This is a genomic window from Microbispora bryophytorum, assembly GCF_006874465.1.
GTDB lineage: Bacteria > Actinomycetota > Actinomycetes > Streptosporangiales > Streptosporangiaceae > Microbispora > Microbispora bryophytorum.
This window is the reverse complement of sequence record NZ_VIRL01000008.1, coordinates 173,015-263,927: the sequence shown is the minus strand read 5'-3', so window position 1 is coordinate 263,927 and position 90,913 is coordinate 173,015. Positions and strand designations below refer to the sequence as shown.

Genomic DNA, 90,913 nt, shown 5'->3' with positions numbered 1-90,913 from the left:
GCCTCAGAAGCCGAACGCCGCGCCGCCCTTGACCCCTGGCTACACATGTACAACCATCACCGCGGACACACCGCGCTGAAAGGCCAGCCACCCATCAGCCGCGTCACCAACCTCCCAGGGCAGTACACCTAGCTCATAAATGGTCGCCCGGCATTCGCAGGTCCGCGCCTGCTGGCGCTCCCGGCGCGGATCGGAAGGCCGATCCTGGCCGCGTGGAACGCCAAGGAGGACGTGCTGGCGCCGGCGCGCACGCCTCCGGACCGGCACGTCATCGTGGATCGGTTGTTCCGGTTCTACGACCGGTGCGCCGCCTCGGGCCAGCCCGCGGTTGGACAGCGTGGGTCCGCTGGGCCTACGCTGCCCGGTTTTTCACGACGCAGCGGAAAGTGCCGATTCGGAGGTGTCGGTATCTGTCGCCTGGTCGGCGGATTCCGGCCGTTGGACGCGTCGGCTGATCGCTGAGGCGAGCACGACCGAGGCCAGCAGCAGCGGTGTGGTGAAGGCGACGAAGCCGAGGACCCGTTTGATCGCTGTAGCCGCGCCAGCCAATGCGATCACTGCGGGATGTGTATGGGGCCAGTCCAGCAGCAAGGTCAATATGCCGATGTTCTCGACGTAGTCGAGGACGGTCATGGCGACTGTCGGCACCAGGACCGGCCACCATCGGTCGCCATAGCGGCGGGCCAGCAGTGCCGTTGCCACCACAAGCAGCGCGGCGAGGGCGGCCGGATATACCAGGTCGAGCAGTTGCTGGTGCAAGTACGCGGTGCGGCCGGCAGGGCCGCATGCGGTCAGCATGACCCGGGCCTCCTGCAGGGTCCACCAGCTGCGGACGTCCAAGGGCGGCAAATCGGCGCAGGCGCGGCTCACCGCCGCGAGGGAGCCGGCCCAGCCACCGAACATGAGCCCAGCCAGTGGGAGGTAGACGGCTGCCGTCACAGCGAGGTGGCGAGGACGGACGAAGGAGATGATTGAGCGCAGCACAGGGGTCGCCATCACTTCAGTTAGTGCTCTATCGTAGGAATATGCAACGTATCAGCAGTAATCCTCATCCGTCCAGCCTGTTGTTCGACATCTGGCTCGTGACGCACCTGACCACGAACCTGCTCGATGAGGCGTTGCGGGACCTGGCCGTCACCGCGGATGAGTTCGGGCTGTACTCACTGCTCCGCGAACTCGGACCGGCCACGCCGACGCAGATCTCGCGCTGGACCGGGATGGCACCGACAACCGTGTCCGGCATGGTCCGCCGGCTCACCGTCCGCGGGCATATCGCCCAGATGCCCAACCCGCGCGACGCTCGTTCACGACTGCTCGGACTCACCGACGAGGGCCATCGCGTCGCGAACGACGGCGGCGGTCGGCTCGCCGCAGTCATGCCGAAACTGCTCGACGCGGTCGGACCACATACGTCCATGGCACACGTCGGACTCCGGCGGCTCGACCGGGCGCTCCGGGTGGTGATCGGTGCCGCCGAACGGCCGGACGAGCCGTTGCCCGGTGAAACCGGCGAGGCCATCGACGGTGGCAGCGTGCCCTACGCCGGCACACCGCTGACCGAGACGCAACGGCAGGAAGTCCAGCAGTTCATCCGCTGGATCATCGATCGTGACGCATCACCCGCCAATCGTCGCTGACCAGCCGTCATCCACACAACAGCCGACGGTACGCCAGGAACGGCAGCGCCGGCAGATCGCGGTCTCTTGCCGCGGAGCGTGAGCGTCGCCTCGTTCGGAACAGTCAGGACTGCCAAACATCCGGGCGTTTCGCGGCGCTCATGGACCGGCCGCGCTGAGTGACTATCTGGGTGACAATCGCCAGGGACGGGCCCGGACGGCGGTGGACGACGGTGGACCGTACGCCCAAGGTCGGGGCGGGAGGCGGTGACGGCGTGGTCAAGATGATCCGGCTGTTCAAGATGGCCAAGGACTCCGCGATCAAGGCACGAACCCAGACCATGAACCAGCTCAAAGCCGTGCTCACCCGAACCGATCCTCGTCTGCGCGACTCGCTCAAGGAGCTCGGACAGGCCGCGCTGCTGCGCACGTGCGCCGCATTCCAGCCCGGCTCCCTCGGCAGAATCGAGGACGCGGCCATCGCCGTCCTGCATATTCTGGCCTCGCGGATCCTCGCGGATCCTCGCACTCGCCGAGGAGATCCGCGCCTACGAAAACGCCCTGACAGAGATCGTCACTGACTGCGCCCCACGGCTGCTCGAACGACACGGAGTCGGCCCGGACACCGCCGCTTGTCTCCTCATCACCGCAGGTGACGACCCTGAGCGGCTGAACAGCGAGGCCGCCTTCGCCGCGCTGTGCGGCGTCAACCCCATCGAAGCCTCCTCCGGAAAGACGACCCGACACCGCTCTATGTCCAGCTCGGCGCGCTCCTTGGCCCATTCGGCCCTCTGCCTGCGCAGACGCGCCAGTTCCTCACGCTCAGACTCGGCCGGCTCACCACCGGAACCGGTGTCCTGTTCACGGGCCAGCCGGTCCATCTGCACCCGTTGGCCAACGTTCCCGCGTTGATCCCCAGGTCCCTGGCGACCTGAGCGACGGATTTGCCCGCCTCCCGGACGATGCGCACCGCACCCGCCCGGAACTCCGGATCGAACCTACGTCTGGTCTCTCCCACGCCCAACCCTTCTTAGGTCAGGTCTCCACGGTACGAGGGGAGAGCCAGTTCAACACGGCAACCTGCGCTCGTTCACTTTTACACCGCATCCTGGACGCGACCTTGGATCGTCGTCTCGGAGGGCCTTGACAACGTTCACACGTGAGAACAAACTGGACTGAATCGTCCATCCCCCCGGCGACGGGTGTCTTCGTGCCGGCACTCCGGGTGGAAGCCGGTCGCGACCTGAATCGGCCCGAGAGGGCACATCACTAGAGACGGGCCCTGGCGAGCCTGTGCGGACTTTTCCACCAGGTCAACCGCCTGTTCGTGTCTCCAGGCAACCCGAATTACGCGGAACGCAGGTGAGGCTTGTGACGAATTTGAGGTTGTGATGGATTCAACGGTTGACCGCACGGCGGTGTTCAAGTCCCTCGTGGTCCCGATGCAAGTACTGACACCGGACTTCGTCGTAGCGGCGGCCAACGACTCCTTCCTGAAGTTGTTCGGGCGGAGTCAGGCGGACCTGCTCGGCCGGGACGTCTTCGCCGTCTTCCCCGGCAATCCAAGCGCTCCTAATGATCCTGACGTGCAGGGGGCGGTGCGTATGCGTGCTTCGCTGGAACGCGTTGTCGCCACCGGCCAACGAGACACCATGGCGCTGCAACGGTACGACATCGAGGCGAGCGGCAGACCGGGGGTGTTCGAGGAGCGGCACTGGAGCGCGATCAACTCGCCTGTCCTTGGCCCTGACGGTGAAGTGAAGCTGATCGTTCACAGTACCGAGGAGGTCACTGACTTCCTCCAGGAGCTGAGGTTGTTCGGCGAGCACGACATCACGAGGGCTCGGTCTGAGCTTGAGGCGATGAGAACCGGCATCTACGCTCGCGCACGCGAGCTCCAGGAGCTCAACGAAGAACTCAAGCAGGCGCACAGGCAACATCGCCAGACCGCGTTGATGTTACGAGAGGTCATCGAAGGGCAGCGGCGGTTCGTCTTCGACGCCTCCCACGACTTGCGCAACCCGATCGCTGGGCTCCTGACCGAGCTTGAGGTCGCGATCGCAGAACCTGACAGCGACCTGCCCCAGATCCTGCGCAAAATGCTGCGAGACGCCGAGCGACTCAACGACATCGTGAACGATCTGCTGGAACTCGCCCGTCTGGACGCTGCGCGGCCCGCAGCCACGGAACTGGTGGACTTGACCCACCTGGTGATAGATGAACTGGAACGCCGCACTCTGACCGTAGCCGTCGCTACCCGGCTCGATGAGCAGGTCGTGGTGCACGCCTGCCGGATCCGGCTGGCGCGGCTCCTGGACAATCTGCTCGCCAACGCCGTACGGCATACCACTACCGCAATCGAGATCACCGTTACAGCCGATCCGCCCGATGCGGTCCTGGAAGTCATCGACGACGGCCCCGGCATCGCCCCGGCCGACCGCGAAAGAATCTTCGAACGCCTCCGCCGCCTGGACGACGCCCGTCGCCGGGATCCTGGCGGCTCCGGGCTCGGTCTGCCCATCGCCCGCGAGATCGCCCACACCTACGGCGGGCGCCTGTACGCCGCCGACCACCCCACCGGCGCCCGCTTCGTCCTCCGCCTCCCCCTCGCGGCCTAGGGTTTTGGGCGAAGGTGAATCTTTGCGACGGAGGGGCAGGCCTCAGTGGTTTGGCGCAGCAGCCCGCCTGACGGTCGTGTGGCGGGCACCCTGGCGCAGCGACTCTGCCCCCGGTGCCGTACGTTCCCGTTGGGCCGGGTACCTCTGCATCAAAGCCAATAATGGACGATTTCGTCCATTTCGTGTAGTATTTTCAAGTTTGCCCAGTAGGGATGTCGAGAACTCGACACTGCCGAAGTGGCGGCCAAGGAGGGCGGTTGAATGTCCACTGCTTACGACATCAGAGACGAGCTGGTCCTAGCGTTCAACGGCCACGACCTGCGCCGACTGAGCCAGTGCTACAGTCCAAGCGCCGTCCTGGTCGGGCCAGAAGGCGTGGCGGAAGGACAAGAGCAGATCGCCACCTTCTGGGAACAACTGCTCACGGCATTCCTAGATGCCCGCCTAACACCCTGGTACAAGGCGGCCGTCAGCGACCCTGCGGTCACCGAATGGTGCCTCACCGGCACCCACATGGGGCCCCTTCTTCTGCCCTCTGGGCGCCACCTGGAAGGGACGGGCCGTCAGGTCGCCATCCGCGGTTGCTGCGTGCTTCACGTCGAGAACGACAGGATCGTCACGCACCAGCAATATTACGATCAGCTGGAGTTGTATAGCCAGCTTGGCTTTCGCCACGTATGCGACTGTCCCTGCGTATCGGAGCAGGCTCCTGATCGCTTTCCCTCGACGGGCGCACCTGAATGAGCCCGTACATCGGGGCGCCGATTCGTAGGTTGTAGCGGATACTCTGAACGCCGCTCAGCCCGGCCTGGGGCAGGGAACTCTCCGCGCTGGTCACGCATGTGGCCCGCGACCCAGCAACTGAAGCGCCGATCATGCCTCTGGCCTGCGAGTTTGGCATCTCGGCGCTTCTCGCTACTGTGCGGCTGATCACGATGCCATGTGCCCTCGTTACGCGGGCATGTCCACCGGTCGATACCGGCGCACCGCGCCTACCACTGCCTGTCCATCCCGTTTGCCGTCGACCCACCGCGAAGCGGCAGCGGGCCGGCGACGGAGGGGCAAGCCCGTCGTCGCGTGTCCATGTGCCGGGCGCCATTCCGCGGTCATCGGACGCCAACGGTCACGGACGGGCTTGAGCCGTAGGAGCTGGCCTGCTGGGCTTGCCTGGGTCATGGCGGGCGGGACGATCAGGCTTCCACCTCAGCCAACTACAAACTTCCATCTAGATAGCAGTTGATCATGTTCTTCGCTGGGCGGCCGACGGTGTGGGCAAGAGCGTGACAGTCGGTGGACCCGCGTACCGGATGCCCTTATCGGAAGAGCGCCGCTCACGGTAACTGCTCTTGCGAGAGCGTTTGACGGCTCGCGGGTAGGAACGGTGGCGGCGGAGAGGGTTCACGTTCCGGCGGTACGCGACCCGGTGGAGGATTCGGGTCCAGGAGGCGTCAGCTGGCTCAGGGGGAAAAGGCCGCGTGGTTGGTGACCGAGCGGCGCACGATGCGGAACGTGCCCACAGGTGTCCTTTGGCAAGGGCAGACGGGGAGCGTGAGCACCATTCGCGTGGAATCGTAGAGCGTTGGTCGTGCCGTCAGGACCGAGATGGGTTCGACGCTGGCCTTGACGTCGCCCTGGCTGAGCCGGCACTTCGCGTACGGCTGTCCCGGCTTGAACTCGGGATGCTTCCTCAGTCGTACGTGGAGATCTCGATGAGGTTGTGGTCCGGGTCGCGGATGTACAGGCTGGTGATCGGGCCGAGCGCGCCGGTCCTGGGCACCGGACCCTCTTCGATGGGCACGCCCGCGGCGGTCAGATGAGCGGCCACCTGATCCAGCGGCGAGTGGGTGATCAGGCAGAGGTCGGCGCTGCCCGGCACGGGGCGGAGGGCGTGTGGCCGGATCTCGTGCCCGGCCTGGTGCAGGTTGATCTTGCTGGTACCGAAGACGAGCGCGTGGCGGCCACCGCCGAAGGTCACCGGCTCCATTCCGAGGGAGTCCCGATAGAAGTCGATCGTCCGGGGGATGTCGGCCACGGTCAGGACCAGGTGATCGAGGCCCGCGATGCGGACGGCGAAGGTCTCCTTGACGGCCTCCCAGACGACCGGTGGCAGCAGGTCCCGGTTCCGGGCGAAGAACGCGTGGAGCGCGGCCCCGTGTTCGGCGCGGATGTCCGCGTTGTGCCTGGCCACGTCGATCTCGTTCGCGGCCGTGATCAGGATGAACGCCCGGAGTTCGGCGTCGGAGGGGTTGACCGGTCGGCTCGTGAAGCGGTCCGCGAAGCGCAGGGCGGGATAGGTGGCGGTGCGGTCGCAGGAGGCGTAGAGGTACACCAGCGCCTCGGCCGGAGCCCCGATCACCTTGACCAGCGCGGCGCGATCGGCGAGGTCGAGGAGCCGGTGGTCGAAGCCGTCTGTGCCGTAGGCCGCGTGACACAGACCGGCGAGCCGCACTTCTTCGGACGCGCCCCAGTCCTTGAGCTGGGCGGCGACGCGGTGCAGGTGCTCCAAAAGCGTGCCGCCGGGGTGAGGGATCTCGGCGGCGCCCTTGGAGGCGAGGAATGCTGTCGAATCCGTGAAGGTGTCCGCTGTCATGTTCGCTTTGTATACACCGGCTATTGAGACCGGTGCGGACAGGGGCACGATGCGGAAGGTCCCGGACACCTGCTGCGGCATCGGTACGTCCGGGTGTCCGCTGGGCCTGAGGATTGGGCTCGCGAATCCCGCCGAGATGACCAGGCCGCCGTCCGGCCGTTTGCAGGACATCGCTGAATGTGCGGCCGCCGATCTGATCCTTTCAGAGACCGCCTCGCCGCCGTGGACGAGCTCGCCTGATCAGGCCGCTCTGCCGGACGAAACGGGCCGCAGCCGATACCGGGTTGGATCAGTGCGGCGTACAGTCCGAGGCGGTCCACGGTTTCCGGGAAGGCCCGCCCCTCGGCCTTGTCGCGGACAACCGGAAAGCCGGCGAAAGAATGCCGGCGGACTGGGACGCCCGACAGCGACGACGCTCACTGGAGGCGTGTGATGACGCCCGCTCGCCCGGCCGTTCGCCGCGGTGCTCGCTATGCCGCCGCGCGCAGACCTACGACCAGCACGCAGGACTCTTCCCTGCGATGGCAGATTCTGTTCCTGATCGTCGCGGGAGCATTCGCCGTGCATGCCAACGGCCTCGGCAACGGCTTCATCTATTTCGATGACCCCGAGGGCGTGGTCGACAACGTCTCCATCCGGGAGTTCAGCGGGACCAACATCGGCCACTGGTTCACCACGCCGCTGCAGTTCATGTATACGCCGCTGGTGTACGTGTCGTACGCGATCGATTATCTGTTCGGCCACGGCGCGATCGGCATGTATCACTTCACGAACCTGATCCTGCACCTGGCCAATGTGGCGCTGGTGTTCCTGCTGGTCCGCCGGCTCACCGAGCGCGGTTTCCTGGCCTGCTTCGTCGCGGTGGCGTTCGCGATCCATCCCGTGAACGTCGACACGGTCGCCTGGATCTCCGCCCGCAGCAACCTGCTGGCCACGCTCTTCTCACTGGCCGCGCTCCTGGTCTACCTGCGGTACATCACGTCACAGCGCCAGCGGTCGTTGGCCTGGTCCGTGGTCCTGTTCGGGCTGGCGGCGCTGTCCAAGTCGACCGCCGTCGCGCTTCCCCTGGTGTTGTTCCTCGTGGACCACGTGCAGGGCCGCAGGCCGAGCCGGCGCCTGTTCCTGGAGAAGATCCCGTTTCTCGTCATCGCGGCGATCACGGTTCTCGTCGCGCTGAACGTGCGGCAGGATGTGGTCCCGCAGCACGGGTACTCCGTTGTCGACCGGATTCTTCTGGGCTGCTCGGCGTTGGTGAACCATCTGGTGCAGTCGGTCTATCCGTTTCACCTGTCCCTCGCCTACGAGTACCCCCACACGCCGTTCCCCTGGTACCTCTACCTTTTCCCGTTCGTGCTCGCGGCCGGAACCGCCGCTTTGTGGCTGGTGCGGCCGGCGCGCAGAATCATCGTCTTCGGGCTCGGGTTCTTCGCGGTCACCATCGCGCCGACCCAGGCCGTGCTTCTCATCGACGGCTATCACGCGAACAGATATGCGTACCTGCCGTATCTCGGCCTGTTCCTCATCGCCGGATATTTCACGGACACCGCGCTCCGGCACCGTGGTCGTCGGCTGCGTGTCGGCGCGATCGGGGCGATGGCGGTGTTCGCGATCGTCTTCGCCACGCTGACCGTCATCCGGAACACGGCCTGGCAGAGCACGGAAACCATCATGAGCGACGCCATCGCGAAAGAACCGGGCGTCGCGTTCACGTACAACAGCCGGGGCATCGCCAGATTCCGCGACGGAAACTACACCGACGCCACGGCGGATTTCGAGCGCACCGCCGCACTCGACCCGGACTTCGTCCTGGCGCACCACTATCTCGGCCTGATCAAATATCACGACCGCGACTACACCGGCGCACTCAGCGAGCTCGACTACGAGGTGTCGCGGCTTCCGACTTTCGCGGCCGCCTACAGCGAGCGGGGTAAGGTCAAAGTCGCCCTGCGCGATTACTCCGGCGCGTACGCGGACCTTTCCACGGCCATCGCCTATGACCCGCAGCTGGCGGAGGCCTACTACTCCCGGGGAGCGGCTGGAATCGGGCTGGGCAACCCGCGCGGGGCGATATCCGATCTGAACGCGGCGATCGGACTGATCCCTGAGTACGCCGACGCCTATTACCAGCGTGGAGTGGCCGAATCCCGCCTGGGCGACACCGGCGCCGCCTGCGCCGACTGGAAGGCGGCGGTGTCCCTCGGCAACCCCGACGCGAACCGATCCCTCGCCGACAACCACTGCGCCGGTTGACCGGATGACCTCGACGCGACTCCTCGGGACCTCGGCCGGACCGGCATGCCGAGCCGGGGATGAGCACCTCCCGCCCGTCTGAAGCCGCTGTCTCACGCCGCTGTCTCAAGCTACGGGGGCCGCGGCTCCGCTTGACCTTGACACAGTGACAAGGGCTTGACTGTGGGCCGAGGAGGTGATGGTTCCGATGACCACGCCCGAAGTGTCCATGCCGGAGGTGTCCATGCCGGAAGTGACCATGCCGACGGTGACCACGCCGGAAATGATGCGGGAAGTGACGATGCCGGGGGACGACACGAGCACGTTGCACGCTCTTCAGGCCCTGGAGAGCAGCAGCTCGTCGGTGCGACTGCAGGCCGTGCTGGCGGCCGGCACGACCCCGGACCCGCGGTTCGTCGACACGCTCATCGAACGATGCGCGATCGAGCCCGATTTCTACGTGCGCGACATGCTCACGTGGGCGCTCACCCGCCACTCGCCATCGGCGACGGTTCCGAAGCTGATCGGCGAACTTGGCTCGGAGCGCGCACAGGCGCGGAGCCAGGCGTTGCACACGCTGTCCAAGATCGGAGACAGGCAGGCGTGGCCGGCGATCACCCGGGAGCTGCTGACTGACGCCGACGACGAGGTGGCGCGCAGCGCCTGGCGAGCGGCGGTCGTACTCGCGCCGGAAGGTGAAGAATCGGAGCTGGCCGGGGTGTTGGCGACGCAGCTCGGACGCGGTGAGCGTGAGACGCAGCTGAGCCTCAGCCGGGCGCTGATCGCGCTCGGTAAGGTGATCATGGGGCCCTTGGGTGCCGCGATGACGGATCGCGACCCTCGCGTGCGTCAGCACGCGATCGCCACGGAACGACTGTTGCGCGACCCGGACGCCGGGTTCGAGTTCGCGATCGAGGAGGCGAAGCGCGTCGCGGTCCTCGGCACGGACGGCCAGGAGGGGTGACAGGCGGTGTTGATCGGTGATGTGGCACGACGGTCCGGGGTCAGCGCCCGCATGCTCAGGCATTACGAGTCGCTCGGCCTGGTGCGGCCGACGGGTCGTAGCGAGGCCGGCTATCGGGAGTACTCCAGCGAGGACATCCGGCGGATCTTCCATATCGAGAGCCTGCGGTCATTGGGGCTGTCGCTGCGTGAAGTCGGGCTTGCGCTGGATGATCCCGGCTTCACGCCCTCGGGACTCGTCGACGACCTCATCCGCCAGACGCGAGAACGCATCGCGGCCGAGACGGAACTGCTCACGCGACTGCGCCGGATCGATGCCGCGGAACCCGCCGGCTGGGAGGACGTCCTCCGGACCGTGGCACTCCTTCAGGCCTTGGGGTCGGAGAGCGCCGGGAAGCGCCAGCGCGCGGCCCTGTCCTCGGCCGAAGAGGGTCCGGTGCCGGTGGAAGCCCTGGCCGAGGCGGCGCTGAGCGAGACGGACCCGAACGTCGCCGGAGCCCTTCGATGGGCTCTGGCGCGATCGGGCGACACCGGACTGCCGCTGCTGGCGGAGGGCCTCGGCTCGCCGGTGGCCGAGGTGCGCAGACGCGCCGTCCAGTCCATCGCCGAGATCCCGGGCGGTGCGGCCACCGCGCTGCTGCGGCAGGCCCTCACGAACTCCGACGTCGTGGTGCGCAGGAGCGCGGCTCTGGCGCTCGGGACCCGTGGAGTGGCCAACGCGGTCCCGACGCTCATCGACATGATCGTCGAGGGGGCGAACGACGTCGATGCGGCCGACGCGCTGAGCGCGCTGGCGAGTGATCCCGCGTCGACGGATCAGATCGCGACCGGGCTCGTGGGCCGCCTCGCCCGGGGCGACGTCGAAGCGTCCGCACGCCGGCGGCTGACACAGGCGCTCGCGGACATTCCGGGGACCACGACGTCGCGTGCCCTCGCCGATCTGTCGAACGACGACGACCGTGCCGTCGCGCTCACCGCGACATACCTGCTCACGCTGCGTGGCGCGCAATGACGGATCTCGTCTGGGGACCGGGTGCTCCCTCTCTCGGCACCCTGCGTCAACGCCGGGATCTGCTCCCGCGCACATCAAGGGAGTCGCGGCCGAGGATCAAGGATTCCTGTGCGACCGACTCCCTGTCTGTCCGTAGTTCGTGTGAACCATGGAAGGCATCGGATCGGAGCCGGAACCGGCTCACATCGTCCACGTCGAAAACGCGCAGCCGCCAACACCGGCTCAGGGAGTCCTGTCCGGTGGGTGGGTGGGCGAGAAGCACGACGGCGGAGGAGCCCCTCGGCGTCGTGTAACGGGTGTGTGCGGCTGTGTACTCGGCGAGCCGGAGCTCAGCCTCCAGCGGTGGGTCGAGATCCTGTCCTGTCCCGAGGTGCGGGAGCGCCGCCCCCTGCGCGGTGATTCCTCCGATCCATCCTCTGGTGGCGTCCGGGAGCGGTTCCGAGTCGGCGATCTGACGTAGCTCGTCGGTGAACCAGGGTGCCAGAGCGGGGCCGCCGTTCTTGATCCACGTCTCGACCAGGTTGCGGAAGGCTCTTTCGCGGCGGCCGCCTCGGAGGGCGCCTGCGGCCAGGATGTCCGTCCCCGCGCCGGTGAGCGCGCCGGCAAGCAGCCGGACGGGGACTCGATCGGCGAAGTGGGCGTAGCCGACCGTGCGGATCTCGAGCATCGCGATGTGCATGATCCTGGCGGCGACCAGGACCGCGCCCTCCGGTCGTGGCCGCTGTCGCTCAGGTGTGCGGCGGGGTTGTTCCTCACGAGGTGGGGTCCGCTGGTCGGCGGCACGGCCGGCGGTGGAAAGATGCCACGCCGGGTCATCGATATCCACGGTGCCGCTGGTGACGAGCAGCCTTCCGCCCGCGCCGACACCGATGACTGTCTCCTCTGCCCGGCAGCGCAGGGATGCTCCCCGCCGGTCATCGGAGTCGAATCGTACGTCGATGATGTTCTCCAGCCGCAGGTGCAGCTCGGGCGGATCTCCCGCCTGTGGGCCACCGTCGTAGCGGCGCGGGGCGACCAGGACGAGTGACCCGGTCAGTCGTCCGCCGACACGTTCGATCAGCAGGGTGCGGACCTCGGCGGCGGCGAGGTCGTAGTCGGTTGCGAGTTCGAGCGCGGCACCGGCCGTCAGTGGCATGAACGGGGGAGTCACGTGCCCCCGGTAGTCCCTGCTGCGCCGGGGCTTCGCCATCGGTGGCGGCAGCAGTAGCTCCAGGGAGTGCCCCACTGCTGCGGCCTGCTCGACCATCCAGCGCCGCCGCTCCGGTCCGAGCTCGGCCATCAATGCAAGGGCTGCGCGGGCACGTCGTTCCCGCCCAACGGAGGTGCGGGCGGTCGCAGCATGGAACAGAGGGACGGTGTTGTTGTCCCACACGTCCGCGACCTCGTTGATCGTTTGCCGGTCGTACGTCCGTGCGTCTGCGGACGCCTCCGCGATCTGCGCGAGCGACCTGTCCAGCAACGCGCCCAGGGCGTCCGGTGCCGTTCCCCTTCTGGTCATGTTTTGCCGGTGTGGCGATGAAGGACCGGTTCAGCGCGGTCGACAGGACGGCGGGAGGTGGGGAAGTCGCGCAGGGAGCGGAACGGGCCGAGCAGCAGGACGGCGACCGAGAGGAGCTGGACGACGGCCATCAGCATCAGGGTCTCGCGTACGCCGATCGACTCGCCCAGCAGGCCGCCGAGCAGCCCGCCGAGGGGGATCGCGCCGTAGTTCAGGGCCGAGGCGCTCGCGGTGATCCGTCCGAACAGTTCGGCCGGGCAGTAGTGCTGGCGGAAGGTGCTCGTCAGGATGTTCGAGGCCACGACGCCCAGGCCGGTGCCGAGGCCGGCGGCGGTGAAGAGCACCAGTCCCGTGCCGCCGCTGCCGATCGGCCCGAGCAGAGCCATCGGTGCGGCGAGCGCCTCGCACAGCAGGAATCCCCGTGCCGCTCCGAATCGTGTGGCCATCCGGCCGGACAGCGCGGCGCCGAACAGGCCGCCCGAGCTCGCCGCCGCCAGCACGACACCCACCTGTCCCGCTCCGGCGCCGAGATCCCGGGTGAGGAACATGACCTGGATCGACGAGTAGCCCACCAGCGCGATGTTGGACATCGCGCCGAAGGCGGTGAGCGTGCGCAGGTAGGGGTCGCGGACGACGAACCGCAGCCCGTCGCGGATCTCCGCGCGCAGCCGCCGCTTCGCGGCACCCTCCCGGCGCGTCTCGCGCGTGCCCACAGAACGCAGGCACAGCACGGCGATCGCGAAGCTGACCGCATCGGCCAGTACGCCGCTGACCGCGCCGAACCATTGCGCGAGCAGCCCCGCCAGCCCGGGACCGGCGATCTGCGCGGCCGATTCGCTGCCCTGGAGCTTGGCGTTGGCTTCCAGCAGCCGCTCACTGTCGACCAGCACGGGCAGGTAGGCCCGGTAGGCGAGGGTGAAGAACACCCTTGCCGCGCCGCCCGTCGTGGCCACCACGAGCAGGTGCGTCGTCGTCAGCGCGCCGAGCCATGCCGCGATCGGCACGCTCGCGAACATCGCCATGGAAACGGTGTTGCACACCAGCATCACCGGCCGTTTCGGCAGCCGGTCCACCCATGCGCCTGCGGGCAGTCCGACCAGAAGCCACGGCAGCCAGGCGGCCGCGGTCAGCAGTCCGACGGTGAGCGGGCTCGCGTGCAGGGTCATCACGGCGACCAGCGGAAGCGCCACGCCGCCGACGGAGCTGCCGAGCGTGCTCGTCGTCTCGCCGATCCACAGCAACCGGAAGTCGCGAGTCCCCAGCAGTCCGCCGCGTACGACCGGCGTCATGGTCACGGTCGGCCCGGTACGGCGCGGACGGTGAGGAAGACGAGCTCGCGTTGCTCTCCGTCGTCGGGAACCTCCCGGTCGGCCAGCGAGGCGAACAGGGCGAAGATCTTCTCTTCCAGCTCGGCGAGCTCGGCGACCGACAGCCTCGCCCAGTGGTCGGTGGTGAACGCCGCTCGCCGCCACGGCTCCGGGTAGCCGTCACGCTCGGCGAACCACTGCCGTACGAGCGCGGTCTGCCGGTCGAGGACGAGCGATTCCGCCGCCGCGGCAACGGGATCGTCGGGGAAGTCCGACGCCGACCAGCTGAGGACGTCCGGCGACCTGCGCCACCAGCGCTCCCGGCGGTCACGCGCGAGCTCCGGCACCTCCTCGACGAGTTCGCTCGCGGCGAGGACCTTGAGGTGATGGCTGATGTTGCCGACGGCCTGCCCGGTCCTGCCGGCGAGCACCGACGCCGTCGAGGGCCCGTCCACCCGCAGGATGTCGAGCAGCCGCCGGCGCAGCGGGTGGGACATCGCGGCGAGCACCTTCGAGTCGCGTACGTCACGCGTCGGACGATCAGTCACCCGCCCACCCTAATAGACAAGAGCCATTGTGCAACAGCTCTTGTGCATTGGATCGTGGCCCGCAGGCGCGGGAGCCGTGTACGTCACTTCCGCGCGACGGCCTGGTTCGAGCTCGGCGACTGCGACAACCCCGCCGTGACGGAGTGGACCTACACCGGCACCCATAAAGGTCCTTTCCCGTTGCCGGACGGGCGGGAGATAGAGGGAACGGGACGCCACATCACTCTGCGCGCCACCTGCTCGACCTTCGTGACGAACGGCAGGATCGTCACGCACCGCGAATACTTCGACCAGCTGGAGCTCTACTGCCAGCTCGGTTTCGGACTGACGAAGATCGAGCAGGGGTGACCGCGGCCGGGAGGCGTCGATCACACGGTCAGAGCGCGGAGACGATCTCCTCGACGCGTTGCCTGGCGTCGCCGAAGAGCATCGCGCTGTTGTGCCGGAAGAACAGGGGATTCTGCACCCCGGCGTACCCCGTGGCCATCGACCGTTTGAAGACGACCACGTTCTCCGCCTCCCACACGCGCAGGACGGGCATCCCGGCGATGGGGCTGTCCGGGTCCTCGACGGCCCCGGGATTGACGGTGTCGTTGGCGCCGATCACGAGGACGACCGACGTGGTGGCGAAATCGTCGTTGATCTCGTCCATTTCGAGGACGATGTCGTACGGCACCTTGGCCTCGGCGAGCAGGACGTTCATGTGACCGGGCAGGCGGCCGGCGACCGGGTGGATGCCGAAGCGCACCTCGACGCCGCGTTCCCGCAGTTTGCGGGTGAGTTCGGCGACCGGATACTGCGCCTGCGCGACCGCCATGCCGTACCCGGGGGTGATGACGACGGATTTGGCCTCCTTGAGCAGGCCGGCGGTCTCGGCGGCGGTGATCTCCCTGTGCTCGCCGTAGTCGTGGTCTCCGGCGGGGCCCGCCTCGATGCCGAAACCCCCGGCGATCACGGAGACGAACGACCGGTTCATCGCCTGGCACATCACGTACGACAGGTAGGCGCCGGACGAGCCCACGAGGGCGCCGGTGACGATCAGCAGGTTGTTGTCGAGCAGGAAGCCGGACGCCGCGGCGGCCCACCCCGAGTAGCTGTTCAGCATCGAGACGACGACGGGCATGTCCCCGCCGCCGATGGATGCGACCAGGTGCCAGCCGAGCAGCAGCGCCACGGCGGTCAGCGCGATGAGCAGCCCGAGGTTCGGGAAGATCACGAAGAGCACGGTCAGGACCGCGAACGCCGCGAGCGCGCCCAGGTTCAGGTGATTCTTGCCCGGCAGCATCATCGGGCGGGAGTCGATCCGGGCCGACAGCTTGAGGAACGCGACGACCGACCCGGTGAACGTGAGCGCCCCGATGAACACGCCGATGGACACCTCGGCGTGGTGGACGCCCAGCAGCGAGCCGGAAACGGCCTCCTGCGCCCCGCCGCCGTTCTCGACCTCCAGGAAGCCGTTCCAGCCGACCATGACGGCGGCGAGGCCGACGAAGCTGTGCAGGATGGCGATGAGCTCCGGCATGGCGGTCATCTCGACGATCCGGGCCCGCCAGAGCCCGACGGCGGAGCCGATCGCCATCGCGGCCAGGAGCAGGACCACCGCGAGGGTCTCGCCGCCGTCCGCGGCGAGGACGACCGTCGCGGCGAGCGCGATGACCATGCCGGAGATGCCCAGCGTGACGCCGGAGCGGGCGGTCTCGTGCTTGGACAGGCCGGCGAGGCTGAGGATGAACAGCAGGGCGGCGACGATGTAGGCGGCCTGTGCGGCCGTGGCGAGGGTCACGGTCAGCTCCTCGTGAACATGCCGAGCATGCGCCGGGTCACGGCGAAGCCGCCGACGATGTTGATGCTCGCCAGCAGGATGGCGACGAACGACAGGACGGCGACGACCGTGCCGCCCTGGCCGATCTGGAGCAGCGCGCCGACCACGATGATCCCGGAGATGGCGTTGGTGATCGACATCAGCGGCGTGTGCAGCGCGTGGTGGACGTTGCCGATGACGTAGTAGCCGATGACGATCGACAGGACGAAGACGGTGACGTGCTCGATCAGCGCGTTCGGCGAGAAGGCGGTCAGGAGGAACAGCGCGGCGGCGACGGCGGCGGTGACCAGATGGCGTCGCCGTCCCGGCGACGGGGTCGGCGGGCTCGCGGCGGGCGCCGCCGCCGTTCCCCGCACCGGAGCGGAGGGGGCGGGGGCGGGGGCCGCGCTCACCGGCACGGGCGGCGGCGGCCAGGTCTTCTCGCCGTCGCGGACGACGGTCATCGCGCGCTGCACGATGTCGTCGAAGTCCAGCACGAGCCGGCCGTCCTCGCCGGGGGTGAGCAGCTTCATCAGGTTGACGACGTTGGTGCCGTAGAGCTGCGAGGCCTGCGCCGGCAGCCGCCCCGCGAGGTCGGTGTAGCCGATGATGGTCACGCCGTTCCCGGTCACGACCGCCTCTCCGGGCCGGGTGCCCTCGACGTTCCCGCCCTGCGCGGCGGCCATGTCGACGACGACGCTGCCCGGGCGCATGCGCGCCACGTGCCCGGCCGTGAGCAGCCGGGGGGCGGGACGTCCGGGGATCAGGGCGGTGGTGATGACGATGTCCACGTCGGCGGCCTGCTCGGCGTACATCTCGGCGGCGCGGCGGTCGTAGTCCCGCGAGGTCTCCCGGGCGTACCCGTCCGTGCTCGCCACCTGGGCGACCCCGACGTCGAGGAACTCCGCGCCCAGCGAGCGCACCTGCTCGGCGACCTCGGGGCGGGGGTCGGTCGCCCGTACGACCGCGCCCAGGCTGCTCGCCGTGGCGATGGCCGCCAGCCCCGCCACGCCCGCGCCCGCCACCAGGACCTTGGCCGGGGGGACCTTCCCCGCCGCGGTCACCTGACCGGTGAACAGCCGCCCGAACGCGTGCGCCGCCTCGATGACGGCGCGATAACCGGCGATGTTCGCCATCGAGCTCAGCACGTCGAGCGACTGCGCACGGGACACGCGCGGCACGGCGTCCATCGCGAGCGCGGTGATCGGCCGTCGCGCGAGCGCGTCCACCAGGTCGGCATTGGCCGCCGGGCCGATCAGGGAGACGAGCGTCGCTCCCTCGCGCAGCGCCGCGATCTCGTCCGCCGACGGCGCGTTCACCTTGAGCACGACGTCGGTGTCCCACGTCTCCTCGCGGCCGGCGATCCGCGCCCCGGTCCTGGCGTACGCGTCGTCGGTGAAGCCCGCCCGGCTGCCGGCGCCCGATTCGACGATGACCTCGTAGCCGAGCGAGACCAACTGCGGGACGGTGGCCGGGGTGGCCGCCACGCGTGTCTCGCCCGGCGCCGATTCGGCGACCACGCCCAGGCGTTGCGGTGAATGACTCATCACGATCCTTTCTGTCGGCGGGTCGTCGGGTTGGCCGACCCTGCGGTCGCCGCCGTCCTCCGCTGCCTTGTGGGTCGCGGTGGTAGGGAACGCCGGCATGCCACGCGTCGCCGTACGGGCGGCGGTGAAAGGGATGAATGCGATTCGATGTGAATACCGGGGAGATTGTCCCGACTTCTCTGCGTACGGATCAAGGTGTTCCTGCCGGTGGTTGTCCACACGGCATGAGTCCCCGGATCTCCCAGTTCACCGGGCGCCCGGTCCTCCGGCCGCTGCAACTTTCAGCCGAGGCGCCGGCCGTCCCGGCCCGTCACGGAGAAAACCCGAGGTCATCGGTGGCCCGCGCGGGCGACGCCGGAGTCCCTCTGGTGCACACTCCGGGCGATTGACACCATTGGCGATCACAGGCGCGGCCGCCGCTCGCCGCGTACGGCCCAGGGAGCAGCAGCGGTCCGGGGGACGGGCTCTCGCTTCGAGGCGGAAAGACGTCGTGCTCTGAAGCGGTAGGACGCCGCGCGCGGCGAGGGCCGGCAGGCGCGAGAGGAGACGGCACGTGACGGCTTTCGTCGAGGAAGCTGAGCACGACCCCGAGCGCGGGGAGCGAACCGGGCCGGACGCGGAGGCCGCCGGGCACGAGGGTCTCCCCGCCGGGGAGACCGCCGCCGAACCGCTGCGGCGCAGCGCCACCGTCCGGGACGCGCTACTGATATGGGTGGGCACCAGGGCGGGCATACTCCTCGCGGCGCTCTACGGAGTCCTGATCGTCTCCGGTCAGAGCCACGCCCCGCTGCTGGAGCGGTGGAAACACTGGGACGTCGGCCTGTTCCGGAAGATCGCGGAGTTCGGATACGACGGCGATCCGAAGCTGGAGCCCGACCCCGGGCTGCCGGCCATCTTCCCCGGCATGCCGCTGGCGATGCGCCTGGTGCATCTGGTGGTCGGCGACTGGATCCTGGCCGGCCTGATCATCTCGTTCGTGGCCGGCGCGGTGGCCGTGGTGGCGCTGGCCCGGCTCGCCGACCTCGAAGGGCCCGTCGGTGCGGGCCGCTGGGCCGTCGTGGCGCTGCTGCTGTGCCCGCCCGCCGTCTTCCTGTTCGCCGGCTACTCCGAGGCGCTGTTCCTCGCCTTCGCGCTGCCCGCCTGGCTGGCGGCCCGCCACCGCACCTGGCCGCTGGCCTGTGCCCTGGCCGCCGGGGCGTCCTGCGTACGGATCACTGGCCTGTTCCTGGCCGTCGCGCTGATCGTCGAGTTCGTGGTGAGCCGCATCCGGAGGGACGGCTGGGCGGGCTGGCGGCGGGGAGCCTGGCTGGTGCTGCCGTTCGCGCCGCTCTTCGCGTACGCCGCCTATCAGTACTCCCGTACGGGTGACTGGCTGGCCTGGAACAGCGCGCAGCAGACCGGATGGGGACGGAAACCGGTCTGGCCCTGGGAGGCGTTCCGCGCGACGTGGGACTCGACCGGCGGTGACGAAGGGTTCGGGCCGATGTTCCGGCTCGAGATAGCGGCGGCGATCGTCGGGGTGCTCCTGCTCGTCTGGCTGCTCGTCACCCGCCGCTGGGCCGAGTTCGTCTACGTCGGGTTGCAGCTGGGCGCGCTGGTGACCTCCACGTTCTACATGTCGATCCCCAGGTCGGCGTTGCTGTGGTGGCCGCTGTTCGTGCTCGTCGGCCGGGCGGGTGCCCGCCACCGGTCGGTGATCATCCTCTATGCCGCGGTGATCGGGCCGCTCATGGTGCCGATGGTGATGTCCTTCCTCAACAGCTCCTGGACCGGCTGAACCGCCGCCCGCCGCGGCCGATCCGCCTCCGGCCGGTCACTTCGGCGGGACCGGCACCCGCGATAAGCGGATGCGGTCGCTTCGCTCATGCGGGCAGGATGGCGCGGTGGATCGACAACTGCTCAGTGCCATCGCCCATCGTGATCACCCGATCGCCGCGCCGATCTCGGACGCCAACCTCGACCGGCTGCTGCGCCGCGCCGCGCTGCCGGAGGGAGCGCGCATCCTCGACCTGGGATGCGGCGAGGGCGAGTGGTCGCTCCGGGCGCTCGAACTCGTCCCGTCCGCCCGCGCCGACGGCGTCGACATCTCGCCGCACGCGGTGGCGTCCGCGAACGAGGCGGCCACGAGGCGGGGAGTGGCCGACCGGCTGACGCTGCACACGTCGCCGGCCGACGCCTTCACGGCCCCCCAGCCGTACGACCTGGGGTTGTGCGTGGGCGCTACGCACGCCTTCGGCGGGCTGACGGAGACGATGGAGGCGCTTGCCCGGTTCGTACGGCCCGGCGGCCTCGCACTCCTGGGGGAGGCGTACTGGGAACGCCCTCCCACTCCCGAGGTCGCCGAAGCGATCGGCGAATATCCGGACCTGGCGGGCACGGTGGAGGCCGCCGAGTCCAAGGGCTGGCTGACCGTCTACGCCCACGTGAGCGACCTGGCGGAATGGGACGAGTACGAGTGGTCGTGGACCGGCACGCTTGCGCGCTGGGCCGCGGACAACCCCGGCCCCGACGGCGAGCAGGCCCTCGCCGTGATGAGGGAGCATCGCGACATGTGGCTCGACGGCTATCGGGGTGCCCTCGGTTTCGTCACCCTGCTCCTCCGCCGAATGTGACCTTCGGCGACGGGTCCGGGCGGCCGCTCGGGCGCGGTGGATCACCGGGGCGGGTGCGTAGAGTGAAGAGGTGCTGATCCATCCCTGGGACGCCTCCCCGGACGAGGAGGCGCTGGCCTTCGTCCGAGCGAACGAGTTCGGTCACCTCATCGCGTCCGGACGCGACCGCGACGTGCCGGTGGTCGTGCCGACGCAGTTCCTCCTCGCCGACGCGTCCACGATCCTGCTGCACCTCGCCCGGCCGAACCCCGTCTGGTCGGCGATCGAGGAGAACCCCGCCGTGGTCATGGCCGTGGCCGGTGACTGGGCGTACGTCGAGGGGGCGTGGAAGGCGCTGCCCGGCGCCGGCGAGGATCCCCGGCTCGGCGTCCCCACGACGTACTACGCGGCCGTCCAGCTGGTCTGTCACGCGGAGATCGTCGACGACCCCGACGGGAAGCTCGGCATCCTGCGTGCGCAGCTCGCCCGCCTGGACCGCGGTCTCGCCGACCCCGCCGAGCATCACCGGCGCCTGCCGGGCATCCGCGGCCTCCGGCTGGCCGTGCAGAAGGTCGCCGGCAAGTTCAAGTACGGCGGGAACGTGGACGAGGCCCACCGCCGGTACGTCGCGGAACGTCTCGCGGAGCGGGGCGGCCCCGGCGACGCCGCCGCCCGGGAGCACATCCTGCGCCGGCTCGGCTGACACCCGCAGGAACCGCGGCCGGTCAGGTCACCTCCTTGCGGAGCACGCGGACCAGGCCGGCGGCCATGGGGATGGCGATCCAGAAGGCGACCGACGTGGCCAGCCTGGCTCCCTCGCTCCAGGTCATGTCGCCGCTTGTCAGCGGAGCGGCGGTGGTGCCGAGGTCGAGCCACTCGGCGAGGGTCGCGCCGGCGGAGTCGAGTCTGCCGACGACGGCCCACAGGACCGGAGTCGAGAAGTTGATCACGATCGCCGCGGGCGCGTTGAGAAGCAGCGCGCCGAGGGCGAGGCCCGCCGCGGCCACGAGGACGTTCCCCCCGGTCCAGCCGAGCAGCGCGAGAGGCTGGACCTCCCAGACGGCGGGCACGTTCTGCACTCCGGACACGACGGCCGTGGCCGGCACCGCGACCAGCATGGCGAACAGGGAGAGCGCCACCGCCGCGAGCAGGGGCGGCAGGCATTTGGCGGCGACGACGCGATGGCGGCGCGGTTCGAGCACGAAGGTGGTCAGCGCCGTGCGATGCGCCCACTCGCCGGTTACGGTGAGGATGCCGAGCACCGGGAGCAGGGTGCCGAGGGCGATCCCCGCCGTGCCCACCAGGGTCTGCAGCTTCGGCCCGGCGACGGCGCCGCGCGCGACGACGGACGCGGCCACCAGCCCGACCATGACCAAGGCGATGATCATGCCGCTGCGGGTGTCGACGAGCTTGCGGGATTCGACCGCAAGCAGCCTGCGGAACGGGATCGGCCGGTCGGCGTTCATCTTGTCGTCCTTCGTGACGGGGCTCGGTGCCGTGATGTCGGTCGGGCGGTCGCCGGCGCGGGTCATGCGCCGCCCCGGCCGGTGCCGGTTTCCGGGGACGCGCCGATTTCCTGGGACGCGGTGGAGCCCGGGGACGCGGTGGAGCCCGGGCCCCGGTCCGCGTGCGCGGTGAGTTCGAGGAAGGTCTCTTCGAGGCCGCGGCCCCGGCCGAGCTCGCCGGTCGTGCCCTGGGCGAGCACGCGTCCCCTGCCGATCATCACGATGTGGTCCGCCACCTGTTCCACCTCGTGCAGCAGGTGCGAGCTGAGCAGCACGGCGCATCCGGAGTCGGCGAGGTCGCGCAGCAGGCGGCGCATCCAGTGGATGCCCTGGGGATCGAGACCGTTGGCGGGCTCGTCCAGGATGAGAACCGCGGGAGTGCCGAGCAGGGCGTGTGCGATGCCGAGCCGCTGGCGCATCCCGAGGGAGTAGCCGCCGACCGTCCGCCGGCTCTCCCGCTCGGTCAGCCCCACCAGGTCGAGCACCTCGCCGACCCGGGTCCGCGGCAGTCCGAGCGTTATCGCGCCGAGCGTGAGGACCTCTCTGCCGGTGCGGCCCGGATGCCGGGCCCCGGCGTCGAGCAGGGTGCCGACCCGCAGGCCGGGGCAGGCCATCCCGGCGTACGGCAGGCCGAGGACGGTCGCCGAACCGGAGGAGGGGCGCGACAGCCCCACCAGGATGCGCAGAGCCGTCGACTTTCCGGCGCCGTTGGGCCCGAGGAAGCCGGTGACGCTCCCGGCTGCGACGGTGAAGGTCACGTCGTCGAGCGCCTTCGCCTTTCCATAGATCTTGCTGACATGGTTGAACTCGATCACGCCGCCCAGTCCACCGCGAATGCGGACGCCGCCGCATCGGACCGGGGTCCGGCGCGTCTCGACGCCGGGCCCGGCCTTTCGCCCGCGGGCGATACCCACGGTTGTCCACAGGTCGACCCAGGTCGCTACGACCAGTTCGGTGGGGTCCTTAAGCTGTGGGGCTGTGCACGGCCGACCGGACTACCAGCCACCCCTGGACAGGCAGGGGGTCGCGCTGCGTTACCTGTGCGCCGTGGTGCCGATGCTCTTCCACGGCATGGTGCTGGCCTGGCTCGTCATGCACGACGGCGACCGCCTCCCGCAGGCGCTGATCGACTGGGCGCTCGGTCTGATCGGGCTGGTCCTGATGCGGTGGCGGCGCCGGTGGCCGTGGCAGATCGCCCTGGCGACCGCCCTGCTGACCACGTTCTCGGCCACGGCGACCGGCCCCGCGCAGGTCGCGTACGTGTCCCTGGTGACCCATCGCCGATGGAGCCGGACGGTCCCGGTCGCGGTCGCGTCCGTGGTGTTCCTGCTGGTCGGCGGGTCTTTGGGCGGCGTAGACCAGGCCACGTTCGTCTCCTCGGTGTCGGGGCTGACGATTCTCGGCGGCCTGACCGTGTTCGGCCTCTACCTGCGCGGGCGCCGCGACCTGGAGCTGTCCCTGCGCGAGCGGGCGCGGGCCGCCGAGCGTGAGCAGCGTCAGCGGATCGACCAGGCGCGGCTGGCGGAGCGCGTCAAGATCGCTCAGGAGATGCACGACGTGCTCGCACACCGGATCTCCCTGCTGGCGATGCTGGCCGGCGGCCTGGCCTACCGGACCGACCTCGGCCCGGAGCAGACGCGTGAGGCCGCGCTCGCCATCCAGGAGAACGCGCACCAATCGCTCAACGAGTTGCGCACGGTGCTGCGCACGCTCCGCGACGACGGCGCCGTGGAGGCGCCGCAGCCCGACCTGGCCCATCTGGACGCGTTGTTCGGCGAGGTCCGCGCCGCCGGCCAGCGGGTCGAGGTGGACGACAGCATCGACGGCCGGGAGTCGCTGCCCGCGCAGACGGGCCGGCACGCCTACCGGATCGTGCAGGAGGCACTGACCAACGCGCGCAAGCACGCGCCGGGCGCCAGCGTCACCGCCGAACTCGGCGGACGACCGGGGGAGGACCTGCGGATCCGGGTGACGAACCCCACGCGCTCCGGCTCGGTCCCCGGTCCGGGCGGCAGGCTGGGCCTGGTGGGTCTGGCGGAGCGAACGAGGATGGCCGGCGGCACCCTGAGTCATACGATCCAGGACGGGCGATTCATCCTTGATGTCCGATTGCCATGGGAGGCTGCGGATCGTGACCCGGCTGGTGATAGTGGATGACGACGCCATGGTGCGGACCGGGCTGCGTCTCATCCTCGGCGGCGAACCCGACTTCGACATCGTCGGCGAGGCCGAGGACGGGCTGCGCGCCATGGAGGTGATCCGCGACCTGTGTCCCGATGTGGTGCTGCTGGACATCCGGATGCCCGGCCAGGACGGGCTGACCACCACCGACCTGTTGCGGGAGCGGCCCGGCCCGCCGCGGATCCTCGTGCTCACCACGTTCGACGCCGACGACATGGTGCTGCGGGCCCTGCGACTCGGCGCCGACGGTTTCCTGCTGAAGGACACCCCGCCGCCGCGGATGATCGAGGCGGTCCGTGCCGTGGCAAAGGGCGAGCCCGTGCTGTCGCCGAGCGTCGCCCGGCAGGTGATCGCCGCGGCGACCGGCGGGTCCGGACCGGCCCTCCCGCGGGTGCGGGAGGAGCTGGACAGGCTCACCGAGCGCGAGCTCGAGGTCGCGGTCGAGGTGGCGCAGGGCAGGTCGAACGCCGAGATCGCCGAGCGTCTCTACATGAGCGTCGCCACCGTGAAGGCGAACGTCACCAGGATCTTCGCCAAGCTCGGCACCGACAACCGCGTCCAGGTGGCGATGAAGGTGCGCGACGCCGGTCTCCTGTGAGCGCACCCCTCGGCCGCGTCCGTGCTCGCCGCCCGCGCCCGCCGTCCGGCTGCGACGGCTCGCGTCGGCGTCGGCATCGGCGTCGGGGCGGGGGCGGGGGCGGGGCCGGGTGCGCGGCCCGTCACGGGGACGGCGACCGGGAGGCCGGGCCGGCGATCAGTCCAGCCAGGCGGCGGGAGAGGGCAGGTGCCGGTCGAGCTCGTCCCACAGAGCCGGCGGGATCGGGGTGGCGGCGAGGTTCAGCGTCTCCTCGAGTCGTTCGGGTTCCGAGACGCCGACGATGGTGGACGTCACCCGGGGATCGCGCAGCGAGAACTGCAGCGCGGCGGCGGCGAGGGGCACGCCGTGCGCGTCGCAGACCCGTCGCATGGCGCGGACCGCGTTCCGGACGGACTCGCCGGTGTCCCGATAGGCGTAGCGGGGCTGGGCGTCGGGCCCCTTGACCAGCATCCCGCCACCGTACGGCGCGCCGTTGACGAAGGCGACGCCGCGCTCGCGGGCCTCGTCGAGCAGCGGGTCGGCCTCGCGGTTCACCAGCGTCCAGCGGTTGTGGCTGATCACGGCGTCGAAGACGCCGGTGGCGACATACCTGCGCAACAGGCCGACCGGGCCGCCCGCGATGCCGATATGGTCGGCGACGCCGGCCTCCCGCAGCGCGACCAGCGCCTCCACCGCCCCGCCGGGGCTCATGGCCTCCTCGAACGTGATGTGGAACTCGGGGTCGTGCAGATACAGCAGTGGCACGTTGGCGACGCCGAGCCGTTCCAGGCTCTCCTCGGCCGAACGGCGCACGCGTTCGCCGGAGAAGTCGCCGGTGTCGGGGTCCGCGTCGACCTTGGTGGCCAGGACGAACCCGGCGGGCACGCCGCCGCGGTCGCGGACCACGGCGCCGATGCGTCGTTCGGCGCTGCCGCCGCCGTAGTTGTTCGAGGTGTCCAGGAAGTTGAACGGCCCGTCGAACACGGCCTCCACCGTGGCCCGCGCTCGCTGCTCGCCGACCTCGTACCCGTACAGGCCCGGCATGCTCGCCAGGGGACTGGTGCCGACGCAGATCGGCGTCACCGCCAGGCCGGTGCGCCCGAACGGCCGGCGCAGCGCCGGGTCCGGGACCGTCAGGTCGTCGCGCGAATCGAGGGGCATCGGGGGTGTCCTTCCGTCACGAACCGTCACTTTCGCCGGTCACCTGCACGAGTCACCTGCACGGGTCACCTGCACTGGTCACCCCTGCCGGTCACCTGGACCCGTCACCCTTGCTCGTCACCTTTGTCCGGTGCCAGGCGCGCCACGGCCGCCGAGGCGGCCCGGTGCCCTTCGGCGAGCCGGGCCAGCACCGCGTCGGTCGCGGCGTCGGGCCGGGTCTCCTCCTTGTGGGCCGACCGCCAGGCGTGCAGCCGCCTGGCCCCTTCCGGCCAGGTGACGACCGGCCGGAACGACGGGACGAAGCGCCTGATCTTCGTGGTGTCGAACAACGCGGTGTGCTGGAGGTCGCCGACGATCAGGTCGGACCAGAACCAGTCCGGCGCGACGAGCGGCAGGAACTCGGCGGGAAGGTGGAGGAGCCGGGCCGGTGTCGCGGCCGTCCGCCCGATGACCTCGTAGATCTCGTTCCAGCTCAGCGCCTCGTCGGAGGTGATGTGGAAGTCCTCGCCGAGCGCCTGCCAGGCGCCTAGCAGGCCGACGAGGCCGACGGCGAAGTCGTCCGCGTGCGTCAGGGTCCACAGGCTGGTGCCGTCGCCGGGCACCACGATCTCGTCGCCGCGTACGACCCGGTCCCACATCGTCCAGTCGCCGGGCAGCGGCGGGTGCGCGTCGTCGTAGGTGTGCGAGGGGCGCACGATCGTGACGGGGAAGTCGCGCTCCTCGTAGGCGCGGCGCAGGACGTCCTCGGCCGCGATCTTGTCTCGGGCGTACGCGAGGTAGGGGTTGCGCCGGGCGGTCGACTCCGTGAAGGGCGCTCGCCGCACCGGCTTGTGGTAGATGGAGGCGCTGCTGATGTAGACGTACTGGGCGGTGTGGCCGTCCAGCAGGTCCACCGCCGCCGCCGCGTCCTCGGCCGTGTAGCCGAGGAAGTCGACGACGCAGTCGTACGCCCTCCCGGCCAGGGCCTGGCGGAGCGCGTCGCGGTCCCGCACATCCGCGGTGAGCGTCGTGACCCCCTCGGGCAGGGGACGGCGCCGAGCGGTGTGGCCCCGGTTGAGCACGTGGACGTCAAGGCCCCGGCGCACCGACTCGGCCACGCAGGCCGAGCTGATCGTTCCGGTGCCGCCGATGTAGAGGACCTTCACGTGGACTCCGAATCATGTGGCGGCGACGGGCCGTGCCGCGCCCGGTCTGGGGCAGTCGGCCAGCCCGATTGTTTTCGGGAAAATTGTGAAAATTGTCGGTTTCGGCAGCAACTTAGAGCGGGGCGTCATCCGACGTCAAGAGCGTCGTCACCGAGGCGCCGAGACGGGCGGCGCGGGCGGTCAGGTAGCCGCGCTCGGGCAGGCTGGCCGTGAGGCTCGCCGCCGCGCGGTAGTCCTCGACCGCCGCCGAGAGGTCGCCGGCCATCTCCAGCAGGTGCGCGCGCGTCGTGTGCAGGCGGTGGTGGCCCGCCAGCGAACCGGCGGCCAGCGGTTCGAGCAGGGCCAGCCCGGTGGCGGGACCGTGCACCATCGCGGCGGCGACGGCGCGGTTGAGGGAGACCATCGGGTTGGGCGACATGCGCTCCAGCAGGCCGTACAACGCGAGGATCTGCGGCCAGTCGGTCTCCTCGGCGGTCGCCGCCTCGTCGTGCACCGCGGCGATCGCCGCCTGGATCTGGTACGGCCCGGCGGCGCCCCGGAGTAGGGCGGCCGTGAGCAGCGCGCCGCCCTCGGCGATCGCCTCGCGGTCCCACAGGCGGCGGTCCTGCTCCGCCAGCGGGACGGGGACGCCGCCCGGACCCGTCCTGGCGGGCCGCCGGGCGTCGGTCAGCAGCATCAGCGCGAGCAGTCCGGCGGCCTCGCATCACCGTGCGGGGAACCTCGCAGCAGGCCGTGCAGCGTCCTGGCCAGCCGGATCGCCTCGCGGGACAGCTCGACGCGGTGCAGGCCGGGGCCGCCGCCGGCCGTGTACCCCTCGTTGAAGATGAGGTAGAGCACGTGCAGCACGGAGGCGAGCCGCGCGGAGCGCTCGTCCGGCTCCGGCATGCCGAACGGCGCCCCCGACGCCCTGATGCGCTGCTTCGCCCGGCTGATCCGCTGGGCCATCGTCGCCTCCGGCACCATGAAGGCCCTGCCGATCTCGGCCGTGGTCAGCCCGCCGACGGCCCGCAGGGTCAGGGCGATGGCGGACGCCGGCGTCAGTGCGGGGTGACAGCTCAGGAACAGCATGACGAGCGTGTCGTCCCCGTCCGCCTCGAACGCCAGGTCGGCGGCCGGGGAGGTCCGGTGGCCTGCGGGATCCCTCGCGGCGACCAGCTCCTCGCGGCGGCGGCGCGCCTGCTCGCTCCGCACCTGCTCGATCATCCGCCGGTACGCGACCTGGACCAGCCAGCCCTTGGGGTTGTCCGGCACACCCTCGGCGGGCCACTGGGCGAGGGCGTCGAGCAGCGCCTCCTGGACCGCGTCCTCGGCGGCGTCGAAGTCGCCGAACCTACGGGTGAGCACACCGACGACCTGCGGCGCCAGCGGGCGCAGCAGGTCGTCGACGTGCGGGTGGGCCGCGGTCACAGTTCCTGGGACGGAGCCGCCATCACCTGACGCACCTCGATGGGCATCTTGAGCGGCTCGCCGTTCAAACCGGGCGCCGCCGAGATGTGGCCCGCCAGCTCGTACGCGCGCTCGGGGCCCTCGCAGTCGATGATCCAGTAACCGATCAGGAACTCCTTCGTCTCGGGGAACGGGCCGTCGGTGACGACGGGAACGCCGCCCTCACCGGCCCGCACGATCCGCGCCTGGCCGGGCATCGCCAGCCCCTGGGCGTCCACGAGCTCGCCGGCCTCGACGAGCCCGCGGTTCACGTCGTGCATGAACTCGATGTGCGCCTTGACGTCCTCCGGCGACCAGGTGTCCATGGGGGCGATGCCGCTCTCCGAGCCGAACTGCATCAGCAGCATGTACTTCATGTCTCGCTCCTCCTGCCGCCCGCCCCTCGTGGGCGCGCTGACCCCTGGGTAGAAGCCGGCTCCCCGATTCTCGACATCCTGCCGGAGATATCGCGGAAATTTCTTCCGGCCGCTTCAGGAGAGCCGGTTTTCCGGGGGGGGAGCCGGCTCTCAGGGACAGGCGGTTTTCGGGGACAGGCGGCTCACCGGGAGAGGCGGCTCAGAGGGACACGGCCACCTCGGCGTCTCCGGGCTCGTCCAGAGTGAACGTGACGGACCGGCCGCCGGCCGTGATCTCGTACTCGCCGAGGAAGCCGTCGAACCGGACGCGGCCGTCCGCGTCGGTGACCATCGTCGTCGGAGGCAGCCACCACTCGCCCTTGACGAGCGAGCGCAGCGCGTCGTACGACGGCTTGGGGGTGCCGTCGGCACGAACGAAGCCGCCCGGCGCGCCGAGCCAGCCGCCGTCCGACAGACCCCAGTACGTCATGGCCTCGACGGCGGGGTGGGACAGCAGGGTCTTGTAGTGGCGCACGATCTCGTCGGCCTGGCGGGCCTCCCCCTCGGGAGTGGTCGGCCACTCGGGGATCTGGTAGTCGTTCAGGTCGACGATCTCCTCCGGCATGATGTGGCCGGAGACGATCGTCGTCTCGGTGAAGTGGATGGGCAGGCCGTAGCGCGCGAAGCGGTCGATCGTGGCGAGCGTCTTCTCCTCGCCCCAGTAACCCTGGTGCATGTGGCTCTGCAGGCCGAGCACGTCGATCTTTATGCCCGCCTCCAGCACACCCTCGATCAGGCACTCGTACGCCGCGGACATGTCGAAGTCGTTGAGCAGCAGCGTGGCGTGGGGGTTGGCCTCGCGGGCCGCGTCGAAGACCATCCGGACCATCGGGATCCGGCCGATCTCGCGGCAGATCCGGGTGATGCCGTTGTCGTACTTGTCGAAGATCGGCATGATCACGGCCTCGTTGATGACGTCCCACATGTCGATCACGCCGGAGAAGTCGGTCATGTCGCGCCGGATGCGGTCCACCTGGGCCTTGGCGATCTCGGCGTTCGACAGGTCCATCAGCCAGCCGGCGGTCTCGGTGTGCCAGGTGAGCGGGTGCCCCTTGACCGGGATGCCCCGGTCGGCGAACCATCGCGCCGTGGTGAGCAGCCGCTCGGTGTCCGGGCGACCCCGGACCGGCTCGAAATGCCCCCAGTAGAAGGGCAGCGTGGCGAAGTTGAACAGGTCGAACCACAGGTCGGCGACCTGCTGGGACCCGGACGCCGGGGACTCGCCGAGCGACCGCCGCTCGCCGTCGTCCGTCGCGGTCTCGCCGTTGGCCAGCGGAATGAAGTCGAACCCGATGCAGCCGAACAGGAACTTGTGCCGGCGCTGCGCGACGACCACCTCCCGGTCGGCGAGGGGCGTGCCGTTCGCGGTGACGGTGAGCGTGGCGCCGGCGGTGCGGTGCTTCCTGATCAGCGGGTCGGGGTCGACGACCGCGGAGCTGGAAGCAGGGTGGGACGACATCGAGCGGCCTCCAGGGATGCTCAAAGCGGACAAGTCCCCTCCGGGAGCCTCCTCGCCCCCGCCGGAGAGGTCTGTGATCCCGAGCACGTTAACGCTCTTGATGCTCGAAAGCACACAGACCTCTCCATCGGCGCGATCAACGGCTGAAGTAGCGCGTTCAGTGGATGAAATGGGTGAAGCGGGCGGCGGGCTCACCGCGCAGCCGTCCCTCCGGCAGCCGGCGGCCGCACAGGACCAGCACCAGATCCTGCGCGGCGCCGGACAACGGGGTGCCCGTGCCGAGCGACCAGTCGACGTCGTCGGCGCGCAGTTCGACACCGTCCAGGTCGACGCCGAAATACCTGCGGCTGCGTGGGGACAGCGCGTTGCCGAGCAGGACGCGCATCCGGTCGCCGGGAACCCTCCGGTCGATCCCGAGCGCCACGGTGATGTCCATGCCGTGGATCACGTCGTGCGACAGCGCCCCCGCGTAGCCGCCGCCCGGAGGGCGCCAGGGGTGCTCGGCGTTGTCCCGCAGGCACGCGGTCAGCTCTCGCGGGCCGAGCGCCGCCGCGTCCCGGCGGGCGAGCCGGTCGGCCAGCCGGTCGAAGTTGCCCCGGGCCCTGACGAGACCGGCCAGCACACGCGGCCCAGAGTGCCGGTAGGGCATCGTCATGTGGGCCACCACCTCCCGCACCCGCCACCCCGCGCACAGCGAGGGCGCGTCCCACGCGTGCGGCGGCAGCTCGCTCAGCAGGTCCGCCAGATCGCGGCGTTCCGCCGCGATCTGCTGCCGGATATCGGTGTCCATTCGTTCGTCGCCCTTCCGGTCGTGTCCGTCCGTACGCCCACCCGACGAACGGGCGCGGCCCGGATGGACCGTGTCAGCCGAGATGACGGCGAAGCGGCGGGCGAGGCGGCGAGGCGGCGGGCGAGGGCGGCGAAGTGTCAGCCGAGGGCGGCGAGGCGGCGGGCGAGGTAGCGGCGCTCGGCGTCGGTGGCGGCCAGCCCGGCCGCCTCCCGGTAGGCGCCGGCGGCCTCGGCCGTACGGCCCAGGCGGCGCAGCAGGTCGGCGCGGGCGGCGGGCAGCAGGTGATAGCCGGCCAGGGCGCCCGTCTCCCGCAGGGCGTCGACCAGCGCCAGGCCCGCGGCGGGGCCGTGTGCCATGCCGACCGCCACCGCGCGGTTCAGCTCCACGACCGGCGAGGGGACCAGCCGCGCGAGCCGCGCGTACAGCACGGCGATCTGCGCCCAGTCGGTGTCCTCCGGGCGGGCCGCGGTGGCGTGGCAGGCGGCGATGGCGGCCTGCACCTGGTAGGGGCCGGGCCGCCCCCGCCGCAGCGTGCCGTCCAGCAGGGCCACGCCGTCGGCGATCAGGCCGGCGTCCCACCGGCCGCGGTCCTGGTCCTCCAGCACCACCAGGTCGCCGGCCTCGTCGAGGCGGGCGGCGCGGCGTGCGTGGTGCAGCAGCATCAGCGCGAGCAGGCCCGCCGCCTCGGGCTCGTCCGGCATCAGCCGCACCAGCACCCGGGCCAGGCGGATCGCTTCGGCCGCGAGGTCGTGCCGTACGAGGTCGGCGCCGGCCGTCGCCGAGTAGCCCTCGTTGAACAGCAGATACAGCACGGCGAGCACCGCCGGAAGGCGCTCGGGCAGCAGGTGGGCGGGCGGCACCCGATAGGGGATGCCCGCGTGCCTGATCTTCTGCTTGGCCCGGGCCAGCCGCTTGGCCATCGCCTGCTCGCCGACCAGGAACGCCCGCGCGATCTCGGTCGTGCCGAGCCCGGCGAGGGTGCGCAGGGTCAGCGCCACCCTGGCCTCCAGCGCGAGCGCCGGATGGCAACAGGTGAAGATCAGCCGCAACCGGTCGTCCGGCACGTCCGGCTCGTCGCCGGCGTCGTCGTCATCCGTCCTGAGCACGCCCGCCACCTCCCGGAGTTTGGCGGCGCCGGTCGCTTCGCGGCGCAGCAGGTCCACGGCCCGGTTGCGCGCGGCGGTGGTCAGCCACGCGCCGGGCCGGCGCGGCACGCCGTCGCGCCGCCAGGTCCGGAGGGCCTGGGCGAAGGCGTCCTGTGCGCACTCCTCGGCCAGGTCCCAGTCGCCGGTCCAGCGGATGAGGGTGGCCACGACCTGCCCCCACTCCTCCCGGAAGGCCCGGTCGACGGCGGCCTCGACCGGCGGCGTCACAGGTCGAGGAGCGGCCGGATCTCGATCGTGCCGTACGCCGCGGCGGGATGGGCGGCGGCGATCTCGATGGCCTCGTCCAGGTCGGCGCACTCGATCAGGCAGAACCCGCCGAGTTGCTCCTTGGTCTCGGCGAACGGCCCGTCCGACAGCAGCACCTCGCCCTCGCGCACCCGCAGCGTCGTGGCGTCGCCCGGCGGGCGCAGCCCGGCGCCTCCCCGGAGCACGCCGCGCTCCGCCATCTTCTCCGACCACCCGCCGCACCCGTCGTCGGCGTGCTCCGCCGCCGACTCGTCGCCGCAGATCAGCAGCACGTACTTCATGCGTCCTCCTCGCACCGGAATCCCATCATGTCCCTACGACGAACGGGGACGGCCATGATGGACGCTCCCAAGGATTTCGCGCGTGTGGCGTTCTCCACCATGATCTGTTCCTGCCGATCGTTGGAGGGAGAGCGGTGGCGGCTTTGGGGGATGCCGGGTTTCTCGACGTGGTGTCCGTGTGGCTGGACGGGCAGTCCACCTCCGGGCTGAGTTTGCTGGGGCATTCGATGCTCTTCTGGGGACGGGCGGGGAAGGGGCTGCAGTTCCTCGCTGGATGCGCGGTCGTCCTCGACCTGGTCGACACGGCGAAGCTGCGGGCGGCGATCGACCGGGCGGAGGACCGGTACGAGCGGGCGAAGGACAGGGGGAGGGCTGCGGCGAGGGTCCAGCACCTCGCCGAGGTACGGGAAGCCCTGTATGACTCCTTCTTCTACACGGTGCCCTCGGGCGTGCCTGGGGTGAAACCGATAACGGGGATCCACGAGAATCCTCCGGATCATGCGCCGCCGGGAGTCGACCACGCGAGGCTGGTGGCCTTCTGGACCGAGGTGGCCGCCGAGCTTCCCGCGGCGCACCGGTGCCGGCGGAACCACCGGGAACCCTGCATGGAGCAGCGCGACCACGCGCGCGGCCGGATCGACGACTTCCTCGGCCGGTCTCTGCCCGAACGCGAGCGTGTTCTCATAGCCAGGGCCGAGAGGGCGGAAACGTGGAACGACCTGCTCAAGACCGGCTCATTGGTGGTCGCCGGGGCCGCCATGCTCGCCTTAGCCGTGCCGGATTGGGACACTATGCCCGACTCCCGGAAGGTTTGGCTGGGCGTCCTGGCGGCCGCCGCGCTCCTGGTCGCGGTCGCTCGTCCGGTCCCTTTGCTGTCGGCGGCGAAGTGGCGGACGCATCGGGGCGTGCTGCGGCTCCTCGCCTTCGGCGTCGACCGGACCCGGCCCTTCCACCTCCTGCGCCGGCTCGCCTTCGTCCTGTTCGTCGTCGGCTTCCTCCTCGACCTGCTCGCCTCGTGACGGCGTACGGGGAACCGGGCGGCGGGGACGGGTCGTTGGCAGCGGTGAACGATCCGCGACCGAGGGAGTGACCGGTGTTCCGCAAGCTGATGGCCGCGCTCGGGGCCGGCGTCGAGGTCGACACGGTGCTGCGCGACCCGCACGTGAGCCCGGGGGAGACCCTGCACGGCGAGGTCCGCTTCAGGGGCGGGTCGTCCGACCACAAGGTGGACGGGATCACCGTCGACTTCACCGCCGTCGTGGAGGTCGAGCACGGCGACCAGGAACACCACGCGACCTACAGCTTCCTGCGGGCGCCGGTGTCCGGGCCGTTCGACCTGCGGGCGGGGGAGGCCCGCGCGCTGCCGTTCGCGATCCCGGTGCCGTGGGAGACGCCGGTCAGCGCGGTCGGCGGGCGCCCGCTGCCCGGCATGCGGCTCGGCGTGGCCACCGAGCTGGCGCTCGCGGGCGCGCTCGACAAGGGCGACCTCGACCCGCTGCACGTCAACCCGCTGCCCGCGCAGGACCACCTGCTCGGAGCGCTCGTCCACATGGGCTTCCACTTCAAGCGGGCCGACCTGGAGCGCGGCACCCTTCGGGGCTCGACCATGCCGTTCTACCAGGAGATCGAGTATCACGCCGGACCGGAATGGCGCCGCCACTTCAGCGAGCTGGAGCTGACCTTCATCGCCGGACCGCACTCGATGGACGTGATCCTTGAGGCCGACAAGAGGGGTGGCTTCCTCACCTCCAGCCACGACGTCTACAACCGCTTCCGCGTCGGGTACGGCGATCACCCAGGCCGGGTGGAGCAGGCGCTGCGCGACGGCCTCGCCGCGATGGCCCGGCACTGCGGCTGGTTCTGACCCCGGTCAGGAAAAGGGCCTCCGGACGCCGGGCGTCTCGTGCTCCGGTCAGCCGGCGCGATGCCGGACGATGTCGGCCGGGGGTTGGTCGTGCCGGTGGCCGTCGAGGACGGCGTGGTGGTCCACGCCGTCGTGGGAAAGCGGATCGGCGTGCACGATGGCGGCCGTCAGCCGGGGGATGGCGTGGATCAGGTTGTGCTCGGCCTCGGCCGCGACGCGATGGGCCTCCACCACCGTGGCGGCCGGGTCGACGACGACCTCGCACTCGGCCCTGAGCCGGTGGCCGATCCAGCGCAGCCGCACCTGACCCAGGCCGAGCACGCCGGGGGTGCCCCGCAGGGTCGCCTCGGCGCGGTCCACGAGAGCGGGGTCGACGGCGTCCATCAGCCGCCGGTACACCTCCCGCGCCGCCTGCCGCAGCACCATCAGGATCGCGACCGTGATGAGCAGGCCGACGGCGGGATCGGCCCAGGTCCAGCCCAGGGCCGACCCTCCGGCTCCGGCCAGCACGGCCAGTGAGGTGAAGCCGTCGGTGCGGGCGTGCAGCCCGTCGGCGACGAGGGCCGCCGAGCCGATCTCGCGCCCGACGCGGATGCGGTGGCGGGCGACCAGCTCGTTCCCGGCGAAGCCCACGATGGCCGCCGCCGCGACTGCCCCCAGGTGGGAGACCTCCCGGGGCTCCAGGAGCCGCCCGATCGCCGCGTACGTCGCGGCGATCGAGGAGGCGGCGATCGCCGCGACGATGACCACGCCCGCCAGGTCCTCGGCCCGTCCGTAGCCGTAGGTGTAGCGACGGGTGGGCGGGCGGCGGCCCAGCAGGAACGCGATCCCGAGCGGTACGGCGGTCAGCGCGTCGGCCGCGTTGTGCAGGGTGTCGCCCAACAGCGCCACCGATCCCGACAGGGCCACCACCGCCGCCTGGACCAGCGTGGTCGCGCCGAGACCGGCCAGCGACACCCACATCGCGCGCATCCCCCATGCGGACGACTCCATCGCCGGGTCGACCTTGTCGGCGGGTTCGTGCGAGTGCGGGCGCAGCAGATGCGCCACCCGTGCGCGGAGGGTCGTCACGCCGCGCCCGCGCCCGCGCCCGCGCCCGTGCTCGTGGCCGTGTCCGTGCCCGTGGCCATGCCCATGCCCGTGGCCGTGCCCGTGGCCGTGCTCGTGCTCGTGTCCGGGGGCGGCCTGTCGCTGGCTCATGGCACCCACGATGCCGCGGAAAATCCGCCGCAGCATCTCGACAAGAGCAGGACCGGCGCAGTTGCGAACGCCCCGCACTGTCCCGCGTCCAGAGCTCGGAACGCGCCCCGGCGTCAGGCCGGCGCTTCGCCGATGCGGCCGGCGTCCCTCGCGGCGGCACGGATCTCGCGCAGGAGCGCCTCGCTGCCGCTCACGAGATGAGGCAGGCCGAGCCGCCGGTGGGCATCGCGCCCGGCCTCCGCGTGCGCCAGGGCGGCCGGAACGTCGCCGGCCCGGCGCAGGAGCCGGGCGACCACGTCGTGAAGCGTTCCCCACGACAGGCAGCCCGTGCCCATGGTCATGAGCTCGCCGGCGATCGGCCGCAGCTCGTCGAGCAGGTCGTGCGGGTCGGGCCGGCCGAGCTCCGCGGCGACCAGGGCCCACTGCCAGGCGACGAACTGCCACGTCCAGTCGCGTGGCCGCACCGCGCCCCAGCGGTCGATCAGGCGATGGGCCAGCTCGTGGTCGCCCGTCCCCAGCGCGGCGAGGACGGCCGTGGGCCGCGCGATCATGTTGGAATCGTCGGCAGCGGCCTCGACCAGCTCCGTCAGCAGTGGGCTGGGCCGTCCCCGGCACCAGTCGGCGAAGAACGCGTAGATCAGCTTGAGGATGTCCGTCCCCCACAGACTGGTGCGGCGGTAGCTGCCGGTGCCGATGACCGCCTGCCGGTCCATCTCCTCCCAGTCGCCGGCCAGCATCGCCCGACCGGCCGCGGCGTACGCGACCTGCGTCTCGATCTCCGGCATCCGCACCTCCGCGGTGAGCCGCAGGCAGCGGGCCAGCTCCGCGTCGTAGTCGGCGAGCATGCCCGCCTTCAGGAACTTGGGCATGCGGTGCAGGCGGGCGACGATCTCGGTGACCCTGGGCAGACCGGGCAGGCCCAGCATCTCCTCGGCCGCGCGGTAACGCTCCTCCTCGTGCTCGGGCGTCCAGGCCGCGATGACGAAGTTGTTCAGCGTACGGGCCAGCAGCGGGGGGTCGCCGGTGCGCCGGGCCAGTTCCACGGCCTCCAGCGCGTGGCGGCGGCCCTCCTCGCGCCGGTCGCCGTAGTACAGCTCGACGCCGAGCGTGCCGAGCAGCTCCGCGCGGGTGCGCACGGCGTCCGGGCCAAGCCGGGAGAGCTGGTCCTCCAGCACGGTCACCATGCGCTGGTCGACCACGCCGTACGAGCGCCAGTTCCACAGGGTGACGCCGCCGAAGACGGTGGCCGCCTCGATGACGGCGGCGTCGTCGCCGATGCCGGTCGCGAGCGTCACGGCCTCGTCCAGCGCGCCGCGCGCCCCCTCCACGTCGCCGGTCACCCGCCGGGCCTTGCCCAGGCCGATCAGCAGGGCGCAGCGGGTGGCCCCGGGCCCGGCGGCGCAGGCGTCGAGGGCCTGCTCCCAGTAGAGGACGGCCTCGTCGTAGGCGAGCCGGGCCGTCGCCTGCCCGGCCGCCTCCACGGCGTACGAGACGGCCTTGTCCGCGTGGCCGACCCGGGCGGCCAGCCCGAAGTGGTGGGCCAGCGCGGGCAGCCGCGACGCGGCCTCACCCCACCGCAGGGTCTCGATGGCCTCGCCCACCCGGCCGTGGAGCTGGGCCCGCTGCCGGCGGCTGAGCCCGGAGTACAGCGCCTCCTGCACCAGCGCGTGGGAGAAGCGGTAGTCCCAGCCGCCGTCCACCTCGACCAGCAGCCCGGTCGCGACGGCCGGTTCGAGCAGCATCATCACCCGGGCGCCGCCGACCCCGGTCGCGGTCTCCAGCACGTCGGCGTCCACGTCCCTGCCGATCACGGCGGCCGCCCGCAGCAGGGTCTGGGAGTCCTCCGGCAGCCGCGACACCCGCTGGTTGATCACGTCGCGCACGCCGTCGGGCACCGTCAGGGCGAGCACGTCCGCCGCGCCCACCCGGCCGTCGGGATGGGTGCTGGTCAGCAGGCGCAGCAGTTCACCCAGGAAGAACGGGTTGCCGCCGGTCCTGTCGTGCAGCGCGGAGGCGAGCGCCGACCCGGGGCCGGCCCATCCGGCCTCGCGCAGGTAGTCGGCGATCTGCTCGTGGGTGAGCGGGGCGACGGTCATCCGTTCGGTGCCGCGCTGGCGCGTCAGCTCGCCGAGCGCCTCGGTCAGCGCCTGCCGGTCCACCGCCGGTTCGGGCCGTACGGTGACCAGGACCAGGAGCGGGACGCGGTGCAAATCGGCGCCGAGGAAGGTGAGCAGCTTCAGCGAGGCGGCGTCGGCCCAGTGGAGGTCCTCCACCACGACCAGCACCGGGGCGGCGGAGGCCCGCCGCGTGAGCGCCCGGGCCACGCCGTCGTGCAGCAGGAACCGGGCGGTGTCGGGGTCGGCCGTGTCCGTTCGGTCGCCATCTCGGTCGCCATCTCGGTCGCCGTCCGAGAGACGGTGGGCGAGCCTGGCGAGATCGCCGCCCGTCTCCCCAGACTCCGCCGTCTGCCCGGCCTTCCCGGTCTTGCGGGCCTCGCCGGCTCCCGCAACCCGGCCGGTCGCCGGAACCCTGTCCGTCGCGGAAGTCCGGGCCGTTCCCGGAGCCTGTGATTCCGGAGTCTGTGTTTCCGGAGTCTGTGTTCCCGGAGTCTGTGTTCCCGGAGTCTGCGCTCCCGGCGGGTGGGCCGCGCCGAGGGCGTTGAGCGCCTGGATCCAGGGCCAGAACGCTGGGGCTCCGCTGCCCTCGACGCACCTGCTCCAGGCGACCGCGGCCCCGCGCTCGGCCGCCATGCTCGCGGCGGCCTCCGCCAGGCGGGTCTTGCCGATGCCGGACTCCCCGCTCACCAGGAACACGCCACCCGCGCCCCGGCGCAGGTCGTCGAGCCGCTCGGCGATCCGGCGCAGGTGCGGCTCCCGCCCCACCAGTCCCGGCACGGCGGCGTGCCCGGTGTTCTCGCGCTCGGTGTTCTTGTGCCCGGTGTTCTTGTGCCCGGTGTTCTTGTGCCCGGTGTTCTCGTGCCCGGTGTTCTTGTGCCGGGTGTTCTCGGCTCCGGCGTTCCCGTCCCCGGTATGGTCGCCCGCTGCGCCGCCCCGCACGCCCGCGCCAGTGCCAGCCCGCGCGTATCGGGCGGGCTCCGGCGGCACGGCGACCGCGGGGGCCCACACCCCCGCCAGGGACTCGTCCTGGACGAGGATGGCCTGCTCCAGCCGCCGCAGTTCGGGACTCGGGTCGAGGCCCAGTTCGTCGCCGAGCAGCGCGCGGCAACGCTGGTAGGCGGACAGCGCCTCGGCCTGCCTGCGCTCCCGGTAGAGGGCCCGCATGAGCAGCGCCCACAGACCCTCGCGGTAGGGGTCCTGTTCGAGCAGCCGCTCGACCTCGACCGCCACCTCGGCCGCCCGTCCGAGCGCGAGCCACGCCTCGGCGCGTACGGTCAGCGCGTGCAGGCGGGTCTCGCCCAGGCGGGCGACGGTGGACCGGGCGAACGGCTCGTCGGCCAGGTCGGCCAGCGGCTCGCCCCGCCACAGCGCCAGCGCCGGGCCGAGGATCCGCTCGGCCTCTTCGGCCCGGCCCGCGGCCAGCGCGGCGTGCCCGGCCTCGGCCGCCCGGCCGAACCGCTCGGCGTCGACCTGTTCAGGCTTGATGTCCAGCAGGTAGCCGGGCTCGCGCGTACGCAGGACCCGGGCGGGGGAGCGCGGGCTGCGCAGGGGTTCGAGCGTCCTGCGCAGATGGGAGATGTACGCCTGGAGCGTTCCCGTGGCGCTGGAGGGCGGCTCGTCCCGCCACAGCCGGTCGATGAGCTGGTCGAGGGGCACGACATGGGGCGCGTTCAGTAACAGCAGCGCGAGCACGGCCCGCTGCTTGCGGGGCCCGAGATCGAGGATCGTCCCCGTGCCGTCGGCGACCTCTAGCGTGCCGAGGAGGCGGAAGTCCAGAGCGGGGCCCTGGTGGCCGTCCAGACCCGGGCGCGGCACCGGTGATCGCGCTCCGTCGATGCTCGTGCGCATCACAACTCCCGAAAGAGCCCGGGGGCCCACCGCCAGATTTCGGGCTCATCATACCCATCTGTCTGCTCGTTCTCGCGAGAGAGACCGTGGTTCGTCGCGGACCTGAAACCGGCGCTCTCCAGTAGGGCGCGCAGGTCGTCGTCCCCCGGGCCGGGGAGGAACCACACGGCCCGGACGCCGTCCGCGCGCAACTCCATCAGCAGGTCGTCGAGCAGGCGGCGGTCCAGCCCGCCGCCGCGGTGCGGTGCGGCCACGGCGAGCGCGTGCAGCAGCGCCCACTCCGGGACGTGCCGGGGCATCCCGGTCTCCAGCAGCGCGGCGGCGAGCGGGGCGGCGGCGGCCGGCCGGCCGAGGTCGGTCAGCACGTAGAGGCGGCACCGCGCGGCCGGCGCCTCGCGCAGGACGCGTTCCAGCGCCGGGCCGATGATGCCGGCTCCCGGCGCGCCCGTGTGCGCCGGCACCTCGCGCAGCAGCAGTGTTCCCGGTGACGTTCCGGGCGACGTTCCGGGCGACGTACCCGGTGACGTTCCGGGCGACGTTCCCGGCGACGCGGCGTACCGCGTCCGGCGCTTGTTCGACGGCGACGACATCGCCCCAGCGTGCGGGGGCCGTCTTGGACATTCCTAGCGCGTCCCTAGGATCCCGTGGGAACGTCCGCCGCACCCCGGCCCGGCAGGCGCAAGAGAACACCAAGCCCCGGCTGCGACAACTGTCACCGTCACAGCAAACGACATCCGAAGGACGGACATGCACAGCACCATCCAAGACGCGCTGCGGGGACAGGTCACCGGCCGGGTCCTGGTTCCGGGACAGGACGGGTTCGAGGAGGAGGCCGCCGGGTTCAACCTCGCCGTGCGCCACCGGCCAGCCGTGATCGTCGCGGCGCGGGACGCCGGCGACGTCGCCGCGGCCGTACGGCTCGCCGCCGCGCACGGGCTGCCCGTGGCCGTGCAGTCGACCGGCCACGGCGCCGTGCAGGCGGCCGACGGCGCGGTCCTGATCAGCACCCGCGCGATGCGGGAGGTCGTGGTGGACCCCTCCGCCCGCACCGCCACGATCGCGGCCGGCTGCACGTGGGGCGAGGTCATCGCCGCCGCGGTGCCGTACGGCCTGGCCCCGCTGTGCGGCTCGGCGACCGGCGTGGGCGTGGCCGGCTTCACGCTCGGCGGCGGCATCGGGCCGATCGCCCGGACCTTCGGGTTCGCGGCCGACCACGTGCGGGAGCTCACCGTCGTCACCGGGGACGGCGTGGTGCGCACCGCCGACGCGGTCCGCGAGCCCGACCTGTTCTGGGCGCTGCGCGGCGGCAAGGCCGGGTTCGGCGTCGTCACCTCGATCACCCTGGACCTGCTGCCGCTCACCGGCCTGTACGGCGGCGGCCTGTTCTACGCGGCCGAGGACGCCGGGCGGGTCCTGCACGCCTACCGCGGCTGGGCCGGCACGCTGCCGGAGACCACCACCACCTCGGTCGCGCTGCTGCGCCTGCCCCCGCTGCCCGAGCTGCCGCCGCAGCTCAGCGGCAGGTTCGTCGTCCACCTGCGAGTCGCCCACGTGGGGGACGGGCAGGAGGCCGAGGCGCTGCTGGCCCCTATGCGGGCCGTGGCCGAGCCGGTGCTCGACGCCGTCGAGCCCCTGCCGTACGCGGCGATCGACTCCATCCACCAGGACCCGACCCAGCCCATGCCGGTCGCGGAGCGGGGCGCGCTGCTGCGCGAGCTGACGGCGGAGACCGTGGAGGCGCTGCTCGCGGTCGCCGGCCCGGCCGCGCAGATTCCGCTGGCCGTGGTCGAGCTCCGTCAGCTCGGCGGCGCGCTCGCCCGTCAGCCCCGGGAGCCCAACGCCGTGGGCGGGCGCGAGGCCGCCTTCACGCTGCTCGCCATCGGCGCGCCGGTGCCCGAGCTGATGGACACGGCCGTCCCCGCGGCCGTGCGGGCCGTGATCGAGGCCCTCGCGCCCTGGTCGACCGGCGGCGCGCTGATCAACTTCCAGGGCGGCGCTCTGGCCCCCGAGCAGATCTCCCGGGCCTGGCCGGAGGAGACACTGCGGCGGCTGGCGAAGCTGCGCGAGGTCTACGACCCGGCGAACCTGTTCCGCTTCGGCCACGTGGTTCCCCGCCAGGGCTGAGCACGGCGGTCCTCTCGGCGCGGCCGCCGCTGCGGCCATGGGGCCGTACGCCACGTCCCCGGGGGGTGGCGTACGGCCGGGAGTGATTTCAGGCGAGATGCTCGGCGAGCCGGTCGAAGAACTGGAGCCAGCCCGCCTTCGCGGCCTCGGCGTGCGCCGGGTCGGTGTTGTAGCCCTCCTGCGTGAAGCTCATCTCCGTACGGTCCCCGAGGTCGGTGAGCGTGACGGTCGCGACCGAGGCCACGGCGCCCTCCTGGTTGTCCGGGTCGCCGGTGGTGAACACCAGGCGCTCGGGCGCCGAGATCTCCCGGTAGACGCCCCCGAGGGGGGCCTTGGCGCCCTCCGGCGACACGAGGCACGCGCTCCACGCGCCGCCGGGCCGCAGGTCCATGGTGATCAGCGAGACCGGAGTGGTGAAGCCGTGCGGGCCGAACCACTCACTGAAGCGCTCCGGCTCGGTCCACGCCGCGAAGACGGCCTCGCGGGAGGCGTCCAGGACGCGGGTGATCGTGTATTCGAGGTCAGGGGTGTTCGTCATCGTCGTGTCCTTCGTGGTCAGGAGTCCGGAGGTGCGTTCTGGAGGGTCAGGGGAACAGCCGGGAGAGCCAGGACCGCCAGGCGGCCTCGACGTGCTCCTGGTCGGCGTCCTCGGCGAAGACGTGGTGCCCGAGGACCACCACGTTCCCCCGCTTCGGACCGGAGTGGATGAACCGGTAGAGCCCGTCGGCGGTCCGCAGGCCGAGGAAGGCCGGGAATCCGGTGTAGTCGACCACCCCTTCCTCGGGCGGCAGCCCGTCCACGGCGAGCCGTACGGGGTCGCCCAGCCGGACCGTGTCCGGCAGGCCCAGCGCGGCCTTGATCGCCGCCCAGGCCGGCGCGCTCTCGGCCGCCTGGGGGCGTACGGCGGACACGACCGTGGCCGGGCGCCCGCGGAAGTACGTGAGGTACTGCACGAGCTTGTGCAGGTACATGTCCCAGCCGACGCCCATCGCCTCGAACTCGGTCTCCCAGTCGTCGCCGAGGAAGCCGTGCTGGACCAGGCGCAGGACGGTGCTGCCATGGTCGCGTCCCTCGATGAGGTACTCCATCGCCATGAACGTGCCGTCGGGGTTGCCGTCGCCGCGGAACGCGAACCGTTTGCCGGGCTCGTACCCGGTCACGGTGGTGCCCTCGCTGTTGCCGAACATGGTGAACCGGCCGCGGCCGCCCTCGGCGGGCTCGATCTCGGTGCGTCCCATGAACCAGGAGTCCACCCCCGGGCCGGTGGCGATCGCCTCCCATACCTGCTCGGGGGTCGCGTCCAGCTCGACTTCCTTGCGCAGTTCGAACTCGTGGGGCACGCCTCAGCGCTCCTCGGTGTCGGCCGTCCGGGGGACGGCGGGATGGACGGCGACGACTAGGCGGTGATCGCGCCCGCCTTCGGCCGAATCGTCGTGGTATTTACTCACGAGCGCGGCCACGGCGGCCGACAACTCCTCGGCGAACGCGGCCCGGTCGGCGGCCGTGGCGAAGCGCACCCGGCCGTCGATGGCGAACGTCGCGAGCTTCCTGCGTGCCTGGGACGCTCCGACGATCAGCGTGCCCACGTCGCGTACGAGCTGGGCGGCGAGCGCCAGCAGCCACCGCGCCGACAGCCGGTCGGGCGCGCGTGACGGATCGGGTGCGACCGACGCCAGCGCGGCGGGGGAGATCACGAACGACGCCGCCGTCGCCCGCATGACCCGCTCGTTGACGTTGCCCTTGCGGCGCTCCTCGACCAGCTCCACGAGGCCGTGCCGCTCCAGGGTCTTGAGATGGTAGTTGACCTTCTGCCTCGGCAGCCCCACCTTGGCCGCCAGCATGGTCGCCGAGTTGGGCTCCGTCAGCTCGGCGAGCAACCGCGCCCGCATGGGATCCAGGGAGGCCTCCGCCGCCGCCGGGTCCTCGATCACCGCCACGTCCTTCATGCCTCAAGGATGGCCTCCGACAAACAATTTTGTCAAGGCAAGAAGAGATGTCGGCGGACGTCGGCGCCGGAGTGCCAAGTCGCCCTTATCTACTCATTACGCCTATAACGTTGTGCGACGGATCTGTAACGCGATGTAATCACATCGGCGATGGGCCGGACCTACTGGCTCCGAAGGAGTGAATATGACGTTCACGGCTATGAACCCCACGTCGATGGCGACCACGCTGGGGTACGGCGCTCAGCACCAGATCTCGCCCCTGCAGCAGCTCGGTCAGCAGATCCCGGCGATGCAGCAGCTCGGCCAGCAGATCCCGGCGATGCACCAGCTCCATCAGCAGGTTCCCGGGATGCAGCAGCAGCTGTCGCCGCTGGCGATGCTCCAGCAGGAGGAGCAGGTCCTCCCGCAGGAGCACCTGGTGAGCCCGGTGACCTTCTGGACCAAGGTCGCGCGGTACAGCGTGCGTTATGGCGCTCCCGCGGCCCGCCAGATGCTGGAGGGTGTGCTCTACCAGCACCAGGTCCGCGAGCAGATCCAGCAGCAGGTTCAGCAGCAGGTGCTTCCGCCCCAGATTCTGCAGGCCCTGCAGGCCATCCAGGCCCAGGCCCAGCAGATCCCGCAGGTTTACGGCCAGCCGTACGCCGCCCAGGCGTACGCGCAGCACCCCGGCCAGCAGGCCCTTCAGCTCGGCGCCCTGTCCGCCCAGGGGGCGTACGGGCAGCAGGTCCCGATGACCATGCAGCCGCTGTCGCAGGTCTACGGCGGCCAGGGCTACGGCCAGGGCTACGGCCAGGGTTACGGCCAGCCGTACGGCCAGCTGCACCAGCAGGCCGCTCAGCAGGTCCCGGTGCCGGCCGGTGCCGCGTTCTGATCGGAGGAACACCGTGGAGTCGATGGGTCCGGGGATGAGTCCGGTGACGCCCCCGGCCGTGGGAGTCGTGACGGGGCATCCGTCGCCGGTCGCGCCGCTGCAGGCGCACTGCGCCGTGACGCTCCAGCGGCTGTACGGCTGGCTGCAGGCGTCACTCCCGCAGGCGCCCCAGGTCGCGGGCATCATCCCGCTGCTGGTGCAGGCGGTACAGCTGTACCGGGCCGGGCGGTACGACACGTGCCTGGCGCAGATCCAGTTCGCGCTCGGCGCCGTCGCCCCCGGACGGCCCACGGTTCCACTGCTGTGACGTGATCACCTCGGGGGCCTGGACCTGTCGGCGGCCGGTCCGGGCCCCCGCCGTCCCGAGACCGGCGAAATGTGATGACAGAGCCTGAACTGCCCGCCGCGCCGTACGCGGCGCGGCGGGCCACACCAGCCTGAGTTGGGGAGAGTCGGAGACGTTGTGACCAATAACGACAAGCCCAAGGACGGAAGCGAGGAGCCGCGCCCGGCGTCCCCGCGGGGGCGGCAGGCGTCCCGCCAGGCGCCGCAGCCGGTGGAGTCCCGGCCGCGGCGCTACATGGTGGCCGCACTGCCCCAGCCGCATCCGGCGACGCCGGGAGCGGCCGTGCCGGCTCTCGACGGCGACACGGTGCGCAGGCTGCTGGAGGACGACCCCGAGGTGCGCGTGCTGCGCCGCCTGCGGGATGCGGCGGGGAACCCGGGGGCTCAGGCACCCGGGTTTCCCGCTGTGGTCGTGGCGGAGATGACCGTCGAGCACGTCGAGGCACTGCGGCGGCAGTATCCGCAGCTCTACTTCGAGCGCGATCGGCTGCTCACCTACAGCGACGTGCCGCAGCCGCCACGCAGGCGGCGGCCCGCACCGGCGGTGGTGCCGCCGGGCGTGGAGAGCACGTTCGCCTTCCTGATCAGGGACGCGGACGGCACGCCGCTGCCCGGCGCGAGCGTCCTGGTGACCGGGCACGGCTGGCCCGCCCAGGCGTCCACCGGGACCGACGGCCGCGCAGTGGTCACGATGGTGGGGGAGACCCCGGAGTCGATCACCGGGGTGACGGTCCGGCCGCGCTCCGGCTACTGGAGCGTGCACGTCGACCGTCCCGCCCTGTCCACGACCCGGGACAACCTGCTTGAGCCGATGCGCCTGTCGGAGACCTTCGCCGGTTTCCCCGGCAAGCAGGTCTTCGGGTGGGGCCAGCAGGCGATGAACCTCGACCGCCTGCCGCCCACGCTGCGCGGCGCGGGGGTCAAGATCGCCATCATCGACTCCGGGGCCGACGTGCGGCACCCCGACCTGCGTGACCGCGTCCGCGCCGGCGTCGACCTCGTCGACGGCGCGCCGGACGGCTGGTCGATCGACGCCGCCTACCACGGCTCCCACTGCGCGGCCGTCGTCTCGGGCGCCGACGACGGCCGCGGCGTCGTCGGCTTCGCGGTCGAGGCCGAGGTGCACGCCTGCAAGATCTTCCCGGACGGGCGGTTCAGCGATCTCATCCAGGCGCTCGATTACTGCATCGAGCAGCAGATCGACGTCGTCAATCTGAGCCTGGCGAGCAGGCACCAATCTTCGCTCGTCGCCGCGAAGATCGAGCAGGCGCGCGAGGCGGGGGTGGCGTGCGTGGTGGCCGCCGGCAACGACGGGGGGCCGGTCGGCTTCCCCGGAATCCTGCCCGGCGTGCTGACCGTCGCGGCCGTCGGCAAGGCCGACGCGTTCCCGCCCGGCACCACCCACGAGACCGAGATCCGCGGGCCGATGACCGGCGACGGCTACTTCTCGCCGCGCTTCACCTGCCACGGCCCCGAGATCGACGTGTGCGCCCCGGGCGTGGCCGTCCTGTCGGCCGTCCCTTCGGACGGGTACGCCGTTCTGGACGGCACATCCATGGCCGCGCCGCACGTCGCCGGCCTCGCGGCCCTGGTGCTCGCCCACCACGGCGACTTCCAGGGCCCCTTCAGCGGACGGGACGCGCGGCGGGTCGATCACCTCTTCCACATCATCAGATCGAGTTGCGTCCCGCTGAACCTCGGCGACCTCCACCGCACCGGCGCGGGGATGCCGAACGCGCTGCGCGCTCTCGCGCCCGCCCTCGCGCAGATCACGCCCGAGCCGGTCGAGGCCGACACGCTGCTCGGGCAGCTCACCGCCGAGATGACCGGCGCGGGACTGCTCGCATGCGCGGACTGGGGGCAGGGCGGCGACTCCGGGCACACGGGCCAGGGCGGCCAGGCGGACCCCGGGGCGCAGTCCGGAATGCCGCCGCACCCCGGCATGGCCACGCAGGCGGCCTGCAGCGCGGGCGCGACGGCCAACGGGCCGGTGCCCGGCGGTCTCGTCACCGGCGGCCCGCGCGGGCGCGCCACGGCGACCGGGGGCGGCGTCCCGCCGGCCGACCAGCGCGCAGCGCCCGGCGGCGCGGGGACACGGGGCAAGCGAGGCGGTACGGCCGCGGCCCAGCCGTACGCCAACGGGCCCGGCAGGGGCCGGACGCCCGCCTCCGGGGGCCGGACGCCCGGCGGCGCGGCGGGTGACGTCCCGGCGGGCCCCCGGGCCGCGAACGGCACGCCGATGGCCGCGACCGGCCCGAGCGGAGTAGAGCAGGCCGCCATGGCCTGGCTGGCGGAGGAGATGCGGGCCGCGGGGCTCCTCGGCGATGACCCGGCCGACCCCATGGAGTGAGGACACCGGTGGAATGAGCGCGCCCGTGGAATGAGCGCGCCCGTGGAATGAGTGCGCCTACGGAATGACGACACCGGTGGGACGAGTACGCCGGTGAGCCGAGGCTGTGATGCGCGGATCCCCGGGGGCTCGGGCGAGCCCCCGGGGATCCGGCCCGGTTGTCAGGCACGGCCCGGTTGTCAGGCTCTGCTTGGTTGTCAGGCCCGGCTTGGTTGTCAGGCTCTGCTTGGTTGTCAGGCTCTGCTTGCTTGTCAGGCCCGGCTCGGTTGTCGGGCCCGGCTGCGCGGCCGGGCCCGGCTCCGGCGCTCCGGCCTTCGGCGCGCCCACGCTGCCGCCGGCATCGCGGCCATCGCGGCCATTGAACGGGCCGGGGTCTCAGTACGACTCGTAGGTCGGACCCGCGAACTGGGCCACGTCCTCCGCGCCGTCCCCGATGAGTTTGGCCCCCAGGTCGGCGAGGGCCCGTCCGGCCGCCAGTTCGTCGCCGATCTCGGGCACGGGCCGGTCGGACGGGTTGCGGCGGGCTCGGCCGACGCTCTCGTGGCGTTGTCCCCCGGGCGTATAGAGCACGGCGGTCGCGGTGGTGACGTCGTCGTTGTCGTCCTCGTTCACGAAGATCTCGACGGTCCAGCGCTTCGATTCCATGTCGGACCACCTCCAGGACTCCAGCATCCCTCTCGACCGCGCGGGCCCGGCACCGGCCCCGGCTCCCGCTCTGGCCCCGGGCGAGGACCTACGACTCTGGAGGGCCGCGGCCGCCGGTGATGACATGGAGATGGAGGGTCCAGATCGGAAAGGCGAGTGAGGAGAAAGGAGCGCCCATGCCCGGCCCCATCGTCGCCGGCCCCGTCGTCGTCGGGACCGACGGCTCGCCCGCCGCCACGGCCGCGGTGCGGTGGGCCGCGGACGACGCCGCCCGCCGCGGCTGCCGGCTGCGCTTCGTCTCCGTCGTGGACCACTGGGCGTACGGCATCCCGAAGTTTCCCGTCTCGGGGGGCGACCCGCTCACCGCGCACGCCGAGCGGGCGCTGTCCGCCGCGGAGGCGGTGGCCCGCGAGCGGCAGCCGGACGTGGAGATCAGTACGGAGATCATCGAGGGCATTCCCTCCCGCGTCCTGCGTGACAAGGCCAAGGAGGCCGTCGAGATCGTGCTCGGCAGCAGGGGATTCGGCGGTTTCGCCGGCCTCGTCATCGGATCGGTCAGCACCCACGTCGCGGGGCAGGCCCGCTGCCCGGTCGTCGTCGTACGGCCCGGCTGGACGGGCGAGAGGGGGGAGATCGTCGTGGGCGTGGACGACTCGTCCGAATGCGAGCCCGCCCTGGCGTACGCATTCGAGCAGGCCAGGGCGCACGGCGACGCGCTGCGGGCCGTGCACGCCTGGCACCTGCCCGCCCATCCGCTCGCGCCCGAGATCACCTACGACGTGGAGGAGGTGCGCGAGGCCCGTCAGCGTGTGACGCGGGAGAAGCTGTCGGACCCGTGGCGGCGGTATCCCGAGGTGCCGGTGCGTTCGGAGATCGCCTACGGGCATCCGGTCGACGCGCTCGTCCAGGCGTCACGCGCGTCCGGCCTGCTCGTGGTCGGCTCCCACGGCAGGGGCGCGGTGGGCTCGGCGATGCTCGGTTCGGTCAGCCGGGGAGTGCTGCACCACGCCGAATGCCCGGTCGCCGTCGTGCGGTCCCCGTCGGCGCCCTGAAGCGGCCCTGTTGCTGTGCGGTCTGCCCCCTGTCCTGTGCGGGCGGGCCTGTGGCTGTCTGGCTGGCTCTGTGCCGAGCGAGCTCGGGCCCGTCCGCGCGGTGTGGACGGGCCCGGCGCAGGCGGGCGCTTCAGCTCTGCTGCTGCCCGCCTTCCGGCTTCTCGATCGGGATTCGCCTGCGCTCCTCCTGCTCCTCGGCGAGGCGCACGCTCACTTCGAGGAGTCCCTTGGCATAGGTCGCCTTCACGTCGTTCTCGTCCGCGTTCGGCGGCAGCACGACCGACCGGGTGAAGGCTCCGTACCGGAACTCGGTGCGGTGCGCCTGCCGCTCCTCGTGGCGCCGCTCGGCGTGGATGGTCAGCACGCCGTTCGACACGCTGATGTCCACGTCCTTGTCCGGGTCGATTCCGGGCAGTTCGGCGCGCAGCACGTACCGGCCGTCCTTCACGTAGTCCTCAAGCCGCATCTGCTGCCCGGCCATCGGCCGGAGCGCGGCCATCGGCGCCTCCAGCAGGTCGAAAAGGTCGGGAACGAGGCCTCTGGACTCCCGTCGCATCGGAAGGCTCATGCCTGTCACCTCCGTCCAGCAAGACTCATCAGGGAAGAAATACCCGACAGGAATCGGACAAATCGCCACGATTGGGCTGTTGTCCGGCCTGTGATGCAGAATAGTGATCATGTCTGCTCACCGCGACGATGGAGGGACCGGCGATGGGCGCACGCGTTCGTCAGCGGCGCCGCGCGGGCGACGGGTTCGAGGAGTGGCCAGGCGGGCCGGGCGTGCGATGGCGTGCTTCCCCGGCGGGGATCGTGGACGGGTGCGGGCGGTGCGGCATGACGCGACCGGCCCGCGGTGAAAGGAGCGCGTGATGAGGTTCGTACGCGAAGGCGAGATCAAGGCCACCAAGCCGGGACCGGACAGGTTCAGCGACGGCGTGTGGGAGGCGGAGGCACTGGCGGAGGTGGAGCCGGACGGCCTGCGCGCCCACCGTTTCTCCTACGACCCGCAGGCCCGCTCGGGCTGGCACACCCACGACGGGGAGCAGGCGCTGCACGTGCTGTCGGGGCGCGGGGTGGTGACCCGCTGGGGCGAGACCCGGGGCACGCTGATCGGGCCGGGCGACTGGGTCCACGTGCAGCCCGGCGAGAAGCACTGGCACGGCGCCGTCGCCGACGACACGCTGGTGCACATCGCCGTCACGGCGAGCGGCAAGACGCACTGGCACGCGCCGGTGACCGACGAGGAATACCGCGCCGGCCTGGGCTGAGCGGCGGCCCGGAGCGCTCCGTCCCGCCGCGCGTACGCCGGTCCGCCGGCCCGCCGACCTGCTGACGCGTCCCGCCTGACGCGTATCGACTGATGCGTTCCGACCGACATGTCCCGGCGAGGTCAGCCGGTGACGATGACGAGGCCGGCCCGGGAGCGCACGTCATGGCGGGCGTAGTACCGCTCCTCCTGCTCGGCCCAGCGCCGCCAGTGGGGCGCGTACAGCTCGCCGTCGCGCGCGAGCGCCCGCGCGCGACGGACCTCCTCGCCGGCCTCCAGCCACACCAGCCCGCTGAGGTACGGCTCCGCCTCGCGGGCGCCACAGCCCACGCCCTCGACCACGACGGCGTCCGCCCCGGCGATCTCGTGCCATTCGGCGTACCGGCCACGCGTCCAGTCGTAGCGCCGCCACCGTGCCCGGTCCCCGCGGCCCAGGGGACGCAGCACCCACGCCAGCAGGGCGTCCACCCCGGCCTGCAGGCCGTCCCAGCCGTCGTACAGGTCGTCCATGCGGACGACCGGCGCGGTGATCTCCGCGGCCACGGCGGCGGCCAGCGTCGACTTGCCCGCACCCGAGCGTCCCTCGACGGCCAGGACGCGGATGCCGGCCGCGCGGGCGGGCCGGGTGCGCAGCCAGCGCGCGACGGCGGCGGGATCCGGGGTCACGCCCGCCGAGCCTAACGGAGCGGCGGCCGGGCCCGACCGAGCGGCGGCCGGGTCTGACCGAGCGGCGGCCGGGCCAGGAGGTCACGGAGCGGCCCGGGGAACCGGCGGTTCCCCGGGCCGATCGTTGCAGCCCCTGCCCGGCCCGCTACACGCCGGCACGGGTGGGGCGGCGGATGTCGCTGCTCTGCTCCTGCCACTCGGGGGTCTCTCGCCCCTTCTCCTCGGCCATCTCCTCCATGCGCAGGGCGATTCCCGTCGCGAAGAACGTCGGCGCCCACTCGCCGACGAACAGCGCCCAGCGGTCGGCGCGTTCGATGCCGGCCGCCTCGTACTTGTTCGAGATGATCCACGAGACGATCGACATGCCGATCGACGCCACTGCGGCGCTGTACATCACGTTGGAGCGCAGTCCCATCTTGTGGAGTGTGCTGATCATACGTGTCCCCCTTGTGGTGATTTGCCCCGATTTCGGGCGTACCCGGCCTGTCCTTCCGTAACCCGGCCGTGCCTCGACACCGTGCGATACTCGCGACCGCGCATGCGGCGGGGGCGGTGGGGTAGCCGTCCAGTCGGACCAGGAGGAAAGTCATGGAAGTTCTGGGCATCGACATCGGCGGTTCCGGGATCAAGGGCGCCACGGTGGACACGGTCGCCGGCGTGCTCACCCGGGAACGCCTGCGCATCCCGACGCCCCGGCCCGCCGTGCCGGGGGCCGTCGCCCAGGCCGTACGCGAGATCGCGGAGCACTTCTCCTGGACCGGCCCGATGGGCGTCACCTTCCCCGGAGTGGTCCTCGACGGGGTCATCAGGACGGCGGCCAACGTGGACAAGTCGTGGATCGGGGTGAAGGGCGCCGACCTGTTCGGCGAGCAGGCGGTCGTGCTCAACGACGCGGACGCGGCCGGCGTCGCCGAGATGACGTTCGGCGCGGGCCGGGGCCGGCGGGGGGTCGTGCTCATGCTGACCTTCGGCACCGGCATCGGCAGCGCGCTCTTCGTGGACGGCAGGCTGGTGCCCAACACCGAGTTCGGCCACATCGAGATCCGCGGCAAGGAGGCCGAGCACCGCGCCTCCGACCGGGTGCGCGAGGTGGAGGACCTGAGCTGGGACAAGTGGGCCCGGCGCGTCGAGGAGTATCTCGGGCACATGCGCGACCTGCTGTCGCCCACCCTGATCGTCGTCGGCGGTGGCGTGAGCAAGAAGGCCGACAGGTTCCTGCCGTACGTCGACCTCCGGGACACTCCGGTGGTGCCCGCGGTGCTCAGGAACGAGGCCGGGATCATCGGCGCGGCGATGGCGGCCGCGGGGGCCGCGCACGTCTCCTGAGCGATAGAAGTCCCTTATTCCTACCTGGACAGCGGGGAATTGCGCTGCCATGATGACCTCATGAGTTCCTCGGGGAGGTTGACCCAGCGCCGGCACATCGACCTGCTGCGCGTCTGTGCCGCCGCCTGTTGACGACCGCGGTCACCGCCGTCCGGTACGCCACGAGGCAAGGAGAGGGCATGTCCCGTCAGAACGTGATCGACTTTGTGGAGCGCAGGCGCGAGCAGGGCCATGAGCCCCCCGACCTCGGGCAGGGGTCAGTGCTCGGCGTGATGCCGGTGCCGGAGACCGGCGCCGTGCTGATGATCGTGGGCTACCTGGTGCCCGCCGGGGTCGCGGCGGACGCGCCGGAGCCGCCGCCCGCCGCGGTGCAGAGGCGGGCGGCCCCCGGCGAGGACGAGCTGGTCCTGGACCGGGCCGCACGGGTGGCCCGGGCCGACGGCGAGGAGATCGAGCTGACCTTCCGCGAGTTCGAGCTGCTCGACTACCTCAGCTCCGCCCCCGGCCGGGTCTACAACCGCCGCCAGCTCATGGCCGCCGTCTGGGACCGGTACGACGACGAGGGCGGCCGCACGGTCGACGTGCACGTCCTGCGGCTGCGCCGCAAGCTGGGCCGGCACGCGGGCCGGATCGTGACCGTGCGCAATGTGGGGTACAAGTATCAGCCGTCGCGACGCCGCTGACACCGCCCGGAAAGGGCCGCCGGAAAACGGCTGGCAGATCGGTGGGGGGTGTTGCCTATCCTTGAGCATGGAATGAACACGCTCGCCGATCTCCAGGCCCGCCTCCCCGACCTGATGCTGCGCGACCAGCGCAGGCTGCGCCGCCGTCTCGACGGCATGCGCCGGGTCCGCGACCGCGCCGCCCGCCAGTCCGTCGTCCAGGAGATCGCGGGGGACGTGGAGGCCGCGGAACGCCGCGTGGCCGCGCGCCGCGCGGCCCTCCCCGTCCTCAGCTACCCTCCCGAGCTGCCGGTCAGCCGGCACAAGGACGACCTGCTCACAGCGATCAGGGACCATCAGGTCGTGATCGTGGCCGGTGAGACCGGCTCGGGGAAGACCACCCAGATCCCCAAGATCTGCCTGGAGCTCGGCCGGGGGGTCCACGGGCTCGTCGGCCACACCCAGCCGCGCCGCATCGCCGCCCGCACGGTCGCCGAGCGCATCGCCGAGGAGCTGTCGATCGAGCTGGGGGAGGCGGTCGGCTACAAGGTCCGCTTCACCGACCACTCCAGCGACGGGACGCTGGTCAAACTGATGACCGACGGCATCCTGCTCGCCGAGATGCAGACCGACCCGCTGCTGCTGCAGTACGACACGCTGATCATCGACGAGGCGCACGAGCGCAGCCTCAACATCGACTTCATCCTCGGCTATCTCAAGCAGCTGCTCCCCAAACGGCCCGATCTCAAGGTGGTCATCACCTCCGCGACCATCGACCCCGAGCGGTTCGCCCGGCACTTCGCCCGACCGGGCGGAGAGCCGGCGCCCGTGGTCGAGGTGTCCGGACGCACCTATCCCGTGGAGGTGCGCTACCGCCCGGTCGACGAGGACGACGACCAGACCCAGGCCATCGTCGACGCCGTGGACGAGCTGTGCGCGCAGGGGCCGGGCGACATCCTGGTCTTCCTCAGCGGCGAGCGGGAGATCCGCGACACCGCCGACGCGCTCAAGGGCCGCCCCGAGGAGGTCCTCCCGCTGTACGCGCGGCTGTCGGCCGCCGAGCAGCACCGGGTCTTCCAGTCCCACCGGGGCCGGCGGATCGTGCTGGCCACCAACGTCGCCGAGACCTCGCTGACCGTTCCCGGCATCAAGTACGTGGTCGATCCGGGCACGGCGCGGGTCTCCCGCTACAGCCACCGGCTGAAGGTCCAGCGGCTGCCGATCGAGCCGATCTCCCAGGCGTCGGCCAACCAGCGCAAGGGCCGCTGCGGCCGTACGTCGGACGGCGTGTGCATCCGGCTCTACTCCGAGGAGGACTTCCTCTCCCGGCCGGAGTTCACCGACCCCGAGATCCTCCGTACGAACCTGGCGAGTGTCATCCTGCAGATGACCTCGCTGGGCCTGGGGGACATCGCGGCGTTCCCGTTCGTGGAGCCGCCGGACAGCCGTCAGGTCAGGGACGGGGTCAATCTGCTGCTTGAGCTCGGCGCCCTCGCGGACAAGGCCGCGGGCCGGGAGGCGGGGAAGGGAACGCAGCTCACGCCGTTCGGGCGCAAGCTGGCCCAGCTTCCGGTCGACCCCCGCCTGGCCCGGATGGTGCTGGAGGCGGACAAGAACGGCTGCGCCCGCGAGGTGATGATCATCGCGGCCGCGCTGTCGATCCAGGACCCGCGCGAGCGGCCGGCCGACAAGCAGCAGGCGGCCGACGAGAAGCACCGCCGCTTCGCCGACAAGGAATCGGACTTCCTGACCTACCTCAACCTCTGGAACCACCTCCGCGACAGGCAGAAGGAGCTGTCGTCGAGTGCGTTCCGGCGGCTGTGCAAGGCCGAATACCTCAACTACCTGCGGGTGCGCGAGTGGCAGGACATCGACAGCCAGCTCCGCCAGGTGGCCAAGACGCTGGGCATCGTGCCCAACAGCGTGCCCGCCGACCCCCAGCGGATCCACCAGTCGCTGCTGGCCGGACTGCTGTCGCACATCGGGGTCAAGGACGTCGTCGAGAAGCGCAGGCAGGACGGCCGCAGGCCGATCACGGAGTACATCGGCGCCCGCAACGCCCGCTTCGCGATCTTCCCCGGCTCGGCCCTGGCCAAGGCGCAGCCGCAGTGGGTGATGTCGGCCGAGCTGGTGGAGACCTCCCGGCTCTGGGCCCGGGTCAACGCCAAGATCGAGCCCGGCTGGATCGAGCCCCTCGCGCAGCACGTGGTCAAGCGCACCTACAGCGAGCCGCACTGGGAGAAAGACCAGGCCGCCGTCGTCGCGCTGGAGAAGGTCACGCTGTACGGCGTGCCGATCGTGACCGAGCGGAAGGTCAACTACGGCCGCATCGACCCCGAGCTGAGCCGGGAGCTGTTCATCAGGCACGCGCTGGTCGACGGCGACTGGCGCACCCACCACAAGTTCTTCCACGAGAACCGCAAGCTGCTCGGCGAGGTCGAGCAGTTGGAGGAGAAGGCCCGCCGCCGTGACATCCTCGTGGACGACGAGACGCTGGTCGACTTCTACGAGCAGCGGATCCCGGCCGACGTGGTCTCGGGCAGGCACTTCGACAGCTGGTGGAAGAAGGCGTCGCGGGAGACGCCCGACCTGCTGACGTTCTCGCCGGAGATGCTGGTCAACGACAGCGCCGGGGTCAGCGCCGGGGACTACCCCGACGCCTGGCGCCAGAACGGCCAGCGGATGCGGCTGACCTACCGCTTCGAGCCCGGCGCGGTGGAGACCGGCGAGGCCGACGGCGTGACCGTCCACATCCCGCTCGGCGTGCTCAACCAGGTCGACCCGACCGGCTTCGACTGGCAGATCCCCGGCCTGCGCGAGGACCTCGTCACCGCGCTCATCCGGTCGCTGCCGAAGAACCTGCGCCGCAACTTCGTGCCCGCCCCCAACTACGCCAAGGCCGTGCTGGAACGCGTACGGCCCGGCGGTGAGCCGATCCTGGAGGCGCTGGAGCGTGAGCTGCGAGCGCTGACCGGGGTGGAGGTGCCGCGCGACGCGTGGGCCCTCGACCAGCTCCCCGCGCACCTGCGGATCACCTACCGGGTGATCGACGACCGCAAGCGCACGGTGGACGAGGACAAGGACCTGGAGGCGCTCAAGCGGCGGCTCGCGCCGAAGCTGCGCGCCACGCTGTCGAAGGCCGCCGACGACCTCGAACGCGACGGCCTGCACGGCTGGACGATCGGCACGCTGCCGAAGGTGTTCGAGCAGGGCAGGATGCGGGCCTACCCGGCCCTGGTGGACGAGGGCGCGAGCGTCGCGGTCCGGATGTTCGAGACCGAGCGCGAGCGCGACAGGGCCATGTGGGCGGGCACCAGGAGGCTGCTGCTGCTCAACGTGGTCAACCCCGCCAAGGCCATCCTGCGGACCCTGACGACCGCGCAGAAGCTAGCGCTCAGCCGCAGCCCGCACGGCGGGGCCGCCGCCCTGTTCGACGACTGCACGGCGTGCGCCGCCGACACACTGATGGCGGCGGCGGGCGGGCCCGTCTGGGACGAGGCCGGGTTCGAGCGGCTGCGCGACCATGTGCGCGCCTCGCTGTTCGAGACGACCGAGGAGGTCGTCTCGCGGGTGGAGCGCGTCCTGGCGGCCTGGCACGCCGCGCAGAGCCGGCTCGGCGCGCTGGGCGGCGGCGTGGCCGATCTCAGGGCCGACATCGCCGACCAGCTCGACGGGCTGGTGCACGACGGGTTCGTCACCGAGACGGGCTACGACCGGCTGCCGGACATGCACCGTTACCTGCGGGCGGTCGAGCGCCGGCTCGACAAGCTCCCGGACGACCCCCTCCGCGACCGCGAGTGGATGCACCGCGTGCACGACGTCGAGGACGAGTACCGTGACCTGCTCGACCGGCTGAAGCCCGACGAGCGGGACGCCCCTGCCGTACGGGACATCCGGTGGATGATCGAGGAGTTGCGGGTGAGCTTCTTCGCCCAGCAGCTCGGCACGCCCACCCCGGTCTCCGAAAAGCGCATCCGCAAAGCCCTCCACAACCTCCCCACCCCCCACCCCTCGTGATCTTGTAGTTTGTCGCAGTCATGCCCTCTGAGCTGCTATTCATTGCTCCGTGATCATGCACCTATGCGCGTCCCACCGCGCCTCCCTGGCATGATGCGAGTCGTGATCTTGCAATTGCAAGATCACGACTCGCATCATGCCTGGTCATGTGTGGCGGCCGGTCTTTTCCTGCAAGATCACGACATGTATCGGCGCAGGTCGCGGCACCTTTCTGCAACCTATTCCAAGATCACGCGGAGGGGGTGGGGGTTAGTGGCCGAGGGCGGCGCCGATCAGCGCGCGGGGGTCGGCCGCCCCGGCGAGCACGCCCGACGGGAGCAGATCGATCAGGTGGGCGTGGCCGAAGCCGGAGCCCCACTCCACCGTCTCGGCGGCGTGCCCGCGCTCGCGCAGGCCGTCCGCCCACGGCGCGCCCTCCTCGACCTCGACGACCGGGGCGGACCGCCAGGTGTCGAAGCCGGTGCCGCTGCCGAGCACCCAGCGCGGCGCGGCGATCGTCTCGCCGGGCGTCTGGCCGTGCGCGAGCAGACGGGTGACCAGTTGCAGCAGGATCTGCGGCTGCGCGTCGCCGCCCATCGTGCCGATGACCGTGCGCAGCGTCCCGTCCGGCCGGGTGACCAGCGCCGGGCACAGCGTGTGGGGCGGACGGCGGCCCGGGCCGTACTCCGCGGGGTGGCCGGGTGTGAGTGAGAAGCCGATGCCGCGGTTGTGCAGGTTGATCCCGGTGCTGGGCTCGAAGAGCAGGCTGCCGAAGCCCGACGCGTTCGACTGGATGAGGGAGACGCCCATGCCGTCCCCGTCGACCACGCACAGGTACGTCGTGTCGCCCGGCCCGGCGGGAGCCTCGGGCAGGGGGGAGCGCCGCTCGGGGTCGATCAGCGCGCGGCGGGCGGCGGCGGTGCCGAGCGGCGCGACGGCGGCCTCGTGGAGGACGTCGAGCCGGTCGTGCCCGGCCGCCCTGGCCGACTCCACCAGCAGGTGGGCCCAGCGCGGGTCGGCCGGGTCGGCGGGCGGTCCGAGCTCGGCGAGGATCTCCAGGGCCAGCAGGAGCAGGTAGCCCTGGGAGTTCGGGGGAACGGTCCAGACGCGGTGCCCGAACACCTCGGCGCTCAGCGGCTCCACCCAGTCGGCGTTCGGCCGGGCCAGGTCCTCCTCGGTGTACTCGCCGCCGCCCAGCTCCAGCAGGCCCTTGCCGAACTCGCCCTGGTAGAACGCCGCCCGGCCGCCCTCGCCGAGCGCGGTGAGAGCCCTGGCGACACCGGGTCTGCGGATCACGTCCCCGGCCCGGCGGACGGTCGCGAAGTCCCCGGCTCCGGGTAGCGAGCCGATGAACTCCCCGCCCGGGGCGAGCAGCGGCGAGGCGGGGAAGCCCTCCGCCGCGAGGCGGATCGCGGGGGCCAGCAGGTCGGCGAGCGGCAGACGGCCGTACCGCTCGTGCAGCGCCAGCCACCCGTCGGCGCAGCCGGGCACCGGGACCGAGCGGATGTCGTAGAGGTGGGGCATCCGGTCGAGGCCCTCGGCCCGCAGCCGGCCGGGATCGGCGCCCGAGCCCGCCCGTCCCGAGGCGTTCAGCGCGCTCACGGTTCCGTCGTGGACGAGGGCGAACAGGTCGCCGCCGAGACCGCACATGTGCGGCGCGGTGACCGCCAGCACCGCGTTCGCGGCGATGGCCGCGTCCACCGCGTTGCCGCCTTTGTCGAGCAGGGCGACGCCCGCCGCCGAGGCCAGATGATCGACTGTGCACACCATGCCGTTCGGGGCATACCGAGTCTCGCTCACGTTCGGCGATGTTACGGCACACCATAGAGTGGCTGCCGTAAACAGGATGAAAGGGAGATGCGGTCATGGTCCGGGCGCTCGTGTTCGACGTGGGGGAGACGCTCATCGACGAGACCCGGATCTGGTCCCGGTGGGCCGGCCGGCTGGGCGTGCCGCCTCTGACATTCATGGGGGTGCTCGGCGGCATGGCCGCGCTCGACCGGAGCCATCAGGAGGCGTTCGAGCTGATCAGGCCGGGGATCGACCTCGACGCCGAGATCGAGGCGTGGCGGCGCGAGGATGCCGGCGGGCTGCGCGAGAACTTCGACGCCGACGACCTCTACCCGGACGTGCGGCCCAGTCTCGCGGCCCTGCGGGAGGCCGGTTACGACGTGGTCGTGGCGGGCAACCAGCCGCCCCAGGCGTACGACGCGCTGGTCGCGATGGACCTGCCGGTGGACGGGATCCACACCTCGGCGGGATGGGGAGTGGAGAAGCCCGATCCCGCGTTCTTCGCCAAGGTCGCGGCGGTCTGCGGCCATGAGCCGGGGGAGATCCTCTACGTCGGCGACCGCCTCGACAACGACGTCCTGCCGGCCGCGCGCGCCGGGATGCGGACGGTCCTGCTGCGCCGGGGGCCCTGGGGCTACCTGCACGCCGAGCGCCCCGACGCCGCACGTGCCGACCTCGTCGCCGACGGCCTGGCCGACCTCGTCCGCCTGGTTCCGGCACTCGGCTGATCAGGGGCGCAGCCGGCGGGCGAGGAGTTCGCGCAGCGCGCCGGTCTCCTCGCCGAGCCGGTTGAGGGAGGCCAGGAACTCCTCCGGTGCGTCGAGGAGGCCGAGCATCCGGGCGGACACGGCCTTGCGGGCGGCGCGGCCCGCCTCGACCGCGGCCCTGCCGTGCGGCGTCAGCTCGATCATTCGTGCCCGCTGGTCGCCGGGGTCGGCCCGGCGTGACACGTAGCCGATGCGCTCCATCTCGGCCGCCACCTTGGAGGCGCCCTGCGGGGTCATGCCGAGCAGCCCTGCCAGGTCGGAGACCCGTACGGGGCCGGTGAGCAGGTGCTGGAACACGTAGCCGTGCACGCTGCGCACCTGATCGTGCCCGGCGGCGGCCATCAGGGCGCGCACCTCGGCCTCGCAGGCCGCGGCGAGGGCCGTGAACAGCAGGGTCAGATCGCTTGACACCACCTCCGGATGCTCCAATACTCAACCATGGTTTCGCAACTATGGTTGAGCAAGTGAGGGAGGACGTCGTGCGGTGTGATCCGGCCTTCGCGCCCGTCGCCGACGCGTTCAGGGAGACAGACGGCGGAGGCGGCGGCGCGGCCCTCGCCGTGTACGCGGGCGGGCGCATGGTCGTGGACCTCTGGCAGGGCACGGCCGACCCGGACGGCGTACGGCGCTGGGGGCGGGACACGGTCGTCAACGTCTTCTCGGTGTCCAAGGGGGTGCTGGCGACGCTCGCGCACCTGTACGTCCAGCGCGGGCTGCTCGACCTGGACGCCCCCGTGGCCCGTTACTGGCCCGGGTTCGCCACCGCCACCACCATCGCCGACCTGCTCGCGCACCGGTCGGGGCTGCCCGCCGTCCGCCGGGAGCTGCCGCCGGGCTCCCTGTTCGACTGGGACGCGATGACGGCCGCGCTCGCCGCCGAGAGCCCGTGGTGGACGCCGGGGGAGCGGCACGGGTATCACGCGGTGACCTTCGGCTGGCTCGTCGGCGAGGTGCTGCGCCGGGTGGGCGGACGGCCGCTCCGCGACCTGGTCCGCGACGAGCTGGGCGTCCCCGACCTGTGGATCGGGCTGCCCGCCGCCGAGGCGAGGCGCGCCGCGTACCTCGCCCCACCCCAGGCCGGGCCGGACGCCCCTCCGTCATCACTGATGAACGCCATGTCCGAGCCCGGCTCGATCACGATGATGGCCTTCTGCAACCCGGCCGAGCAGCTCACGCCCGGTCTGCCCAACACCGCGCGCTGGCGGGCCGCCGAGATCCCCGCCTCCAACGGGCACGCCACCGCCAGGGCCCTCGCCACGCTGTACGGCAGGCTGGTGTCCGGTGCGATCGTGGGCCCTGACGTGCTCGGCCGGGCCGTCGCGCCCCGGAGCGAGGGACGCGACGAGGTTCTGCGGGCGCAGACGAGGTTCGCGCTCGGCTACATGCTGCCCTGCGAGATCCGGTTGTTCGCGCCGAACCCGCGGGCCTTCGGGCACAGCGGCTCGGGTGGGGCGCTCGCCTTCGCCGACCCGGACGCGGGGGTCGCCCTGGCCTACACGCCGAGCCGCCTGGTCGTCAGCGCGGCCGGCCCGGACCCGAGGTGGCAGCCCATGGTCACGGCGCTGTACGCCTGCCTCTGACGGGTCACCGGGCCCACGGCCGGCCGCTCCGCGCGTGTGCTCAGCCCTGCGCCTGCTTCTTCTGCCTGACGGCGGAGATCAGCTCGTCCTTGCTCATTCCCGACGCGCCCTCGACGCCCAGCTCCCTGGCCTGGTGCAACAGCTCGTCCTTCGTCCGCGAGCGCGGCTTGATCGGGGCGGCGAGCACCTCGGCCTTCCGCTTGCTGAAGGCCTTGCCGAGCTGCACCCGCTCCTCGAAGGGGACGGCCTTCTCCAGGACCGGGAGGATGTCGGTCTCCTCCTCCTCGACGTGGTGCGTCACCGCATCGATCAGCTCGTGCAGCACTGTGTCGAACTCGGGACTCTCCGGGTCGGTCCCCAGGAGCTGGGAGATCATCTCCTCGGCCTCGTGGTGCTCCTCCGTGCCGTGGTGGACCTCCCCCTTCTCCTCGGGCCGCCGCTTGGCGAGCACGGGGTAGACCTCGTCCTCCTCGCCCTCGCTGTGGGCGATGAACTTCGCCGCCAGCTCCGCGAGCAGGGCCGGCCGGTTCTCCGGCATCTTCTGGAGCCGCTCGAACAACGACTCCACGTCGCGGTGATCTTCCTTGATCAGGCTGATGACGTCGGTAGCCATGGGTTCCTCTCCTGTGCGTTGACGCGCTCGCACTACCCGCCGTAACCGCGCTCACACCGGTCCCGGCCCCCGGCCCTTCCTCCGGCCCCACGGTGACGTCGCGGGCCCGCCCCCGAGGATCACTCGCCGTGATCTCCCGCACCGCCGGAGCCCGAGGATCAGGAGTCCCTGGTGAGGGTGCCCTCGTAGGCGAACAGGCCGAGATCGTCGGTGTGCCGGTAGGCGAGGGCGTCGCCCTCGCGGGTGAGCACGACGTCGCCCGGGACGCACTGCGGCACGTCCTCCAGCCGGAACCTGAGCGCCGAGCCGGACGCCGCGGTCAGCCGCAGCGTGCCCTCGCAGGAGTTCGCGGGCTCCTTCCACCTGCCGGACGGCTTGCCGCTCTTCAACTCGATCTCTATGTCGTACTCACTCGTGAGAAGGCCGACGGTGGGCGCGATGTGCCCCCGCCACTTCCCCTCGAACGCCTGCGGAATGCCCGCGGGCGCGGAGGCGGTCGCCGGATCCGTCCCGCCCGTGCCGCCGGGCTCGGCGTCCGTGGTCGCGGGGGCGGTCGGCGTCGGGCCCGTCGCGTACGTGCTCTGGGCGGGAGCGCTCGCCAGGGGCGTGGGGGACGGGCCGCCGGACATCGCGGCCAGGCGCGGGACCAGCAGCGCGGCGGTGATCCCGAGAGCCGCCACGGCAGCGCCGGCCCCGGCCAGGACCCGGGCGCGCGATCCGCTCCGGCGGGCACCGGGAACGGTGTCCGCCGCCCGGTGTCCCCCGTGCGCCCCGTCGGTGCCGTGTTCCCGGTCGGTGCCGTGTCCCCGGTTGGCGGGACCCGCCGACGGCGAGGCCGGCGTCCACGGATACGGATCGTGCGGCCGCGCGGGCCCGTCGGGAGGGACGTCGCTCGCCGTCGCGTCCGTACGCACCGGGCCCGGCGCGGTGCCGACCAGTTCGAGCAGCAGGTCGCGGGCGGCGGGGCGGGCGGCGGGATCCTTGGCGAGGCAGCGTTCGACCAGCGTGCGCAGGGGCGGGGGCACCGGCGTCAGGTCGGGGAAGGTCGTCATGATCCGGTGGAGCACGGCGGCGACGTTGCCGGCGCCGAACGCCGCCCGGCCGCTGGCGGCGAAGACGATCGTCGCTCCCCACGCGAACACGTCGGAGGCGGGGCCGGCCGGATGTCCCGCGATCTGCTCGGGCGCCAGGTAGGCGGGGGTGCCCACCGGGCCCGTGGTCATCGTCTCGCTCTCGCCCTGGCGGGCGATGCCGAAATCGACCACCCGGGGACCGTCCGGCCCCAGCAGCACGTTGCCCGGCTTGAAGTCGCGGTGCACGATGCCCGCGCCGTGAATCGCCGCCAGCGCGGTCGCCGTCCCCACCGCGAGCCGTTCCAGCTCGCCTCCGCGCAGCGGACCCGACGCGGTCACCCGCTGCTGGAGCGAGGGGCCGTCGACGAACTCGCTCACGACGTACGGCTCGCGCCCGTCCACCATCGCCGTGATCACCCTGGCGGTGCAGAAGGGGGCGACGCCGCGCAGGACGTCGAGTTCACGCGTCAGCCGTGCCCGGACGGCGGGGTCGAGCCCGGTCTTGAGCACCTTCACCGCGACCGGAGCGCCGTCGGGCGTGTAGCCCAGGTAGACGACGCCCTGGCCGCCCTCGCCGAGACGTCCGCCGAGACGGAACCCGCCGAGCGTGCGCGGGTCGTCGGGCTCAAGGGGGGCGGCCATGGTCACACGGTAGCGACCCGGTGGCCGTTCCGGGATCAGAGCATGCGGGTGTTCACCGCGTCGGCGATCGCGAGCCGTCCGGCGTCGCTCAGGTGCAGGTGATCGCCAGAGTCGTAGGAGACGGTCAGCTGCTCGGGGAACTCGGGATCGCGTACGGCCCGGTCGAAGTCGAGGACGCCGTCGAACACCCCGCTCGTGCGGATCCACGTGTTCAGCCGCTGCCTGATCTCCTCGCGCTCCGGAGTCCAGGTGCCCCAGCCGTAGAAGGGGGTGAGCGTGGCGCCCAGCACCTTGATCTTGCGGGCGTGCGCCTCGCGGATCAACTTCTTGTATCCGTAGGCGAGCGGCTTGATCGAGGTGTAGTCGCCCCGGGCGATGTCGTTGATCCCCTCGTAGACCACCACGGTGCGCACCCCCGGCTGGGACAGCACGTCGCGGTAGAACCGGCTGAGACCGCTCGGGCCGACGTTGGAGTGCAGCAGCCGGTTTCCGGCGATGCCGGCGTTGAGCACCCCCATCCGCCGCGACGTCGACTGGCGGGCCAGCCGCTGCCGCAGGTAGTCGGTCCAGCGGCGGTTGGCGTCGACGGCCTGGCCCGCGCCGTCGGTGATCGAGTCGCCGAACGCGACCATCGAGCCGACCGTGGCCCCGCTCGCCTCGACCGCGATCCTGTCGAGGAAGTACCACTGCGTGCTGGTGTAGGTGAAGCCCTCGCCGCTCTCCTCCGCCGAGTGGTTCCCCGGGTCGGACAGGTAGGTGGTGCTGTAGGCGCGTTCGTGTCCGGTCACGCCCCTGACCGTCCCGGGCAGGTGGAGGCTGACGACCAGGGCGGAGCCGCCGGCGATCCGGCCCGGGATCGGGTCGCTCCAGACGGCCTGGCCCGGCGGCACCCGCACGGAGGTGCGCTTGCGGAAGGTCACCGGCCGGTTGGTCCCCGCGAGGATCTCGGCGCCGTACGCCTGGACCCCCACGTACACGTCCGAGAACGTCACCGGCGCCGTCCCGAAGACGTTGGACAGGCGCAGGCGCGTGCCGGCGCCGCCGACGCTGGCGCGCACGACCATCCGCACGGTCTGCCCGCCGAGAGCCGCCGTGATCCGGTCGGTCGAGGTGGTCCACGCGCCGACCAGGCGGTGCTGCTGTACGGGCGAGGCGCCACCGGACTTCGGCGGGGCCGCGCGGTGCCCGGGGGCGCTCGAGGCCGCCGCGCGCCCCCGGGCGGCGGAGGACGAAGCGGTGGAGGACGAAGCGGCCGAGGATGAAGCGGTGGAGGACGGACCGGCCGCGGCGCTCGCGGCCGCGGGGGACTCCGCGTGGACCGGTGCCGTGGGAAGCGCCGCGGTCGCGCCGCCGACGGCGACGGCGAGAGCGGCCATGGTCAACCGGTGAGCCGGCCGTGCCATCCGGGTCCTCCATGTGGGTGTGGCTGCCTGGTGCGTGTCCGTGGCGGCCCCGCTTCCGATCACTCCGCCGAGGACGTTGATCGAGAAGCGTCCGCGACGCCATACATTACGGCTGTTTGGCGGAGACTGGGGAAAGAACTTGACCGTCAGGCGTAACAGTCGCTCCCCTTGTGGTGGAATGCCGACTGTTCCTTGCCGTTCCGGCCCTTCTCCGGCCCCTTCTCCGGCCGGTTCTCCGCGCCGTCCGACGTCGCGGCACGTCCTGGAGGGCCCGACGGATGCCCGCCCGCATGCGATCGTGCCGGAGGGGGTTCCGCCCATCGCGCGCCGCGTGCGCAGAGGAAGGGATATAGCGGCAGGTAGCGGGATTAATGCGACGTCGAGTGCAGATCTTCACTCTGCACTCATTCTTCTGTCATAGAGGGACGGATAGGCTCGGCTTGATGAATGCACACGAGCGTTGGATCGTCCTGCAAGGCGCGGCGAACGTACGGGACCTCGGCGGCCTGCCCACCGCGGACGGCGGGACCACGGTGCCCGGCCGGATCCTGCGGTCCGACAACCTGCAGGGCCTGACCGAGGGTGACGTGGCGCTGCTCGTGGGCGACCTCAAGCTGCGGCATGTGGTCGACCTGCGGTCGCAGACCGAGGTACGCCTGGAGGGGCCGGGTCCGCTGATCCTCCTGCCGGAGGTCGGCATCCACCACCACAGCCTGTTCGCGGAGGGCGGGCACCTCACCGACGTCGAGGCCGACACCATCGACGACCGGACCCTGCCGTGGCAGGGTGAGCGGGAGGAGGAGGCCCTGGCCGAACTCCGCGTGACCGGCTACTACTACGGATATCTGCGCGACCGGCCCGACTCGGTGGTGGCCGCCCTGCGGGTGCTCGCCCGTGACGACGGGCTGGCCGTGGTGCACTGTGCGGCGGGCAAGGACCGCACCGGAGTGGTCAGCGCCCTGGCGCTCGCCGTCGCGGGCGCCACCCGGGAGGCGATCATCGGAGACTACGTCGCCACCGGCGAACGGCTGGAGGGCATCCTCGCCCGGCTGCGCGCCAGCCGCACCTACCGCGACGATCTCGACTCGAAGCCGGTCGACAGCCACCTGCCGCGGCCCGAGTACATGGACAAGTTCCTGACGACGCTGGACGACCGGTTCGGCGGCCCCCTCGGCTGGCTGCGGACCCAGGGCTGGACCGACGCCGACACCGAGGCGCTGCGCGGCCGGCTGCGCGACTGACCTCCGGCCGTCGCCGGAAGCGGGGTCAGGCGAGGGTTTCGCCGCCGTCGACGGTGATGACCTGGCCGGTGACGTAGTTGTTGGCCATGAGGAAGACAGCCGTGGCGGCGGCCTCCTCGGCGGTGCCGAAGCGGCCGAGGGGCGTGGACGTTCCGGCGGCGGCGACCGCGTCGTCGGAGTCCAGCCCCGGCAGTGAGCGCAGGAGCGGGGTGTCGATCCGGCCGTAGCGCACGGTGTTCACCCGCACCCGCGCGGGGGCGAGTTCCACGGCGAGGGCCTTGGTGAGGGTCTCCACGGCGCCGGCGGCCGACAGCGGGACGGTCATTCCGGGGTAGGGGCGGACCACGAGGATCCCCGAGCTGAACGTGAGCGAGCCTCCCGCGGGAAGCCGGGCCGCCGCCGCGCGGGCGACGGTGAAGGCCGTCTGAAGAGAGCCAGAGCCGAGGGTCGTGCGGATGTCCTCGGCCGATAGCCCGGTCAGGGGGCCGGCGCCGCTGATGCCGCCGGCGGTGACGTACACGTGGTCGACGTGACCCGCCCGGTCGAAGGCCTCGGCGAGGGTCTGCTCGTCTCCGCCGTCTCCGGTAACGCCCAGCACGGCGTCGTCGGGATCCTCGGCCGGGCCCGCACCGCGCAGCCCGGAGTCATCGTGCAGCCCGGAGTCATCGTGCAGCTCGGAAATATCGCGCGGCTCGGAAATATCGCGCGGCTCGGAAATATCGCGCGGCTCGGGGACATCGCGCAGCCCGGAGACATCGCGCAGCCCGGAGACATCGTGCAGCGGGGAGACTGCGCGCACCCGGGAGACGGCGGCCTTTAGCCGGTCGGGGTCGCGGCCGACCAGCACGACGCGGGCGCCGACCGAACGCAGCAGGACGCCCGCCGCCAGCCCGATGCCGGAGCTTCCGCCGATGAGGAGGGCGGTCGTGCCGGACAGGGTGCCCGGCAGCGGCGACCGGACGGGGACGGGTGTGGCAGTGCTCATGACAGGGCCTCTCAATAAACCATCTGGTTGTTTTATTACTCATCCGATACTGCCGCCTGGGCGGGGAGGAGTCAACTGGATGGTTTAATTCATCCATGCCCTACGACGCGGAGGACACCAGACGGCGGATCTTCGACGCCGCCGCCGCCGAGTTCGCGGAGCACGGCCTGGCCGGGGCCAGGGTGGACCGCATCGCGACGGCCGCCAGGGCCAACAAACAGGCCATCTATCTGTATTACGGGAGCAAGGAGAAGCTGTTCGCCGCCGTCCTGCGGGCGAAGCTGGAGGAGGTCCGCGTCTCCGTCTCCATCGATCCCGACGCGGTGGCCGAGTCGGTCGGGCAGATGTTCGACTGGTACCGGGAACACCCGGAGCTGATCAGGCTGCTGCTGTGGGAGGCGCTGGAGGTGAGCGACGAATCCGGCGACAGCGAGCGGGAGTGGCGTGACGGTTTCCGCGAGAAGGTCGGCCAACTCGTGGACGCGGGCGCGGTCGGTGACCTTCCCGGGGACGCGCGGATCCGCGCCACCCAGGATCTGCTGTTCACCATCATGGGACTGATCTCCTGGAACTTCGCGGTGCCCCGGATGTGCCGCCTCGTGCTGGACGAGGAGACCGACCAGGCCGCCTTGGCCCGCCGCCGCGAGACAGTTGTCGAAGTCGCCCGCAGACTCGCCGCCGCCCCGGACGTCGCCGCCCCGCCCGCCTCCGCTCCGGACGCCGCCGCCCCGCCCGCCGCCGCGGCGCGGGCCCCGCGGTGAGCGGACGCTACTGCTCCCGATCGGAGAGGGTGATCACCTGGCCGCGGGCCGCCGAGAGGGCGGCGGCCTCCAGGACGGCGATGGCTTCGGCGGCGTCGTCCGGCTCGACCGGGGGTGGCGCGCCGTCCCGCAGGCAGGCCACGACGCCCTCGTAGAACCGCTGGTACGCTCCCGGCTCCGTCGGGACCGGACGGCCCTGGCCCTCGGCCCCGAGCGTGCCCCACCGGTCGGAGGGCTCCGTGCCCCAGCCGGTGCCCGTGTCGGAACCCGTGCCGGAACTCGGGCCGGAACTCCTGCCGAGGCCGAAGTCGGCGGCGTCCGGGCGCCCGCCCGCCCGCAGGCGCTCCTCCTGCGGGTCCAGCCCCCACTTGACGTACGACGCGCGAGAGCCGAGCACTTTGAACCTCGGACCGAGGTTCGCGGCCACCGCGCTCATCCACAGGTGCGAGCGGGTCCCGCTCCGGTGGGTCAGCGCGACGAACGCGTCGTCGTCGTTGCGCACCCCGGCCCGCCTGACGTCGGTCTCCGCGTAGACCTGGAAGACCGGGCCGAACAACCGCAGGGCCTGGTCCACCAGGTGGCTGCCGAGGTCGTAGAGGGTGCCGCCGATCTCCTCCGGGCCGCCCGACTCGCGCCAGCCGCCCTTGGGCACCGGCCTCCACCGCTCGAACCGCGACTCGAACCGGTGGACCTCGCCCAGCTCGGGCAGCAGCCGGCGCAGCGTCAGGAAGTCGCCGTCCCAGCGCCGGTTCTGGAAGACCGTCAGCATCAGCCCGCGGTCGCGCGCGAGCCCTGCGAGGTCGCGGGCCTGCGCGGCGGCGCCGGCCAGCGGCTTGTCGACGACCACGGGAAGCCCGGCCTTGAGCGCCTCGGTCGCCAGGGGCACATGGGTGCGGTTCGGTGTCGCGATCACCACGAGATCGCAGCGGTCCCACAGGTCGTCCACGGCCGGGACGACGTCCGCGCCGGGGTATTCGGCACGGACGCGCTCGGCCCTGGCGGGGTCGCGGGTGACGACGGCGGCGAGGCGCAGTCCCGGCGTGGCGGCGATCAGCGGCGCGTGGAAGAAGGATCCGGCCGGACCGAAACCGGCCAATCCGACGCGAATGTCGGAGAGATCTGAGGGCGGCATGACAGGCGAGGCGTCCTTCGGGCGGGTCGGGGGCGGCGGCTTCGCGGCGGCTCAGGTGTCGCGGTCGTCCCGTTCGGCGAGAAACGCCTCGAACTGGGCGGCGAGCTCCTCACCCGTGGGCATCTGCGCGTCCTCGGCCAGCAGGCTCTCCCGCTCGGCGCCCGACTGGAACGCGTCGTACTGCTGCTCCAGGCCGCGGATGGCGCCGGCGAGCTCCTCGGACGCCGCGATCTGCTCCTCGATCTCGGTGTTGGTCTTGTCGGCCGCCTCCCTGAGCGCGTCCATGGGGAAGACCAGTCCGGTGCCGCGCGTGACGGCCTCCAGCGCCGTCACCGCGGCCTGCGGATACTCCGCCTGGGCGAGGTAGTGCGGCACGTGGACGGCGTGGCCGAGCGCGTCGTGACCCTTCGTCCCGAGCCGGAACTCGATGAGCCCGGCGAGGCTGCCCGGCACGCGGACCTTGCCGAAGGGGCTGGTCTGCCCGTGGACGAGGTCGGAGCGGGTGGCGTGGGCCGTCAGGCCGAGCGGCCGGGTGTGCGGGACGCCCATCGGGATGCCGTGGACGGTTACCAGCCTGCCGATTTTGAGCCGGGTCACCAGCATGCCGACGGCCTCGGTGAACAGCTCCCACTCCCGGTCCGGCTCCGGGCCGTTCAGAATGAGGAACGGTGTGCCCGTGACGTCCTTGGTCAGGTAGACGGCCAGCTCAGGAGTGTCGTAGTCACTCCAGTGATCGGTGTCGAAGGTCATCGCCGGGCGGCGGGACCGGTAGTCGAGCAGCCGGTCCACGTCGAAGGTCGCGATGACCCGGTGCTCCAGTTCGGCGAGGAGATGCCCCAGGGCCAGCCGCCCGGCGGCACCGGCGTCGACGAACCCCTCGAAGTGGTAGAGCAGCACCGGATCGGTCAGCTCGGGAAGGTCCCCGTCGAGCCGATAGAGATCCGTGGGGTCGGACACGTGTCCCAGCCTTTCTCACGAAGCCTTTACCTACTGAACCTACGGGACCCCCGGTCGATTCCGTGCCTGTTGCGTGACCGATTCCGGAGGGGTAGCGGCGACCTTACCGTTGGACTATGGGGAACATGGAACCGGGCCCTGAGCTGGAGGAGTTCGCCACCAGGCTCTTCGATCTCGCGAGATCGGGGCGGACCGAGGCGCTGTGCGCCTACGTCGACGCGGGTGTGCCCGTCAACCTGCGCAACCAGAAGGGCGACACCCTGCTGATGCTGGCGGCCTACCACGGGCACGCCGCGACGGTGCGCGCCCTGGGCGAGCGGGGCGCGGACCCCGACCTCGCCAACGACCGCGGGCAGACCCCGCTCGCCGGTGCGGTGTTCAAGAAGGAGCCCGCGGTCGTACGGGCGCTGCTGGAGCTGGGAGCGGATCGCTACGCCGGGACACCGTCGGCGGTCGACGCCGCGCGCATGTTCGGGGACGGGGAGATCGTCGACCTCATCGAGGGTCCATCCGGTTGAGCCGAATTTCGGGCCGATATAGCCGAAATATGATATGGCTAGCGTCAATCATCTGGTAGGACCATGCTTGTCTGATGGCTACTGCGAAAGCGGATTCCCTCAGTGGGCGCCCCCTCCGCCTTCCCTCGCTCACCTGCCCCTTCCCGAGTGCGGTGAACCCGCACGTCGACGAGGTGAACCGGGACACCCTGGCCTGGCTCACCGCCTCCGGCATGATCGCCGACGGCGACCAGCTCGAGCGTTTTCGGCTCGCCCGCTATGGATGGCTCGGTGCCCGGACCTACCCGTACGCTTCCCGGGAGCTGTGCCAGCTCGTCACGGACTGGTGCGTGTGGCTGTTCGCGTTCGACGACGCCTACTGCGAGTCGGACCGGCGGGCGGCCGAGATCGCCCGCGCGCTGCCCCAGCTCTACAGCGTGGTCGAGGACAACGAAGGAGACGAACCGGTCGAGAACGTCTTCGCCCGTGCGCTCCTCGACGTCAAGACGCGGATCAGGAAACACGGCACCGCCGACCAGCTCGACCGGTGGCGCGTGACCACCAAGGACTATCTGTCCGCCCAGGTCTGGGAGGCCGCCAACCGCGAGGACGATGTCGTTCCCACGATCGACGACTACATCTTCATGCGCCGCAGGACCGGCGCGATGCTCACCGTGTTCGCACTGATCGACGTGGCGGCGGAGGTCTGCCTCACGATGGACGAGTGGCGCCATCCGGTGGTGCACGAGATGACCGAGCACGCCAACGACGTGGTCGTCTGGGACAACGACCTCATCTCGTACGCGAAGGAGCGAGGTGAGGCGAACATCCGCAACAACCTCGTCAGCGTGCTCGTCGGGCACACCGGCTGCACGATCCAGGAGGCGATGGACCGGATCGGAGCGATGCGTGACGAGGCGGTCGCCGCGATGGCGGCGCTCGCCCCGGCCACGGAGGCGCTCGGCTCGCCCGCCGTCGACGCGTACGTGCACGGCCTGCAGTACTGGATCAGCGGCAGCGTGGACTACTCGCTGACCAGCTCCCGGTATGTCGGCGCCTGGCAGTGACCGCCGGTGACATCGGTGGCCCGCCCGGCCCGGGTCGAGCCCGTCCGGCAGTCGAGCCCGTCCGGCCCGAGGTCCGGTCCAGAAGGCAACCCGGTCAGTCCAGGTGGAAGTCGTCGAGGTCGTCCAGCGCGTACTCGACGAGGTCGCCCAGGCTGAACCGGGTCCCGGCGGTGTACGCCTCGTCGTAGACGGCATCGCCGATCAGCTTCTTGCACTCCTTGACGCACTGCTCGTGCTCGGTCGTGAAGAACGGCGACCCGAACTGGGGCAGCCCGAAGGTCCGCCAGTTGGACTGGGCGGCCCCGAGGAGGGTCGCCGTCCGTTCCGGCTCACCGGCCTGGAGGTTCAGGGTCGCGAGGTTGTCCACGCACAGGACGATCCCGAGCACGTCGTGGAAGTGCTGCTTGATGCGCAGCGCCTCCTTGCACGCCACCAGCGCCTCGTCACGCCTGCCGGTCGCCCGGTGGACGAGGGAGGAGACGTACCAGGCGTAGGACCGCAGCCACAGCTCGCCGCGCTCCTGGCAGACCTGAAGACAGTCGACCAGCAGCGTCTCCGCCTCCTCGAACTCGCCCTGCGCGAGCAGCACCATGGACAGCTCGACGATCGCCGGCAGCAGGCCCGGGTTCAGCTCCCGGCCGCCGCGGTGGAACTCGATCGCGACGCCGAGCAGCGCGGTCGCCTTCTTCGCGTCGCCCTGCAGCATGGCCGCGGTGCCCTGCATCTTGGTCGAGAGCAGCACCGCGCCCGAGTCGCCCACGCGCACCGCGTCGGTGCTGCACTGCTCGGCCGCGGCGAGCGCGCCCGCCATGTCGCCCTGGGCGCTGCGGATGTAGGCCAGCACCCACAGGGCCTTGCAGCGTTCCCTGCTGGGCGCGGAGATGGCCTTGAGCGCTCGCTCCAGATAGATCACGCCCTCACGGGCGAAACCGCAGGCGACCCACAGAAACCACAGCGCCGACAGCAGCTCGAGTCCGACCTGCTCCTCGCCGGGGGTGGACAGGCAGAAGTCGAGGGCGACGCGGATGTTGTCGTGCTCCTGGCGCATCCGCGTGTACCAGTGGACCTGGCGCGGTCCCGACCACGAGTGTTCGCTGCGCTCGGCGAGCTGAAGGTAGTAGTCGCGGTGGCGGCGACGCAGGTCCTGCGTCTCGCCGAGCTTGTCCAGCCACTCGCCGCCGTACTGCCGCAGCGTGTCGATCAGCCGGTAGCGCTGACCGGCCGGGGTGGGGAAGCTCAGCAGGACCGACTTGTCGACCAGGCCGCCGATCACGTCGAGGATCCGGTCGGAGGGCAGGGCGTCGCCGGCGCAGACGTGCCGGGCCGCCTCCAGCTCGAAGTCGCCGGCGAACACCGACAGCCGCGCCCAGAGCAGCCGCTCGGCCGGTTCGCACAGCTCGTGGCTCCAGCCGATCGCCGCCCGCAGCGTCTGGTGGCGCGGCAGCGCCGTACGGCTGGCTCCGGCGAGCAGGCTGAACCGGTCGGCGAGCAGCGCGAGGATCTGCTCGACCGACAGCGTGCGCAGGCGCACGGCGGCCAGTTCGATGGCCAGCGGGATCCCGTCGAGGCGGCGGCACAGCTCGGTGACGGCCGTGATGTTGTCCTCGTCCACCGCGAAGTCGGGCACGACGGCGGAGGCCCGAGCGCCGAACAGCTCGACGGCCTCGTTGGTGAACGGGTTGTCCGAGGGGTTGTCGCCGGGCAGGGTCAGCGGCGGCACGGAGGCCGTGTACTCGCCCGGCGCGTTGAGCGACCGCCGGCTCGTCGCGAGGATGCGCAGGTGCGGCGCCGTGTCGAGCAGTTTCTGGGTGAGATGGGCGCACGCGTCGACCAGGTGCTCGCAGGTGTCCAGGATGAGCAGGAGCTCCCGTTCGGCCAGCCATTCGGCGAGGGTGTCCGCCCCTTCGCGCGGAGACTGGTCGGCGATGCCCAGCGCGGCCGTGATCGTGTGATAGAGCATTCCGGGGTCCTGCAGCCGGGCCAGCTCGACGTACCAGACGCCGTGCCTGTACCGCTGTCGCACCTGGTGCGCGAGACGCAGCGCGGTGCGCGACTTGCCGACCCCGCCGATGCCCGTCACGGTGATCAGCCGGTGCTCCTGCAGTCTCTGTCGCAGCGACGCGAGCAGGCGCGTCCGCCCGACGAAGCTGGTCAGCTCCACGGGCAGGTTGCCCTCTTGCCGCCATCCTGCTGGCGTTGCCATGCCGCCTCACGGGGGGTTCGTCCGGCGTGCTCCCTGCTCCCGCATCGTACCTTTGCGTGCGGTTGGCTGTCCGGTGGTACGGGCGTGACGTTTGCCCGGCGTTGGGACGGGGTGATCTCCCCTCGGGGCAAGGAGTCCCAACCCGTCGCACGGCCGTGGCCCCGGCTCCGCGGCTTTCCGGAACTCCACGGCTCCCCGGCAGCGTGCTCGCGGCCTCCCGGCGTTCGCGGCCTCCCGGCGTTCGTGGCTTCCCGGTGTTCGTGGCTTCCGGGTGTTCGCGGCTCCGGGCGCGTAGCCGGTAGCATTGCGCGCGTGAGTGTGCAGCATCCGGATGACATGCGTCCGGTGGACCTCTTCGACGAGGGGCTGCCGGTGCTGCCTGACCAGACAAGCGACGACACCGACCTCGGATGGGGCGAGTGGCGCTCCGGCTCCGACGACTCCCACCTGCTGGAGGAACGCCCGCCGCACTGGGGCTAGAACCGGCACCGGACCAGCACGGACTAGCACCGCACCGCCAGCTCGAACCAGACGGCCTTCCCCCTGCTCGTCGGGCATACGCCCCAGGAGCGGGACAGGGATTCGACGATCAGCAGCCCCCGGCCGCTCTCCTCCTCGTCCGGTGACGTGTCGCGGATCCGCACTGGAACGCGGGCCTCGTCCTCGACCTCGCACCGCAGGACACCGTCCTGCAGCAGGAGCGTGAGGACCGGTTCCCCCCGCCCGTGCCGCAGGACGTTGGCGATCAGCTCGCTGACGAGCAGTTCGGCCACCTCGGGCGTCTCGCCGTCCACACTGCCCGCCCAGTCCCGCAGGGTGGCGCGGACGAGGCGGCGCGCCCGGCTCGTGGAGGACGGGGCGATGGGGAGGACCCAGGAGGCGCGGCGCACGTCCGGCACACCGTCTTCGGCTGTGTCGGCTGTGTCGGCGGCGTCGTCCGGGGACGCCGAGTGCCGTTCTCCCGGCATGGCGCCGTCCGGCCGCCGCCTCAGGGGGATGAGCGCGGCCATGTCCGTCGAGTCACGCGGCCCGCGCACAGCAGGCCCGGTGCGGGAGAAGGCTCCGGCCGTCGGGAAGCAGCTCGCCGGTGTCCTCGAACACCACGACACCGTTGCAGAGCAGCCCCCATCCCTGCTCGGGGTGGAAGGCCACGAGACGGGCGGCGTCGTGGTCGGCGGCGTACGCGGACGGACAGGGCGGGGTGTGCGGGCACATGCGTGTCACCTCGATCCTTCAACAGGCGGTGGGCAGTTCGCGAAGAGCCGGTTCGGGCCGGGTGACCACGCGCAACAGACGGCCGAGTGCGGTGTTGACGACGAGAGGCCGTTCGAGCATGAGGTTGTGGCCGGTCTTCGGCAGCACCACGAGGCGGGCCGAGGACAGGGCGCCCGCGATCGCCTCGCTGTGCCCGACCGGCGTGACGAGATCGTCGCGGCCGACCATGACCAGGATGGGGATCTCCCGCAGCGCCGCGAGCGCGGCGAACCCGTCGTACGTCATCAGGGCCGGGTAGTAGTCCCGGAACACCTGCGCCGGGGCGGAGCAGATGACCCGGACCGCGGCCTCCCGCACGCTCGACGGCACCTGCGAGGCGTAGGAGTAGCGCCGCACCAGCAGCTGCACGAGCTCGTCCACGGCAGGTCGCCCGGAGCGGGCCGGGTCGTCGCCGAGCAGCCTGAGCAGCGCGGGCACCAGCGGCCGCAGCAGCCTCGCGCCGCACGCGGGAAGGCCCAGCGTCACGCCGCCCAGCCCGCCCGCCGAGGTCGCCAGCAGCGCGACACCCGCGATGCGCCGGCCGAACAGCTCCGGGTGGGCCTGCGCCAACGCCATGATCGCCATGCCGCCCATGGAATGTCCCACCAGGATCACCGGTCCCGCCGGGACGACCTCGACGAGGATCCGGCAGAGATCGCGGCCGAGCTGCGCGACGGTGGCCGATCCCGCGCAGCCCCGGCCCGACCGGTTGTGACCACGCTGGTCGTACGTCACCACACGGGCCCGGCCGGCGAAGAACGTCCGCTGGTTCTCCCAGCACTCCAGGCACGAGGACAGCCCGTGGCAGAACACCAGGGTCGTCTCAGCGTCGGCGGGACCGTCCACCGTGACGTACAGCTCCACTCCGTCGTCGGCCACGACGATCCGGGACGAGCCGACGGCCCGGGCCGGGCCCGCGGCGCGCCCGGCCCGCATCGGGGCGGCCGAGCGTCGGCCGGTGGCCTCGCCTGTCCCTGCCTGGCCGGTGCCTGCCTCCCGTGCCTGGCCGGTCCGTGCCTGGCCGGTCCCTGCCTCGCCACTCCGTGCCTGGCCGTTCCACACCTGGCCGGTCCACGGCTCGTGGCGGTCGGTCAGCATCGCCGCCTCCTTCCCGGCCTCGGGTGATCTCCCCGTCGCGCGGTCGCTCGCTGGCACCTCCCACGATGGCCCTTCCGGGAGGCCCCCGTCTGCGCTGGCAGCCCCCATCCGATGGGCGTGCCCGCGGCACCTCTGTGTAGCAGCTAGCTGCAATGACGCGGGTGCGCTCCGATGTCACTCTGAAGACGTGCCCCTGCGGTGTCTGATCGCGGACGACAGCGACCACTTCAAAAAGGCCGCCCGCCTGTTCCTGGAGGCGGAGGGCGTCGCTGTCGTGGGCGTCGCGTCCACGATCGCCGAAGCGCTCGGCCGGGTCGGCGAGCTCCGGCCGGACGTCGTGCTGGTCGACATCGACCTGGGCGGGGAGAGCGGGTTCGACCTGGCCCGGCGACTGTACGACGAGGGCGGTGGGGAACCGCCGCCGATCATCCTGATCTCGACGCACGACGAGCAGGACTTCGCCGAGCTGATCGCGACCAGCCCGGCCGTCGCCTTCCTGCCGAAACCGCGCCTGTCGAAACAGGCCATCGACGAGATCCTGCGGGGCGCGGACGCCTGAACCGGTCGCGCGGGCAACATCGGAACGGTCTCAACAGGCGTCCCTCAGCGGGTGTACTTCTGCGGGCGTCCCTCAGCGGGTCCTTCAGCGGGCGTCCTTCAGCGGGCGTCGAGGAACGCGAGCACCGCGAGCACGCGGCGATGGTCGTCCTCCGTCTCCGGCAGCCGCAGCCTCGACATGATGCTGCGCACGTGCTTTTCGACCGTGCCCTCCGTGATCCAGAGCTTGTGCGCGATTCCGGCGTTCGAGCGGCCCTCCGCCATGAGGGAGAGCACCTCGCGCTCACGCTGGGTGAGCAGCTCCAGCGGATCCTGCCGTCGGCGGGTGCTGAACAGCTCGGCCACAAGGCTGGGGTCCACGACCGATCCGCCGTGGACGATGCGTTCGAGCGTCTCCACGAAGTCGGACACCGCGGTCACCCGGCTCTTGAGCAGGTAGCCGACCCGGTGCCCGGTGGCGAGCAGCTCCATCGCCTGATCGACCTCGACGTGCGCCGACAGCAGCAGGATGCCCACCTCGGGGAGCTCCGTGCGGATGACCTTGGCCGCCTCGACGCCCTCCGTCGCGTGCCCGGGAGGCATCCGGATGTCGACGACAGCCAGGTCGGGACGGTGTTCCCGCACGAGGGCGAGCAGTTCGGCCGCGTTCCCCGCCTGGCCGGCGACCTCGAACCCCGAGCGCTCCAGCAGGCTGGCCAGCCCCTCACGCAGCAGGATGTCGTCGTCCGCCAGCACCACTCGGGTCGGAGTCTCGTTCACCGCTCTTGCCGCCTTCGTCGCATGCTGGTCCGGCGCGGCGGGCGACGGCGTTGACCTGGGCTTTCCCCCGTACCTCTACCGGTCCTGTGAGAGTAGTGTGGCCTTGTGCGCGCGCGGTTGCTGTCGTTGCTGCTACGCGCGGGCCGCCCGCCCCTCCTGTGGGGCATCCTGACAGGCGCCGCATGCGTAGCAGCCGAGACGTTCATAGCCTTTGCACTGGCGCAGGTGGCGCCCCGCAACGCCCTGCACGCAGTCTATCTGGTCGGCGTTCTCGTGGTCGCGTTCCTCTGGGGCATGAGACTCGGCGTGATCACCGCCCTGGCCAGCGCCCTGCTCTACGACTTCTTCCAGGTCCCGCCCGTCCACGTGGTCAGCATCTTCAGCACGTGGACATGGGTGCCGCTGGTGATCTTCCTGGTCGTCGCGCTGCTGGTCAGCGCCGCCGCCGCGCTGATGCGAACGTTGGTCGTCGAGGCGGAGGAACGCCGCCGCGAGGCCGACCTCAGCGCCAGGACGGCCCGCCTCCTCCTGCGTGCCGAACACCTGCGCGCGGCGCTGCCGGTCGTGGCCCGGCGACTGGCGCAGGGACTCGGCCTGCCGTATTTGGACATCGCCCTCGGGCCGGTCGGCGACGACCCGCGGCACTGCACGCTGCCGCTGACCGACGACGGCGCCCGGATCGGCACGCTCGTCATGCCCGCCGGCCTGCCGGCGGGCATGACGCGCCGCCTGCGGGAGCGCGTGGTGCCCTCGCTGGAAGCGGTGCTGATGGCGGCGCGCGACCGCGAGGCCATCAGCACCGCCCTGGCGGCGAGCCGGGACGAGCTCGCCAGGATCGCCGATGAGCAGGCCGCCCTGCGGCGGGTTGCCACGTCGGTCGCCCGCGGGGTCTCGCCGACGGAGATCTTCGGCGTGGTCGCTCGTGAGATGGGTCTGATCGTGAAGGCGGACCACACGGCGATCGAACGCTACGAGCCAGACCGGACGGTCGTCCTGATGAGCTCCTGGAGCGCGTCGAGCGGCGGATCACCGTCGCCGGTTGGCTCACGCCGGCGCCTCAGAGAGGAAGGCCTGTCCGCCCTCGTCCTGCGGACGGGACAGCCGGGAAGGATCGCGGCGGACGAGAGCACGGCAGGGGAGCTGGGCAGGTGGGCCAGGGATGAGGAGAACGGCATCGCGGTCGGCAGCCCTATCGCCGTCGGGGGGCGCCTGTGGGGCGTGATGATCGCCTTCTTCAGGGGGCTGGAGCGGCAGCCGGAGGGTGTGGAGGAACGCATGCGGGTCTTCACCGAACTCGTCGTAACGGCGATATCCAACGCCCAGGCCCGTGACGAGCTCGCCGCCTCACGCGCCCGCGTGGTCGCCACCTCGGACGAGACCCGTCACCGGATCGAGCGCGACCTGCACGACGGGGCCCAGCAGCGCCTTGTCTCCCTGGGGTTGGAGCTGCGGACGGCGGAGACCGCCGTGCCGCCCGGACTGCCGGAGCTCAAGGAACAGCTGTCCCACACGGCCGAGGGCCTGATGCTGGTGCTGGAGGACCTGCGCGAGCTGTCGCGCGGCATCCACCCGGCGATCCTGTCCAAGGGCGGGCTCGGGCCCGCTCTGAAGATGCTCGCGCGCCGCTCGGCCGTCCCCGTCGAGCTGGACGTACGGGTCGACGGGCGCCTGCCGGAGCGGGTCGAGGTGGCGGTCTACTACATCGTGTCCGAGTCGCTGACGAACGTGGCCAAGCACGCGCGGGCCTCGACGGTGCGCGTCAAGGTCGACGCGGCGGGCGACGCGGCGACAGTCGCGATCCGCGACGACGGGGTGGGGGGCGCGAATCCGGGCAAGGGGTCCGGTCTCATCGGTCTCATCGACCGGGTCCAGGCGCTCGACGGCACGATCGAGGTCGCCAGCCCGCCCGGCCGGGGCACCACCGTGACGGCGGTCATCCCCGTCGGGAACCGCTGACGGCGCGGCTACGACCCCCTGCCGGGTCGGTTTCAGCGGGGGTTCAGCCCGGCCTCTTTCATCTGGGCCCAGCAGCCCGGCGAGCGGGGTGAGCAGCTCCTCGTGGAAGGCGCCCGGCGGGAACCGGCGCATCAGGACACGATGTCCCGGCGCCGGAAGCGGCGGAAGGCCAGGGCGACGAGGACCGCCGAGTAGGTCACGGAGATCGCCACGCCCTTCACCATGCCGCTGTAGTCGGGCTCCGGCGCGAGCGCGTCGAGCCACGCGGAGTTCCAGAACGTGGGGAGGAACTCGCGAAGCGAGCCCAGCGCCTCGACCGCCTGCAGGATGCTGCTGACGATCACCAGGCCGACCCCGCCGCCGACCGCGCCGAGCGGGGAGTCGGTGCCGACCGACAGCAGGAAGGCGACCGCGGCGACCACGAGCTGGCTGACGAGGGCATAGCCGATGACGACGGCGAATTTGGGCAGCACGTCGGCGGCGGGGATCACCTCGCCGGTCCCTGGCACGGTGATGTCGTTCCATCCGAAGGCCAGCGTGCCGGCGAGCAGGGCCATCAGCGGAAGCACCGTCACCGCGGCGGCCGAATAGGCCAGCGCCACCACCAGCTTCTGGCGCAGCAGCCGGTCGCGGGGAACCGGAGCGGCGAGCAGGTAGCGCAGCGACGACCAGCTCGCCTCGCTGGCCACCGTGTCACCGCAGAACAGCGCCACGGCGACGACCAGCAGGAAGTTGGCCGACACCGACAGGGCGAACGCGGCGAAGTTGAGCCCGCCCGCCGTGGCCAGATCCGACAGCCGCAGGCTGCCCTGCCCCCGCCCGGCCGGCCCGAACTGGAACGCCACCACGAGCACCCACGGCAGGGCGAGCAGCACGGCGAACATCGCCATGGTCCGGCGCCGCCGCAGCTGCCGCACGAACTCCACCCGCAGCGGCAGCGTGCGTCCCGGAGCGTAACCGGGCGCCCGGCCCCTGGCGGCTTCACCAGGCGTGCCCGGCTCGTCCTGGCCGACCGGCGTGGCCTGCTCGCCGTCGTGGATGTGCCCGGTCAGGTCCGGGGCCGGTCGCTTCGCCGGGCTCAACGGCTGTCTCCGATCAGGTCGAGGAACACGTCCTCCAGGCGGGGGCCGGCGCCGTTGGCGGCCGGCGCGGTGGCGAGCAGGTCGCTGACCGGCCCGGCCGACACCAGACGCCCGCGGTGCATGACGACCACGTGGGTGCAGGCCTGCTCGACCTCGGCGAGCATGTGGCTGGAGACGATGACGGTGCGCCCCCGCTCGGCGTACGCCTTGAGCACCCGGCGCATCTCGGCGATCTGCGGCGGGTCGAGGCCGTTGGTCGGCTCGTCCAGCACGAGCAGGTCGGGGAGGCCGAGCATGGCCTGCGCGATGGCGAGGCGCTGGCGCATGCCCTGGGAGTAGGTGCGCACCGCGCGCTCCAGGGCCGCGCCGAGCCCGGCGATCTCCAGCGCCTCCTCCATGTGGGCGTCCTGCGGCGGTCGTCCCGTGGCCTGCCAGTACAGCTCCAGGTTGGCCCGGCCGGACAGGTGCGGCAGGAACCCGGGCCCCTCGACGAAGGACCCGAGCCGCGACAACACCGGAGCCCCCGGCCGCACACGGCTGCCGAAGATCCGGATCTCGCCCTCGTCGGGGTGGATGAGACCCATCAGCATGCGCATGGTGGTGGTCTTGCCCGCTCCGTTCGGCCCGAGCAGGCCGAGCACCTGGCCCTTCTCGACCCGGAACGACAGACCGTCGACCGCCTTCTCGCCGTTGCGGTAGCGCTTGCCCAGCCCGCTGATGACCAAGGGCACATCGGCCGACTCGGGGTCCACCGCCGGGTCACCCGCGTCCCTGCCGCGCCTGGCCCTGCCGGTCAGCAGGAGCACGATCGCGACCACGATCGCGGCGAGCGGCATGGCCCACGTCCACCATGCCGGGCCGGTGGCGGGCGTCCGCAGCGCCGCGTCCCCAGGCAGCTCCAGCGTGGGGGACTCCAGCGCGACCCGGTAGACGGCGGGGGCGGCGGGCGTCGCGTAGCCGAGATCGGTGGTCGACACGACCACCCGCATCCTGTGCCCGGCGTCGAAGCGCCTGTCGATGGCCGGAAGCGTCACGGTGACCGGCGTGCCCGCCTCGCTCGCGGTGACCCGCAGCGGAGAGACGAGGCTCGACGGGAGCACCGGAAGCGACCCTCCGGAGACGTCGTAGAGCTTGGCGAACAGCGTGGCCTCACCCGTGCCGAACACCCTGATCGTGACGGTCGGGCTGCCGGTGACCTGCGCGGGCCTGGACAGCGGGGCGGACTCGAAGGCGGCCGCCTGGCCGGGCATGTCCAGCGCGATCGACGCGCCGCCGCCGTTTCCGCCGAGCAGTCCGCCGAGGCCGGGAACCGCCGAGATCGACGACGGCGACCCGCCCGCCGGGTTGGCGACCGGCTGCTGGGGGCCGTCGAGCGCGACCGTGGTGCGCTCCCCGCCCGGCAGCCCGGGGTAGCGGTCGGCGGTGGCGTGCAGGAGCACGGGCCGGCGCGTGCCCGGGTCCCGGCCGCCGTCCCTGGTCACGGTGAACGCGGCCGGGTCGTCCGCGCCGGCGGAGGACCCCTTAAGGTAGCGGTCGAACCAGCCGGTCGTACGGTCCGACAGCCAGTCCGCCTCGCCGTCGCCGCCGTCGTGGCCGCCGTTGAACCAGGCGACATCGACCGGAGCGCCGGTGGCGGCGATGGCCCGGGCGTTGGCGTCGGCGTGTGAGAGCGGGAACAGCGAGTCGCGCTGGCCCTGGATCAGCAGCGTGGGCACCTTGATTCGGCCGGGCACCGAGATCGGGCTCGACCGCCGCAGGAGGTCGACCGCGTCCTTGGTGGCCCGGCCGGTTTCGGCCACCTTCTGGTACATCTCGCAGATCTGCGGCAGGAACCGTCCGCACTGGACCTGCTCCGTTCCGGGGATCCGCCCGGTCTGCCCGCCCTTGGAGGCGTCGCCTCCAGAGCCCGCGGCCGCGCCGGTGAGGCCGGCCAGGCCGCCCGCGCCGAGGCCGCCGTCCGGGGCCAGGCGATCGGCGGCGGCGCTGAAGAAGATGCCGGCCCACATCTTCTTGAAGACACCGTTGAGCGGGCCCTTGCCCGAGGCGTCGGGGAAGAGCGCGTCGGCGAGGTCGTACCAGGTGATCTGGGGGACGATCGCGTCGACCCGGCTGTCGTACGCCGCGGCCATCAGCGCGATTGCCCCGCCGTACGAGCCGCCGGCGATCCCGACGCGCGGGTCGCCCGGCGCGTCGAGCCGCACTTCGGGGCGCTCGGCCAGCCAGTCGATCAGCTCCCGCACGTCCTTGACCTCGTAGTCGGGGGAGTTGAGCGCAATCTGCCCGGTCGAGCGGCCGAACCCGCGGGCCGACCAGGTCAGCACGGCGTAGCCCTGCTCGGCGAGCCGTGTCGCCTGATCGCGCATGCTCTCCTTGCTGCCGCCGAATCCGTGGGCGAGCAGCACGGCCGGAGCCCGGCCGCCGGAGGCCGGGGGATAGAAGGTGGCGTCGAGATCGACGTGCTGGTCGCCGGCCGGTCCGTCCACGACGGGGATGACCAGGTCACGTCCCTTCACCACGGGGCCGGAGGGCCACAGAGCCCACGCCACGCCTCCGGCCATCAGGATGACCAGCGTGACTACGATCGCGAGGGCACGCCGCCCACCCGGAAACGCCATGTCGCGATGCTACTTGTACCTGCTGAGAGACCGCTGAGGAGCCGCCGCGCCTGTGGATAACCGTCGCGTCGGCGGGCGCCGACCTGGTCCACGCACGAATCGTGATGATGCATCGGGGTAAACCCCGATTGCGCCCCACCATAGGGAACGGCATCATTTCGCGCGTGAATGGAACGCCGCTCAAGCAGATCCCCGCTCGCCTGATCGAGTGGGCTCTTCCGTACTGGACGCGGGGGGAGGCGGGCAGGCAGACGCCGCAGGACCTTTTCCGGGTGCTCTACCTGGGCTGGCTCGCGGCGTTCGTCCTCAAGGTGCTCGGGTCGAGCTGGGACGTCTCGTGGCACTTCAAGTGGCTGCGCGACGACCTGGCCCCGCCGCACCTGCTCAACACGGTCGGCACGGTGATCGCCGTGGCGCTGACCATCGTGCACTGGTACACCGGCTACGGCGTGGACCGCACGTCCTCCCGCTTGATCGTGTGGGGCACCGGGGTCTTCCTCATCGCGATCCCGCTCGACCTGATCAACCACCGGGTCAACGGGATCGACATCACCGCGTGGAGCCCCTCTCACGCGCTGCTGTACATCGGCACCGCGCTGATGCTCGCCGGGGCCATCCGCGGCTGGTACCTCGGCTCGGGCCGGTACGCCGAGATCACCCGCGGCCGGCGCGCGCTGGTGCTGGGCGGCCTGTTCGCGTTCTTCCTGGAGAACGTGCACTTCCCCGAGCTGCAGCAGGAGTACGGCGTGCTGGAGCTGGCCTCCTGGGATCGCGGGCAGCCGTACGCCGAGCCGACGCTGCTCGAGTTCGCGGCCAACCAGATGGGCCAGGCCGTCGACCGCGCCATGGTGCTCAAGTTCTCGCTGCCGATCCCCGACGTCGTCTACGCCCTGTATGCGGGGGTCGTGGGCGTCGCGGTCCTGGTCTTTGCCCGCGTCATGGTCGGCCGCCGCTACACCGCCACCGCTATCGCCGGGGCGTATGTGGCCTACCGGTGCCTGATCTGGCCGCTGCTCGTCGGCGGCGGCTTCCCGCCCTCGGCCGTCCCGTTCTTCCTCCTGCTCGCCGGACTCGCCGTCGACCTGGCATTCCTGGTGCCGATCAAGCAACTGCGGCCGCTCATGGGCGCGGTGCTCGCCACCGCAGGGGTGTACGGAGGGCTGCTGGCGCAGGACCGGGTGCTCGAAGCCCCGCCGTACGCGCCGCAGGCCTGGCCGGTGGCGCTCGCCGCGCTGGTCGTCGTGTGGTACGCGGTGGAGTGGTTCACCGGCCGCAAGGGGCTGACGGCCGCCGCGGCGGAGGACAGGATCGCCATGGAGACACGGACCGCGGAGACGGAGGGCACGGCCGAGCACGGCACGTCGCGCGACGCCGGCTCGGATGCTGAGTCTGAGGCGGCGTCTGGGGCGGCGTCCGCGCCCGCCGCCGTGTCCGAGGCGGCGTCTGGGGCGGGGTCCGAGACGGGGTCCGAGACGGGGTCTGAGGTGACCCCCGCGCCCGCCGCCGTGTCCAAGCCGAGGCCCTGACGGCCCACACCCGCGCGCACACGCCTTTCCTGAGCCGCCCCCCTGCCGGGGGCGGCTCTCGGCGTCTCGGAGGCGCACCGGGCCGGGCTGGGCCGTGGGTCAGGCGACCGGGGTCTTGGTCAGTGCGACCGCGACGCCGTACGCGAGGCCCATCACGGTGAGTTCCAGGGCCGCCCAGGCGGCGAACGCGGCCGGGGCCTGACGCGTGACCGCCGGCAGCAGCCGCCAGCGGATGTTGCCCCCCAGCAGCGCGATCACTCCGGTGAACACCGCCTTGGCGACCACGAGCCGGCCGTACCCGGTCGTGAACAGCGACGCGGGAAAGCTCTCGCCGGGCGCGAGCAGCAGCTCCACCAGGCCGTTGAAGATTCCGGACAGCCCCACGACGACCAGCGCGTACGTCGCCAGCCGGGAGAACCGGGGCAGCGTGCGCGCGAGCAGGTCGCGATGACGCGGCAGCAGGACGGCGAGCGCGACCAGGCCGCCCACCCAGGCGCAGGCCCCGATGACGTGCAGCTCCATCGAGACCATGCTGAGGTCGTGCCAGTACCAGTTCGAGGCGTGGCCGGTGACCGGGAGCGGGAGCAGCCCGAACCCGGCGACGAGCACCCGCAGCTCGGCCGGCACCTTCTCGCCGAACCGGACCGCCAGCATCCCCACGGCGGCGCTGGCCAGGGCGCACGACGCGCTCACGATCATGCCCTGCCCCGCGCCGATACCGTCGACGTACGCCGCGACGTCGGGAAACGCGCCCGGGGTGACCTCGGCGGCGCTGAGGACGGCCGACACCAGCGCCGCCGCGCACCAGACCAGTGAGAACATCACGGCCCAGTGCCGGGCTCTGGCGGCGATCGGCTCGGTCCGGTCCGGGTCGTCGAAGCCGAGGAGCTTGGGGAGCAGGCTGAGACCGATGGTCGCGGTGGCGGCCAGGTCGAGCACGAGCCGGACGACCGGCAGTCCGTACTCCACGATCGTGCCCGGCATGGGAAGCCCGGGCACCGTCGCGGGCAGCGTGAGCCAGGTCGCGATCACGACCGCGAGCAGGGCGGCGGCGGTCAGCCCCGCCACCGGGATCCGGGCGCGGGCGTGCTCGGACCCCGAGCCGGAACGGCCCGCCGAGACGCGTGGTTCCGAGGTCGTGGTCACGCGGCGCCGCCCGAGGCGGTGGAGGTTCCTGCGCCGGTCCCGGCGGTGGTGGAGCGTCCGGTCGCCGTGCCTTCGGCGGGGGAGTCCGCCTCCGGGGGAGCCGGTGGCGTCCCCTCGCGCAGGCGCCGGTCGTGTCGCACGAGCACGCGGGCGCACAGCGCCAGCAGAGCGGCGGTGATGGCCAGCAGCCCCCAGACCCAGCTTCCGCCGCCCTGACCGGCCGTCCCCACGCCGGTCGTCGAAGCGCCGGGGTTCGCCGCGCCGGACGCGGGGGTGGCCGTCGGGGCGGCGACCGCCCCGGCCGCCGCGCCCCCGCCGGTCACGGTGAATCTCACCGCGCCGGTGACCGGGTGGCCGTCGTTCGACACGATCCGGTAGCCGATCGCGTACGCACCGGCGGGGGTGCCCGTCCGTACGCCGACGGAGACCTTCCCGCCGTCCACCGTGATCTCGCCCTGCTCGTAGTGGGCGCCGTCCGGCCCGGTGACGGCGAGCCGCGCGAAGTCGCGGCGTACGGCCTGGTCGAAGGTGAGCGTCACGGAGGCGGGCATGGCGCCGAGGACCGCGCCGTCCTTGGGGTCGCTGGCGACGAGCACGTCGTGGGCCCGCGCGGGCGTCGCGACCAGCATCACCGAGAGCAGGGCCAGCAGCGGCAGGGCGAGCATCCGCAGACGGCCACGCGGCACGGCAAACAACCGTAAACGGCCACGCGGCACGGCGAGCAGCCGTGAACGGCCACGCGGCACGGCGGTGATCCGTTGACGGTCATGTGGCACGGCGGGCATCCGTGGCCGGTTACACGGCGGGACGGTGCGCGCGGCCGCCGAGGACGGGGCGGTCCGTCCGGTTGTTCGCCGGCCTCCCCGCGTGGTCGGGGCGTCGTTGCACATCCGGGCGACCTGCTCCACCTGCCTTGCCTTCCTTTTGCCGGCGCCGACCCAGCCATGGTCCCATTGATCGCGCCCCGCGCATGCCGCGCGGCCGGCCGGCGACGGTTGCGGACGGTGCCGTGGTGATCGGTTCCGGTGATCTGCCGGGCGGCGTACGCATTCTGCTGATTGGGTGGACTGCGGGCCGAATCCGGCATGACGCCACCGCGCGAAGGAGGGCGCATTGACCCCCCAGCCGACCGTAGGCGGATCCGAGTGGAGTGAGGCGCACGCACGGCGCTCGCCGTGGCCGACGATCATCGTCATCTACCTCGCCGGTGTCGTGGCGGCGATGAGCTACGGCAAGTTCGCCGCGGTCGGGCCGTCCATGGCCGACGAGCTCGGGCTGTCGCTGTCGCAACTGGGCTGGGTGATCTCGGCGGTGGTCGGGGTGGGCGCGGTCGCCGGGCTGCCCGCCGGCTATCTGGTCCGCCGGTCCGGTGCGGGCAGGTCGCTCGTCGCGGGCCTGGCGCTGCTGGTGGCGGCGAGCGCGCTGAGCGCGGCAGCGGGGAGCTTCGCCTGGTTGCTGGCCGCCCGCGTCGCCGAGGGCGTCGGCTATCTCGTGGTCACCATCGCCTGTCCGGCGCTGATCCTCCATCTCGCCGAGGAACGGGATCGGGGGGTCGCCCTGTCGGCGTGGGCGACGTTCGTCCCGGTGGGCATCGGCGTGAGCACCCTCGTGGGCGGCGCCGCTGGCGAGGCCCTCGGCTGGCGCGGCTGGGTGTTGACGATCGCGGGGCTGACGCTGCTGATGACGGTGGCCGTCCGGGTGCGGCTGCCGCGGACGTCCGCCTCCGGCGCGGTCGCCGGGCCCGTGCCCGGTGTGCGGGCGCTTGCGTGGCCCGCGCTGCTCACCGTGTGTTTCTGCCTGATGGTGCTGGTGACGATGCCGGTGGTCGTGCTGCTGCCCACGCTCCTGATCGACGAGCACGCGAGCTCCGCCGGCGCCGCGGGGGCCCTGACCTCCGTGATCTCGTTCGCCGGTGTTCTCGGCGGGTTGTCGGTGGGCGTCCTGCTCCGGCGGGCTGTGCCGCTCGCCGTGCTCGCCGTGTCAGGGCTGGTGGTCGTGCCGGCCGCCTGGCTCGTCTACGGCGCCGGCGGTCCGCTGGCCGCCGCGGTGACCGGCGCGGGGATCGTCTCCCTGGAGAACGGGGTTCTGGGCGCCTTCGCCTTCGCCACCCTTCCCTTCGCACTGGAGCGACTCGACCACGCCGACGTGGGCACCGGGATGGTGGCCCAGATGGGCAGCGTGGGCGCGCTCCTCGGCCCCCCGCTGTTCGGCCTCGTCGCCGGGGCCTCCGGATTCGGTGCCGTCGTGCCGGTCATCGCCGCCGGCATGCTGGTCTCGGTCGGCGGGCTGCTGCTGGTGAGCAGGAACGTCGCCCGCCGCTCCCGGGGCCTGAGCGCGGACGGATGAGAAGATCTCCGGACGGCGCGCCGGCTTGATCAAGTCAGCAGCCAGCCGTACAGCCAGGCGAGGAACGCGAGGCCGGTCAGGACGGGGACGATCCGGGCGGCGGCGGCGTTCAGCCGGAACGCCTCGACGATCGACAGCCCGGTGGAGACAAGGGCCAGCAGGCCATACCAGGCCAGGGCGTGCGGCACCCCGATCGCGAGCGTGGTCCAGTCCTGGATCGCCGACAGGCTGAGCGCCGACAGCGCGCACAGCGCGACGCCCGCCAGGCCCGCGATCGCGCTCAGCCCGCCGCGCCTGCGCAGTAGGGAGATCAGCCCCGCGACGAGCTGGACGGCCGAGACGAGCAGGAAGGCCGCGGGGACGGCCAGCGGGATCGGCGACTGGGACAGCCGGTAGGCCGACGAGGTGAGCAGCAGGCCGCCCGGACGCACGATGGGGTACGGCGCGGCGCCGGGGTCGCACGTGCGGGCCGTCGCGGCCGGGTCGTCGAGGAACGCGGCGATCGTCTGGCGGCTGCAGGCGCTCGACAGGAAGACGGCGTGCCCGACCCCGGCGAACTCGGCGAACCTGGCGCCCGGCACGGCCGACACCGCCTGCCGCGCGTCCTCCGGCGGGGTGGTGGGGTCGTACTGGCCGCCAAGGACCAGGATCGGCGGCGTCGCCCCCTCAGACGACTCCTCTTCCGACGTCGCCCCGTCGGACGTCGCCTCCTCCGACGACGCCCCCTCGATCGACGTGCCGTCCGACGAGGCCGTGGTGACCGACGCGCCCGGGGCCAGCAGGTCGGGCTCGGGCCGCGCGGCGGGCAGATCCCAGGCGTCGCAGACCGCCGCGTCGACGACGCCCGTGAACAGCCTGGGGCTCCGCGAGTCGGGGAAGGAGTTGTACGGCGTCTGGTCCTGGCACTGGACGGCGTAGTACAGACCCCACTCGTGCGAGGTCAGCCCGTCGCCGGCGGCGTCGACCAGGGGTTGCAGCAGTTCGGTGCGCCCGGAGGCCAGCCCGTCCACGAGGGCCGGCACGATCGGGATCACGTCGGTCTCGTGCAGCGCCTCGCCGAGGATCGTCGCCGCGTCGTCCCCGTTGAGCTGCACCGTCAGTCGCCGGCGGGTGAGCGGGTCCCTGGTCTCGTACGCCGCGGGGTGCGCGTTGAGCGCCTTCACCATGGCGTCGAACCGCGCGGCGATCCCCAGCTTGGTCATCGTCGCGGTGAGCGCGGCGGACGACTCGTCGTACCAGCGGGCGCCTGCGGGAAGCAGCGAGTCGAGCACGACCCCGCCGGTGCCGAGCGGGTCGCGCGCCGCCGCCAGCAGCATCGGGCGGGTGGAGTAGCTGACGCCGAACAAATACCACCGCTGGTAGCCGAGCGCGGCCCGCAGGTCCACGATGTCGGACGCGATCTCGGCGGTCCGGTAGCCGCGCAGGTCGACGTGCTCGCCCTCAAGGCGCGACTGGCAGGCCAGCGCCTGCCGGACGAGCGGGGCGGTCTCGGCCGACGCGGGCCCGGGCGTGCGCAGGGTGTCCACGACCCCGCGGACGATCTCGGGGCAGCTCAGTCTGGGCTCGGAGTAGCGCCCGCCGCGCTGTTCGAGGACGACCACGTCGCGGCCGGGGAACATCTGGGAGAGGAACCCGGTGAGCTGGAGCGAGGCCGACCCCGGCCCGCCGCTCATGTAGACGACCGGGTCGGCCGCCTGTCCTGAGGCTTGCGGCGCCCGGTGCACGGCGTAGCCGACCTTGATGGTCCTGCTGTTGGGGACGTCACGCCGCTCGGGAGCCAGGAGGTAACCACAGGTCGTGCCGGACGGCACCGTGACCGGGCAGGGATGCTCCTCGACGGGCGGCCCTTCCGCCGCCCCGGCCGCCCGCCTGCCGGGAACCGCCGACGCCGGGGCGGTCATCTCGTGCTCCGCCCCCCGCGCCGTCCCGGCCTGCGCCGTTCCGCCTTGCGCCGTTCCGCCCCGCGCCGTCTCACCACGCACGGTGCCGGACCAGACGGTGCCGGCCCAGCCGGCCCGCACCGTTTCGGCCCGCACCGTTTCGGCCCGCACCATTTCGGCCCCATGGCGGGCCGGCGCCGCGAGGGCCGCCGTCCCGGAACCTCCCAGAAGCATGAGCGCCGCGGCGAATGCCGTGACGGCCGCTCCACGCGAACTCCGCAACCGTCAGCCCCGTCCCGCGAACCCGGCGATATCCGCAGAAACCTTAGCGTGTTCGTCGGTCATCCCGCCCCCATTCGTCCGCGCGCTCCCATTTTGGACGATCATGGGGCGGCCCGGGTTTCACCGAGGCCGTGCGGTGCTCTCCCGGACCACCAGGTCGGTGGACAGCTCGACGCGGCGCGCTTCGGTGTTCTCGCCCCGGCCCATGGCCAGCACCATCCGCGCGGCCAGCGCGGCCATCTCCTCCAGGGGCTGGCGCACGGTGGTCAGCGGCGGCCACGCGGACCTGGACAGCGGCAGGTCGTCGAAGCCGACCACGCTGAGGTCCTCGGGCACCCGCAGGCCCCGCTGCCGGGCCGCCTCGAACACGCCGAACGCCTGCATGTCGCTGCCGGCGAAGATGGCGGTCGGGGGCTTGTCCAGCGAGAGCAGGGCGTGACCGGCGTCGTGGCCCGAGTTGACCAGGAAGTCGCCGTAGCGGATGAGCTCGGGGTCGATGGACACCCCGGCGGTCTCCAGGGCTGCGCGGTAACCGTCGATCCTGGCCCGGCTGCACAGCATGTCCGGCGGACCGCCGATCATGCCGATCCGGGAGTGACCGAGGTCGAGAAGGTGGCGCGTGGCCGCGAGGCCGCCGTGCCAGTTGGTCGCGCCGACCGACGCCACGCCGGGCGGCGGCTCGCCCTCGGGGTCGACGACGACGAACGGGATCGATCGGGCGCTGAGCTGGCCCTGCTGGCGCACCGAG

General features: G+C 71.8%; 84 protein-coding genes and 1 pseudogene (1 of these 85 only partly in view). 37 read left to right on the top strand and 48 right to left on the bottom strand.

Translation table 11 applies throughout. From position 1 onward, the window contains the following. Positions 1-132, top strand: a 132-nt coding sequence (locus FLX07_RS17635) for an integrase core domain-containing protein (RefSeq protein ID WP_142571880.1), incomplete at its 5' end; no start/stop codon positions are given. A gap of 237 nt (positions 133-369) precedes the next feature. On the opposite strand, the gene FLX07_RS17630 is transcribed toward FLX07_RS17635, so the two are convergent. Then, positions 370-996 carry a hypothetical protein gene (locus FLX07_RS17630; protein ID WP_167748286.1) on the bottom strand — a complete coding sequence of 209 codons (627 nt, stop codon included), beginning with the start codon at positions 994-996 and terminating at the stop codon, positions 370-372. 29 nt (positions 997-1,025) lie between these two features. Here FLX07_RS17630 and FLX07_RS17625 point away from each other — a divergent pair, with 29 nt between their 5' ends. The 3 genes and pseudogenes from FLX07_RS17625 to FLX07_RS38465 all read left to right on the top strand — a co-directional run. Then, complete coding sequence (locus FLX07_RS17625; protein WP_142571878.1) at positions 1,026-1,637, top strand: MarR family winged helix-turn-helix transcriptional regulator; 612 nt, start codon at positions 1,026-1,028, stop codon at positions 1,635-1,637. Between the two features lie 254 nt (positions 1,638-1,891). Next, positions 1,892-2,197 carry a hypothetical protein gene (locus tag FLX07_RS36495; protein WP_167748285.1) on the top strand — a complete coding sequence of 102 codons (306 nt, stop codon included), beginning with the start codon at positions 1,892-1,894 and terminating at the stop codon, positions 2,195-2,197. Further along, a pseudogene (locus FLX07_RS38465) lies at positions 2,109-2,420 on the top strand (transposase); the annotation flags it as partial. The gene FLX07_RS36495 and the pseudogene FLX07_RS38465, both read left to right, overlap by 89 nt. On the opposite strand, the gene FLX07_RS38870 reads toward FLX07_RS38465, so the two are convergent. Beyond that, the gene (locus FLX07_RS38870) at positions 2,368-2,634 is read right to left on the bottom strand and encodes a transposase (protein ID WP_167748284.1); all 267 of its coding nucleotides are present in this window, start codon (positions 2,632-2,634) and stop codon (positions 2,368-2,370) included. The pseudogene FLX07_RS38465 and the gene FLX07_RS38870 overlap by 53 nt on opposite strands. A 373-nt stretch (positions 2,635-3,007) precedes the next feature. On the opposite strand from FLX07_RS38870, the gene FLX07_RS17610 reads away from it, so the two are divergent. Beyond that, a complete protein-coding gene (locus tag FLX07_RS17610; protein WP_142571876.1) occupies positions 3,008-4,234 on the top strand; it encodes a sensor histidine kinase in 1,227 nt (408 codons plus the stop codon). Between the two features lie 261 nt (positions 4,235-4,495). Next, positions 4,496-4,978: an ester cyclase gene (locus tag FLX07_RS17605; protein ID WP_142571875.1), complete on the top strand. Its 483-nt coding sequence runs from the start codon at positions 4,496-4,498 to the stop codon at positions 4,976-4,978. A 943-nt stretch (positions 4,979-5,921) separates the two neighbouring features. On the opposite strand, the gene FLX07_RS17600 is transcribed toward FLX07_RS17605, so the two are convergent. Continuing rightward, entirely contained in the window at positions 5,922-6,824 is a 903-nt protein-coding gene (locus tag FLX07_RS17600; RefSeq protein ID WP_142571874.1) for a VOC family protein, read from the bottom strand. A gap of 561 nt (positions 6,825-7,385) precedes the next feature. Here FLX07_RS17600 and FLX07_RS17595 point away from each other — a divergent pair. The 3 genes from FLX07_RS17595 (at position 7,386) to FLX07_RS17585 (ending at position 11,028) form a co-directional block, all read left to right on the top strand. Next, positions 7,386-9,074: a tetratricopeptide repeat protein gene (locus FLX07_RS17595; protein ID WP_167748283.1), complete on the top strand. Its 1,689-nt coding sequence runs from the start codon at positions 7,386-7,388 to the stop codon at positions 9,072-9,074. A 208-nt stretch (positions 9,075-9,282) separates the two neighbouring features. Then, on the top strand, positions 9,283-10,017 hold the full coding sequence (locus tag FLX07_RS17590) for a HEAT repeat domain-containing protein (protein ID WP_223853499.1): 735 nt from the start codon (positions 9,283-9,285) through the stop codon (positions 10,015-10,017). Positions 10,018-10,023: 6 nt separating this feature from the next. After that, a complete protein-coding gene (locus FLX07_RS17585) occupies positions 10,024-11,028 on the top strand; it encodes a HEAT repeat domain-containing protein (protein WP_142571872.1) in 1,005 nt (334 codons plus the stop codon). A 46-nt stretch (positions 11,029-11,074) separates the two neighbouring features. Here FLX07_RS17585 and FLX07_RS17580 read toward each other — a convergent pair whose 3' ends face one another. The 3 genes from FLX07_RS17580 to FLX07_RS17570 are packed head-to-tail and all read right to left on the bottom strand — an operon-like array spanning position 11,075 to position 14,381. Further along, positions 11,075-12,526, bottom strand: a complete 1,452-nt coding sequence (locus tag FLX07_RS17580; RefSeq protein ID WP_142571871.1) for a hypothetical protein — start codon at positions 12,524-12,526, stop codon at positions 11,075-11,077. After that, positions 12,523-13,815, bottom strand: coding sequence for an MFS transporter (locus FLX07_RS17575; protein ID WP_142571906.1), 1,293 nt, complete (start codon positions 13,813-13,815; stop codon positions 12,523-12,525). The genes FLX07_RS17580 and FLX07_RS17575 overlap by 4 nt, the downstream gene beginning before the upstream one ends. A 2-nt stretch (positions 13,816-13,817) precedes the next feature. Next, positions 13,818-14,381 (bottom strand): winged helix-turn-helix domain-containing protein, encoded by a 564-nt coding sequence (locus tag FLX07_RS17570; RefSeq protein ID WP_229689816.1) that lies wholly within the window; start codon positions 14,379-14,381, stop codon positions 13,818-13,820. Positions 14,382-14,435: 54 nt separating this feature from the next. On the opposite strand from FLX07_RS17570, the gene FLX07_RS17565 reads away from it, so the two are divergent. After that, a complete protein-coding gene (locus tag FLX07_RS17565) occupies positions 14,436-14,729 on the top strand; it encodes an ester cyclase (protein WP_229689815.1) in 294 nt (97 codons plus the stop codon). A 28-nt stretch (positions 14,730-14,757) separates the two neighbouring features. Here FLX07_RS17565 and pntB read toward each other — a convergent pair whose 3' ends face one another. Together pntB and FLX07_RS17555 are read right to left on the bottom strand one after the other, a co-directional pair. Further along, positions 14,758-16,164, bottom strand: coding sequence for a Re/Si-specific NAD(P)(+) transhydrogenase subunit beta (gene pntB, locus FLX07_RS17560; protein WP_142571868.1), 1,407 nt, complete (start codon positions 16,162-16,164; stop codon positions 14,758-14,760). A gap of 2 nt (positions 16,165-16,166) precedes the next feature. Next, the gene (locus tag FLX07_RS17555; RefSeq protein ID WP_142571867.1) at positions 16,167-17,729 is read right to left on the bottom strand and encodes a Re/Si-specific NAD(P)(+) transhydrogenase subunit alpha; all 1,563 of its coding nucleotides are present in this window, start codon (positions 17,727-17,729) and stop codon (positions 16,167-16,169) included. A 553-nt stretch (positions 17,730-18,282) separates the two neighbouring features. On the opposite strand from FLX07_RS17555, the gene FLX07_RS17550 reads away from it, so the two are divergent. From FLX07_RS17550 to FLX07_RS17540, 3 genes are all read left to right on the top strand, one after another. Then, positions 18,283-19,506, top strand: coding sequence for a hypothetical protein (locus FLX07_RS17550; RefSeq protein WP_229689814.1), 1,224 nt, complete (start codon positions 18,283-18,285; stop codon positions 19,504-19,506). Positions 19,507-19,612: 106 nt separating this feature from the next. Beyond that, a complete protein-coding gene (locus FLX07_RS17545) occupies positions 19,613-20,341 on the top strand; it encodes an SAM-dependent methyltransferase (protein WP_142571866.1) in 729 nt (242 codons plus the stop codon). Between the two features lie 70 nt (positions 20,342-20,411). Next, positions 20,412-21,023: an FMN-binding negative transcriptional regulator gene (locus tag FLX07_RS17540; protein ID WP_142571865.1), complete on the top strand. Its 612-nt coding sequence runs from the start codon at positions 20,412-20,414 to the stop codon at positions 21,021-21,023. Positions 21,024-21,045: 22 nt separating this feature from the next. On the opposite strand, the gene FLX07_RS17535 is transcribed toward FLX07_RS17540, so the two are convergent. Together FLX07_RS17535 and FLX07_RS17530 are read right to left on the bottom strand one after the other, a co-directional pair. Then, positions 21,046-21,852 carry an ABC transporter permease gene (locus FLX07_RS17535; protein WP_142571864.1) on the bottom strand — a complete coding sequence of 269 codons (807 nt, stop codon included), beginning with the start codon at positions 21,850-21,852 and terminating at the stop codon, positions 21,046-21,048. Continuing rightward, positions 21,849-22,640, bottom strand: coding sequence for an ABC transporter ATP-binding protein (locus tag FLX07_RS17530; protein WP_142571863.1), 792 nt, complete (start codon positions 22,638-22,640; stop codon positions 21,849-21,851). The genes FLX07_RS17535 and FLX07_RS17530 overlap by 4 nt, the downstream gene beginning before the upstream one ends. A gap of 163 nt (positions 22,641-22,803) precedes the next feature. Between FLX07_RS17530 and FLX07_RS17525 the strand changes: the two genes are divergently transcribed. Together FLX07_RS17525 and FLX07_RS17520 are read left to right on the top strand one after the other, a co-directional pair. Then, positions 22,804-23,982 (top strand): sensor histidine kinase, encoded by a 1,179-nt coding sequence (locus tag FLX07_RS17525; RefSeq protein ID WP_167748282.1) that lies wholly within the window; start codon positions 22,804-22,806, stop codon positions 23,980-23,982. Continuing rightward, entirely contained in the window at positions 23,957-24,604 is a 648-nt protein-coding gene (locus tag FLX07_RS17520; protein ID WP_229689813.1) for a response regulator, read from the top strand. The genes FLX07_RS17525 and FLX07_RS17520 overlap by 26 nt, the downstream gene beginning before the upstream one ends. 156 nt (positions 24,605-24,760) lie before the next feature. On the opposite strand, the gene FLX07_RS17515 is transcribed toward FLX07_RS17520, so the two are convergent. The 9 genes from FLX07_RS17515 to FLX07_RS17480 form a co-directional block, all read right to left on the bottom strand. After that, positions 24,761-25,744, bottom strand: coding sequence for an aldo/keto reductase (locus tag FLX07_RS17515; protein WP_142571860.1), 984 nt, complete (start codon positions 25,742-25,744; stop codon positions 24,761-24,763). A gap of 104 nt (positions 25,745-25,848) precedes the next feature. After that, the gene (locus FLX07_RS17510) at positions 25,849-26,889 is read right to left on the bottom strand and encodes an NAD-dependent epimerase/dehydratase family protein (RefSeq protein WP_142571859.1); all 1,041 of its coding nucleotides are present in this window, start codon (positions 26,887-26,889) and stop codon (positions 25,849-25,851) included. 112 nt (positions 26,890-27,001) lie between these two features. After that, on the bottom strand, positions 27,002-27,565 hold the full coding sequence (locus tag FLX07_RS38715) for a DUF6596 domain-containing protein (RefSeq protein WP_308424423.1): 564 nt from the start codon (positions 27,563-27,565) through the stop codon (positions 27,002-27,004). Then, positions 27,565-28,296 (bottom strand): RNA polymerase sigma factor, encoded by a 732-nt coding sequence (locus FLX07_RS38710; RefSeq protein ID WP_308424422.1) that lies wholly within the window; start codon positions 28,294-28,296, stop codon positions 27,565-27,567. The genes FLX07_RS38715 and FLX07_RS38710 overlap by 1 nt, the downstream gene beginning before the upstream one ends. Continuing rightward, a complete protein-coding gene (locus FLX07_RS17500) occupies positions 28,293-28,691 on the bottom strand; it encodes a YciI family protein (protein ID WP_142571858.1) in 399 nt (132 codons plus the stop codon). Before FLX07_RS17500 ends, FLX07_RS38710 begins: the two co-directional genes overlap by 4 nt. A 199-nt stretch (positions 28,692-28,890) precedes the next feature. Then, positions 28,891-30,189: an endo-1,4-beta-xylanase gene (locus tag FLX07_RS17495; RefSeq protein ID WP_142571857.1), complete on the bottom strand. Its 1,299-nt coding sequence runs from the start codon at positions 30,187-30,189 to the stop codon at positions 28,891-28,893. Between the two features lie 157 nt (positions 30,190-30,346). Further along, positions 30,347-30,979: a maleylpyruvate isomerase family mycothiol-dependent enzyme gene (locus FLX07_RS17490; protein WP_142571856.1), complete on the bottom strand. Its 633-nt coding sequence runs from the start codon at positions 30,977-30,979 to the stop codon at positions 30,347-30,349. Between the two features lie 137 nt (positions 30,980-31,116). Beyond that, positions 31,117-32,352, bottom strand: coding sequence for an RNA polymerase sigma factor (locus tag FLX07_RS17485; protein ID WP_142571855.1), 1,236 nt, complete (start codon positions 32,350-32,352; stop codon positions 31,117-31,119). Beyond that, positions 32,349-32,672 (bottom strand): YciI family protein, encoded by a 324-nt coding sequence (locus FLX07_RS17480; protein ID WP_142571854.1) that lies wholly within the window; start codon positions 32,670-32,672, stop codon positions 32,349-32,351. Before FLX07_RS17480 ends, FLX07_RS17485 begins: the two co-directional genes overlap by 4 nt. A 134-nt stretch (positions 32,673-32,806) precedes the next feature. Here FLX07_RS17480 and FLX07_RS17475 point away from each other — a divergent pair, with 134 nt between their 5' ends. Together FLX07_RS17475 and FLX07_RS17470 are read left to right on the top strand one after the other, a co-directional pair. After that, on the top strand, positions 32,807-33,691 hold the full coding sequence (locus FLX07_RS17475) for a hypothetical protein (RefSeq protein ID WP_142571853.1): 885 nt from the start codon (positions 32,807-32,809) through the stop codon (positions 33,689-33,691). Between the two features lie 74 nt (positions 33,692-33,765). Continuing rightward, complete coding sequence (locus FLX07_RS17470) at positions 33,766-34,536, top strand: sporulation protein (protein WP_229689812.1); 771 nt, start codon at positions 33,766-33,768, stop codon at positions 34,534-34,536. Positions 34,537-34,584: 48 nt separating this feature from the next. Here the strand turns inward: FLX07_RS17470 and FLX07_RS17465 are convergent, their stop codons facing one another. The 3 genes from FLX07_RS17465 to FLX07_RS17455 all read right to left on the bottom strand — a co-directional run bounded on the left by FLX07_RS17465 (position 34,585) and on the right by FLX07_RS17455 (position 40,291). Next, positions 34,585-35,736 carry a cation diffusion facilitator family transporter gene (locus FLX07_RS17465; protein ID WP_142571852.1) on the bottom strand — a complete coding sequence of 384 codons (1,152 nt, stop codon included), beginning with the start codon at positions 35,734-35,736 and terminating at the stop codon, positions 34,585-34,587. 113 nt (positions 35,737-35,849) lie between these two features. Beyond that, positions 35,850-39,701 (bottom strand): ATP-binding protein, encoded by a 3,852-nt coding sequence (locus FLX07_RS17460; RefSeq protein WP_142571851.1) that lies wholly within the window; start codon positions 39,699-39,701, stop codon positions 35,850-35,852. After that, positions 39,701-40,291, bottom strand: a complete 591-nt coding sequence (locus FLX07_RS17455) for a GNAT family N-acetyltransferase (RefSeq protein ID WP_142571850.1) — start codon at positions 40,289-40,291, stop codon at positions 39,701-39,703. Before FLX07_RS17455 ends, FLX07_RS17460 begins: the two co-directional genes overlap by 1 nt. A 157-nt stretch (positions 40,292-40,448) precedes the next feature. Here FLX07_RS17455 and FLX07_RS17450 point away from each other — a divergent pair, with 157 nt between their 5' ends. After that, positions 40,449-41,825, top strand: a complete 1,377-nt coding sequence (locus tag FLX07_RS17450; protein WP_142571849.1) for an FAD-binding oxidoreductase — start codon at positions 40,449-40,451, stop codon at positions 41,823-41,825. Positions 41,826-41,913: 88 nt separating this feature from the next. Here FLX07_RS17450 and FLX07_RS17445 read toward each other — a convergent pair whose 3' ends face one another. From FLX07_RS17445 to FLX07_RS17435, 3 genes are read right to left on the bottom strand one after another with little or no spacing between them, the layout of a single operon-like run. Next, positions 41,914-42,363 (bottom strand): SRPBCC family protein, encoded by a 450-nt coding sequence (locus FLX07_RS17445; protein ID WP_142571848.1) that lies wholly within the window; start codon positions 42,361-42,363, stop codon positions 41,914-41,916. A gap of 46 nt (positions 42,364-42,409) precedes the next feature. Beyond that, a complete protein-coding gene (locus FLX07_RS17440; protein WP_142571847.1) occupies positions 42,410-43,165 on the bottom strand; it encodes an SRPBCC family protein in 756 nt (251 codons plus the stop codon). Positions 43,166-43,168: 3 nt separating this feature from the next. Then, on the bottom strand, positions 43,169-43,771 hold the full coding sequence (locus tag FLX07_RS17435) for an ArsR/SmtB family transcription factor (protein WP_189105014.1): 603 nt from the start codon (positions 43,769-43,771) through the stop codon (positions 43,169-43,171). 184 nt (positions 43,772-43,955) lie between these two features. Between FLX07_RS17435 and FLX07_RS17430 the strand changes: the two genes are divergently transcribed. The 3 genes from FLX07_RS17430 to FLX07_RS38460 all read left to right on the top strand — a co-directional run bounded on the left by FLX07_RS17430 (position 43,956) and on the right by FLX07_RS38460 (position 47,337). Then, a complete protein-coding gene (locus FLX07_RS17430) occupies positions 43,956-44,642 on the top strand; it encodes a hypothetical protein (protein WP_142571846.1) in 687 nt (228 codons plus the stop codon). A gap of 43 nt (positions 44,643-44,685) precedes the next feature. Continuing rightward, positions 44,686-44,949, top strand: coding sequence for a hypothetical protein (locus tag FLX07_RS17425; protein ID WP_142571845.1), 264 nt, complete (start codon positions 44,686-44,688; stop codon positions 44,947-44,949). A gap of 156 nt (positions 44,950-45,105) precedes the next feature. Continuing rightward, on the top strand, positions 45,106-47,337 hold the full coding sequence (locus FLX07_RS38460; RefSeq protein ID WP_142571844.1) for a S8 family serine peptidase: 2,232 nt from the start codon (positions 45,106-45,108) through the stop codon (positions 47,335-47,337). Positions 47,338-47,712: 375 nt separating this feature from the next. Here FLX07_RS38460 and FLX07_RS17415 read toward each other — a convergent pair whose 3' ends face one another. Beyond that, positions 47,713-47,982: a DUF1876 domain-containing protein gene (locus tag FLX07_RS17415; RefSeq protein WP_142571843.1), complete on the bottom strand. Its 270-nt coding sequence runs from the start codon at positions 47,980-47,982 to the stop codon at positions 47,713-47,715. A gap of 176 nt (positions 47,983-48,158) precedes the next feature. Here FLX07_RS17415 and FLX07_RS17410 point away from each other — a divergent pair, with 176 nt between their 5' ends. After that, positions 48,159-49,034, top strand: a complete 876-nt coding sequence (locus FLX07_RS17410) for a universal stress protein (RefSeq protein WP_142571842.1) — start codon at positions 48,159-48,161, stop codon at positions 49,032-49,034. Positions 49,035-49,164: 130 nt separating this feature from the next. On the opposite strand, the gene FLX07_RS17405 is transcribed toward FLX07_RS17410, so the two are convergent. Continuing rightward, the gene (locus tag FLX07_RS17405; protein WP_142571841.1) at positions 49,165-49,602 is read right to left on the bottom strand and encodes an Hsp20/alpha crystallin family protein; all 438 of its coding nucleotides are present in this window, start codon (positions 49,600-49,602) and stop codon (positions 49,165-49,167) included. 301 nt (positions 49,603-49,903) lie between these two features. On the opposite strand from FLX07_RS17405, the gene FLX07_RS17400 reads away from it, so the two are divergent. After that, the gene (locus FLX07_RS17400; protein WP_142571840.1) at positions 49,904-50,302 is read left to right on the top strand and encodes a cupin domain-containing protein; all 399 of its coding nucleotides are present in this window, start codon (positions 49,904-49,906) and stop codon (positions 50,300-50,302) included. Between the two features lie 122 nt (positions 50,303-50,424). Here FLX07_RS17400 and FLX07_RS17395 read toward each other — a convergent pair whose 3' ends face one another. Both FLX07_RS17395 and FLX07_RS17390 read right to left on the bottom strand, forming a co-directional pair. After that, positions 50,425-50,967, bottom strand: coding sequence for a nucleoside/nucleotide kinase family protein (locus tag FLX07_RS17395; RefSeq protein ID WP_142571839.1), 543 nt, complete (start codon positions 50,965-50,967; stop codon positions 50,425-50,427). Positions 50,968-51,112: 145 nt separating this feature from the next. Continuing rightward, positions 51,113-51,403, bottom strand: a complete 291-nt coding sequence (locus tag FLX07_RS17390) for a hypothetical protein (RefSeq protein ID WP_142571838.1) — start codon at positions 51,401-51,403, stop codon at positions 51,113-51,115. A gap of 152 nt (positions 51,404-51,555) precedes the next feature. Here FLX07_RS17390 and ppgK point away from each other — a divergent pair, with 152 nt between their 5' ends. From ppgK to hrpA, 3 genes are all read left to right on the top strand, one after another. After that, positions 51,556-52,293: a polyphosphate--glucose phosphotransferase gene (gene ppgK / locus FLX07_RS17385; protein WP_142571837.1), complete on the top strand. Its 738-nt coding sequence runs from the start codon at positions 51,556-51,558 to the stop codon at positions 52,291-52,293. A gap of 179 nt (positions 52,294-52,472) precedes the next feature. Beyond that, positions 52,473-52,976 (top strand): winged helix-turn-helix domain-containing protein, encoded by a 504-nt coding sequence (locus tag FLX07_RS38455; protein WP_142571836.1) that lies wholly within the window; start codon positions 52,473-52,475, stop codon positions 52,974-52,976. 72 nt (positions 52,977-53,048) lie between these two features. Continuing rightward, the gene (hrpA, locus tag FLX07_RS17375; protein WP_142571835.1) at positions 53,049-56,972 is read left to right on the top strand and encodes an ATP-dependent RNA helicase HrpA; all 3,924 of its coding nucleotides are present in this window, start codon (positions 53,049-53,051) and stop codon (positions 56,970-56,972) included. 249 nt (positions 56,973-57,221) lie between these two features. Here hrpA and FLX07_RS17370 read toward each other — a convergent pair whose 3' ends face one another. Next, positions 57,222-58,751, bottom strand: coding sequence for a gamma-glutamyltransferase family protein (locus FLX07_RS17370; RefSeq protein ID WP_142571834.1), 1,530 nt, complete (start codon positions 58,749-58,751; stop codon positions 57,222-57,224). A gap of 65 nt (positions 58,752-58,816) precedes the next feature. On the opposite strand from FLX07_RS17370, the gene FLX07_RS17365 reads away from it, so the two are divergent. Further along, positions 58,817-59,470 (top strand): HAD family hydrolase, encoded by a 654-nt coding sequence (locus FLX07_RS17365; protein WP_142571833.1) that lies wholly within the window; start codon positions 58,817-58,819, stop codon positions 59,468-59,470. Here FLX07_RS17365 and FLX07_RS17360 read toward each other — a convergent pair whose 3' ends face one another. Beyond that, the gene (locus tag FLX07_RS17360) at positions 59,471-59,923 is read right to left on the bottom strand and encodes a MarR family winged helix-turn-helix transcriptional regulator (RefSeq protein ID WP_208762253.1); all 453 of its coding nucleotides are present in this window, start codon (positions 59,921-59,923) and stop codon (positions 59,471-59,473) included. A gap of 50 nt (positions 59,924-59,973) precedes the next feature. Here FLX07_RS17360 and FLX07_RS17355 point away from each other — a divergent pair, with 50 nt between their 5' ends. Beyond that, on the top strand, positions 59,974-61,089 hold the full coding sequence (locus FLX07_RS17355) for a serine hydrolase domain-containing protein (protein WP_208762252.1): 1,116 nt from the start codon (positions 59,974-59,976) through the stop codon (positions 61,087-61,089). Between the two features lie 40 nt (positions 61,090-61,129). Here FLX07_RS17355 and FLX07_RS17350 read toward each other — a convergent pair whose 3' ends face one another. The 3 genes from FLX07_RS17350 to FLX07_RS17340 form a co-directional block, all read right to left on the bottom strand. After that, positions 61,130-61,702: a hemerythrin domain-containing protein gene (locus FLX07_RS17350; protein ID WP_142571831.1), complete on the bottom strand. Its 573-nt coding sequence runs from the start codon at positions 61,700-61,702 to the stop codon at positions 61,130-61,132. A gap of 158 nt (positions 61,703-61,860) precedes the next feature. Then, on the bottom strand, positions 61,861-63,417 hold the full coding sequence (locus FLX07_RS17345; RefSeq protein WP_142571830.1) for a serine/threonine-protein kinase: 1,557 nt from the start codon (positions 63,415-63,417) through the stop codon (positions 61,861-61,863). A gap of 35 nt (positions 63,418-63,452) precedes the next feature. Then, complete coding sequence (locus tag FLX07_RS17340; RefSeq protein ID WP_142571829.1) at positions 63,453-64,820, bottom strand: SGNH/GDSL hydrolase family protein; 1,368 nt, start codon at positions 64,818-64,820, stop codon at positions 63,453-63,455. A gap of 443 nt (positions 64,821-65,263) precedes the next feature. Between FLX07_RS17340 and FLX07_RS17335 the strand changes: the two genes are divergently transcribed. Further along, entirely contained in the window at positions 65,264-66,061 is a 798-nt protein-coding gene (locus FLX07_RS17335) for a tyrosine-protein phosphatase (protein WP_142571828.1), read from the top strand. 25 nt (positions 66,062-66,086) lie between these two features. Here the strand turns inward: FLX07_RS17335 and FLX07_RS17330 are convergent, their stop codons facing one another. Next, the gene (locus FLX07_RS17330; RefSeq protein ID WP_142571827.1) at positions 66,087-67,046 is read right to left on the bottom strand and encodes an SDR family oxidoreductase; all 960 of its coding nucleotides are present in this window, start codon (positions 67,044-67,046) and stop codon (positions 66,087-66,089) included. Positions 67,047-67,141: 95 nt separating this feature from the next. Between FLX07_RS17330 and FLX07_RS17325 the strand changes: the two genes are divergently transcribed. After that, complete coding sequence (locus tag FLX07_RS17325) at positions 67,142-67,807, top strand: TetR/AcrR family transcriptional regulator (RefSeq protein WP_142571826.1); 666 nt, start codon at positions 67,142-67,144, stop codon at positions 67,805-67,807. Between the two features lie 7 nt (positions 67,808-67,814). On the opposite strand, the gene FLX07_RS17320 is transcribed toward FLX07_RS17325, so the two are convergent. Together FLX07_RS17320 and FLX07_RS17315 are read right to left on the bottom strand one after the other, a co-directional pair. Next, the gene (locus FLX07_RS17320) at positions 67,815-68,939 is read right to left on the bottom strand and encodes a Gfo/Idh/MocA family oxidoreductase (protein ID WP_142571825.1); all 1,125 of its coding nucleotides are present in this window, start codon (positions 68,937-68,939) and stop codon (positions 67,815-67,817) included. Between the two features lie 51 nt (positions 68,940-68,990). Further along, complete coding sequence (locus tag FLX07_RS17315) at positions 68,991-69,896, bottom strand: proteasome assembly chaperone family protein (protein WP_142571824.1); 906 nt, start codon at positions 69,894-69,896, stop codon at positions 68,991-68,993. A gap of 116 nt (positions 69,897-70,012) precedes the next feature. Here FLX07_RS17315 and FLX07_RS17310 point away from each other — a divergent pair, with 116 nt between their 5' ends. Together FLX07_RS17310 and FLX07_RS17305 are read left to right on the top strand one after the other, a co-directional pair. Continuing rightward, positions 70,013-70,414 carry an ankyrin repeat domain-containing protein gene (locus FLX07_RS17310; protein ID WP_142571823.1) on the top strand — a complete coding sequence of 134 codons (402 nt, stop codon included), beginning with the start codon at positions 70,013-70,015 and terminating at the stop codon, positions 70,412-70,414. A 74-nt stretch (positions 70,415-70,488) separates the two neighbouring features. After that, a complete protein-coding gene (locus FLX07_RS17305; protein WP_142571822.1) occupies positions 70,489-71,460 on the top strand; it encodes a 4-epi-cubebol synthase in 972 nt (323 codons plus the stop codon). Positions 71,461-71,554: 94 nt separating this feature from the next. Here FLX07_RS17305 and FLX07_RS17300 read toward each other — a convergent pair whose 3' ends face one another. Beyond that, positions 71,555-73,663, bottom strand: a complete 2,109-nt coding sequence (locus FLX07_RS17300; RefSeq protein WP_142571821.1) for an ATP-binding protein — start codon at positions 73,661-73,663, stop codon at positions 71,555-71,557. Positions 73,664-73,975: 312 nt separating this feature from the next. Between FLX07_RS17300 and FLX07_RS36490 the strand changes: the two genes are divergently transcribed. Then, positions 73,976-74,143, top strand: a complete 168-nt coding sequence (locus FLX07_RS36490) for a hypothetical protein (RefSeq protein WP_167748270.1) — start codon at positions 73,976-73,978, stop codon at positions 74,141-74,143. A 23-nt stretch (positions 74,144-74,166) separates the two neighbouring features. Here FLX07_RS36490 and FLX07_RS17295 read toward each other — a convergent pair whose 3' ends face one another. The 3 genes from FLX07_RS17295 to FLX07_RS17285 are packed head-to-tail and all read right to left on the bottom strand — an operon-like array spanning position 74,167 to position 76,015. Further along, positions 74,167-74,673, bottom strand: coding sequence for an ATP-binding protein (locus tag FLX07_RS17295; protein WP_142571820.1), 507 nt, complete (start codon positions 74,671-74,673; stop codon positions 74,167-74,169). A gap of 10 nt (positions 74,674-74,683) precedes the next feature. After that, positions 74,684-74,878: a DUF5999 family protein gene (locus FLX07_RS17290; protein WP_142571819.1), complete on the bottom strand. Its 195-nt coding sequence runs from the start codon at positions 74,876-74,878 to the stop codon at positions 74,684-74,686. 18 nt (positions 74,879-74,896) lie between these two features. After that, positions 74,897-76,015, bottom strand: coding sequence for an alpha/beta fold hydrolase (locus FLX07_RS17285; protein ID WP_167748281.1), 1,119 nt, complete (start codon positions 76,013-76,015; stop codon positions 74,897-74,899). Positions 76,016-76,202: 187 nt separating this feature from the next. Between FLX07_RS17285 and FLX07_RS17275 the strand changes: the two genes are divergently transcribed. Next, complete coding sequence (locus FLX07_RS17275; protein ID WP_208762251.1) at positions 76,203-76,574, top strand: response regulator; 372 nt, start codon at positions 76,203-76,205, stop codon at positions 76,572-76,574. A gap of 98 nt (positions 76,575-76,672) precedes the next feature. Here the strand turns inward: FLX07_RS17275 and FLX07_RS17270 are convergent, their stop codons facing one another. After that, positions 76,673-77,332 carry a response regulator transcription factor gene (locus FLX07_RS17270; RefSeq protein ID WP_142571817.1) on the bottom strand — a complete coding sequence of 220 codons (660 nt, stop codon included), beginning with the start codon at positions 77,330-77,332 and terminating at the stop codon, positions 76,673-76,675. A 105-nt stretch (positions 77,333-77,437) separates the two neighbouring features. On the opposite strand from FLX07_RS17270, the gene FLX07_RS17265 reads away from it, so the two are divergent. Continuing rightward, entirely contained in the window at positions 77,438-79,288 is a 1,851-nt protein-coding gene (locus FLX07_RS17265; protein WP_142571816.1) for a sensor histidine kinase, read from the top strand. 131 nt (positions 79,289-79,419) lie between these two features. On the opposite strand, the gene FLX07_RS17260 is transcribed toward FLX07_RS17265, so the two are convergent. Then, the gene (locus FLX07_RS17260; RefSeq protein WP_308424421.1) at positions 79,420-80,370 is read right to left on the bottom strand and encodes an ABC transporter permease; all 951 of its coding nucleotides are present in this window, start codon (positions 80,368-80,370) and stop codon (positions 79,420-79,422) included. Beyond that, the gene (locus tag FLX07_RS17255; protein ID WP_142571815.1) at positions 80,367-82,985 is read right to left on the bottom strand and encodes a CocE/NonD family hydrolase; all 2,619 of its coding nucleotides are present in this window, start codon (positions 82,983-82,985) and stop codon (positions 80,367-80,369) included. Before FLX07_RS17255 ends, FLX07_RS17260 begins: the two co-directional genes overlap by 4 nt. A gap of 164 nt (positions 82,986-83,149) precedes the next feature. Here FLX07_RS17255 and FLX07_RS17250 point away from each other — a divergent pair, with 164 nt between their 5' ends. Further along, complete coding sequence (locus tag FLX07_RS17250) at positions 83,150-84,511, top strand: hypothetical protein (protein WP_142571814.1); 1,362 nt, start codon at positions 83,150-83,152, stop codon at positions 84,509-84,511. A gap of 99 nt (positions 84,512-84,610) precedes the next feature. Here FLX07_RS17250 and FLX07_RS17245 read toward each other — a convergent pair whose 3' ends face one another. Both FLX07_RS17245 and FLX07_RS36485 read right to left on the bottom strand, forming a co-directional pair. Then, entirely contained in the window at positions 84,611-85,657 is a 1,047-nt protein-coding gene (locus tag FLX07_RS17245; protein WP_229689809.1) for a copper resistance D family protein, read from the bottom strand. Continuing rightward, complete coding sequence (locus FLX07_RS36485; protein ID WP_167748280.1) at positions 85,654-86,343, bottom strand: copper resistance CopC family protein; 690 nt, start codon at positions 86,341-86,343, stop codon at positions 85,654-85,656. The genes FLX07_RS17245 and FLX07_RS36485 overlap by 4 nt, the downstream gene beginning before the upstream one ends. Before the next feature lie 427 nt (positions 86,344-86,770). On the opposite strand from FLX07_RS36485, the gene FLX07_RS17235 reads away from it, so the two are divergent. Next, entirely contained in the window at positions 86,771-88,003 is a 1,233-nt protein-coding gene (locus FLX07_RS17235; RefSeq protein WP_167748279.1) for an MFS transporter, read from the top strand. 29 nt (positions 88,004-88,032) lie between these two features. Here the strand turns inward: FLX07_RS17235 and FLX07_RS17230 are convergent, their stop codons facing one another. Further along, positions 88,033-90,057 carry an alpha/beta fold hydrolase gene (locus FLX07_RS17230; protein ID WP_142571811.1) on the bottom strand — a complete coding sequence of 675 codons (2,025 nt, stop codon included), beginning with the start codon at positions 90,055-90,057 and terminating at the stop codon, positions 88,033-88,035. 228 nt (positions 90,058-90,285) lie between these two features. After that, positions 90,286-90,913: the 3' portion of a LacI family DNA-binding transcriptional regulator gene (locus FLX07_RS17225; RefSeq protein ID WP_142571810.1), read on the bottom strand. Its footprint extends 383 nt past the window's final position; 628 of the gene's 1,011 nt are visible here — the last part of the coding sequence; the start codon falls outside the window, past its right edge; it ends in the stop codon at positions 90,286-90,288.

What these genes read in the sequence shown, in the direction of transcription:
- FLX07_RS17455 (WP_142571850.1), bottom strand. Translation starts at nt 40,291, where the DNA reads ATGTCGTCGCCGTCGAACAAGCGCCGGACGCGGTACGCCGCGTCGCCG.
- FLX07_RS17335 (WP_142571828.1), top strand. Translation starts at nt 65,264, where the DNA reads ATGAATGCACACGAGCGTTGGATCGTCCTGCAAGGCGCGGCGAACGTA.
- FLX07_RS17310 (WP_142571823.1), top strand. Translation starts at nt 70,013, where the DNA reads ATGGGGAACATGGAACCGGGCCCTGAGCTGGAGGAGTTCGCCACCAGG.
- FLX07_RS17230 (WP_142571811.1), bottom strand. Translation starts at nt 90,057, where the DNA reads ATGGTGCGGGCCGAAACGGTGCGGGCCGAAACGGTGCGGGCCGGCTGG.
- FLX07_RS17435 (WP_189105014.1), bottom strand. Translation starts at nt 43,771, where the DNA reads ATGAAGGACGTGGCGGTGATCGAGGACCCGGCGGCGGCGGAGGCCTCC.
- FLX07_RS17290 (WP_142571819.1), bottom strand. Translation starts at nt 74,878, where the DNA reads ATGTGCCCGCACACCCCGCCCTGTCCGTCCGCGTACGCCGCCGACCAC.
- FLX07_RS17535 (WP_142571864.1), bottom strand. Translation starts at nt 21,852, where the DNA reads ATGACCCGCGCCGGCGACCGCCCGACCGACATCACGGCACCGAGCCCC.
- FLX07_RS17390 (WP_142571838.1), bottom strand. Translation starts at nt 51,403, where the DNA reads ATGATCAGCACACTCCACAAGATGGGACTGCGCTCCAACGTGATGTAC.
- FLX07_RS17495 (WP_142571857.1), bottom strand. Translation starts at nt 30,189, where the DNA reads ATGTCGTCCCACCCTGCTTCCAGCTCCGCGGTCGTCGACCCCGACCCG.
- FLX07_RS17600 (WP_142571874.1), bottom strand. Translation starts at nt 6,824, where the DNA reads ATGACAGCGGACACCTTCACGGATTCGACAGCATTCCTCGCCTCCAAG.
- FLX07_RS17345 (WP_142571830.1), bottom strand. Translation starts at nt 63,417, where the DNA reads ATGGCCGCCCCCCTTGAGCCCGACGACCCGCGCACGCTCGGCGGGTTC.
- FLX07_RS17555 (WP_142571867.1), bottom strand. Translation starts at nt 17,729, where the DNA reads ATGAGTCATTCACCGCAACGCCTGGGCGTGGTCGCCGAATCGGCGCCG.
- FLX07_RS17580 (WP_142571871.1), bottom strand. Translation starts at nt 12,526, where the DNA reads ATGACCAGAAGGGGAACGGCACCGGACGCCCTGGGCGCGTTGCTGGAC.
- FLX07_RS17625 (WP_142571878.1), top strand. Translation starts at nt 1,026, where the DNA reads ATGCAACGTATCAGCAGTAATCCTCATCCGTCCAGCCTGTTGTTCGAC.
- FLX07_RS17430 (WP_142571846.1), top strand. Translation starts at nt 43,956, where the DNA reads ATGACGTTCACGGCTATGAACCCCACGTCGATGGCGACCACGCTGGGG.
- FLX07_RS17445 (WP_142571848.1), bottom strand. Translation starts at nt 42,363, where the DNA reads ATGACGAACACCCCTGACCTCGAATACACGATCACCCGCGTCCTGGAC.
- FLX07_RS17305 (WP_142571822.1), top strand. Translation starts at nt 70,489, where the DNA reads ATGGCTACTGCGAAAGCGGATTCCCTCAGTGGGCGCCCCCTCCGCCTT.
- FLX07_RS38715 (WP_308424423.1), bottom strand. Translation starts at nt 27,565, where the DNA reads ATGCTGCTGACCGACGCCCGGCGGCCCGCCAGGACGGGTCCGGGCGGC.
- FLX07_RS17300 (WP_142571821.1), bottom strand. Translation starts at nt 73,663, where the DNA reads ATGGCAACGCCAGCAGGATGGCGGCAAGAGGGCAACCTGCCCGTGGAG.
- FLX07_RS17255 (WP_142571815.1), bottom strand. Translation starts at nt 82,985, where the DNA reads ATGGCGTTTCCGGGTGGGCGGCGTGCCCTCGCGATCGTAGTCACGCTG.
- FLX07_RS38455 (WP_142571836.1), top strand. Translation starts at nt 52,473, where the DNA reads ATGTCCCGTCAGAACGTGATCGACTTTGTGGAGCGCAGGCGCGAGCAG.
- FLX07_RS17630 (WP_167748286.1), bottom strand. Translation starts at nt 996, where the DNA reads ATGGCGACCCCTGTGCTGCGCTCAATCATCTCCTTCGTCCGTCCTCGC.
- FLX07_RS17350 (WP_142571831.1), bottom strand. Translation starts at nt 61,702, where the DNA reads ATGGCTACCGACGTCATCAGCCTGATCAAGGAAGATCACCGCGACGTG.
- ppgK (WP_142571837.1), top strand. Translation starts at nt 51,556, where the DNA reads ATGGAAGTTCTGGGCATCGACATCGGCGGTTCCGGGATCAAGGGCGCC.
- FLX07_RS17590 (WP_223853499.1), top strand. Translation starts at nt 9,283, where the DNA reads ATGCCGGAGGTGTCCATGCCGGAAGTGACCATGCCGACGGTGACCACG.
- FLX07_RS17405 (WP_142571841.1), bottom strand. Translation starts at nt 49,602, where the DNA reads ATGAGCCTTCCGATGCGACGGGAGTCCAGAGGCCTCGTTCCCGACCTT.
- FLX07_RS17410 (WP_142571842.1), top strand. Translation starts at nt 48,159, where the DNA reads ATGCCCGGCCCCATCGTCGCCGGCCCCGTCGTCGTCGGGACCGACGGC.
- FLX07_RS17330 (WP_142571827.1), bottom strand. Translation starts at nt 67,046, where the DNA reads ATGAGCACTGCCACACCCGTCCCCGTCCGGTCGCCGCTGCCGGGCACC.
- FLX07_RS17500 (WP_142571858.1), bottom strand. Translation starts at nt 28,691, where the DNA reads ATGAAGTACATGCTGCTGATGCAGTTCGGCTCGGAGAGCGGCATCGCC.
- FLX07_RS17415 (WP_142571843.1), bottom strand. Translation starts at nt 47,982, where the DNA reads ATGGAATCGAAGCGCTGGACCGTCGAGATCTTCGTGAACGAGGACGAC.
- FLX07_RS17575 (WP_142571906.1), bottom strand. Translation starts at nt 13,815, where the DNA reads ATGACGCCGGTCGTACGCGGCGGACTGCTGGGGACTCGCGACTTCCGG.
- FLX07_RS17480 (WP_142571854.1), bottom strand. Translation starts at nt 32,672, where the DNA reads ATGAAGTACGTGCTGCTGATCTGCGGCGACGAGTCGGCGGCGGAGCAC.
- FLX07_RS17610 (WP_142571876.1), top strand. Translation starts at nt 3,008, where the DNA reads ATGGATTCAACGGTTGACCGCACGGCGGTGTTCAAGTCCCTCGTGGTC.
- FLX07_RS17605 (WP_142571875.1), top strand. Translation starts at nt 4,496, where the DNA reads ATGTCCACTGCTTACGACATCAGAGACGAGCTGGTCCTAGCGTTCAAC.
- FLX07_RS17285 (WP_167748281.1), bottom strand. Translation starts at nt 76,015, where the DNA reads ATGCTGACCGACCGCCACGAGCCGTGGACCGGCCAGGTGTGGAACGGC.
- FLX07_RS17450 (WP_142571849.1), top strand. Translation starts at nt 40,449, where the DNA reads ATGCACAGCACCATCCAAGACGCGCTGCGGGGACAGGTCACCGGCCGG.
- FLX07_RS17295 (WP_142571820.1), bottom strand. Translation starts at nt 74,673, where the DNA reads ATGGCCGCGCTCATCCCCCTGAGGCGGCGGCCGGACGGCGCCATGCCG.
- FLX07_RS17460 (WP_142571851.1), bottom strand. Translation starts at nt 39,701, where the DNA reads ATGCGCACGAGCATCGACGGAGCGCGATCACCGGTGCCGCGCCCGGGT.
- FLX07_RS17340 (WP_142571829.1), bottom strand. Translation starts at nt 64,820, where the DNA reads ATGGCACGGCCGGCTCACCGGTTGACCATGGCCGCTCTCGCCGTCGCC.
- FLX07_RS17400 (WP_142571840.1), top strand. Translation starts at nt 49,904, where the DNA reads ATGAGGTTCGTACGCGAAGGCGAGATCAAGGCCACCAAGCCGGGACCG.
- FLX07_RS17325 (WP_142571826.1), top strand. Translation starts at nt 67,142, where the DNA reads ATGCCCTACGACGCGGAGGACACCAGACGGCGGATCTTCGACGCCGCC.
- FLX07_RS17515 (WP_142571860.1), bottom strand. Translation starts at nt 25,744, where the DNA reads ATGCCCCTCGATTCGCGCGACGACCTGACGGTCCCGGACCCGGCGCTG.
- FLX07_RS17365 (WP_142571833.1), top strand. Translation starts at nt 58,817, where the DNA reads ATGGTCCGGGCGCTCGTGTTCGACGTGGGGGAGACGCTCATCGACGAG.
- FLX07_RS17465 (WP_142571852.1), bottom strand. Translation starts at nt 35,736, where the DNA reads ATGAGCCAGCGACAGGCCGCCCCCGGACACGAGCACGAGCACGGCCAC.
- FLX07_RS17320 (WP_142571825.1), bottom strand. Translation starts at nt 68,939, where the DNA reads ATGCCGCCCTCAGATCTCTCCGACATTCGCGTCGGATTGGCCGGTTTC.
- hrpA (WP_142571835.1), top strand. Translation starts at nt 53,049, where the DNA reads ATGAACACGCTCGCCGATCTCCAGGCCCGCCTCCCCGACCTGATGCTG.
- FLX07_RS17490 (WP_142571856.1), bottom strand. Translation starts at nt 30,979, where the DNA reads ATGGACACCGATATCCGGCAGCAGATCGCGGCGGAACGCCGCGATCTG.